We start from the raw sequence: 115343 nt of genomic DNA on the forward strand, positions 1-115343 counted from the left end.
CAGCTCCGGGTATCGAGGTAATGTTTAGCGTACCTTTAAGACTGTCTATAAGGTGTTTTACCAAAACCAATCCAAATCCATAGCCATTTTCGCCACCCGTGCCGTTCGTTGAGGATGCTGTTCCGCCAAGTATGGTGGCAATTCCTTTTTCATCAAGCCCTACGCCAGAGTCGGTTACCCGCATTTGTAAAACGTGTTGCACCTCGTCAATAGTAATTAAATTAAGGTCGACGATCACATGACCGCCAACAGGAGTAAATTTTATGGCATTAGAGATAAGGTTCCCGGCTATCTGCAGCAGTTTATTTTTGGAAAATGGAATAGTTTCAGATGCCAGCGATGTGTTTACAGTGAATTTTATTTGTTTGTTGAGGGCTTGCGGGGTATAAAGCTTATCCAATTTATCTTTAAATACCAGCAGGTTAAATTCATTTCCCTTTAACTCGGGTGTTTTTTTATCCTTTTTATTGTCGGCACTCAGTATCTCATCGGCAAGGTCGAGTATGGACCGGCCGCTTTTGTGGATCAGGCTCATAAATTCCAGGATCTCGTCCATCTGATTGTCTTCGCCTTGCGCGCTAATGAGTTGCGCCAAACCTATGATGCCGCTTAACGGCCCGCGAATATCATGAGCCACCTTCTTTTGCGTTTGCTTGGCCTCTGATAAATTGCTCTTTAGCTCCTCAATAACTTTTATGTATTTAAGCCTGTTTACAATTTCGCCGGCAATAATTTTCAGCAGCTCAATTTTCTCGGGGTTGAGTTCCTTTGCTTTGGTTTTATCAACAACGCATAGCGCGCCGATGTTATGTTCATTAACATTTAACGGAATGCCATAATAATAGCGCAGTTCGGGGCCGCCGGTAACATAAAACTTATCTTTAAACCGCTCATCTGCACTCAGGTCTTCCACCTCAAAACTCCCATCGCCCATAAGCACGTATTGGCAAACCGAATCTTCGCGGGGCATTTGTTCAAGTTCCAGATTATGGGTAGATATTGTCCACTGGGTGTAAGAATCAATGAGGTTAACTAACGACATTTCTGTGCCTGCAACTTTAGCAGCCAGTTTGGTAAGGTCTTTAAAACTGTCTTGGTGGGCCGCGTAATCAAGGTCAAGATCAGACAGACTTAACAGCCGGTCCATTTCATTTAAAGGAATGGGGGGATTCAGCATAATTTAATCAATTAGTTATGTAATAATACGATATTTTACAGCGTATAGTTTTTATATCAGCGTAACAGCCTGTTTTATAAAACAATTATAGTGCCTTTATCTTTTTAATATAAAGGCTTAATTTATACTAAGGCTGCTATATGAAAACGTGTAAGGCAACCCAAGCGTGGCTTATAAACGTAATTGTTATAAATTCAACTATTAATATGAAAAAACTTATCCTCTTTACATTATTCATCAGCATTGGCGTCTTTGCTTTTGCACAAAACAATGTAGTTTGCCATAGTAATATATCGTCTACAAGGCAATTTGCTATGCTGGCATCAAGCTCAAAATTCAGGATGGCGCATTTAAACCCCTTACCGGTTAAGTTTCAAAGCAGTATAGGCCAATCCATAACCTATAAAACCAGCGACGGTAAGGAATCAACAGCCTATATGTTAAAAGCTAAGAAAAGTACTAACAACTATATATTGGTTGTACATGAATGGTGGGGACTTAACGATTATGTAAAGCGCAAATCGGAGAAAATATACAACGATCTGGGGAATGTAAACATCATTGATGTAGACCTTTACGACGGCAAGGTGGCCACTACCAGTCAGGAGGCCGGTAAATATATGCAGGCTGTGGTTGAAGATAGGGCTAAGGCCATTATAAACGGTGCGATAGCTTATGCCGGGCCAAACGCCCATATTGCCACTATAGGCTGGTGCTTTGGTGGCGGCTGGAGTTTGCAAACCACGCTGCTGGCCGGTAAAAAAGCGGTTGCCTGCGTAATGTATTATGGTATGCCAGAGCAGGATCTTGGTAAGCTTAAAACATTAAACGCTGATGTTTTGGGGAACTTCGCTAATAAAGACCAATGGATAAACCCTAAGGTTGTTGCTAAATTTAATGACGATATGAAGGCTGCGGGTAAGAAACTTTATCTGCACCAATATGATGCTGATCATGGTTTTGCTAACCCAAGTAACCCAGCTTATAATAGTGATGCTACAAAGGATGCCTATGCTAATACCATAGCGTTTTTAAAATCACATTTGAAATAAACAAATTGGTTTATGTACTGTTAAATGGGGCAAGTTAATCCTGCCCCATTTTTTTGTAACATTGCATAAATTTTATCTGTTTGACCACTTCTACAAAAAAAATAGTTTCATACTTAATAAAGGCCGGTATATTAATAGTAGCTGCATGGTTTATTTACAGGCAGTTTGATAAAAAAAACGAAGACTTAAAAGAATTTCAGCTTTTAACATCACATATCAGCATTACCCAGGTAGTTGTTACTATGAGTTTGGTAGTAGTGTTGATGTTTGTAAACTGGTTCCTGGAAGCATTAAAATGGCGCTATGTAACCAAAACACTCATAAATATTACCATGTGGGAGGCCGTTGAGGCGGTTTTTTGTGGGCTCACCTGGGCAGTAACCACACCCAACCGACTTGGAGAATATGGCGGCCGCGTTATGTTTTTACCGCCGCGAAAACGTATACATGGTATTTTTGCCATGAGCGTGGGCTCGTTTAGTCAGGGTGCGGTAACCAACGTTTTGGGAGTTTTGGCTATGATATGGTTTTCATGCACTTTTATTCACGACAAATTTTGGCTGGTTACAGGTATTGTAAGTATATGCGCAGCTATTGTAATACTACAGCTCATATTTTATTTCCATATTAAATGGGCTGTAACTGTGCTTGACAGGGTGCCGCTGATAAAAAAATATCACCGCTTTTTTGAGATCATGGGCCGTTACAGAACCGGCGAGCTTTTAAAGATCATGGGCTTTAGTATAGCCCGTTATATAACTTTTACATTTCAGTATTTCCTGGTGTTTCAGCTGTTGATTCCGCAAATGAATGTTGTACCTGTAATGCTGGTGCTAATGCTGTTTTTCCTGGTATCCTCCGCCATCCCCTCGCTTGATTTATTTGACATTGGCGTACGCGGGTTTACCGCTGCCCATTTATTTGTTTACGTAACCGATCAAAAAATAGCTGTAATTGCGGGCGTATCGTCAATATGGCTCATAAATTTGTTTATTCCTGCTATTTTAGGCTCTTTATTTGTACTTAAACTAAAATTCTTTGATCGCACTGCTTAGTATTTTCACGCTGTTTTTAACCGTTGTTTACGTGCTGTTGCTGCTATTTTTAATAAAAGGGTGGGCAAACGTAAAAGAAATAACAACAACCGGTAAAACATCATTTACCACCAAAGTTACCATACTTATAGCCGCCCGTAACGAGGCCGAAAGTATTCATTTAACCATTGGCGATATTTTAGCCCAGGATTATCCCACGCACCTGCGTGAAATTATTATTGTCGACGATCACTCTACCGATAACACTGCCGAAATTATCCGCAGCTATGCCAATCAGGGTGTAAAACTTTTACAGCTTAACGAATCGCAGGCGCTTAACTCCTATAAAAAGAAAGCCATAGGGCGGGCCATAAATCTTTCAACCGGCGATTTGATGGTGGCTACCGATGCCGATTGCCGCATGGGAACGGCGTGGCTTTCATCTATTGTTGCCAATTACGAAATTCATAACCCGGTAATGATCTCGTCGCCGGTAACCTATTTTGAAGAGGCTTCATTATTTGAGCTGATGCAAACCCTTGAATTTGCTTTTTTGATTGGTATAGGCGGGGCATTCATAGGCAATAAAAGGGCATCTACCTGTAACGGCGCAAATTTTGCCTATCGTAAAGATGTATTTTATGAAGTAGGCGGCTTTACCGGTATCGATGATCTTGCATCGGGCGATGATGAACTACTGCTGCAAAAAGTAGCCGAACGCTATCCCGGTCGTATTAATTTTTTAAAGCAAAGCGAGGCTGTTGTATATACCCATGCCAAACCTAATCTGAGCGAATTTATGCAGCAGAGGCGCAGATGGGCTTCAAAGTCAACAAAGTATAAGGATAAAAGAGTAGTGGCACTTGGACTTACCTTTTGGCTATTCAACTTTATGTTGCTTGTGAATGCCTTGCTGGGCTTTTATGATTTTTATTTTTTCAAACTATTTTTGGTGCAGTTTTTACTAAAGTATCTTTTTGAGATTTTTTATGGCTTACCCATACTCAAATTTTTTAAACGGAGCTATCTCATCAGTCTTATATTTATTGTAGCGCCCTTGCATGTAATATACATCGTAGTAATAGGGTTTATAGGTAATAATAAAAAATATTCGTGGAAAGGCCGGGTAGTAAAATAGCAGGTTTTTAATATCAATGTAATTTGTAATACTGCAATTGCTTATTGAACCTATTTGAACGATATTTAGCCAAAAGCAATTAACTGTTGGCCGAACTCACCCCCTCAAAAAGAATATGGAACGCCTTTAAGCGTAACAAATTTGCCCTGGCCGGGCTTGCTTTTATAGCGCTTACCCTGCTGGTTGCCATACTTGGCTATCTGATAATGCCCGATCAAACTCCGCAGGCTAACAACATGACTATTCAGCTGAGCATTAAAAGACCGGGCGCCGAATTCATGATGCTGCGGATAAAGAAAAGCGAGCCTGTAGATACGGTTGGCTTCTTCACCAAAATGCTTTTTGGGCAGCAGTCTTTTTACCGCGAGATACCCATCACCAATTACAGTTTTAAACAGGATTCGATTTATGTAGATGAGTACATTGGCGATGAAGATAAGCCTGAAAGAAAAGCTTATAATATTTTTGAGGTAATATCAGGCATTAAGCCCGTTTACAAAAATGGGAAGGTGTCTTTTTGTTTTGCCAGGGGCAACTGTCGCGTTTACGCAGCGGATGGGGGCCTGTACATGCGCTTTTGGGGAAGCGTTCATGATAATATTGAATTTAGAACCTACTGGCTGGGCACCGACGTTTATGGCCGGGACCTCCTAAGCCGCCTTTTATTGGGTACGCGTGTTTCCCTGGCCGTAGGCCTTATGGCGGTAATTATAAGTATGCTCATGGGCGTTACTATAGGTGCAATTGCAGGCTACTTTGGCGGGTGGATAGATGCCGGGTTAAGTTGGATAATGAATATTTTATGGTCGTTACCGGCGCTATTGCTGGTTATTGCTATCTCATTTGCTTTGGGGAAAGGCTTATGGCAAATTTTTATAGCCGTAGGTTTATCTATGTGGGTTGAAGTTGCCCGGTTGGTACGCGGGCAGGTGATGAGCCTGAAACAGGTAGAATATATTGAAGCCGCCCGCGCACTCGGCTTTACCAACCGGCGTATCATTACCCGGCATATTTTGCCAAACATTACCGGCCCTATGCTGGTTATGGCTTCGTCAAATTTTGCGTCGGCCATATTACTTGAAGCCGGACTTAGCTTCCTGGGCTTTGGCGCACAACCACCTATGCCGACCTGGGGTGCCATGATCAAGGAGCATTATGGTTATATAGTTATGGACTCGGCATTTTTGGCAATAATTCCGGGTTTGGCCATTATGCTTCTGGTGTATGCTTTTAATTTAGTTACCGTTGGGCTTCGCGATGCCTTCGATATAAAATCACAAAGTACACGCATTTGAAAATATTTTTTTACTTTAGTCAGCGTACTAAAAACAAATGCAGCAATATATAGACGATAGTTCTGGAGAAGACGAATTAATCAGGCTGTTGCTTAAACGGCAGTCGGAGTTAAACTCCCTTTTGGAGATAACCCGTGCTATAAATAAAAATACTGCCACCCCTATACTTATCCAGATGCTGGAAGTTATCCTGCAAAACTACCTGCAGGTTGGCAAACTCCGTTTTTTAATCGAAAAGGAAAACAAGTATGTATGTATTTCCAAATACGGCGGCGATATTGAGTCGGCGGTATTGTTGAACAAGGCCTGCAACAAACTAAGTAAAGTAAAATCGCCGATAGCTATTGCCGATCATGAAGACGCTATCCTTAGCAAATACAACTACTTTATCCCCATATACCACAAAAGTAAAGCGCTTGCTTATGCGCTGATAGGTGATTTTGATACATCGGGTGAGATGCTGAACAATGACCTGAACTTTATTCAGACACTCATGAACGTTATTATTGTAGCGTTGGAAAACAAAAAACTTTTCAGGGAACGCTTGCAATCAGAACGTTTTCAGCGCGAAATGGAGTTGGCTGTTGAAGTGCAGAACATGCTTATTCCGCTGCGGATGCACAAGGACGATAGTGTGGAGATAGGGGCCAAATACCTGCCTCATCAAAACATCGGCGGCGATTATTTTGATTTTATCCGCCTTAACGAAAACGAATTTTTGTGGTGCATTGCAGATGTATCAGGCAAGGGAATTTCAGCAGCGTTACTGATGGCCAACTTTCAGGCCAGCCTGCACGCCTGGGCGGCGGTAGAGGATGATCTTACCAATATTGTTGACCGACTGAACAAAATTGTACTGAGCAATACAAAAGGCGAACGCTTTATAACCCTTTTTCTGGCCCGTTATAATGAGAAAAAGCGGAAGCTCAACTATATAAATGCGGGCCACAATCCCACCATTTTATACTCCGACGGTGAGGCTATTCCGTTAAAATTGGGTACCACCATGATAGGTGTTTTTGAAGAGCTGCCATTTTTAAACGAAGGCGAAATTGACATGGAGCCCGGCAGCCTTATTGTCAACTACACCGATGGTTTAATGGACTTTGAATCGACCACCAATAAAGTTTGGAATGAGGATAAATTATGCGAGTTTGTAAAATCGCATGGGCATTTATCGCCAGATAATTTCAATGATGCATTGCTTGACCATCTGAATGTGGTTCACAAAAGCAAACCAATAGATGATATTACTTTGCTTACTTTGAGGATATTTTAAATATAGTATGAGGTAGTTAGTATCAAGTATCAAGACCGCTTCATTTTTTATTTCCATTTCGAAATCTTGATACCTGATACCAACTACTTGATACTTCCTCTATATTTGCCTTATGTTATTAGCCAGGTATCAGCATGAATTTATTGAGGCGGGATGCGATGAAGCAGGCAGAGGTTGTCTTGCCGGGCCGGTATTTGCAGCAGCTGTAATTTTGCCGCATGATTTTGATCACGCTATTCTTAATGATTCCAAACAGATCTCTGAAGAAATAAGATACCAGTTGCGAATAGAAATAGAAGAAAAGGCCATTGCTTATGCTGTAGCATCTGTTGATAACCTGGAGATAGATGAGATCAATATCCTCAATGCCTCTTTTCTGGCGATGCACCGCGCTATCGAAAAATTACATTTAATGCCGCAATTTTTAATTATAGATGGTAACCGCTTTAAGAAATACCCAAACATTCCGCACGAGTGCATCATTAAGGGCGATGGCAAGTATTTTAGCATAGCAGCGGCTTCTATACTTGCCAAAACCTACCGCGATGATTACATGCAGCAAATAGCTATTGAGCATCCGGAGTACGACTGGCATACTAACAAAGGTTATCCAACCATAAAACACCGTAAAACGGTAATGGAAATTGGCTTTACGCCATATCATCGTAAAACTTTCAGGGTTAGCGACCCTCAGCTAAGTATTTTTTAAAGATACTTTGATTAGCCCTTTCTGGTTGGTATTTTTGCAGCTAACCACATAACCATTTGAAGATCCTTATTTTAACACATCGCGTTCCGTTTCCGCAAAATGGCGGCTATGCTATTGTGGTGTGCAATACCATTAAGGGTCTTATCGCGCTTAAACATGATGTATCGCTGGTATCGCTTGATGCGCGTAAATACAGCGGCAGCGGTCAGGATATCAAAGATGAGTTACAGGATCAGATAAATTACTCATCCTATAAGATCAACATCAATGTATCTATGCTTGATGGGTTGGTGAATATCTTCCGCCGCAAATCAAACGATATAGACCGGTATTATGACGCTGAATTTGAAAAACTGCTCATCCGTACGTTACGCCAAAACGATTACGATATTATACAATTGGAGGGCTTGTTTGTAACACCATATTTATCGGCTATCCGCAAGCATTCAAAAGCCAAAGTTGTATACCGCTCGCACAATATTGAGCACCAGGTATGGCAAAGGCTGGCGCAGCAAAAAAGTGACCTGTTCAAAAAATCATACCTTAAGATGCTGGCCCGGCGCATTAAGGATTATGAATTGCAGCAGCTTAATAAATTTGATGCCATTGCAGTTTTTACCACCGAAGATAAAAGTACCATCCTGTCGTACGGGACAACTATCCCTGTCGAGATTTTTCCGGTAGGTATTGACCTTACCCGTTACCGCCCCGATTTTTCAAAGACCGAATTTCCGAGCCTGTTTTTCCTGGGATCATTGGATTGGCTTCCCAACCGTGAGGGGATTGAATGGTTCATTGATAATTTTCATAAAGATCTTACCGATGGCGACCTGCGCGTAAAATTCTATGTAGCCGGCCATAATATCCCCGAACGGTTTGACGATTACGAAGTGATGGGTAAAATATTTATACAGGGCGAGGTTGATGACGCTTTTGAGTTTGTAAATAGTAAGGCCATTATGATAGTGCCGTTGTTATCGGGCGGTGGTATGCGCGTAAAAATTGTAGAAGGCATGGCTATGCAAAAATGTATCATATCTACATCGCTGGGTGCCGAGGGTATAAATTTTGAAAATGGTACAAATATCCTCATCGCCAACAACCAGGATGAGTTTTACCACGCCATTGAACGCTGTATTGCCGACGAAGAGTTTTGCCGTAACATAGGCATCAACGCCCGTAAGCTGGTTGAGGAGCAGCACGAGGTTAACAGGGTAACCCGCGACCTGGTGAAGTTTTACCGGGTGCTAATTAAGGGTTTATAAGTCTGCCCCTCCCTGGAACAAATCCGGTCGCTGTTAATTTCCAATCCACCCGAATTTTCCACTTAGAAATAATTACTTTTGCGGCTTATTATACAGTTTGCATGAAGAATACTGCTTTAACCAATGTACATATAAAAACAGGCGCCAAGATGGTGCCGTTTGCTGGTTACAACATGCCCGTACAATACGCGGGTATTAATGCCGAACACGAAACCGTGCGTAAAGCCGTTGGCGTGTTTGACGTAAGCCACATGGGCGAGTTTATTTTAAAAGGAGATAACGCGCTTGATCTTATACAACGTGTTACCAGCAACGATGCATCTAAATTATATGATGGTAAAGTGCAGTACTCGTGCCTGCCAAATGAAGATGGCGGCATTGTTGACGATTTACTGGTTTACCGTATTGACGAAAAGACCTACATGCTGGTAGTTAACGCCTCAAACATAGAAAAGGATTGGAACTGGGTATCAAAATACAACACCGGCGGTGTTGAAATGAAGGATATATCTGATCGTACCTCACTGCTGGCAATCCAGGGCCCAAAAGCGGCAGAAGCTTTGCAAAGTCTTACGGATGTTGATCTGGTATCAATGGAATACTACACCTTTAAAAAAGGCACGTTCGCAGGTGTTGATAACGTAGTAATATCTGCAACGGGCTACACCGGCGCGGGCGGTTTCGAGATTTATTTCGAAAACCAATATGCCGAGCAGATCTGGGATGCCATATTTAAAGCCGGCGAACCGTTTGGCATTAAACCAATAGGTTTAGGTGCCCGCGATACCCTGCGTTTAGAGATGGGCTTTTGCCTGTATGGTAACGACATTGACGACACAACATCGCCATTAGAGGCCGGCTTAGGTTGGGTTACTAAATTCAACAAGGATTTCACCAATTCTGAAGCACTTCAACAGCAAAAACAAGCCGGTGTAAACAAAAAACTGGTGGGTTTTGAAATGATAGAACGCGGTATCCCCCGCCATGATTACCCCATTGTTGATGCCGATGGTAACAATATAGGCAAAGTAACATCGGGAACGCAATCGTACTCGCTTCAGAAAGCTATAGGCCTGGGCTATGTAAATACGGAATTTGCCAAAGAAGGCACCGAAATTTATGTAAGCATCAGGGATAGTAAGGTTAAGGCGATTATTGTAAAGCCACCATTCTACAAATAGGTTACTGGTCATTAGTCATTGGTCATTAGTTGGTTTTCATTCCGGCTACGATCAACGGCTTCTATGACCAATGACTAATGACCAGTGACTAATGACTAAAAATTTACACGTTTGCCTTACTCCGGCACTGCTGCCTCTTTTTAATGTAGAAGAGTATATAGTGGTGATCATTGATATTTTCAGGGCAACATCATCTATATGTTATGGTATTGAAAACGGTGCTGAGGCTATTATCCCGGTATCACAGGTTGAGGAGTGTTCCGCGTATAGAGAGAAAGGGCTGGATTACCTATTGGCAGCAGAGCGTGATGGAAAAGTAGTTGACGGGTTTGATTTCGGCAACTCACCATTTTCCTACACTGTCGAAAAAGTTGCAGGTAAAACCATTGTACTTACCACCACCAATGGCACGCATGCCTTGCACCTATCGCGCAGCGCCAAAAAAATAGTCATTGGCTCATTTTTAAATTTAACAGCACTAAGCAACTGGTTAAAAATTCAAAACGAAAATATACTATTGGTTTGTGCCGGCTGGAAAAACAACTTTAACCTGGAAGACACGCTGTTTGCGGGTGCTGTTGTTAATCAATTAAAAGATAATGGTTTTGAACTGGATGATGCTGCAATAGCCGCCAATGATCTGTTTCAGATTGGTAAGGCAGATATTAACCAGTACCTCAAAAAAACCTCGCACGGCGAGCGACTCAAGAAATTGGGCATTGAAAAGGATATAGAATTTTGCCTGCAGATAGATATCGCAACCGCTATACCCATATTGGATGGGGAACGGTTGGTGAAACTACAATAGCACACTCAATAACGCTTACGGGAACCTGTAAAGCACGCCTAATGCCAGCCCCTCGGTCCCTTGAACACCTTTAACCGTATGCTTATCATACAGCATGGTGCCGTTTATGGTAACGTTTATCAGCTTGTTTACACGTGCCGAAATAACCATATCCAAACGGTGAGTTATATACTCAATATTTTGGCCATAGGGTACAAATAACGCGTAACGAGCATTAAGGTGTACGTTTTTCATGATGTCCTTATCAAAAAGGGCCACCACCTGAAAAGCGAGGTCATTCTTTACAGTTTTGTTTGTATCAACCCCATAATTATCCGGGCGGAATTTTTTGATGTCCTCATTTAAAACAAATGTTTGGCGGGCGGTACCTGTACCCAAACGAAGATCAAAATACCCGGTTGGCTTATACTCAAAACCGACTGATTCGGTTAAATAGCCTGGCGACATAAAGTTTGAGATCAGCTGGCTATCAAACTTCCCTCCGCCGAGGTCAACATAATTGAATCCCTTGTCAAACTGCGATTCAAAGGTTAACGCTCCAAATACATACCAGTGTTTTGATAGTTGCGAGGCTATCTTATTGTCATAATAAATACGGTCGTTGGTTTTGCGTTTACCCTGCCCCTTATTTTTAGCAACGCCGTAGGTAAGGTTAAGTTCAGATACGTAACTGAAGGGAGCATTGTTATATTCGGTATGGTAAATAACATTTGATCCTAATGCTATTGAGTTTACGCCACCCGCACTATAGTTATTACTAAATGCCGATTGGCTGAAATTTAAGCCCAGCACAATGAATTTTTTCCAATGATTTACCTTGTAATCAAGCAGGGTAACGGGAATCTGTTCGCGTTGGATTTGTATAGGCCTTGCACGGGTGGGTATAGCGTTTTTACGGGAATCTATCCGTAGTTTATTAACCTGTGCGGTGTCAATTTTAATGGAATCTATTTTCAGGGAATCGGTTTGCTGTGCTATTGCCGATATACTAAAGGTTATTGATGCCAGTAAAAGCAGTCCAAGTCTGGTTTTTAACATAGTAACAAATTAAAGGAAAAATCTTCTTTTTTGTACACAATAAACAAAAATGTTATAAATGCTTTCAATTAATTTAACGTTTTAGCAGTAAGCATGCATTTTTTGTTACTCAACAGTTGTGCGTGGCTTTTCATTTATATACACGCTTACAACCTGTATTTGACCTTATTAATGGCAAGCCTTTGATGGCCAAAATGGTTATGGCAATAGTTTTCAATGAATTATCCATCTTATAGATTAAAAAATCCATTTACTTAATATGCGCTTAGTAGTAGCTTTAATAGTTCATTTACGTAAACCTTATAGCCAATATAATAATGAGAAACTTACTGTTATTACTCGCTTTGTGCATGATTTTTTCCTGCAAGCAGCGCACTGCCAACAAAACCTCTAAATTATCTGGAAAGTATACCGTTGTTGGTTTTAAGGTAAAAACCGACATGCAAAAAGATGGAGGTCGATTAATTGCCGCAACTGATGGCCAAAGCTATGCCTTTAATTTTACGAGTGAAGATGCGGTTTTAATCAATCCCAAACTGGGTATGGAATATTTTTCCGATTCGGTTTTTAAATACAGGGTAACGGATACCATATTGTTCCTGTCGGATAAAAACAGCGAACATGCTATTCGGTATCGGCGGGATGGCGAGATTTTAAACCTGTTCATCAACACAAACGGGATTGACACTCTGCAAATAATGCCCGTTAAGCAGGCAGGATTAAACTAATTAAGATTAATTCTCTACCGGTGGTGTAATCAGCGGTGCCAGCGTGTAGGAGGTTTTATTTGAACGAAGATACCGTTTCAGGTTGTTTCTGATCATTGTTATAAATTCGTAATCGCTGGCAGTTTTAACCGTGAAGTATCCGGGGCGGTAACGAAACATGAACTCGGTCAGTTGCTGGTCCTTCAGCTGGGTTACGGTGGCTACAAAGGTGCGGTTAAAGCGATAGTCTATCACCTTTTGTTTATAGTCCTTGTCAATTATTTCACGCAGGCGATCAGCATTGCGGCCACTGCGGCTAAAAGCGTTCCAAATGGCATCAATACTTATACCTGCCCCGCCGCCTGGCGCTGCTGATAAAAAGCTTTGATTGTATTCAGATCCGTATATTTTTGTGTAATCCCTTTTTGTGGCTGCCAGCTGTTTCTCCGGGTTAAGCATGGTGTCACGAATAACAACTTCTTTAAGCTGTATGGCCGAACGTTTCATATAAACTGCCATTGAAGTGTTGCCTTGCACCTTAAGTGTATCGGCGTTATGGTCGCCTTTTGTAAAGATCAGGATATCGCCGGGTTGGGCATCTATAGAAAACTCACCTTTGAAAGTATTATATACTGATTTTCCTGTAGTAGCATTAAGCACGTGTACTTTGGCAATACGGTCCTTGCTTTCTTTATCAAATACAATTCCCTCAACCGGCTTTTGCTGGGCAAAAACCAATGCAGGCAATATGCAGGTGAAAAAAAACAACCGTATTTTCATTGTGGCGCCAAAAATAAACGTTCGGCAACGCTTGGTATACTATTTAACAACAATTAACTTATGACGAGCCTTTTATGCTCGTCCTGCTACTTAACAACTATAAGCTTTTGCCCAATTTTTATACCATTATCCGGGATACTGTTTAAGGCTTTTAGTTCATCAACTGTTATTCCAAAACGTTTGGATATGTTGTATAGTGTATCGCCCTGCTTTACAGTGTATATTTTATCGTCGGGCTTGGTTTTAGTTAGCGTGTCTGTTGTGCTGTCTTTACCAATAGTATTGTTGATCTGCGACAGTACTCGGTCCTCGCGCTTTATCTTGGCAAGTTCGCCTTCTGGCCTGTCATATTGGTCCAGATTATATTTTACAATAATATTGATAAGCAGCTGCGGATATTTTGGATTGGTAGCATAGCCCGCGGCCTTCAGGCCCCTGGCCCAGCCTTCGTAGTCGTTCTTATCAAGTTCAAAAAGTTTGGCGTAATTCTTCCTTTTTAAAAAGGTAGAGTGGTCACGGAAAGAATCCTCGGGATTGTCATAAACCCTAAAACATTCGTTGGCGCTGTCATCATCCTTAAAATAGCTTTTGCCTTTCCACTCACTGGTGCATTTAATACCGAAATGGTTATTGGCTATCTTGGCCAGATCGCTGTTGCCCGCGCCCGATTCAAACAGGCCCTGTGCCAGCGTAATACTTGCGGGGATACCATACGCATTCATTTCCTGTATAGCAATGGCTTTAAACCGCTCGATGTAGGAAATTGAGGTGTAGGGCTTGTAATTGTCAATAGCATCGCGGTTGGCTTTCTGGATGCTGCTGTTATTGCGTTTTACTTCGCGGTTAGAGATGGTGGGTGTTGCCTTTTTACGCGCCGAGCAGGAGCTAAAGCAAATAAATACAATAAATAATAAGTAGGCTGATCTTTGCATACCGCTAAATCTTAACATAAGGCGTTGTTTTAAAACACGCCAAAATAAGATTTTATTGTTTAGTTTCTGCTAATTGAGGTGCATCTGCCGGTTTGGCTTGCTGCTCTTCTGGTTTTTCATCCAGATCATGCAGGTCGTATTTATTGATGATACCTAAAACCTGTGCGGCCCATTTGCGGCTGCTGGCGTAACCGCTGCGCTGGATACCGTGCGCCCAGCCGGTATAATCATAATGAGTAAGCGCGTCTGCCAGGTGGCTGAATTGCTTACGCTCTGTCATGATGCGGGCAAAATCCTGAAATGAATCAAAAACCGAGTTGTATTTTTTGTAGGATGAATGTACTTTCTTATGGTGTTTAATAAAAACTACACCGCCTCCGCCTTTTACTCCAAACTGATTATTAAGGTTTTGTGCTATGGTGCTGTTGCCGTTGGCCGATTCATGCATGGCTACACCCAAAACGATGCTTGCCGGGATACCGGTTTGGTGCATGATGCGTATGGCATCATCTTTGAACTTATCAATATATGATTGTGAACTGTTTTTCTGTGCTGATGCAGCTAATGTTGAAATCAACAGGGTTGTAATCAGTAAGATTTTCTTCATAATTTATTTTTTTCTGATAACCAGCAGTCCATCGCGTACTGGCAGGATGATTTTTTCTACCCTGCTATCAACAGCTATGTGGTCATTTAGTTTGCGAATCCCTTCAGTATCGGCATCTTTTTCGGGGCCGTACACTTTTCCTTTCCACAAAACATTATCAATTATTATTAATCCTCCGGATCTGACTTTGTCAAAAACCAATTGAAAGTAAACAAAATTATTCTTTTTATCGGCATCAATAAACACTAAATCGAAAACATCTTCTTGTAAATCAGCAATTACAGCCTCGGCCTGACCAAAATGCAGCTTTATTTTATTTTCAACATTTGTTAGTTTAAAGTGTGAATTGATGATCTCCTCCATTTCGTGGTTAACCTCAATGGTATGCAGAATACCTCCTTCGGCCAATCCCTCGGCCAGGCAAATTGCCGAGTAGCCGGTATAGGTTCCTATTTCCAGGATTCGCTTGGGCGCCACCATCTTGCTCAAAAAACTCAGCAGCCTGCCCTGGTAATGGCCAGACAGCATGTGCGGCCTCAGTACCTTGATATGCGTTTCGCGGTTAAGCTTTTGCAAAGCCTCCGGTTCCGGATCGCAATGGTCATCTAAGTATGCCTGCAAGGCAACAGGGAGAATTTCCATGCGGCAAAGATAGGGAATTTGAACCATGATTAGCTTGATTAGAGGATTTCATGATACGTGGATGCCTTTTTTCTGAACCATGATTAAAGGATTTATTGATTTTCATGATTTTATTTTAATCTTTATTTATGGAGAGTAAAGAGTTAACCGAAAAAATAATTGGTTGTGCTATGAAAGTTCATACTACATTAGGCAACGGCTTTCAAGAAGTGATATATCAAAGAGCTTTAAGTATAGAAATGTCAAAAGCTGGTTTGGCATATGCAAGAGAACTTGATATGGATATTTTTTACGACGGAATTGAAATAGGAAAAAGACGGGTTGATTTTTTTGTAGAAAACCTGATCATGGTAGAATTGAAAGCCATCATCTCTTTAGAAGAAGTACATCTTGCACAAGCGATGAATTATCTTAAAGCCTATAAAATGAAAATTGGCCTCCTTATAAATTTTGGCTCAAAAAGTTTTCAATTTAAACGTGTGCATAACAACAAAATGCTTTAATCAACACAACAAGTAAACAGCATCAGGAAATCCTTTAATCAAGCTAATCATGGTTCAGAAACAAAATCAGCGGTCATAACTTCCGCCAAACTTCTGTAAATGCCGTTCCATCTTTAAATGTGAAATTAAGCGTCAACTGCTTTTTATCTTCGCTAAACCGGTAGTTTATTTTAAAGCCCTGGCCAAGCGGATCGTCTGATTTTTCGAGCCTATACAATGCTGTTTCCGTATAACTTTGGGCATTGTCGATAGTATACTTCCCGCTGTGCGAAATTACCGAACCAGTATTCCTGATTTGTAAATTCGCAAAAGTGCCGTCGGAATTAAACATTTTTAAATAACCCGGACCGGCACTTTGTAAGTCTTGCCCGTTAGTTGAGCCTTTAGATAGTTCCCAGATACCCACAAATGCTTTTTTATTGGATTGTGCAAAAGCAGCGGACGCAACAAAATAAAGGCATAGGAAAGCCGCAATAAGTTTCAGGTTGGTTTTCATAATATTTCAGGTTTACTGGTTAATCCAAATGTATAAAAAAACCGAAACTAAATGGATGGTATTATAAAAAAGCGCTTTTCTCCATCCAGCTCTGCAACAATATCACTGCCGAAATATTGTCCACCAGTTCCTTGTTTTGACGGGCCTTTTTACCCATACCGCTTTGCGCTATAGTTGCCGATGCCATTTTTGAGGTAAAGCGCTCATCCAGCATTTCTATGGGAATTTCCGGGAAGGTTTTTTTTAGCAGGCCTACAAATCCTTTTACGTGTATGGCCGATTGTGATGGCGTATTATCCATTTGCTTGGGTTCGCCAACAATAAAGCGTTCTACCTGCTCGGTTTTAAAGTAGGTTTTAAGGTAATCGATAATGTTCATCGGGTGCACCGTATCCAGCCCAGTCGCAATGATTTGCAAAGGATCGGTAACCGCAATGCCGATGCGTTTGGTGCCGTAATCAAAAGCCATTACTCTCATTTTGTAAAGATATGAGATGTGAGATATGAGATGTGAGATTTTTGCTTTTGTTTATCAGGTTAGCTTAGAATTATTAGTTTTTTGTCTCAAATCTCATATCTCACATCTCAAATCTGTTCCGGCAATGTCTCAAATCTAATTCCACATCTAAAATCTATTTGCTATTTTGCACCAAATGCAGTTTAAAGAAATAGTAGGACAGGTAGCAACAAAGCAACGGTTACTTAACACGGTGACAGAGAGCCGGGTAAGTCATGCGCAGTTGTTTTTAGGCCCCGAGGGTTCGGGCAGCCTGGCGCTTGCCGTGGCATACGCTCAGTATCTTTCCTGCGAGGATAAGCAGCCCGAGGACTCCTGCGGCGTATGCTCGTCATGCCGGAAGTATAATAAACTGATGCATCCCGATCTGCATTTCTCGTACCCGTTCTTTGCTAAACATAAGGATGATACCGCCCTTACCTTCATTGAACAGTGGCGCGAAGCCTTTACGGCAAATCCCTGCATGAGCCTTGATACCTGGCGCGGATACCTGGATGCGGAGAACAAACAAGCCAACATCAATATTGCCGAATGCCACCAGATCATCAAAAAATTAAGCTTTAAGCCTTTTGAATCTGCTTATAAGATCCTGATCCTCTGGTTGCCCGAATACCTGGATAAATCCGGCAATGCGCTGTTAAAAATAATTGAAGAGCCGCAGCCCAACACGCTTTTTATACTGGTGGCGCAGAATCAGGATCAGATCTTAAATACCATTCTCAGTCGTACGCAACTGGTTAAAATACCATGCCTGCATTCGCAGGAGGTGAAGCAATATCTCATCAAAGAGCATAATCAAACCGAAGATGCCGCTGCCGAAATAGCTTACCTTACAAACGGCAACCTTACCGAGGCCTTAACCATGCTGCAGCATGATACCAAGAGCTATCACGAACTTTTTGTGCAATGGCTTCGCCTTTGTTTTAGCAATAAGGGACTGGAGGTTTTAACCTTTGTAGATACTTTTGCCAAAATGGGGCGCGAAAACCAGAAGAACTTTTTGAGATATGGCATCAGCTTTATACGCGAGTGCTGTTTACTGATGGCCGGGGCGGGTAACCTGGTGCACTTACCGGCAAAGGAACTGGAAACAGCCCAAAAAATGACCAACGTCCTTTCAATAGCAAAGGCTCAACATATAAGTACCGAATTAGAAAAGGCGCATTATCATGTGGAAAGAAACGCAAACCCTAAAATTTTATTTTTAGATGTATCTTTACAGATTATAAAAGTGCTAAATTTAAAAACCATCCCTTCGGGGAGTCAATATATACCAAATTAAATATGGGATGTGGAAGTTGCTCAACAGGGGGCGGATGCTCACCTGCGGGCTGCAAAAGTAATGGTTCATGCCTTACTAACGGTTGCAGTAAATTAGATGTATACGATTGGTTGTCCCACATGGATATGCCAACTAACTATAAACCTTTTCCGGTTATTGAAGTAAAATTTAAGGGATCGCGGAAGGAATTTTACCTTAACAGTGATAATATTTATCTTGAGGCTGGTGAGCTGGTGGCTGTTGAAGCTACTACCGGCGGCTATGATATTGGCCATGTATCTATCACCGGCGAACTGGTACGGATGCAAATGACCAAGCGCCATGTAAAAGAAGCCGATGTGGTTAAAAAGATTTACCGCAAGGCTACCGTTGCCGATGTGGATAAGTGGAAAATGGCCAAGGACATGGAATGGGAAACCATGCACAAATCGCGCAAGCTGGCATTGGAACTTAACCTGAGCATGAAGTTAAGCGACGTGGATTACCAGGGCGATAAAACAAAAGCTACTTTTTATTATACGGCCGAAGGCCGGGTTGATTTCAGGGAGCTGATTAAAAAAATGGCCGAAACCTTCCGTATCCGTATTGAGATGAGGCAGATAGGTATGCGCCAGGAAGCAAGCCGTTTGGGCGGTATTGGGTCATGCGGCAGGGAGCTTTGCTGCTCAACCTGGCTAACCGATTTTAAGACCGTATCTACCTCGGCAGCACGTTACCAAAATCTTTCGTTGAACACCCTGAAGCTGGCCGGCCAATGTGGCAAGCTGAAATGTTGTCTTAACTACGAGTTGGATACCTACATGGATGCGCTTAAACACATCCCTGATAATGTGAATGTGCTGAAAACTGAAAAGGGTGATGCGCGCCTGCAAAAGACAGATATCTTTAAAAAGATCATGTGGTTTAGCTACCCTCGCGAAGAATCATGGGTTCCTATGCCGATAGCCAAGGTGAAGGAAATTCAGCAACAGAATCGTGAGGGCATTATCCCGGCCGATTTAGGCGAAATGGTGGAGCTTGAAAACGCACCGGCAAAGGCACTTGATTATGAAAACGTGGTTGGGCAGGATAGCCTTACCCGCTTGGATGACCGCAACCGTAATAAAAATCAAAAGCGGCCAAATAGTAATAACAACAATAATAATAACCGCAACAGGAACCAGAAACTAGGTTCACAAGGTGGCGAGGCAAGACCTAATAATCAGCCACAGGGTGCAAACTCCACGGTAGAAAAACCTGACGGTGAGGGAAATCGCCCGCAGCAGCAAGGAAACAGGCCACAGGGTAATCGCCCGCCACAGCAACAGGGCCCACGACCTCCGCAGCAAGGATCACGGCCTCCGCAGCAAGGATCACGGCCGCAAGGTAATCGTCCACCGCAGGAAGGTGGTAAACCTCAGCCGGAAGGAGGAGGAAATAACAACAGGCGCAACAGACCAAACCGCCCTAACAATCCTAACAGGAATAATAATAACGAGAATAAACCACCACAGGATCCGCAAGCGTAATGAAACGGACTATCAATACCTTTTGTGGGGCAGTATGCGTGATTTTGACCATGCTGCTGGGAAGCTGTACCGACCCAAAATCTGTTATAGATACCAACACCGCCATAACAGATCATAACTGGTCGTACGTGAATAGGGTTAAGTTTGATTGCAAGATAGACGATGAAAAAGCGGCCTATAACCTCTACATGAATTTGCGGGTTACTGATGCCTATAAATATGCCAATCTGTTTGTACTCATTTACCAAACTGCGCCGGGCAGCAAGGCAAAAGTTACCCGCTATGAACTAAAACTGGCCAACCCAGATGGCGAGTGGCTGGGCAAAGGATCGGGCAATTTATATAGCTACCAGGTTCCTTTCCGCACTAATATTAAATTTCCGGCCAAAGGCAATTACCACTTTGAAATAGAACAAAATATGCGCGATAACCCATTGCATGAAGTTAGCGATGTGGGATTGAGGGTGGAGAAGGCGCAGTAAAAATTTACTAAAACAAAAGCCCGGATGATCACTCATCCGGGCTTTATAATACTTTATAGTTTATCAGAAATTTAGTTCATCCTGTAAGGAGCGATCAAATAAAATTCGGGGATCTGTACATTAAAACTGGCATTATCCAAGAGGCGGATCATTTGGTATTCGCCTTTCATACTGCCCATATCTGTTTTAAGGTTACAGCCTGATACATATTCATGTGAAGTGCCGGGTTCAATAACCGGTTGCTGACCCACCACGCCTTCGCCCTCTACCTCACGCTTTGCTCCGTTGGAATCAAAAATATACCAGTGACGGCCAATTAGCTGAATAGCGTAATTACTCATATTCTCAATGTTTACCTTATATGCAAACATAAAGTGGTCGTTAGCCGGGTTGGAATATTCGGGCTGATATATGGTTTCAATGGAAACCTTAACACCCTCAGTTATAGTGGTAACCATGTGAAATGTGTCTGTTTAATTCAAATATAAATTATCTGAACAAATATTACGCCATTTGAAAGGCATATTTTTCGTCAATTTCTGCTAAAATCTCGTGCAGTTCGTTCAGTGTGGTTGCGGTAACCAATTTCATGCGGTACTCTTTAAAGTGATCGATGCCCTTAAAGTAGTTGGAATAATGCCTGCGCATTTCAAATACACCCGTTTTTGGCCCCTTCCATTCTATGGATTTTTCCAGGTGGGTACTGCAAGCCGCTATGCGTTCGCTAATGGTTGGCTTATCCAGGTGCTGGCCGGTTTTAAAGAAGTGTTTTATCTCGCGAAAGATCCAGGGATACCCAATTGCCGCACGACCTATCATCATACCGTCAACCCCAAACTCCATGCGCCAGTCGGCCGCTTTTTCTGGTGAGTCGATATCCCCATTACCAAAAATCGGGATCTTGATGCGGGGGTTTTTCTTGATATCACGTATCAATGCCCAATCGGCCACGCCTTTGTACATCTGCGCGCGGGTACGGCCATGAATGGTAAGCGCTTTAATACCCACATCCTGCAGGCGTTCGGCTACTTCGTAAACATTTTTAGTATTATCGTCCCAGCCTAAACGGGTTTTTACAGTTACGGGTAAATGGGTTGCTTCAACAACGGCTTTGGTCATGGCCACCATTTTGTTGATATCCTGCAATAAGCTGGCACCGGCGCCACGGCAGGCTACCTGTTTTACAGGACAGCCATAGTTAATGTCCATCAGATCGGGGCCGGCAAGGGAAGCAATTTCGGTAGCCTCACGCATATGGTCGATATCGCTGCCGAAGATCTGGATGCCAATAGGACGTTCGTACTCAAATATATCCAGCTTTTGACGACTTTTTGCCGCATCGCGGATCAGGCCTTCGCTGGAAATAAATTCGGTGTACATCATATCCGCACCGTTTTGCTTGCACACATAACGGAAGGGAGGATCACTCACATCTTCCATCGGCGCCAGCAACAGCGGGAACTCTCCTAAATCAATATTTCCTATTTGTACAGACATGCTTATCTTTAGCCCTGCAAAAGTACGAATTTTACGTCAAATGATAAAAGAACCCTATAAGGATTACACGCCGCAGACAACCCGGCTGCACCCAACCCTTCAGTTTTTGATTTTAGTTAGCGGCACTTTTGCAATGATCTTTATAGGTTTTGCAATTGCAGCAGGCATTATTGTTGTAGTTTATGATGCCAAAACACTAACCGATGTATTGGGCTTTAACACAGGCAATAAGCACGCGCTGGCCGGTTTGTGGATATTGCAGATTGTAAGTACCACCATCCCGCTTTTTGTTGCTCCCGTACTTTTTGCCCGGTTTGTGGCCAATGAAACGCAGGCTTATTTAAAACCAACGTTTAAGTTTTCACTGGTTTATCTAGTGCTGGTGTTTGCAATAATACTGTTTTGCAGTCCGCTAATGGAACTGCTTACTAACATTAATCAAAAGCTAACCCTGCCCGCCTCACTTAAAGGTTTGGAGGATGCGATGCGCGCGATGGAGCAATCGGCACAAAAAGCAACGGAGGCTATGTTAAAGATGAACACCGTTGGGGATATGCTTTTTGCTGTATTGGTTGTTGGCCTGTTAACGGGTATTGCCGAAGAGTTTTTATTCAGAGGAGTAATACAAACTATTTTTACCCGTTGGACAAAAAACACACATGCCGCCGTATGGATAACCGCCATATTGTTCAGCGCCTTTCACATGGAGTTTTTTACGTTTTTGCCGCGTGTGCTGCTTGGTGTTTTCTTTGGCTATTTTGTAGCCTGGAGCGGCAGCATCTGGCCGGCGGTTTGGGGGCATTTTTTAAATAATGCATCGGCCGTGGTTATTACCTATTTGTATCAGCAAAAGCACTCAAGCCTTAACCCGGATAACCAGCATGTATTTAATTACTGGATAGATAGCTTAAGCTTAATAATTGTTTTATTTTTGCTTTACATATACAAAAACATAACACAGCAAAAAAAGCAAATGGTTGAATATTAAATGGAAAAAAACTGGATCAAAATTTTTACTTCATCCAATTTTTATCAATCAGAAATTGTTAAGCAAATGCTTACCGGTCACCATATTGACACTGTTTTATTAAACAAGCAAGATTCATCGCACCGGGCCTTCGGCGATATCGAGGTTTACATTCACCAGGAGGATTTTAGCAAGGCCATTGAGATCATGATCCTCAATCAAATTAATTTATGAGACTACGCGCCATCACGGGCTTCTTTTTTATAATAGTAATGGTGGGTTCTGTTTTACTGGGCTCATTTGTATTCAGTTTGTTTTACCTGGCGTTAAGCGCCTTTTGCCTGTTTGAGTTTTATAAGCTTATAAAGCAAAACACGGCAAAGCCAAATGTGCCAATTGGCCTACTTAACGCCGTGTTGTTGTTTACCGCGTTTGCACTGTTCAACTACGCTTCATTTTCAGCATTGCCTGGTTTAAGCGGAAAGCATATGGCATTCACGCTGTTATTTTTATTGCCTTTAACATCGGGCGCTATACTAATGCTGGAACTTTTTAAAAAGTCGACCGCTCCTTTCAATAATATAGCTTACACTTATTTCGGGATTATATTTGCCGTTGTTCCGTTTATATTTTTCCACGCGCTGGCCTTTGTTGGCGGCAGTTTCAATTTTCATATCCCGCTGGCGTTTTTGATTATGCTTTGGGCAAATGATACAGGTGCTTACGTGGTGGGTAGCCAGATCGGACGGGTAAAATTGTTTGAAAGACATTCGCCAAAGAAAACTTATGAAGGGCTTATTGGTGGTATTGTAATCAGCGCCGGGGCAGCCCTGATCCTGGGCCATTATTACCAGGAGCTATCGTGGAAACAATGGGTTACAATTGCCATTCTTATCTCCTGCTTCGGTACCATGGGCGATCTGGTTGAATCTATGTTTAAACGCAGTATCAATGTTAAGGATAGCGGAGGTATTTTGCCTGGGCATGGCGGTTTGCTGGATAGGTTCGACGGATTATTATTAGCCGCACCTATTGTATATGCGTACCTATACTTCATTTCAAATTAGTAGTTTTGTAATAAATCACCTATAAATATGACTTTTCATAAAGAAGGATATACTTCCCTGGCCATTACCATATTGTTTATTGCTGTATTAAACGCAGTTATCCAGTTTTACATGCCCGAAGCGCACGTGTTAAAATGGATTATCTATATTTTATCCGGATTTTTCTTCCTGGTTATCGTGCAGTTTTTCCGCAGCCCGTTTTTTGATATCAGCACTGATGAAACCACCGTGCTTTGCCCTGCCGATGGTAAGGTTGTAGTTATTGAAGAAACGGACGAAACTGAATTTTTGAAAGACCGGCGTATTCAGCTGTCGGTATTTATGTCGCCGGTAAATGTGCACGTAAACCGTAACCCAATAGCGGGTGTGGTGAGCTATTTTAAATATCATAAAGGGAAATACCTGGTAGCCTGGCACCCCAAATCATCAACCGAAAATGAACGTACCACCATCGTTATTCAAAACAGCGAAGGGGTATCTGTATTATTCAGGCAAATTGCAGGCGCGTTGGCTCGTCGTATTGTGTGGTATGTAAAAGAAGGTGATATAGTAGAGCAAGGACAGCAGTTCGGCTTTATAAAATTTGGATCGAGGGTTGATGTGTTTTTGCCATTGGGTACCAAAATATTAGTAAACATAGGCGATGTGGTAAAAGGCGGCCGCACCATACTGGCCGAGCTACCAAGCGCGTTGAAAGCGGTTGCTAAAGCCGAAAAGCATAAACCTGCAGTAACTGTTGAAAGTATAGCTGCACCAATAGCGGAGCCCGTTGCAGATGAAGAGCCAACAGTAATTACCAATGCCGATCATCAGCAGGAATTACCGTTGGTTATTGATCACCCTAAAACAGAAACTCCTCAAAAGCCGGTAAAAAAGGCCGCCGCTGCTAAACCAGCTGCCCCTAAATCACCAAAAGGTAAAAAGGAATAGTAATCAAATTGTATAAATCACAAAAGGACTCCCGAATATTCGGGAGCCCTTTTGTGGTATTATCGGAAAAGAAACTTACTTCTTTTCTGACTTTGATTTTTGGTTGATACCCGCTTCTGCGATCTTGGTAAGCAAGCTGTCGCAGGCTTTTTCTTCCTGTAGCGTCGAATCCAATAGTTCGGCCGCTTCATTATAGCCTAAAACGCTCGCTAATGTTTTAAGCGTTCCATAAGAGGCAATTTCATAATGCTCAATTTTTTGAGCCGCAGAAATAATACCGGCATCGCGGGTGATGCTGCCTTTTTCGGTTTCAGCTATGATCTCTTCTCCCTCTTTCAACAAGCCGGCCATCGCTTCGCACTTAACGGCTACAGCTTTTTCGCCGATGGATGCAAAGGCATCTTCAAGGCGCGTGATCTGGTTTTCGGTTTCACTCAGGTGATTTTCTATCGCGGCACGCAACTCATCGGAGGTTGCAGCTTTTGCCATTTTAGGCAGCGATTTTGCCAGGTGCTTTTCGGCCCAATAAATGTCTTTTAATTCGTCGATAAACAATTCATTTAATGCCGAATCCTGAACGTCTGTAGTTTGTTCTGGTGTTTTTGTTTTTGCAGTTGCCATGGTAGATGTGTTTTTAAGTTTTGTATCGACGACAATACAAAGGCAATGCCAAATTACTTATTTTTAAATAATATTAGTTAAGAGTTAAATTTACAATATAGAATACGCCTTTGATGAGAATAAAACTGTATTATAAAACTTAAAGTTGTAGATAATAAAGGAAAGTGCAATCAAAAAAAGAGACTAAAATGTTATAAGCTTATATTATAGCTTTAGGATTTAGAAATTAGGATTTAAGTCCCCAATACCAGATCCGCCACTTCCTCGCCAACTAAACTGCCCATAGCCACACCCATGCCGTTGCAGCGCACAGCGCAAAATATATTAGGTTCAACCTGTTTTACTATCGGACTAAGTTCTCCACCAAAACCCATGATGCCGCTCCACCAATAGTCTATTGCCACATTTTGACCGGGCAGGATAACTTCGTTTAAATAAGCTATAAGCTTTTGTTTTACCGTATCGGTATGGCCAAACTCCCAGGTTTCTTCGGCCTTGTAATCAAGGTTACGGCCACCGCCAAAGAGTACCCGATTGTCGATATTGCGAAAGTAGTAGTAACCCTCGTTAAAATGATAGGTACCTTTGAGCTTTAAGCCGGGCACAGGTTTGGTAACCAGCACCTGGCCTCTGCCAGGAATAACTTTCAGATCCGGAAACAACTGATTTGCGAAGGCATTGGTAGCCAGGATAACCTTACCGGTCTTAAAATTTCCTTGTGATGTTTGCAGGCAGATGTGCGTATCATCTTGTTTTATTTCATCGATGTTAACACCGTTTAAAACCAGCACGCCTAAATTGTACACCTTATAAAGGAGTGTACGCATCATTTTGCCGGTATGCAACTGGCCCTCAAAAGGGTTGTAAATAATATGGTTAACATTTTTGAACCCAAAAGCTGCAATTTTTTCATCGGCCACTGAATAAATGTCAGCCTGGCCAATGGCTTGCTGCATCAGCTTATTAAGGTTGTCCATCTGATCAAGAGCCAGGTTGGCTGCCGCGGCTTCGTCGTTCATGAACAGCTCGTGTCCTCCGTATTGGTGGTAATCTATGTTGGCATCACCCAGGTTTTGCCTTAATCGTTGAAGGCCGCGCCATTTATAATTCACCATACGCATGACCTCTTCTTCAGATGATTGCTTTATCGCCTCCAATTGTTCAGAAACAGTACCGAAACACGCAAAACCGGCATTTTTGGTACTGGCGCCAGATGGTAAAAGCCCGCGCTCCAAAACTAAAACCTTTAAAGCAGGCTGCTGCTTTTTCAGGTGCAGTGTCGCGCTTAACCCAACAAGTCCGCTGCCAATGATAATTACATCGGCATTATCAATAAACGCTGTGTGCTCCCAGTATGAAAATGTTGGCTGCATGTTAAATCAAATGTAAAAATTGCCCGGCACTCCTTATCTATAAATAAGTAACGTGTCGAAAATTAATTTAAGATGTACGTCACATTTTCAGTAAAATTCTCGTCATTAACTGTACGGAATACTTTTTGATTAAGCATTAATACTCAGATCTGCATTTTTTACTTTAAAAATTGACTTATATGAATCACTTATCGTTAATTATGGCATATGTAGGCTACAACTCAGCATGGTTTCTGATGATTGCTGTTGCGTTGGTAAGCTTTTTAGTGCAGTGGCGATTCAGAAGTAAATTTAAACATTACTCGGAAATTGGCTTGCTATCCGGTCTTTCGGGCCAGGAGGTGGCAGTAAAAATGCTGCGCGATCATGGTATTTACAATGTACAGGTAGTAAGTGTTGATGGTCAGCTCGCGGATCACTATAACCCCGAAACACGGACTGTAAATTTAAGCCAGGATGTTTTTTATAGCCGCAGTATTGCCGCCGCTGCGGTGGCCGCCCACGAATGCGGACATGCCGTTCAACATGCGCAGGCTTATGCATGGCTAAGTTTCCGCTCGGCCATGGTTCCGGCTATCAACGTGGCATCAACTATTACTCAATGGACACTGTTCCTGGGAATCATGTTATTGTTTTTTACCAATAACCCGGTTGTGCTGGCGGTGGGTGTAGGTGCATTGGCGCTGGTTACTTTCTTCAGTTTTATAACATTGCCTGTTGAGTTTGATGCCAGCAGAAGAGCACTGGCCTGGCTCAATAATAACTACAGCATTATGCAAACCCCGGCAGAGCACGAGCAAGCAAAAGACGCCCTATGGTGGGCTGCCATGACCTATGTTGTAGCCGCCCTGAGTGCATTGGCCACGCTGGTTTATTACGCTTCGTTTTTGTTTAACCGGAGAAACTAATGTTAGATGTGCAGATATCAGATGTGCAGATTACAAATGTGCAGATTTCAGATGAAAAGAAAAAGAAGATGCCTTTCTGCTCGCAGAGGGGCATTCTTTTTTATTTATTATCCTATCCTAATCATTTGCATATCTGCACATTTGTAATCTGCACATCTAAAACCCGCATATAAATCTTTAGCTTAGTGTAACCTAATTTCAAATGCGGTTGTCAGAGAGGTTGTAACACATGCAAAGCAAGCTTTCAGATATAGAACTTATAGAACAAACGCTGGCGGGTAACCAGTCGGCATACGCCGATTTGGTTAAACGGCACCAACGTTTTGTATTTACGCTGGCTATGCGTTTTTCAAAAAGCAGGGAGGATGCCGAAGAGATTGCCCAGGACTGTTTTATAAAAGCTTACCGGGCATTGGCTGCATATAACGCGCAGGCAAAATTTAGTACGTGGTTATACACCATTGTGTATAATACGGCTATGACGTTTTTACGGAAGAAAAGGATTGCTACCGATTCTGTTGATGATGAGAATATCTATATACAGGTTGAAAATCATGAATCGGCTTATGATGGCGATAATGTAGAGAACAAATCAAGATCCTTTTACCTTAACAAAGCCATTGATCAATTGTTACCTGATGATGCCATCATCATCACCCTGTTTTACAAGAGCGAGCAATCATTAGAAGAAATTGCCCAAACCCTGGGCATTGAGGCCAACACGGTTAAGGTTAAACTATTTAGGGCGCGTCAGCGTTTAAAAGAAAAGCTGGAGCGCAATTTAAAACATGAGGTTAAAGAACTGATATGAACACCATTGAAGAAAAACTCTGGAACTATATTGATGGTACCTGCACACCGGTTGAGCAGGAGGCCATTGCCCGCCTTATTGAACAGGACGAGGTTTATAGAAAAAAATACGATGAACTGCTGGCGCTAAACCTGGAGTTTGCCATGATGGATCTTGATGAACCATCCATGGCTTTCACCTATAATGTAATGGAAACCATCCGCACAGAAAATGCCATGCAGCCGCTTAAAGCAGCTGTTGATAAACGGATAATTAAAGGCATCGCTGTGTTTTTTGTTTGCACGATATTGGCGTTGCTGGTAATTACATTTGCAAATGTTCATTTCACCGGTACCGATAATGTAACCTTACACCTCCCCGTAAATATTAAAGTGCCCAATTTAAGCGGCTTTTTCAACGGGCCATTTATGAAATGGTTCCTGGTGTTTGATGTTGTGCTGGCTTTATTTATAACCGATAGCTGGATCCGTAGAAAAAAGACGGCAAAAGAAGTATAAATGTTCTGTTTGGTGTACTCCAAACCCGACAAGCTGCCCATTCAATTAGTCAATCTACAGTTGTTTTGTAATTTAAATAACAGTTTACAGCTATGGCAAAGGCAATTACAAGAGTTTAGCCGTTAATTTTGAAACCCTGTTTTTTTGGTATAGTAATTGTATTAACATATCCGAACTGGTAAACTTACCGGTTTAATTGTGATAAGGTTTAGGTTGAAAGTCCCCCGGAGCAAGTCTGGGGGGCTTTTATTTTTTAACCCTATTTCGATTTATCAAATGATGGGTATCAAGTTATATTTCCACTTCCCCATCAAACACCTGCACGGCGGGGCCTTCTAAAAATATATCCGTAAATGCTTTGCCATCGTAATTAAAGCGGATGTTAAGGTTGCCGCCCAGTACTTTAATTGGGGTAACAATATGCCCGGTTTTTTGGTTATGGCTGGCCATTGCCAGAGCTACTGCGGTAACGCCGGTTCCGCAGGCAAAGGTTTCATCCTCTACACCGCGTTCAAAAGTTCGCACAAAGTAGCCGTCGCCAGCAGGCTCAACAAAGTTTACATTGATACCCTTTTCACGATAGGTTGCATTATTGCGGATGGCTTTGCCTTCATGAAAAACATCGCGATGCTCCAGATCCTCAACTAATTTCACATAATGAGGCGACCCTGTATTAAGTACATAAGCGTCCAAATCGGTATTGAGTTCGTGTACATCAATCATTTGAAGGCTCACCCAATCACCGGTGTCGGAAATTTTGGCATGGTGTGGGCCGTCTACCGCCAAAAATTCAGTATCGGTTTTAATGATGTTTAAAAATTTGGCAAAGGCTACAATACAACGGCCGCCATTCCCGCACATGCTGCTTGGCTGTCCATCGGCATTGTAGTATACCATCTCAAAATCGTACCCGGCCTTGTTTTGCAAAAACATCATCCCGTCGCCGCCAATACCAAAACGGCGATCGCACAAGTGCTCAATCAGTTTTGGATTGGTATGGTCAACTATATTTTCGCGGTTATCAACCAGTATAAAATCGTTCCCGGCACCCTGGTATTTATAAAATTGTATCTTCACAATAATGTCATTTATAGTCAGCTACTTAGCTGCTTGTTTATTTGTTATAGCAACCGTAGCTGCTATGTAAATCAATTTAACAAATTTTAACAAAAATCGCGATAACTTATCATTGATTATGTCGTCTATATGGTATTAAATTTGATTTGTTGAATTATAAACAAAAATAAAGAAAGGTAATTATAAAGATGAAAAAGATTGGTTTAACACTATTGACCGCTTTTGTTGGAGGTGCAATGGCTTTGGGCGCATACAAGGTTATCGAGAGTAAATACTCAGATAACATGAGCTTTGAAGACAAGCAAAAGGTTTATTTTACCAGTAATAAATCTACACCTATTGTATCATCAACAGGCTCTCTTGATTTTACAGAGGCCGCTGCCGCGGTAACCCCGGCGGTAGTATATATCCGCACTACTTACAGTAACGAGTCGCAAGGGAACAGTAAGCAGGACCGTTTTGAGCAAATGTTTGGCGATATGTTTGGCCAAAGCCCAGGCGCACGTGCCCCGCAAATGGCATCAGGATCGGGTGTTATTATTTCAAACGATGGCTATATTGTAACCAATAACCACGTGGTTGAAAAGGCTGATAAGATAACCGTTGCCACTAATGATCATCGCCAGTTTGAGGCTAAAGTTATTGGTACAGATCCAAATACCGACTTGGCGTTGATCAAGATTAATGCTACCGACCTGCCTATTGTAAAATTAGGTAACTCAGATGAAGTACGTGTTGGCGAATGGGTTTTGGCAGTTGGTAATCCATTTAACCTAACCTCTACCGTTACAGCGGGTATTGTAAGCGCTAAAGGCCGTAACATTAACATTATTGGAAATGATGATAATGGCGATGATAGTAATCCTTTTGGGCGTACCAGTAATCAAAACAGGCGAAAGGCCAATAAGGCTATCGAATCGTTCATTCAAACAGATGCGGCTATTAATCCGGGCAACAGTGGCGGCGCATTGGTTAATACCAAAGGCGAGCTTGTGGGTATAAATGCCGCGATAGCATCGCACACCGGCTCTTACGAGGGTTATGGTTTTGCTATCCCGGTTAACCTGGCCAAAAAGGTGCTGAACGATATTAAGAAATATGGTAACGTAAAACGCGGTTTCGTAGGTGTGAGTTTTGTTGAACTTAACCCCGATGCAGCGCAAAAGCTGGGTATAAGCAATACCGTTGGTTTATATGTTGATAGCCTTGTTGAAGGTGGTGGTGCAGCAGCAGCAGGCCTTAAAAAAGGTGATATTATTAACAAGGTAGAAGGTACAACGGTATACGAATCATCAGACTTGCAGGAGCGTGTTGGTCGTTTACAACCCGGTGATAAAATTAACCTCACCGTTTTGCGCGATGGCAAAGAAAAGAATTTTGCGGTAACGCTTAAGGCTGATGCTACACCGGCTACAAATCGTACTGCAGCTGTTTCAAAATCGGCTGAGGAGCTGTTTAACAAACTGGGCGCAAGCTTTCAGCCGTTAACACCGGCTCAAAAATCAAAATTCCATGTTAATTCGGGAGTGTTTGTAACACAGGTACGCGAAGGCAGGATGTTTGACAGCCTGGAAATCCCTGTTGGCTCTATTATCACAAGTATCAATAAATTACCAATAAATAGCGTAACTGATATTGATAAGGTGATCACCAACCTGCGCAATGGTAACCTGGTAGTTTCGGGTTATTACCCAGATGGAACAAACTTTAATAATAGGTTCCAAATACAGTAAGTATTTTAATGTGATAAATATTTTTAAACCCGGCTTATGCCGGGTTTTTTGTTTTGGAATATTTGCCGTCAAGATACGCTCACCTGCAAAATCTTTCTAAAAGAAACTCACTCCAGCGCTCCAGCCTACCCAGCCGGTGAAATTACTGTTGCCTTTTATAAAGTTGCGGTGCATTGTTTGCAGATAGCTATAGCCGCTTATAGGGCTGTGCTGATCTGAATAGAACATGTTTAACGATGGGCCTGCGTTTACGGAAATCCATTTACTTAATTTATAAGTTAACCCCGCATCCAGGCGACTAAGCTGATTGGTACGGTGCCAGGTGCCCTGGTAAATATATTGCTGCGTTATTTCGGGGTTAATGGCAAAATGCTTACCCATGCCAAGCTCCGTACCTAAACCCAGTCCGAAAGTGTATAATTTATCATTATTGAGCCTCATGCCGCCCTGCCAAATGGTGTAAAGTTTTTTGTTGCCCATTTTAAAAGCTACGTTGGCGTTGGTGGTTTCGTTTGTTGAGAGCGCTAGCTTATGGTAACCGGTGCGTATTATGTTGATAAAGCCAATGCTATAGCCCGACGAAGTGTCGGCAATATTTATCAATCCTATTTGCAGGCCGCGCAGGTTGCGTGCATAATTAAACAGGGACGATATCTGTACACCATCTACCCGTTGTGCTATATTGCCTGTGCCGGCCAATTGTATTCCCCTTAAAGTTTTACCTGCTATATTACCTACTAAGCTTACCTGCATGCCATTTACACTGCCGCGGGTGTGGTTATAGCCCGATAGCTGCAACCCATCCGCATCATGCTTTACGCTGTTATGGAGCAGGGCCAGTTGAAATCCCCTTGTATTGCCCAACACGTTGTTGTACAGACCACCAAGTTGAAAGCCGCTTACGTTGCCGCCTACTACGTTAAATATGCCGGCTATCTGCACATCGCGTACGTTACCTTTGTCCAGGTTGAAAATGATACCCAGTTCAAAGCCATCAACCCCGGCATTATAGCCGCCTACTGCGTTTAATGATACCGTATTAACTACCTGCCCGCCAAATTGCCCGTGTGTGCTTACGCCGGGAATTGCAGATGCTTGAAATGGTGCTTCGGCAATAAGACCGCCCAGGTTAATATTCTGGATCTGTTGTTTGGTTGATATAAACAGCCGGCCCAGAGAGGTGTTTTCGATACCCTCATAATCGTTGCTGATCACATAATCTACCAGGCTTTTTGATTTATTGTCTTTTGGGTTGATGATAACGCCCGCCAGGAAAGTGATAGTGGTATCCCGGTAATTTTCTTTGCTGATGGTTAGCGATACCGCCTCGCCATTGCTTTTCAGGTTCAGCTCAAAGTGCCCTTCCTTGTCTGTTAAGGCTGATTGAAGGAGTTCGCGATTATACACGCTGGCGTTTTCCAGCTTAGCACCGGTTTTATCGTCGGATACAAAACCGCTTACTACGTATTCGCCATTTTCGGCGGTGGCTTTTTCTATAGAGAATGCCAGTTGAAGCGGGGCATACCGCAGGATCACGAAATTACGTGCTTCCTTATACTCAAACCGGTTATTGAGCATTTTATCAAGTACTTCTCTTATCGTCCAGTTATCTGCATTTATGGTTACCAGGCTATCTGTTTTTACGATGTTACTGTTGTAAGAAAAGGTAAAATTGCCCCGTTCTTCAATGGTTTTTAACACCGTGCCCAAGCGCATATTACTTACATGTACCGAGATGTTTTTAGCCAGGATAGACTCTGATGCGCTACCTATCCCCGGTAGGGAAAAGAACATCAGTAGTAAAAGTAAGTGCTTAGTTAAACGGGACATGGGTGTTAAATAGGATGTTAATAAACAATATTGTCATTTCGAAACGAGGTACGAGTGAGAAATCTTGTACTTTATACATATCGGATAAGTATGGCACGCCTACAAGGTCTTAGAAGATTTCTCACTCGTACCTCGTTTCGAAATGACATTTTTGGGAGGATCGCAAGAGGTTTTTTATTCACAATGCCATTTCCCCTTATCTAAGTATAATTTGTTTGCCTTTACGTACAACGGTAATCTTTGATGTGCCCTCAAACGTATCGGCAATGACGGTCAGCACATCATCGAGCGACTGCTTTTTAAACACCGTTGTGATGGGCAAATTTTGCAGGGCTTTATTGCCGATAATGATGTGCGCACCGTAAACCTCATTAAGCGCAGGCACCAGTTCGGCTAATGGAGTATGGTCGCATATTAACTCTCCGGTCAGGTAATAATTATACAGTTTGCCTTTGCTGATCTCCTTGCTCAATACCCCTTCATCTTTGTTTATCGTTACCCGTTCGCCAGGGATAAGATTTACGCTGCTTTGTTTTTTGCTTACTTTAACTATGCCTGTTTCTACAATTACCTCGGTTTTGCCGTTTCGCTCTTTTATATTGAAAGACGTACCAACTACCCTAACCGTTACATCGTTCACCTTAATTATAAAAGGTTTCGACTTATCCGGCGCGACCTTAAAAAAAGCTTCACCCTGCAGGCTTACCGGTCTTATCTCGCCTTTGAATCTCTCCGGGTAAAGTAATGTGGAGTGGCTGTTAAGGGTTATTACTGATCCATCGGGCAGATTTGCTGTACGTACTTTGCCCCGGCTATCAATTTTAACAACCGAAATAGAGCCATTATCATACACATGATTAAACGTTAACCAAAGCACGGTACAAATAAGCACCACAGAGGCTGCCAATCCTATCCAATGGCTTGTTTTCAGACGTCTTATTGGGGTTTGGCGCTGCGCAGGCTGGTTGGTGTGGATTCGGTTATGCAGACGGGTATATGCGGCGTCCTCATCTACATTAGCGGCTGCTATTTGCTGACTTTCGTCCCATATCAGCTTAAAACGCTCGTATTCGCTACGGTTTTCTGTGCTTGCACTTATCCAGTTCTCCACCAGTATGTACTCCGCGGGCGTAACTTCGCCAAGCAGGTATTTTACCAGCAAATCATCATCTATAGGTGTATTGGCATTACTCATACACTACCATCGTATTAAAAAAAGTAAAATAATTGGTAAAAACTCGGCCAGTTTTATACGCATCAGCCGTAAGGCTTTGCCCATTTGGTTCTCAATTGTTTTAATGGAGAGGCCCATCTGATCGGCAATTTGCTGGTATTTAAGCTGTTCAAACCGGCTTAACTGAAATATGGTGCGGCATTGCTGCGGTAATTCATTCATGGCCGCAGTTATGTGCTGTTGCAACTCGGTGGTCATTACTTTAACCGATGCCTGCTGCTGTTGCTCGTTATGCTCCATCTCCCCGGTATAATATACATCGAACGATGCCTTAACCTTTTGGTGTTTAATATAATTAAGACTTTCGTTATGAACCGACCGGTACAGGTATGATTTGAGCGAGCCATCGGTTTTCAGCTGATCGCGTTTTTCCCAGATGCGGCAAAATACATTCTGCACAATTTCTTCGGCCATTTCATTATCCCTTAAAAAAGTGTAGGCGTAGGCGTGCAAGCATTTGAAATGTTCTTTAAATAACCGTTCAAATGCTTTCTCGTTGCCTTGCTGTAATAAAGTTATAACTGTGCTATCGCTGTATTCCACTTTAAGAGGGTGAAAATATGCGTTAAATATAGCTTGTTTGGCAATGATATGCACAATATACTGAGTAAAGCAATAAGATCAGACCAGCTGGATCTGGATAGTATAAAGCGAATGGTGGATGTCGACCATGCTGCAAATACCGTTATTGTACGAGTAAAAGTTATAATTACCATCGGGCAGGTTAACCCGGTACACATGTGGCGAAACCTGTTTTACCTGTAAAAACTGCTGAAAATTATCAGAATAGATCTGCGCGTTATCGGCGGGCTCGTGGCAGTACAATAGCATTAAGTTAGCATTGATCTGCTTTTTATCAAGTCGGCCGCTTTTGCCTTCTGCAAGTGTTTGGTAAGCATCGCCTTCGGCTTTGGTTTGACGGTTGGCCTTCTCCTTGCCATTAACGTTACGGCAAACATGCGAACTGATGAGCTTACCATTTTCAAACACCGACTCCTCATTAATATTAACATTGATGCTCATGATAAAGCGCATCTTTACTTCGGATATCATTTTAAGATATAGGTTGTCGCCATTGCGTTTCTGGTACAAATTCATGTGACCAACAATTTTGCCACTGTGCAGCACATTGTATTTTACCGTTTGTTCCTGCGCCATTACACCTGCCGAAAAACAAATAAATGCCAGTAGCGTAACTGCCTTTTTTAACGGTAGAAGAAAACGAAAAGGCTGTATATTGTGCCGTAACAAGGCTGGAGTTACGTATTTTTTAAAGAGCCATATGAGGAGTGCAAGTATCATGAGCGGGATTTTTTTTAATAGAAATTGAACAACTGTTTTGCGTTAACTACAGCTATTACAACATATTAAACACTTACCCCTATGTACTTGCATGATTTTTTTTCGCAATATAATAATTAATACTACAAAATTAGTAGTCTTTTTATTCTTTATTCAAATCTGCGGTTGAATGGCGCTAACAATAATTCAACTTTGCTGTTACATATTAAACTATTTGCACGTTACTATAGTCATACAAACAAAATACACACACATGAAGAAGTTATTGATCCTGTCTGCATTACTTACATTTACTTATGGCGCCTTTGCGCAGGGTGTTGACCTGCGCCGCAAAATAGAAGTTACCGGCATAGCCGAGCAGGAAGTTACCCCCGATATTATTAACGTTTCCATTTCCCTCCAGGAATACATGGACGGTAAAAAGCATATTCAAATTGCCGATCTTGAAAATCAGCTGGAAAAAGCTGTTAAAGATGCCGGTATTGCACCTGCCGATTTTACGGTAAGCAATGTATCTGCCTGGAACAACACTTATCAAAAGAAAAAAGCTCCGGATTTTTTAGCCAGCAAACAATACGGCCTGCGCGTACGCGACCTTAACAAGTTTAATCAGATAATGGCCAAAATTGATCCTAAAGGTATTCAAAGCACCAATATAGATAGTTACGATTATTCAAAAATGACTGAACTTAAACGCGATTTGAAAATCCAGGCATTGCTTGCCGCGCGCGATAAAGCCACCTACCTGTTAACCGCCCTCGGCAACAAACTTGGCGACGCCCTTAACATTACCGAAAGCGATAACAGCAGTTTTCCTCAACCACGCCAGTATGCAAACGTTATGATGTTCAAAGCCGCATCTGCTGACGCTGCCCCTGCCGAATCTGATATCGATTTTAAAAAGATAAAACTGAGCTTTTCTATACAGGCAGTTTTTCAGATAAACTAATCGGATACAACCCTCTATATAAGGGCTCTAAATCAAAAGAACATTTTGTCATTCTGAACGGAGTGAAGAATCTGTTAACCATATGCTTGCGAGTGCATAGCGGTTAGCAGGTTCTTCCTCTTTAGGGGTGGCAATTTTTTTTGTAAAGTGATTTTGTCTGAACCATGATTAAACGGATTTGATTTGCAAATACACTAATCTAAAAATCCGCTTAATCAGAAAAATCCCGGTTCAGACAATCCCCATCTAAGTCAATCCACCAAGCAAATCAAAGCCCTATCCCTTGGAGAGGATTGGGTGAGGCACAAACATTCTGCTTATCTTTCCGTTACGTTTTAAAATCACAACAATATGCAATGGTTCGGCAGGCGCGAAAGCGACAATGTAGATGATAACCGCGGCGGTGGCGGTGGCAGGTTTGCTGTAGGCGGCGGCGTAGTAACCCTTATAGCGGCCGCTATTTACTTTTTTACGGGGATAGACCCCTCGCCGGTACTTAATCAGCTTAATAATAGTGACCCTGCGCGTACAGAACAGAGCAGTCAGCACAAAGCTCCTACCGATAGTGCGGGCCGTTTTGTGGCCGTGGTACTGGCCGATACCGAAGACATTTGGGCGAAACTTTTTAGCGATATGGGCAAAACCTATCGAAAACCACGACTGGAACTATTTACCGACGGTGTGCAATCCGGCTGCGGAAATGCCAGCTCGGCAATGGGGCCATTTTATTGTCCGCAGGATAGTAAGGTTTATATCGACCTGTCGTTTTACCAGGAATTAAAAGAACGTTTTGGCGCCGCCGGCGATTTTGCCCAGGCCTATGTAATAGCGCATGAGGTTGGTCATCATGTGCAAAATTTGTTGGGCATCAGCGGCAAAATGGACGAAGCCCGCAACCGCCTCAGCGAGAAACAATACAACAAGCTCTCGGTAAAGCTGGAACTACAGGCCGACTTTTACGCCGGCGTGTGGGCCCATTACGAACAAAGCATGAAAAAGGTACTCGACCCCGGCGATATTGAAGAAGCCCTGAACGCAGCCAACGCCATTGGCGACGACCGCCTGCAAAAGGAAGCCCAGGGCCGCGTAGAACCCGACAGCTTTACCCACGGCACCAGTGCCCAACGTGTATACTGGTTCAAAAAAGGCTACGAAACAGGGGATGTAAGCCAGGGTGATACTTTTGGCAATGGGGAGTTGGAGTAGGGGTTATAAATGCTATTTTTAGGCTGTGATTAAAGTAACATGCGCCTTAATAGTAGATGAACAAGACCGAGTTCTTGCTGCACAACGTAGCAAAAAAATGAGTCTGCCATTAAAATGGGAGTTTCCTGGCGGAAAGATTGAGCCTAACGAAACGGCCGAAAATTGTTTAGTTAGAGAAATTAAGGAAGAACTTAATATCGAGGTTCAAATATCAAAGGAATTACCATCCAATATTCATACCTATCCTAAAATGACTATAGAGCTTATCCCATTTATATGTAAGCATATAAATGGAGATATTATATTAAGAGAACATGCTAATTTTCAATGGCTGTGTAAAAATGAATTGTTAGCTTTGGATTGGGCAGATGCAGATGTGCCTATTGTATATCGTTACTTAAAACCTTAGGGCACTATTTGATTATATGAAAGAACTATTTCAAAATCTATTGAGCGACTATCAGGAAGCCTATAATCAACCATTTGCCGAGCACCCATTAGGTAAGCTAATAAGTCAAGCAATTCCAAATGCTATATCTAAAATAATTACGCAAAAAGAAAGATATATTGTTAAAGGTTCAAATGGCAAAGGAAACTGGACCGCATCGCCATGGATTGCAATTTTCGATATCCTAATTACAAATACAGCTCAATCAGGTTATTATCCTGTTTTTCTATTTAGGGATGATATGTCTGGCTTTTATTTATCCTTAAATCAGGGCGTAACAGACGTTAAAGAAAGATATAAGAGAGAAACTAAACAGGTATTAAAATTAAAAGCAGAAGATTTTAGAGCCCAAATAGGTATGATCCCTCAAAATTTTTCAAAAATAGAGATAAAACTTAGAACCAGTAAAAACAGTTCATCAACCTATTCCCAATTATACGAGGCTGGGAATATTGTTGCCAAGTTTTACTCTGCCTATGATATGCCGACAGATGAGCAATTGCAAGTTGATGTAAAAGAAATATTAAAAATTTATGAACTTATAACTTACAATGAAGGTTTACCTACTACGCCAGCCGAAAAGGAAAATGATGAGGAGAGCTACAAAGGGTTTGAAGAATTAAGAAGGTTTAGGTTTCATAAACGCATAGAACGTAATATTCAACTTTCCAAAAAGGTTAAGGAACTCCAAGGGTATAATTGTAAGGTTTGTAATATAAACTTTGAAAAGAAATATGGAGTTTTAGGCCGAAAGTTTATTGAAGCACATCATCTTAAACCAATCCATAAGTTGCTGGGTGAAAAAATAGAATTGGATGCAAAAAAGGATTTTACAGTTTTATGCTCTAATTGTCATAGTATGATACACAAATTAGATGACCCAAGTGATATCGAGGCATTAAAAAAGATCTTGCAAAACAATAATTAATGGAAAAGTAGTTTATTGCCTAAACGGCATATAAAATTACTTCCCCGTTAATTCCTTACTTTAGCTTCACCATCATTACCCATGAAAAATTATTACGTACTGTTTATTATTGCTGCTGTTGCCATAGTTAGTTCCTGCTCGCCTAAGGTTGTGGTGCCGTTTGTGGAAACTAATAAGGTGTACAAACACCAAACAGATTCGGTGGTGGAGGTTATTCAGCGCGAGTTACCGGCTGCCTTGCTGGATAGCGTGGGACAGCCTATCGCCAGCGAATGGGTTGGTACTGTGAACTTTAACCTGCGTAAACCCAACTATGTTATCCTGCATTATACCGCGCAGGATTCGCTGGCGCAAACGTTAAAAACGTTTACGCTGGTAAAGCCGCAGGTGAGCGCGCATTACGTGGTAGGTAAGGATGGCAAGGTTGTACACATGCTTAACGACTACCTTAGGGCATGGCATGCGGGGGTAAGCAAGTGGGGCAGCATCAGCGATATGAACAGCTGTTCCATTGGTATTGAGATAGATAACAACGGGCGCGAACCTTTTAACGATATCCAGGTGAAAAGCCTGCTGGCGCTGCTGGCCCAGCTAAAAAAGGTATACAATATACCAACGGCAAATTTCATTGGTCACCAGGATATAGCACCTGGCCGTAAACCTGATCCAGGGCCCCTGTTTCCGTGGAAGTTGCTGGCCGACAAGGGTTTTGGCTACTGGCCAGAATACCTGCTGGTACCCGCTCCCGATAATTTCGACTATGCAACTGCACTAAGACTTATTGGTTATGATACCACAAACCTCACCAACGCCATCGTAGCTTTCAAACGACATTTCATTCAAACAGATGAAACACCTGCCATGACGCAGTTGGATTTGAACGTGTTGTATAACGTTTACAGGAAGTATTAGTTTTTTGAGGTGAAAGGATAAAGGCGAAAGGTAAAAGGAACTTCGGGATTTGATAAGAAGCAAAAAAGGCGAAAAGTGTATTACCTTTCGCCTTTTACCTTTAAGCTTTTACCTTATTTCTTTACCCAGCCATCCTTCAAAGTTACCGTGCGGTTAAACACTAACTTATCTGCAGATGAGTATTTATCTAACGTAAAATAACCTTTGCGCATGAACTGTACCGGGGTGCCAGGTGTGGCATTGGCAAGGTCGGGTTCAATGTAGGCGGTGGTTATTATTTGCAGGCTGTTGAGGTTTATGTAATCTTTAAAATCGCCATCCTCGCTCTGCGGATTCTCTACCTGGAACAACCTATCGTAAAGGCGTACCTCGGCGGTTTTGGCGTGCGGTACACTCACCCAGTGAATGGTACCTTTAACGTTAATGCCGCTGGTATCATTACCAGATTGCGACTCGGGGATATAGGTACAATGAATTTCGGTTACGTTGCCATCGGCATCCTTCACAAAATCATCGCATTTGATGATGTAGGCGCTTTTTAAACGCACCATGAGGCCAACACCCAGTCTGAAGAATTTTTTTGGCGGCACTTCCATAAAGTCTTCGCGCTCAATCCACAATTCGCGGCTGAACGGAAACTCGCGGCTGCCGTCGCCATCTTCGGCTTCGGGATTGTTTTCACCACTGAAAATCTCGGTTTTATCTTCGGGGTAATTGGTGAGGATACATTTTATCGGGTCGAGCACGGCCATGCGGCGCCAGGCGGTTTTGTTAAGATCCTCACGGATACAAAATTCCAGCAAGCCAACATCAATCATGTTTTCGCGTTTGGCTACGCCGATGCGTTCGCAAAACTCGCGGATACTGGCAGGCGTATAACCACGACGGCGCAAACCGCTAATGGTAGGCATCCGCGGATCGTCCCAGCCGTCAACATGTCCATCTACTACCAGTTCAAGCAGCTTGCGCTTGCTCATTACCGTATAGTTAAGGTTAAGGCGGGCAAACTCATATTGTTTAGACGGGAAGATCCCCAGCTGCTCAATAAACCAATCATACAAGGCACGATGCGGAATAAATTCCAGCGTACAAATAGAATGGGTGATCTGCTCAATAGCATCCGACTGCCCGTGGGCAAAATCATACATCGGGTAAATACACCAGGCATCGCCGGTACGGTGATGGTGGGCATGTTTAATGCGGTACATCAAAGGATCGCGCAGGTGCATGTTTGGTGCGGCAAGATCAAGCTTGGCGCGCAGCACTTTAGCGCCATCGGGATATTTGCCGGCTTTCATATCGGCAAAAAGCTGCAGATTTTCTTCAACCGAACGACTGCGGTACTGGTTTGGTGTACCCGGCTCGGTAGGTGTCCCTTTCTGATGGGCTATTTCCTCGGCAGTACTATCATCAACATAAGCCAGTCCTTTTTTAATAAGGGTAACGGCAAATTCGTATATCTTGTCGAAATAGTCAGAAGCGTACAGTTCCTCGGCCCATTCAAAGCCCAGCCATTTTACATCCTCTTTAATACTGTCAACATATTCAACATCCTCTTTCACGGGGTTGGTATCGTCGAAACGGAGGTTGGTTTTGCCGTTATATTTTAGCGCGAGGCCAAAGTTTAAGCAAATAGATTTGGCATGGCCGATATGTAAATAACCATTAGGCTCGGGCGGGAAACGGGTTAAAACCCGGCCGCCATTTTTGCCGGCAGCTATATCTTCTTCAACAATTTCCTCTATAAAGTTCAGTGATCTCTCTTCGCTCATAAACAACAATTAGCAATAGGTACAAAAATAGCAAAATTTTTAAGCCGCCCCTAATGAGCCACCAGTTGAGGTAGGATTTAAACCGGTTTGGGGTTAAGGGGGCGACAGGGCTGCGGGATAATGATCACCTGACAGGAGCACGCAAGTGTTTTAACAAACCGATCTTATCCACGCTGGCTCGGCCGAATCAAAGCCAAATCTAATAAACAAAAAGCGGCTGTTCTTTCGAAACAGCCGCTTTAAAAAATGCTTTAAGTAACCTGTTACATTGATAAAATTTCAACCAGTTTTAACAAGGTTGGGTTTATCTCTACATGGTGTTTTATGGCGTGTTCAAACGGGGTGTAAGAAATTTCATTGTGGATGATGCCTATCATTTCATTACGGTGGCCATCTCTTAATGCTTCAACGGCTGCGGCACCTACCCTGCTGGCAAGTACCCTATCCATACAGCTTGGCGCGCCGCCGCGTTGTATGTGGCCCAGTATAGAAATACGGGTATCGTAGTTAGGATATCTTTCCTGTACCATACGGCCAACTTCAAAAGCGCCGCCGGCTTCTTCGCCTTCGGCAACAATTACTATTCTTGATGTTTTATCCTTACGGCCATGCTCCAAACGGTTAAACAATCCTTCCAGGCCCGATTTGCTTTCGGGAATAAGGATGGCTTCGGCACCGGCTGCAATACCTGTGCGCAGCGCAATAAGGCCCGAATCGCGGCCCATTACCTCAACAATGAACAACCTGTCATGTGATTCTGCCGTATCCCTTATTTTATCTACAGCTTCAACAACGGTATTAATGGCTGTATCGTAACCAATAGTAAAATCGGTACCCATTAAATCGTTATCAATAGTACCGGGTAAGCCAACAACAGGAATGTCAAATTCGCTGCCGAAAACCTTGGCGCCGGTAAAGGTACCATCGCCGCCAATGGCCACAAGGGCATCAACGTTGTGTTTTTTAAGGTGTTCGTAGGCTTGTAAGCGGCCTTCAGGTGTGCGGAAATTATCACAGCGGGCTGTTTTAAGAATAGTGCCGCCGCGTTGTATAATGTTTGATACCGATTTACGGTTCATGGGGATAAAATCGCCACGGGTCATGCCATCATAACCGCGGCGGATGCCTGTAACCTGTATATCGTAATATATGGCAGTACGTACAACCGCCCTTATGGCAGCATTCATTCCCGGCGAATCTCCGCCCGACGTAAAAAGTCCTATGTTTTTAATCTGAGTCATTTTTTATTTTGATATGGGTGGTTAAGCCCTACCGTAAAAAATTGATAAATTGAATTAGTGGCTTTAAAAATACCCGTATATAAAAAACGCGGCATAGTTTTAAAACTTGCCGCGAATTTACACTTTATTTTTTTACGCGCCCTACTTTTTGTAAGCCGCTAAGCCACTCTCTAAAAATTTGAGATAATTGCTAACGCTAAAGTTTGCCCCTTGCGGTGGAACAAGCACATTACCCTCACTGTCTGTTATAACATAATAAGGCTGCGAGTTGGTATTGAATTTTGTTGTTTCATAATCGGCATTTTTGGTGCCAATTCCGGTTATTTTTTTGCCGCTAAATGATGAAACATATACTTCTGATGCCGGAAGATCTGTTTTTTCGTCTACATAAAGTTCAAGTAATACGAAATCATTTTGCATGCGCTTTTTAATTTCAGGATCTGGCCATATCTCGTTTTCCATTTTACGGCAATTAGGACAATTCCAGCCGGTAAAATCTATCAGGATAGGCTTTTTAAGCTCTTTTGATACCTGTAAAGCTTGCTCATAATCATACCATTCATTTAAGCCCTGGTGCTTTCCACGGGCAAAAAGGGCCTCATATTTTTTGTCTTTTATGGATACCTTTTGCTCCGGGGCAGATGGCCCGCTGCTCATTGATCGGGTAAGATCAAAATCTTGCGTAGCTGGCGGGGGTAAAAAGCCGCTTATTACTTTAAGTGGCGCTCCCCAAAGCCCGGGTATTAAATATATGGTAAAAGCAAAAAAGCCGATTGTGATAAAGGTACGGGTAACGGACAGGTAAGGCAGATCGCTATCATGCGAAAACTTGATCTTGCCGATAAGGTATAAAGTAATAAGCAAGCCTAAAGCTATCCAAATGGATAAAAACACTTCGCGGTCAAACCAGTTCCAATGATAGGCCAAATCAACATTCGACAGAAATTTAAGCGAAAATCCCAGTTCGATAAAGCCTAATACAACCTTGATACTATTAAGCCAGCCGCCGGATTTAGGCAGGCTTTTTAAGGCCGAAGGGAATAGCGCAAATATTGTAAACGGAAGGGCCAGAGCGAATGAAAATCCAAACATGCCTACTGCCGGCCCTAATCTATCTCCTTTTGCGGCCGCATCAACCAGCAGGGTGCCAATAATTGGTCCGGTACATGAAAACGACACAACAACCAACGTGGCCGCCATGAAAAATATCCCTATTACGCCACCCTTTTCAGAGTTTTGATCGAGTTTATTGGCAAGTGAACTTGGAAGGTTGATTTCAAACGCTCCCAAAAATGATATACCAAAAACAACCAGGAGCAGAAAAAAGAAAAGGTTAAATATGCCATTTGTAGCCAGCGCATTTAAAGCTCCGGGGCCAAATAAAAGGGTTATAATAACCCCTAATAATACATAAATAACGATGATTGACAGGCCATACAAAAAGGAGTGACTGATTCCCTTAGCCCTGGAACCCGATTTTTTTGTGAAAAAACTTACTGTTAATGGCAGCAATGGATATATACACGGCATTGTGATGGCCAGTAAGCCACCTAAAAACCCGGCAATAAATACTTGCCAAAGAGTTTGGGATTTTTCTGCTGGTTTTGCCGGTTTTGCCGCTGCAACCTTTGCCTCCTCTGTTTTTTTAACCGAATCGGCTTTTTTACGAATAACAATGCTATCGGCAGCAGTTGGAATGTCGGTAAACTGGATATCAGCAGCAGATACTGATGTGTCTTTACCGCTTTGTTGCGCAGCATAAACCGGCGTAGGCGCGTTAAGGCCAAATATTATAAATAAGGCTACCGCAGCTATGGAGGTAGGCAACCAGTTGATCTTGCTTAAAAATTTCATTATACTACCGCTGATTATTGGCTTAATGGAATACTAAAGTCAACATCATCTGGTGGAAGGCATTTCTGATCGTTACAGGTCATAAAGGTAAGTTTACCTTTAACAGTGGTAGCTTTGGCCGATTTAAGGGCTATTTTTTGCTGGAAAACTACTTCTTTTTCAAAGTAGCTTACATCCATGCTAAATGATTTTTCATATTTGGTTACCGGGGTTGGCTCTGTAGTTTTACCGGTAACGGTGTAATCTTTTGAAGGAGTAAAAACAAACGAAGTTTTTATTGGACCGCCATCTTTTACATTAAGCGAGTAAATATGCCAGCCGGTTTGTATGGTTGCCTTTAAATAAACAACCGCCTCTTTGGCATTTAACTTTTTTGCCGCGTATGACCACCTTACCGGTGTTTCTATCTGCGCATGTGCTGCAACGAATATCATCATCGCTACAATAACCAACAATCCTTTTTTCATTTAATTATTTGTTTAAAAATTCAATTTGTTTTAAGCTAAACTCCTGTAGCCCGCTATTATTATCAACAACCAGCAAACCCTCGTCCTTTACATTTATAATGGTGCCGTTAAACACCACCCCGTTTGACCGGAAAGCCCGCTGCTGGTTTAACCAGTATAGTCGGGTTAAGTACGTATTCCTTACAAGTAAATGCTTACCTGCTTTAAGCTGAAGGTAATACGCCTCTATATTACCGCAAATTTCAGATAATAATGCTCGTAAATCATAATCTTTATGTAAGATTTGTTTTACAGATATGGCATTACCTGCCCCGGCCTCAAAATGCTCCTGGTTTATATTGAGGCCTATGCCAATAATGGCGTCTTTTATGCGGGTGCCCTGCAAGTGGGTTTCAATTAAAATACCGCCAAGCTTACGGTCTGCAAAATAAATATCGTTGGGCCATTTTATTTTTAACTCGTCGCCCAAAATGGGGCGCAGGGCCTCGTAAACGCCTAAGCTAATTACCCTTGTAAGATCAAACTGCTGCGAAACGGGTAAAAATGTGGGCGTTAATAAAATGCTGAAAGTAAGGTTTTTCCCCGGCTCGCTATGCCATTTGTTTTGCTGCTGCCCACGACCGGCATATTGGCTTTCTGCCATAATGACCGTACCCTCGGGCACTGGCTTGGAATTTGACAGTAATGTTTTGAGGAAACTATTTGTTGAGTCTACTTCTTTAATTGTTACCAAATTTTGACCAACAAATAATCCCGAAAATATGTTATTTTGCAAAGTATAATAATTTTTAACCCAAAAACGTTCAAAACTAATTCTTTTTGATGGTAAAAAATAAAGTGTTAAATCAATCCACCTATATTTCTGAACTGGCCATACATGGTATACAGGAAAAGAAGGGAAACGAAATAGTAAGGTTAGACCTTCGTAACTTAAAAAGCTCGGTAACCGATTACTTTGTAGTATGTCATGCCGATTCGACCACGCAGGTTAAAGCGATAGCCAACAGTGTTGAAGACGAAATTTTTAAAGCCATACAGCAAGAGCCGTGGCGCAAAGAAGGACTGGAGCACGGTGAGTGGATACTGCTTGATTATGTGGATGTTGTGATCCACGTTTTCCGTACAGACAAAAGGGAATTTTACGGCGTTGAAGACCTTTGGGGCGATGCCGAAATTAAATATTACAAAAGCGCTTAAAACATGAGTAACAAAAGCGGGGGTAGCAGCGTCTTGCTATTAGCCTTGTATTTTAAATTATAGATTGTAAGTTTGAGCACGTTAACAAAGAAATGAAAGATATTAAAGATAGTAAATCAGAAAGTCCGAAACCAATAAGGAAAATCCTTAATAAAAAAACACCGCCAAAACCACCTAAGTTTAATATTATGTGGCTTTATGGCATCCTTGTTTTGGCCTTTTTACTTGCCTCTACACTGTTAGGGGGAAATTCGATAAAACCCATCACCTTTCAACGGGTTGATGCGCAGATGATTAAACAGCATGATGTAGATAAGATTATTGCCTACAAAAGCGGCGATTTGGTGATGGCCGAAGTTTATCTGAAAAAAGCAAGTCTTAGCAAAGCCGAGTATGCCGATGCCAGCAAGGATAAAAACATGCTGAACACTACAACCAGCACCGGTCCGCAGTATATCTTTACTGATGCATCATACGAAAGCTTAAAGCAATCGGTAGCCGTTGCCCAGAAGGATTTTCCGGAGAGCGAAAAAATATCGGTACAATTTGAGCAGGGCCGCGAAAGCATCTTGTCAAACTGGCTGGTACAGGGCATTATTATGGTTATCCTGTTTGCCGCCGTATGGATCTTTATCATGCGCCGCATGAGCGGTGGTGCAGGCGGTGGCCCGGGCGGTCAGATCTTTAACATTGGTAAATCAAAAGCTACCCTGTTTGATAAAGAGGCGCAGGTAACTGTAACCTTTAATGATGTTGCCGGTTTAGAAGAAGCCAAGCAAGAGGTAATGGAAATTGTAGATTTCCTTAAAAACCCTAAAAAATACACTAACCTGGGTGGTAAAATACCTAAAGGCGCATTGCTGGTAGGCTCGCCGGGTACAGGTAAAACCCTGTTGGCAAAAGCCGTAGCAGGCGAAGCTCACGTTCCTTTCTTCTCCCTGTCGGGCTCTGACTTTGTGGAGATGTTTGTGGGTGTGGGTGCATCGCGTGTACGTGACCTTTTCCGCCAGGCAAAGGATAAGGCACCATGTATCATCTTTATTGATGAAATTGATGCTATTGGCCGTGCCCGTGGTAAAAACAATATTGTAGGTGGTAATGATGAGCGCGAAAACACCCTTAACCAGTTATTGGTGGAGATGGATGGTTTCGGTACCGACTCTGGTATTATCATATTAGCAGCAACCAACCGTCCGGATGTACTGGATTCGGCCTTATTACGTCCGGGACGTTTTGACAGGCAGGTATCTATTGATAAACCGGATTTGATCGGTCGCGAGCAAATTTTCAAGGTTCACTTGAAACCTATCAAATTATCTGATAACGTTGATGCTAAAAAGCTATCGGCACAAACACCAGGCTTTGCCGGTGCCGAAATTGCCAATGTTTGTAACGAGGCTGCCCTTATAGCTGCCCGTAAAAACAAAGAAGCGGTTGACATGTCGGATTTTCAGGATGCTATTGACCGTGTAATTGGCGGTTTAGAGAAAAAGAACACGCTGATATCGCCCGAAGAAAAACGTGTGGTTGCTTATCACGAAGCCGGTCACGCTATTGCAGGCTGGTTTTTAGAGCACACCGATCCGTTGGTAAAAGTATCCATCGTTCCGCGTGGTGTTGCCGCTTTAGGTTATGCCCAGTATTTACCGAACGAAAGATTTCTGGTAGCCAAGGAAGAGCTTATTGACGATATGATACTGTCAATGGGTGGCCGTGTTGCCGAGGATATTACCTTTGGTAAAATAACTACCGGTGCCCTTAGCGATCTGGAACGCATTACCCGCCTGGCTTACGGTATGGTAAAAATTTACGGTATGAATGATAAGGTTGGTAACGTATCCTTTTACGATCCGCAAGGCGAAAACCAGTTCAGCAAACCATATTCAGATAGCACTGCCGAGTTAATTGACTCTGAAGTACGCAAGCTGATTGATGAGGTGTATGCCAAAACAAAAGAGCTGTTAATTAAACACCGCGATGGTTTGGAGCTTATTGCCGCCAAATTGCTGGAAAAAGAAGTACTGTTCCAGGCCGATCTGGAAGAGCTTTTAGGCAAGCGCCCATTTGAGCACCGTACTGCTTATGATAAGTTTGTAAACGGCGAGCCGGCCTTAATACCGGATAATAACGCTATCCCTGATAGTTTAATTAAACCCGAGCTATCCAACATGGAAGAGCAGGGCCCCGAAACTACCATAACAAAATAATATTTTTAAAGCCATCAGCAAAGCTGGTGGCTTTGCTTTTTAGCTATGAGGGATATCACCACATCAAAAGAAAAACTACTTAAAAAGATCCGTAAGGCGCTGCTGGAAAAAAGGGACAACCCATATCCCCAACTGGAAGATCTGCCGCTTTACGCCAATGATGAGGAAATACCCGAAGTTATTTTTGCCGAACAATTTTCGGCCGTTAATGGCCAGTTTGTGTTTTGCGAAGATGAAATTCAGTTCATAGAAACCCTGCTTAGTCTTGCCGAAGAACGTAACTGGCACAAAATATACTGCTGGGAACCCGGCTTGCAGGAAATACTTACCCGCTTTGAATACCCTTTTTACGAAACGGACAAAGATTTTGACCAGGCCGAAGTTGGCTTTACCTTTTGCGAAGCTTTAATTGCCCGTAACGGCAGCATTCTGCTCTCAAACGGTAACACGGCCGGCAGGCGTTTAAGCATTTATCCGCCGGTGCATATTGTGCTGGCCTATACATCGCAAATGGTGCTTGATCTTAAAGACGGGTTTAAGCTGATAAAAAGCAAATACGGCACCCGCCTGCCATCAATGATCAGCAATGTAACCGGTCCAAGCCGCACCGCCGATATCGAAAAAACATTGGTCCTCGGTGCCCACGGCCCCAAGGAACTGTTTGTGTTTTTGCTGGATGACTCTGTCTGAACCTGGATTTTTAGGTTGGCCGTTTGTCATTTCGAAACGAGGTACGAGTGAGAAATCTTGTACTTTATACATATCGGATAATGATAGCACACATCCAAAGCCGCATAAGATTTCTCACTCGTACCTTGTTTCGAAATGACAACCGTTTTATTGTGAGAGTGCTTACCCCCCCCCCTCACACCAACTCCTCCAGCTTACATTCATCCAATACTATACGTTCGCTTTTGTTTTGTTGGTTGTACTCCCATTTTATGAGGCGGATGCTGCCCTGGGCTATTTCTATGCCGGTGATATCGCCATCGTTGAAACAGCAGCAGCCGCTATTAAAATAGGTGGGGTGGTAGGTGCTAAAATCAGGCACAGCATCGCCCTGCATGTGGCGGTTGGTAATTTGCTTTTCAATTTCGGCAAGGGCGGCTGTATTATTAGCTTTTTTTGCACGGGCCATTTCATCATACAGTTTTTCCAGGTGGGTTAATGATTTAAATACCGGCTGGTGTGTGTGTCCGGTAATAAGCAGCGTGTGTTCCCGCGTCGAACTCCACTCATACATGATGCGGTTATGATCTGTTTTAAGCTGGTCATTATTGGCAGGCGTGTTGGGGTTGATTTTTAAATAGGCCTGCAGCGGCGCCCATATGTCGGACACGAACCATTTGCTAAACCAGTTGCCATCGCTTTGCAAATCGCCCTGGTGACCGTGCGTCATATAAATATTAAGAGGCTTTTTGTTGATAGTGGTTTGCAGGATAGCACCCTCGTAAATCTTTATGGCCTCGCCATAAATTTGCATTAAGCCGGGAATAGCCAGCGGATCGTTATCCCAGTAAAGATCATGATTCCCAAATATCTTGAGGAAAGCCTTGCGTTTTATGAACCGTTTTTCGGCATCAAAAGTGGCCTTGTTGTGCCGTTTTATGGTGATGAACAGGTTTTCCCAAAGTTCTTCGCTATCGCCCAGGTTAATGTAAAAGAATTTTTCGTTGTCGTAATGGTCAAGTGCGGTCAGGTAATTCTTCTCGGCCAGGGCAAAAATATCCATATCGTCCCGGGCACCCTTATGCTGATCGGAGAGGATGATATAGCTATCTGTTTGGCTGTTAAAGGGAATCACCAGCCCCTTTTTACCCGGCTTGGTAAGGATACTTTTATAAAGATTGCTCAGGGCTCGGTCCACCCGTTTTTTGTCGGGGCGCGACGAGATCTTGTCGGCAAACCTGGCCACGGGGCCTGTTAATAATTTTTGCAGGAACCTGCGCATATTTTTTATTAGGTGAATAGCAATATAGCCTATTTTGTTTGACAAGCGTTCAAAAACAAAGCTTATATATTCACTATGAATGTCTTATGAAAACCGCCTTTTTTTAGTTGCACGAAAGTTATTATCCGCATAAAATATTTCTTTCATATTTAGCTGTAAACACGTTAAGCCATAATTGAGTTTGCTTTTCTATGTGTAAATTGCTGCTTAACTAACCCCCGTTTTATATTATGGAAAAAATTGATTTACAAGTCGCCCAGGGAATGATAGCGCGCTATCAAACTACCCGTAAGGCGCTGATTGACAAAACTTATGGACTTAATGACACCCAATCTGTTTGGTTTGACATTGCATCCTTTAAAGAATTTGTTGCTGGCTTACCTGCAGAAACTACCGGAGTAAGAGTTTACCTGGCCGCTTATGACGCTACACAAGCCAAGGCGCCCAATCAAACTACATTGGTGTTTATTGGCACCGATGCCGATGAAACTGATGCTATCTCTACCGGCAAGGTTTTGATATCCGGCTTTGATCCGCAAAATTTAGGTAAAGAGTGCCCGCCATTTTGCCCGCCGCCTATTCCACCGCCTGTCCCACCGTTTACGGCTTAAAAATTGTAATTCATACTTGTGGTTTTTTTGTATTGTTACTTATAATTTATTTAGTATTAAATTTAAAGAAATCACAAGTATGTATGTTCATCAAAACAAAGAAGCGCTCCTCATACTAATACACCCCCGTAGTATATTTGCTGGTATTCATTTTCTTTAATAGTTTCACTACTTTTAAAAAATCGCCGGTATTAATATGCTTTTTAACATTTACTACGTTTCTTTAATTGTAACCTTTGCTTGCGGTTTATATACATACAAAAGCCTCAATAAAAATTTTAAATGGCTTGTATTATATATGGCATTCTCGATAGTTTACGAATGTCCCTTAATTGAAAGATGGCTTATTTGGAACGGCACAAATGCGCCGGGTAATAATTTTGTGGAAATAATTGAATTTTGCCTGTTTACCTATTTTATGGCATCTATTATACAAAAACCTACCTTTAAACGAAATATATATGTAATTGCCTCCTTTATATTACTGCTTTCTTTTACAAATATGCTTTTTGTACAGGGGTTTTGGAAGCGAAATACCATTTCCGGTTTATCTCAGTGTTTATTTATACTGACATTGGTTTGTACTTATTATTATATTTTATTAAACGAAGCCAAGGAAGAAATAATGCTTTTAAAGCACCCGCCATTTTTAGCTGCAACGGGATTGCTTTTTTACATCGCTTCAAAATCTTTTTTTTACTCGTGCTTTAGTTATATGGCCTATAAAAATAATTATCATTTTTATATACTTGCCGGCATCATTCCAAGTCTTGCAAACTTATTTCTCAATTTTCTGCTGATAGTATCCTTTGCATATTCATCAAAAACAGAAAAACGATCATTACAAGAACAATAGCTACACCAAATGCCAGTTATTGTTAGATTTTGGCTTAGGATAACACATCTAAATATCACAGCATTAAATGTTCTTTAAAATTTATTACGTTACCTTAATTATAACTTTTGGTTTCGGTTTATATACTTTCAAAAGCCTCGATAAAAACTTTAAATGGTTTGTTAGGTACCTGGGATTTGCGGTGATTTATGAATCATTAAGCATGTGGGATTTGCTTTTATTTCACAATACCGATTCTTCTTGCGCCAACTTCCAGGAGATGGTTGAGTTTTGCCTTTTCACCTTTTATATGGCATCAATTGTAAAAAAAGCCAACTATAAAAGAAAAGTATACATTGGTGCAGCCATTATACTGTTATTTGCTTGTATAAATATGATCTTTATACAAGGCTTCTGGAAATTAAATACCATTTCTGAAATATTGTATTGCTTGTTTATCTTAACCTTAATTTGTATTTACTACTATCATTTATTTGATGAAGCCCCTGATGGCCTGATACTTTTAAAACACACGCCCTTTTTGGTAGCAACCGGCTCATTTTTTTACATTACCGGAAAATTCCTTTTTTATTCGTGTTTTAGTTTTATGGCTTATAAAAACAATTATCATTTTTATATCCTTGCATCTACTATTCCAGGCATTGCAAATATTTTACTCAATATTCTTTTAATAACCGCATTCTTATGCTCTTTCAAGACGAACAAGTTATCCTTATAATAATAGCAGGCACCGCTTTTTTGCTGCTATTGGGGTTTTTTATGGTGGGTTTTTTATTGATGTTTCAAAAAAAACAAAACAAGAACCGGCTGGAAAAGGCCGAGCTTAAGGCTTCCTTTAAACAGGAACTGCTTAAAACCCGTATTGAGATACAGGAACAAACCCTGAATGATGTAAGTCGTGAAATGCACGATAATATTACCCAGGTACTATCATTTGTAAAGCTAAACCTGGGTATGCTGGGCAATACGGTTGACGATACCGTAAAGGCAAAGATCAATGATAACCGCGAGCTGATATCGCAAACCATTAACGATGTGCGCAACCTATCAAAAAGCCTCAGCTTTGAACACATCAGCGCGCAGGGCCTGGTTAAAACGCTGGAATCAGAAGCAACCCGGATAAATAAAAGCGGCCTTATACAAATGGAGCTTTTAGTAAATGGCGATGCATACAGCCTGGGCGAACAGGCCGAACTGGTGTTTTTCCGAATATTTCAGGAGGCTTTAAATAACGTGTTAAAACATGCAAATGCGGCCAACTTTAAAATTGGCTTGCATTATCAGCCCCAAATGTTTAATTTGACCATCGAAGATGATGGTATTGGATTTCAACCGGAAAAGCTTACTGACAAAAGCGGATCGGGGTTGCGAAACATAACAAACAGAGCGGCTTTGATTGGTGCACAGGCAGTTATAACAAGCGCCCCGCACAAAGGCTGTTTAATAACGCTGTCGCTTGATCCCCTGACTAACGAAAATTATGCCGACGGAACCCATTCAAATAGCCCTGGTGGATGATCACCGCCTCTTCAGAAGCGGAATTGCCTCTTTAATTGCAGGGTTTAATCGTTATGATATCTTGTTTGAGGCCGGCAACGGAAAGGAGTTAATTGAAAAAATAACCGCCGGTTTTATTCCCGATATTATTTTGCTGGATATTAATATGCCCGTTATGGATGGCATAGCCTCGGCACAGTGGCTTAAAAAATTTCATCCCTCCATAAAAACCATCATCCTATCTATGTTTGAGGATGCCGAAAAGGTTTTAACCATGGTAAGAATGGGCGTAAAGGGCTACCTGCTTAAAGATGCCGAACCGCACGAATTTGAAAACGCCCTTATTAAGGTGGCTGCCGGCGATATGTACTACCCGGAGTTTGTTACCCGCCACCTGCTCAATAATTTTAATGAAGATAAAAGCGCGCAAATAAAGCTTAACCCCCGCGAAATTGAATTTTTACGCCTCACCAGCACCGAGCTTACCTACAAGGAAATTGCCGATACCATGTGCATCAGCGTGCGAACGGTTGATAGCTACCGCGATCAGCTGTTTGAAAAACTACAGATTAAAAGCCGCGTTGGCCTGGTTTTATACAGCATAAAAAATAAGCTGATAGATTTGTAACTTGCTAATATTTTTAGCAAGTTTGCTAAATGGCACATGAGGATAATCCCGATTTTTTTAAGGGACGGGGCGCACAGGTAAACACCCACAATAAATTTCTTAAAAACAAATACGTAGCCGAGCACATTGAGGGTTTGGACGAGCCATTGCTGGAAAATACAGCCACGCAGCTTTTTGAGGAAACCCCGAAGAAGATAGTAAGCGAATCCAACAGTCCGGATTTGAGTCATATGTACTCTATAAATCCCTACCAGGGCTGCGAGCATGGCTGCATTTACTGCTATGCCCGCAATAGTCATGAATATTACGGCTTTAGCGCCGGGCTTGATTTTGAACGCAAGATCATCGTAAAGCGCAACGCCCCCCAGCTGCTTGAGCAATATTTTAATAAAAAAAATTATCAGCCGGTTTGCATTATGCTGTCGGGGAATACAGATTGCTACCAACCCATCGAACGCCGGTTAAACATTACGCGCCACCTGCTCGAAATTTTTTTGAAGTATAAAAATCCCGTAAGCATCATCACCAAAAACAACGTTATCCTGCGGGATATAGACCTGCTTACCGAACTGGCCGCCATGAATCTTGTACACGTTAACGTATCCATAACCTCGCTAAACGAACAGCTACGCCAAAAGCTGGAACCCCGTACCGTAACCGCTACTGGCCGCTTGGCAGTGGTGCAAAAGTTATCTGAAAAAGGCATCCCTGTAAGGGTGATGGCGGCCCCCATTATCCCTGGGTTAAACAGTAACGAGGTGCCCAATATTATAAAGGCAGCGGCCGATAGAGGTGCCCTGGCTGCAGGTTTTACGATGGTGCGCCTCAATGGCAGCGTTGCCGAGATCTTTAGCGACTGGATCCACAAAGCCTTCCCAGACAGGGCCGAAAAGGTGCTGAACATGATACGCTCATGTCACGACGGTAAGCTGAACGACAGCGAATATGGCCGCCGTATGAGCGGCGACGGCCAGGTGGCAAAATCCATCCACCAGATGTTTAAAATGGCCTGTAATCGCTTTATGGCCGATAGGGTCATGCCCGAATATGATTACAGCCTGTTTGTACCAAGGGGCGGCAAGCAAACGAGTATGTTTTGAGGGGGTATATCTCTGGTCAGCCGCAGCCAAAAGCGATGGCCTTGCGCGATTCCCCTCTTGAGGGGGGTGGAGGGGTGTGTTATTCGGCATTGCAAAATCAAGAAACACATCCCCGCCACCGCACAGCCGGCCGCACCCCTTCTCAAGAAGGGCGTTTGTATTGCAGCCAAAAGCGATGGCCTTGCGCGATTCCCCTCTTGAGGGGGGTGGAGGGGTGTGTTATTCGGCATTGCAAAATCAAGAAACACATCCCCGCCACCGCACAGCCGGCCGCACCCCTTCTCAAGAAGGGAGTTTGTATTGCAGACAACAAGCGAGGGCTTGTGCGATTCCACTCTTGAGAGGGCGGAGAGGTGTGTTATTCGGCATTGGCAAAATCAAGAAACACATCCCTGCCCCAGCACCGTCGGTCGCACCCCTTCTCAAGAAGGGCGTTTGTATTGCAGACAAAAAGCGATGGCCTTGCGTGATTCCCCTCTTGAGGGGGCGGAGGGGTGTGTTATGCGGCAAATGACGTGGATTGTTTTTTGCCTGTACGGGCTGGAAGCTTAATCCTCGCTTTCACACGGGTTACGTTACGCTAAACCCGCGCGAGTGGGCGTTTTTATTAATAAGCTTATCAACCAAAATTCCTATCCCAATACCCACTACGTAACACAACAGATCACTCCACAAAAATCCTTCGCCCAAAACCAGGCGACCAAACAGTGTATGTCTTAACTCATTTATCCACGGCGCTTTATAAAGCTGACTAAACTCTATCGCGAAGCAAAACAATAAACCTGCTGTAAGCGCAAATTTCATAGGCTTTTTCACACGCAAGAACCTGGCTATAAAGTAAACCATAGTAGCCCAAAGTATATCGCCAATAAATAACGGAACCGCCTTAAAATACCGTGATAGCAGGCCGGTAATAATGGTTATAACGATGAAAATAAGGTAAGTAAATCGTTGCCTTGGCATAGATCAATAATCGGGATAAATATACGGGGATGCAAGGGGCAGATGTTGGATTTGCAACATGAAGAAACCCATCCCCGCCGCCCCACCGTCGGCGGTACCCCTTCTCAAGAAGGGGGGGGTAGGGTATGCCACAAAAAAAAGGCGCCCGAAAGGCGCCTTTTGTATAATTTATAAGTTGTTTGCTTATACAGTTTCGGCTTCAAGGGCCATTTGCTCATCAACAAGGATACGTCCGCAATGCTCGCAAACGATGATCTTTTTACGCTGACGGATATCTGACTGGCGCTGAGGCGGGATCTGGTTGAAACAGCCTGAGCATGAATCGCGCTGTATGGTTACAACTGCTAAACCGTTCTTAGCGTTTTGACGCAGGCGGGTGTAAGCGGTTAATAAACGCTCTTCGATGTTTGGCATTGCTTTTTCTGCCTGGGCAGTAAGCTCTGTTTCTTCTTTTTCGGTTTCGGCGGTAATGGTACCTAACTCGTCTTTTTTGGCATCAAGATCGCTCTTGCGTGCTTCTAAGTCGGCAAGGGCTTTTTCGTAAACCTGGGTTTTTGAAGCAATTTCAAAACCAAATTCCCTTATTTTTTTCTCGCTTACCTGAATATCTAATCCCTGTATCTCAATTTCTTTTGATATGGCATCATACTCACGGTTGTTCTTAACTTCGTTAAGCTGCGTTTCGTATTTTTTGATATTTGCCTGAGCATCTTTGATCAGGTTTTTGCGGGTTACTATCTCATCCTCTACATCATCCAGCTCAAATTTGATCTTCTGTATGCGGGTTTCAAGACCTGCAACATCATCTTCCAGATCGGCAACTTCCATTGGCAGTTCGCCACGTACCTGGCGGATTCTATCAATTTTAGTGTGGATGGTTTGTAGTTCGTATAAAGCTTTAAGCTTTTGTTCTACGGTTTGTTCCATTAAATAAAATATTTGACGGGGTTTGTATTTACTTCTGTTAAACGGACGGCAAAGATAGGAAATTTTTTTCGTATTATTTCATACAATAGTTGCGCCGTAAATTGTTCACTCTCAAAGTGTCCGATATCTGCTATCACTATTTTTCCTTCGGCATCAAAAAACTCATGATACTTGTAATCGGCAGTGATAAAAATGTCGGCTCCGGCGGCTATGGCCTGCTTTAATAAAAAGCCTCCGGCACCACCGCAAACAGCTACTCTTTTAACAGGCCGGCCGGTTAAAGCGGTATGCCTTATTACGTGCGTGCGCATTTTATCCTTCACATGAAACAGGAACGACTCCTGGTTCAGGGGCACATCCAGTTCGCCAATCATACCCGAGCCTACTTCTTGGTTTTGATTGGTTAAATTATAAAGATCATAGGCCACTTCCTCGTAAGGATGGGCTAATATGAGCGCCATTATAATTTTGCTCTCTAAATTGGCGGGGTAAATGGTTTCCATGCGTACCTCATTTTCCAGGTGGCGCTTACCCGGTTCGCCCACGTAGGGGTTGGTAGCATCGTTGCCTTTAAAGGTCCCGGTGCCATTGCTGTTAAAGCTGGTTTCGCTGTAATTGCCAATGTTGCCCGCGCCCGCTGCAAACAGGGCATTACGTACTTCATCGGCGTTACTTTCGGGCACATAGGTTACCAGTTTTTTTAACAGGTTATGTTTTGGCGCCAGGATGCGGCAGTTTTTTAAACCAAGAGTATCGCAGATGCGGGTGTTTACCCCGTTCATTACATTATCCAGATTGGTGTGTATGGCGTAAAGCGCTATTCCTTTGCGTATGGCTTTTTCAACTACACGCTCCACATAAGTTTTGCTATTGAATTTTTTTAACCCGCGAAAAACAATCGGATGGTGCGATATAATAAGCTGGCAGCCGGTTGCAATGGCCTCGTCAACCACAGCTTCGGTACAATCAAGCGAGATAAGGGCCTGCGTAACCTCCTGATCGGGGTGGCCTACTATAAGACCGGCATTATCATACTCCTCCTGGTAATTGAGGGGCGCAAGGCTTTCGAGGTAGGCAGTAAGGGTGGCTAATTTCATGAACAATTATAAGTATAAGCAAAAGATATTACACGGCAGACATCATCGCCATGCGGTGGCTTTCGTAAGCCATATCTTTATTATACTTTAATGTAAGCGATTTATTGTTAACCAGATCAACAATTGTACCTATAAAGCAAAAACCGCCTGTTAGTAAATATAGGATTCCCATACCAATCTGGCCCAGTACAAAACGCTGCACGCCTGCAATAACAACAAATCCCAACAGGGTGAATATCAATATCTCCTGCGCGTTTTTGCGCTTACTGGTGTAAACCATATAGAAATATTTTTTTTGATTTTCGGTAAGTCCGGCGGTAGCTTGCTGTAAAAAACCCATTTCTTCGGGACTAAGATTCGGGAAATTCATGTAAGGATCGGCGTACATGTTCATAAGTTGCTCAAGGTTTTTAAATATTATTCCAAATTTAATTTATTTTATCATAAAAACTATTTCTGTTGTGGTATTTAACTAAGCTTAACAATTATCACTTAAATATCCCTTACCCATGGGGGTAAGCCCGGGGCTTGTTGTATTACCGGTATATGAAAGTATTAGTTACCGGGGCAACGGGGTTTATTGGCAGGCAACTTTGCCTGGCGCTGGCTACAGCAGGTTACGAGGTAAAAGCTTTGTGCCGCAATGCCAATCACCCTTATTTAATAAAGCATAAAAATATGGAGGCCGCGGAGGGTAATATCCTGTACCGGCAAAGTCTGGAACGGGCTATGCAGGGTTGCCGGCAGGTGTACCATACCGCCGCGCTTGCCAAAATGTGGTGCCGCAATGCCAATGATTATCACGAAACCAATGTTACCGGCACCCGCAACGTGCTGGAGATTGCAGGCCATACCGGTGTTGAAAAAATGGTTTATACATCAACCTGCGGTGTATGGGGACCAACCGTTAAACACCCCATGACCGAGGCCGACCCGCGCATAGCAGGTTTCCCAATTGCCTACGAACGCACCAAATACCTGGCCGAGCTGGAGGTAAACAATTTTGTAAAACAGGGCATGCAGGTGGTAACCGTAAACCCATCACGTTTATACGGCCGCGGACCAATTACCGACAGCAATACCGTGGGCAAAATGGTTTCGGGCTATTTGCGGGGCAGGTGGCGCTTTATCCCCGGCAACGGCCAACAGGTAGCCAACTATGCTTTTTTAGATGACGTAGTAGCCGGACACATTGCCGCCATGGATAAAGGAATACCCGGCGAGCGCTATATTTTAGGTGGCGAGGATATCAGCTTTAATAGTTTTTTTGATACGCTGCAACAGGTATCGGGCAGGCAACTGGGCATGATGCACATCCCATTAAAAGCCATTGAAATATACAGCCGTATGCAATGGCTTAAAACAAAGCTAACCGGTCTGCCTCCTGTTTTTTTACCTGAGTTTGCCGAACGCTTAAAATACGATCAGAAATACAGCAGCGACAAGGCCATTGCCCAACTCAATTACCGCATAACCCCTTTTGCTGATGGGCTGCGTAAAACCGTTGTCCATATTAAAAGCATTATGGATGCAAAGGCGGGCGGCGCAAACATACAGCAGCAGGAATGGGAAAGTCAGCGGCAGGAGATAAGAATAATCAGTTAATTACTATGCATCAGCAAAACATTATGAAGCAGCAAACCGCTATTGTAACCGGGGCCAGCGAGGGGCTGGGTAAGTCATTCGCCATTGAGCTGGCCGGGCGTGGTATAAACCTGATATTGGTATCGCTGCCGGCATCCGGCTTGCCCGAACTGGCATCCTTTATCCGCAAAAATTTTGAGGTTAGGGTTGATGTCATTGAAACCGATCTTACCCGCGCCGAAAGCTATCCCGAAATATTTGATTACCTGCAGCAGCGCCAAATTACGGTGCACCTGCTCATTAACAACGCAGGCCTGGGTAATTGGGCCTGGTTTGGCGACAAAAGCACCGCCTTTTACAAAACCCAGATAGAGCTGAACGTAGTAACCCCTGTGCTGCTCACCCGCCTGTTCCTGGCGCAAACCGACGTTACGGTTACCTCCTATATTTTAAACGTGGGCAGCTTGGGCGGTTTATTTATTGTGCCCAAAAAGCAGGTTTACGGCGCCACCAAATCATTCATCAGGTATTTTACCAGGTGTTTGCAGCTGGAACTTTATGGCACTAATGTAAAGATCAGTTTGCTTAGTCCGGGTGGGATAAACACCAAGCCCGAGCTGCTGGTGATGAACAGTAGCTTAAAAGGCATTTCCAAAGCCACCATTATGGAACCCGGGCAGGTGGCCCGCATTGCCATTGATGGCTTGCTGAAAGGTAAAAAAGAAATTGTGCCGGGCATAGCCAACCGCCTGCTGGTATTGCTGAACAGCGTATTGCCTTCGTATATTAAAGATGGTATTATACGGCGCAGGTTAAATACTATTATAAACGCGTAACATGTTGTTGTCGTTGCCCATATATCGCCTTATAAAAAACCTGTGCAGCTTTTTTAACCGCACCAGCAACGGCTATCAACTCATTAACCATGAAACCATCATCATAAAAACCGGCAGTTTGCGGGGTATTGTACTGGAATTTAAGTACAACAGCTGCCTGGTAAAAATTAACAACCGTACCGGCTTTTGCCTGGATATAGATACCAATACTTCGGCCGATACGCTGCTGCGGGTGCTGATGAAGCATAATATTATACCATCTGCTACCTTGGCACAATAGGTTTGTCATCATCGGGCTCAAACTCCCGCGAGGTTAGCGCAGCGTAACTCGTGGGTTGGCAAGGTTAAAGCCTTCGGCTTTATTCAGCTGAAAGCTGAAAACATGTTAGCCACGAGCTGAAAGCTCGCGGCAGTGAATGATCATCAAACTCCCTTACTGTTTCAAACCCCATAAAAGTGTTTTCATATTGCTGCTAAGTATGTGTTTTTTTAAGCGGCATAAAAAATAAAGTTGGAAGCGATTACTTTTTATACCACCCCAACATTCCATTCAAAAAGCCCGAACATTGACAACTCCCGTGCTTTTGTGTTAAAGATATTTGGCCAAAAAATCTTACTTTAGTTTTTAATTCCTACTCCTGAACTTACAATTACCTATATTATGCTTTATTTTATCCTCTTACTCCCCTTTGTTATTGCGGCTGTAGCCGCTTACTTTATAACAATAGCTGTACGTAATAAACTAATTGCGAAGGCAAATAAACATGTTTCTCTTATCAGCACAGCAACATGTATTATTAGCTTTTTATTGATACTCGCAGCTGTAGCCTTCATTTTACTTTACAACCTGCGTATTGAAAGGTAATGGTTTTTGCTTCTTTTTTATCAACCATTCGGCAAATAATAAATTAGGCACAAAGCCCATCCATGCATCAATCATGTATAGGTGCAATGGTTCAACGTATACAAAACTTAAGATAACTATTTTCCAGCATCGTAATGTAACTGCCGAAACAGTAAGGGCATAACTCCTTATCATAAACTGTTTATGAGCCAAAACATTCCCCTTTTTAATTTCAGCTACCGCTTTATAGGTAAACCAAAACCAAAGGCAATCCAAGACAACAAATGCGATTTTGCCGGGTAATTGTCCATTGGCATACACAGCCATGATCATGGCCGCCGGAAAGTTGATGAATAAAATATCGCAGGCGTATATTTTACCCATCAACCGATGTACATTCTTATATCCTTTTAATATCGAAGAAGAAAACTGCGTAAAGCCGGCAAGTAAAGCAAATATAACGGTAAACACATGTGTGTAGAACGCTATTTTCCAAGGCAAAATATGTATATAATCCTGCTTAAACTGCAAAAAACCAATATTATCCTGCATGGGCAAATAGCGTACAATACCCATAAGCATTAAAAAAACAGCTACTGATAAAAGCAGGTAAACACTTATGGTTTTAAAAATATATCTTACAATTTCCAGTGATTTATAATTTAGTGAATGCTTGTAAAATAATTGGTTTAATGCGCTTCCAGCCAGTTTAAGCCAGTGCCAATTTCTACCATGATGGGTACCGTTGTTTTTATGGCGTTTTTCATGTTGTGCATAATGATGGGTTTTACAACTTCAACTTCATCATGTGGTACATCAAACACCAACTCATCATGTACCTGCATGGTCATGCGGGCATCTAGCTTTTGGATGATAAACTCCTGGTGAATGTTTATCATGGCTATCTTGATCATATCTGCCGCCGAACCTTGTATAGGCGCGTTAATGGCATTTCGCTCGGCAAAACCGCGTACGGTTGCGTTGGCAGAGTTGATATCCCTTAAATACCGGCGCCTGCCCATCAGCGTGGTTACGTAGCCGTTTTCGCGGGCAAAGTTCATGGTATCGCTCATGTATTGTTTAATACCGGCAAACTGGATAAAATACTGTTCAATAATATCTGCCGCCTCTTTACGCGGAATGCCCAGGCTTTGCGATAAACCAAATGCCGACTGCCCGTAAATAATACCGAAGTTAACTGCCTTGGCATTGCGGCGTTGCTCGCTGCTTACCTGGTCTAAAGCAATACCGTACACGTTGGCGGCAGTGGCAGTGTGGATATCCAGGTTATCAACAAAGGCCTGCATCATGTTTGGGTCTTTACTGATCTCGGCAATAATGCGCAGCTCTATCTGCGAATAATCGGCAGATACAATGGTATGCCCGGCATTCCTTGGGATAAATGCTTTACGCACTTCCCTGCCCCGCTCTGTGCGGATGGGGATGTTTTGCAGGTTGGGGTTATTGCTGCTTAACCGGCCAGTTGCCGCTACCGCCTGGTTATAGGAGGTATGCACCCTGCCGGTTTTAGGGTTAACCATTTGCGGCAAAGCATCAACATAGGTTGATTTTAGTTTTTGCAGCTGGCGAAAATCAAGAATATCACGTACAATATCGCTTTTGGCGGCAAGGGCAAGCAACACATCTTCGCCGGTTTGATACTGTCCTGTTTTTGTTTTTTTTGCTTTAGGGTCCAACAGCAGTTTTTCAAACAATACCTCGCCCAGTTGCTTTGGCGATGCAATATTGAACTTTACGCCTGCTTTTTCAAACACTGTTTTTTCCAGCTTGCCGATATCAGTTTCCAGTTCCTTGCTAAATTCGCGCAGGGTATCATGGTCTATCTTTACGCCTTCGTATTCAATATCGGCCAGTACGTATATCAAGGGGTGCTCAATTTCGTGGATGAGCTTTTCGCTTTCCACCTCTTTAAGCTTTGGTTCAAAAATGGTTTTAAGCTGCAGGGTAATATCGGCATCCTCGGCAGCATATTCCTTTATCTTCTCGATCTCTACATCACGCATGTTGCCTTGGTTTTTGCCTTTAGCACCTATGAGTTCGGTAATAGAAACCGGTTTATAGCCCAGGTAATTTTCTGACAGGATATCCATTCCGTGGCGGGTATCCGGATCTATCACGTAATGGGCCATCATGGTATCAAACAGGCTGCCTTTTACCTGCACGTTATACCATTTCAGCATCAGGATATCAAACTTTAAGTTTTGCCCAATCTTGCCAATTTTATCATTCTCCAATACCGGTTTAAATTCGGCCACTATGCTTTTTACCACTTCCTGATCTGCCGGAACGGGTACATACCAGGCCTCGCCCGCCTTAACCGCGAAGGATAAACCTACCAGTTCGCAATGGTTGGCATCGGTGCCCGTGGTTTCGGTATCAAAACAAAATGATTCCTGCTGTTGCAGCAAAGCAATCAGCTCGGCACGGGTTTCAACCGTATCGGCCAGGTGGTATTGGTGGGGTACGTTATTGATGTTTTTTGAGGCGATAACCAGGTCTTCGTGAATATCTTTCACATCAACGGTCATGGTGGTACGGCGTTCTTCAACCGGCGAGCCAAACAAGTCGGTTTGGGTACCAGCTGCTTTAAACTCGGTAATAGAAAAATCATCGCCAAAAACACGCCTGCCCAGCGTACGGAATTCCAGTTCGGCAAAAAGCGGCTCCAGTAACTCCTTGCTTGGGGCGCATATTTCCAGGCCTTCCTCATCCAGTTCAACGGGTACGTTCAATAATATGGTAGCCAGCTTTTTTGAGAGTAAACCTTGCTCGGCAAAGTTCTCCACGTTTTCGCGCTGCTTGCCTTTTAGTTCATGGCTATGAGCAATGATCTCTTCCATTGAGCCGTATTGTTTAATAAGCGCTTTGGCCGTTTTTTCGCCAATGCCGGGGATGCCGGGGATATTATCTACCGCATCGCCCCATAAACCTAAAATATCTATAACCTGCTCAACGCGTTCAATTTCCCATTTCTCCAGCACTTCCTTAACCCCCAATATCTCCATATCGTTACCCATGCGGGCAGGTTTGTAAATGCGGATATTTTCTGATACCAGTTGCGCAAAATCCTTATCGGGTGTCATACAATAAACCTGGTAGCCCTTCTGTTCGGCCTTTTTAGCAAGGGTTCCTATGATGTCATCTGCCTCGTACCCATCTGATGTGATAACTGGTATATTGAAACCTAATATGAGCTTTACCACGTAAGGCAAGGCTTTTGACAGGTCCTCAGGCATGGCTTCGCGGTGGGCCTTATAGGCTTCGTAATCGGTATGGCGTTCGGTTGGTGCTTCGGTATCAAAAACCACAGCCATATGGGTTGGTTTTTCTTTCTTCAAAACATCAAGCAGGGTGTTGGTAAAACCCATTACTGCCGATGTATTTAACCCGCCCGATGTAAACCGCGGACTTTTACTTAAAGCAAAATGCGCCCGGTAAATAAGGGCCATGCCATCCAAAAGGAATAGTTTTTTCATTATGTATGATTAGGCTGATTGTAATATGATCTCACTGATTAAAGTGATTTTTATTGATAATCAGCAGATACTTATTAAAGATCAAATTGAATTGTCGCTTTTCAAAAATACAATTTATGTTGATGTGTTGATACCTTCATTTGCTAAAGCTTCTTCCCACACTAATGCAGGTTGTTTAATGATGATGCTTTTAAGCTTCATTCAATTCATCCCAATACTCCACGGCGCGGCGATAGTGCGGGATCACTATAGAGCCGCCAATCAGGTTGGCTATCATAAATATCTCGTTCATCTCGTCGTGCTTTACACCGGCCTCATGGCATTTGCCGAGGTGATATTTTATACAATCGTCGCAGCGCAGTACCATGCTGGCAACCAGGCCAAGCATTTCCTTTGTTTTTACATCCAGGGCGCCATCGGCATAGCTGGTGGTATCCAGCGCAAAAAAACGTTTTATATTGGTGTTGGCGGTTTCCATTATCCTGTCGTTCATTTTGGTACGATAGGCGTCGAACTCTTCTGTTAGCTTTCCCATATTAGTTAGTGTTCTGTTTTAAATTAGCAAATTAATGATTGGTTTTGTGCCAATAAAATTAGCATTTTAAATATTAATCCCTATTTTTATTGACCGGGTATTGATAATTTTACCGGATAATAAGAAAACCATGGAAAGCATATCACCCAATATTTTTGTAAAGGATATTAACGAAACCATCAAGTTTTATCACCTGTTGGGTTTCGAACTCGCGGTTACCGTGCCGCAAACCGGTACCGATTTTGTTTGGGCCATGATGACCAAAGGTAACGTAACCTTCATGTTTCAAACCTTTGCCAGCCTGGGCAATGAATTGCCTGATATAAGCCGTGCAGACGGAGCTTCCATGCTACTATATATCAACGTGAAAAATATCCGTACATTTTTTGAACAGATAAAAGACCTGGTTCCTGTAATTAAAGGGTTAGAAACTACTTTTTATGGCGCTACAGAGTTTTCCATAAAAGACAACAATAACTACGTGCTCACCTTTGCCGAAGACGAGTAAGCAAACTTTAATACGCTCGCTATTTATTTCTTCCCCTGCTAATATTATTTAGGAATAGGTGTAATTTTGCGCCTTAATTATATGTATGAAATTTTTATACCTAACACTACTTTTATCACTTTCTATTTCGTTACTACACGCGCAAAGCAACTATAAACCAGGGTACATTATTAATAATAATAAAGACACATTAAAGGGTTTTATTAATTACCGCGAATGGTCAAAAAATCCACAATCCATAAAATTTAAGCCAGGTACCGATGCGCAGCCGGTAAACTATACGGTGAATAATATAAACGAATTTGCGGTTAGTAATTTGGAATACTATAAGAAGTTTATTGTAAGGGTGAGCAGAAATAATGTCGACGTTTCTTCTTTACCGTCGCGACCTGATACGTCTTATAGTATCGATACCGTGTTTTTAAAGAATATTGTAAATGGAAAGCACATCTCCTTGTTTAGTTTTTCAGACGATTTGAAAGTGCGGTATTACGTGTTTAATAATAATAGCAAACGCATAGATGAATTGAAGTATAATTTATATATGGACGATCAGACAAATACTGTGGTAACTGGTGTAGGTTATAAAGCGCAGCTATCGCAATATGCATCGGCCTATCAACCGGAAAATAGCAAGCTGGGTTCAAAAATTTTAGCCCGCCAATACCGTGAAATTGATCTGGTACAAATTTTCAGAGCCATAAACGGTGGTACAGACCAGCAAATAACACACAGCACATCGGGTGTAAGGTATTATGCAGGGGCGGGAGCAAAAAGCACAAAGCTTGTTTTTAGTGGCGATAACGGCCCATTTGCCGATAACGTTGGCCAAACAAAGACATCTCCAACGCTATCTGCCGGTATAGATATCTTTGATAACATCTCCACAAAAAGATTTTTTCTCCGGATAAATGTTGATGCCGGTGTTAATCATTTTAATATATCAAATACTAAAGTAACAGAGCCTACGGGAATCCACAAAAAATCAGATCTTTATTTTAAGCAGTATTCGCTTTCTGTTTCGCCGCAGGTAATGTATAATATATATTCGGCCAATAATTTTCAGGCTTTTATAGGAGCTGGTGTTTCGTTTAATACAGCTGCCTATAACAACTATAATTACATTAGCAGCATTAACGGCGGCACCGAAGAAATAATTAATAAATACCCCGAATTTCAAAAGTTTTATATATCATTTCCCTTTAAGGCAGGGATGCTTATTAATAAACACATGGAGTTGTATGGAGCATACTCGCTTCCTACATCAATTACACAATATACTATGTTTTCGGCAAGTGTTTCGGCTTATCAGGTGGGCATTAACTACGTATTTGGCAATAAATAATAACACTGGCTATAAACCGATTTCCCCTAAAACAAAAACAGGTGCCTTTTGGGGCACCTGTTTTTGTTTTACCATATCTTCACCCGCTTATCCGGATCGAGCCACATTTTATCGCCTTTTTTAATGTGAAAGGCTTCGTAAAACTCGGGCACATCAGTAAACGGACCGTTTACACGCATAAAGCCTGGCGCATGTTCGTTAGTAAGGATCTGGCTGGATAGGGATTCCTGCCTTTCCTGCCCAAGCCAGCCCAGCGCATAGCCCAAAAAGTACCGCTGCAATGGCGTAAGGCCATTAATAGATTTTCCTTCTTTATACTGATCTGTCTTTTTAAACGCATCCAAACCAATAACTATACCGCCTAAATCGGCAATGTTTTCGCCTTGGGTTGCTTTACCGTTTACGTGCAAGCCGTAAATGCTGTATCCGTTAAACTGGTTAACAAGCATTTGCGCGTGCTGCGTAAACTTAACAGAATCCTGCGGTTGCCACCAGGCCTTTAAATTACCCTCGGCATCAAACTGGCGGCCTTCATCATCAAAGCCATGTGTCATTTCATGGCCAATGGTTGATGCGGCGGCATAGCCGTATATAACGGCGTCGTCAATATTTTCGTCCTTGAACCCGGGGATAGTAAAAATACCGGCAGGCAGTACAATTTCGTTGTTTGATGGATTGTAGTAGGCGTTGTAGGTTTGCGGTGTCATCCCCCACTCGGTACGGTCAACAGGTTTACCCAGTTTGGCCGCGCTGAATTTATGATGCCAGTTGTTGGCGCGCATAACGTTTAATACATATGGTCCGCGGTCTATCTCCAGGGTCGAAAAATCTTTCCATTTATCCGGATAGCCAACCTTTGGCATTACCTTGCCCAGTTTGTAGTACGCTTTTTCTTTGGTTGCGGGGCTCATCCACTCCAGTTTTTCAATATGTTCTTTAAAGCTGGCGCGCATTACCTCCACCAGTTTTACGTAGCGCTCTTTGGTTTTTTCGGGAAAGTATTCCTTTACAAAGATCTGTCCTAATACTTCGCCCATTAAGCCGTTCTCTTCATCAAGCACACGTTTCCAGCGGGGCAGCTGTTCTTTATTGCCGCTTAAAACCATTTCATAAAACCTGAAAAGTTCCTGATCAAATGGCTTGCTTAAGTTAGATCCGAAGCTGGTAATGAGGTTTTTGCGCAGATAGTTTTTCCAATCGTTAATGGTATAAGTATGCAGCGCTTTATTAAATGCGCGGTAATACTCGGGCTGGCCAACAATTACGGTGTCAACGTTCTTGTAATCCATTTGCTCAAATGTTGCTTTCCAGTCAACATCGGGCGCAAGTTTGCTTAGCCCGGCCAGCGGCATTTTGTTGTAGTTGTGGTACGGATCGCGGAGGTCTTCCAGTTTGCGGCTGCTATCGGCCAAAAAGGTTTCTAACGCATAGGTTTTTTTAGCGGCGGCATTGGCAGCATCGGCAGGTAATCCACCCAGCTTAAACATAGTGGGCAGGTGTTTTTGCTGATAATCTGTACGGATGGCAACGCTGTGCGCATCGGTATTAAAATAATAATCGCGGTTGGGCAGCCCTATGCCAGATTGGCCCAGCTGCAAAACTATTTTATTGCTGTTTTTGGCATCCTGCCCCGGATAAGCGCCAATGGGGGTTTCTACCCCTATGGTTTTAAAGTGGGCAAATGCTTGTACCAGGCTTTTTATATCAGTTATCTTGTCAATTTTATCCAGCTCGTCTTTTAACGGCGAAATGCCCAGCTTTTCTATAGATACGGTATCCATACCGCTGAAATAAAAGTCGCCTATTTTTTGGGTGTTGCTGCCTTTGGGGGCGTTGGCTTTAACGGCATCTTCATTTATCTTTTTCATGCGGTTGCGCAGTTCTTCCTCAACTACGTTACCTATACCCCAGGACGAGTATGCGCCGGGGATGGGATTTTTTTTAAGCCAGGCGCCATTGGCATACTTAAAAAAGTCATCGCCAGGTTTTACGGTGGTATCCATGTTTTTTATCACCGGGTCGTTTTCGGCATAAATTTTTGATTTATCCTCGCCGCCGCATGCGGCCAGCAGCAGCGATACACATGATGCCGCTAAAATTGCGTTAACTGAATGTTTTTTGATCATAAAATTGAACGGTGTATTAAATAAAATACATTAACTGTATAAAAAAAAGGATTCCTTGACAGCAATTTAACCCCAAATAACGTATTTAATATATCCCCTGGAAAAAACCCGCCAGTGAAACATCAAAATAATAACAAACTTTGCGCAGGGTATCCAGCCTTATATCAATCTTTCCAGACTCCAGCCGGGCAATATTAATGTTTGTTTCGCCAAAAAATTTTTCCTGTGTAACTTGATTTTGCCGTCGTAAATTTTTTATCTGCAAAGCAATTTTTTTCTTAAATGCCTCGTCAGAATTACTAAGGTATTCAAAATCAGTAAGTAACATAATGTAATTGGGCTAATATATAAATTGGTTGATACGCGGGCTTGAAAATAAATTACAAACTAAAACTAATGTACGTTAAAAAAACCAAAAATAATAAGCGTTTAAACAACGTTTATTATTTTTGGTTTTTAATATACAGTAATAAATATTTGTGGCAATAAATTTGTTTAGAGTTACTCGCCCTGCATGAAATCTGTGAAAAAATTAAATCACCTACCTGTGAAAAACATTTTTTTTGAATTCTCAGACGCCCAAGTTGAGATTTTTTGTTCTTTGTTTTGGGTTTAATCAATAGTTTAAATTAATTAGGGGAAAGGGAGCTTCGAAAACGGCTCTCTTTTTTTTGTTAAACATTTTTTGCTATGCACGCATAGCAATTGCTATATTTATGCTTTAAAATATACCATGCATTTTACACTTACCGAAGAGCAGTTAATGATACGCCAGGCAGCGCGTGATTTTGCCCAACAAGAATTAAAACCCGGTGTAATTGAACGCGATGAGCACCAGAAGTTTCCGGCCGAACAAGTTAAGATGATGGGCGAGCTGGGCTTTTTAGGCATGATGGTAGCGCCCCAGTACGGCGGCAGCGGTATGGATGCCATATCATATGTGCTGGTGATGGAGGAGCTTTCTAAAATAGACGCTTCGGCCTCAGTTGTGGTATCGGTAAATAACTCGCTGGTATGCTACGGGCTGGAAAAATACGGGAGCGAATTTCAAAAACAGAAATACCTTATTCCCCTTGCCAAGGGCGAAGTGATAGGCGCCTTTTGCCTGTCGGAACCCGAGGCTGGCTCTGATGCAACATCGCAGCGCACCACCGCTGTTGATATGGGCGACCACTACCTGCTTAACGGCACCAAAAACTGGATAACCAACGGCAACTCGGCATCAACCTACCTGGTAATTGCCCAAACCGATGCCAGCAAAAAGCACCACGGCATAAACGCCCTTATTGTTGAAAAAGGAATGGAGGGCTTTACCGTAGGCGCAAAGGAAAATAAAATGGGCATTCGCGGGTCAGATACGCATTCGCTGATGTTTACCGATGTAAAGGTGCCCAAAGAAAACCGCATTGGCGATGATGGCTTTGGGTTTAAGTTTGCCATGAGCACGCTTGAGGGTGGCCGGATAGGTATTGCGGCACAAGCGCTGGGTATTGCATCCGGCGCTTATGAACTGGCCCTGGCCTATTCAAAAGAACGCAAGGCATTTGGCAAAACCATTGCCGATTTGCAGGCCATTCAATTTAAACTGGCTGATATGGCTACCGAAATTGAGGCCGCCCGTTTGTTGTGCCTAAAAGCCGCCTGGTTAAAAGATCATGGGCAACCTTATGCCCAAGCCAGTTCAATGGCCAAGCTCTTTGCATCTGAAGTGGCTATGCGTACTACCATTGAAGCCGTACAGATTCATGGCGGCTACGGCTTTGTAAAGGAGTACCATGTAGAGCGCCTGATGCGCGATGCCAAAATAACGCAGATATATGAGGGCACATCCGAAGTTCAAAGAATTGTCATTTCGCGCGAGGTTTTGAAATAGTTAACTTGTTTTCATACTTTTGATAAAGTATACAAAATTAGTCGACTATTTTTCCATGAGCTATAAGATCATCATAACCACTATATTTTTCGCCGGTTTGTTGCAGACGACATCGGCCCAAACCAAACTTAAAACCGGTTTGTGGCGCGGCGCGCTTAAAACAGCATCGGGCACCGAAATCCCTTTTAATTTTGATGTAAAGGATATTGCCGGCAGTCAGCAACTGGCTATTATTAACGGCGCCGAAAGATTTAAGGTAACCGATGTAAGCACCAAAGGCGATTCGGTTTTTATACACATGCCCCTCTTTAATTCGGAATTTAAGCTGAAATTGGGTGACGGCGGCAACCTTAAAGGAAACTGGGTGCGCCACCTGGGGCAAAAAGATCTACTGGTGGAGTTTACTGCAACCCCAAATACCGCATGGCGATTTTTTAGCTCGCCAGAAAAACCGGCTTTTAATGTACACGGCCGCTGGTCGGCAGTTATTGGTGAGGGCGAAGGAAGGGATACCACCGTTGGCGAATTTAAACAGAACGGTGCCAAAATTACCGGCACCTTTTTAACCACCACCGGCGATTACCGCTACCTTGACGGCGTTGTAACCGGAGATAAAATGTACCTGTCATGCTTTGACGGCGGACACGCCTTTGTGTTTACCGCTACCATTAAAGATGGCCAAACCATTGCCAACGGCAAGTTTTATGCAGGTTATTCATCTATACAGCCCTGGGCTGCGGTTAAGGACGAGAACGCCAAACTGCCCGATGCTTACTCGCTCACCGCGCTTAAACCGGGTTTTAAAAAGATAGATTTTACTTTTAAGGACCTTAACGGCAAGGAAGTTTCGTTACAGGATGCACGCTATAAAAACAAAGTAGTAATTGTGCAGATATTGGGCTCATGGTGCCCAAATTGTATGGATGAAACCGCGTTTATGGTGCCCTACTACAAAAAATACCAATCAAAAGGTGTGGAGGTAATTGGCTTGGCGTATGAACGCACTACCGATTTTGCAAAATCACAAAAGGCATTGCAGCAGTTGAAAAACAGGTTTAATATCCCGTATCCCATTTTAATTACCGGCTATACCAGCGATAAGGTTGAAACCGCCAAAAGCCTGCCCATGCTGGCCAAAATAGTTGGCTTCCCTACTACCATAATTATTGATAAAAATGGCGATGTACGCAAAATCCACACCGGCTTTAGCGGCCCTGGAACCGGCGAACACTACACCGAATTTGTAAGCGAATTTGAAAAACTTACCGATGATCTGCTGGCTGAGAAGTAATCAACGTTAATGATTTAGGAATATCGAACGCTGAATTTCGAATGTTGAATAATGAAATGAGGATAGGGAAATTACCTTCTAATTCAATTTTCGGCTAAAGCCTTCTTTGGGTTTATTTATCCGTCCCATAAATGGGACGGCAATGAATTAAGATGCTGTGTTTGTGGTGCTGGAATGTTTTTCACTACCGTTGGTTTAGCCAAAGGATATTGAGAAGATTGGATTTAAGAAAAAATTTGTCATCGAGAGAGCAGGGATGGGTAAAAGCGTGGCGCGAAAGAGAAATCTTCTGCTGAATGCAAGCTTCTTATAGTATATCGCACAAGATTTTTCGCTGTCGCTCAAGAGAGCGTTTCTCACTTGTACCTCGTGTCCAAATGACAACTTTTTTTCATTGCCGTTGGCTTTAGCCAACGGTTATTGGGCGCCAACTAAAGGGCTTTAGCCAAAACTTGTCAATAAGGTATTTAAATATAATTCCCTTCGAAATTCGGAGTTCAGCATTCATTATTCGATGTTATCACCAAGTATGCTAAGGTACCGTTACGGCAATAGTGGGCGAGCGGTCGCTTTCATTTTTTAGCCTGTCGAGCGCGGTGATTACGTAAAAATAGGTTTTGCCTTTTTGTACGGTATTATCGTCGAAGGTAAGATCGGTATTGTACTGGATCTTAAGGATATTTTTAGGATCGTCGATATTTATTTTTTCATCCTCAAAACGATATATCACGTAGCCGTAAACAGGCTCTTCGTCCTTAGCCAGCGCCGGGGCAAGCCATTTGAGGATAACACCGGTGCGTAACGGGGCGGGTTTGGCGGTAACTTCGCGCGGTGGGTTTGGCGCAATAGAATCGCGCCAGAGCATTACCGGTGGCAGGGCCGGGTAACGGTAATAATTATCGCGCAGCGAATCGGTAAACCCCAATGGATTATTGGTTACTGAGTTTGAGCTAAAGTAAACGCTTCCCTGCACCCGTGGGTTGTTACGGATGAGGTTTATCTGATTGGGCAGTTGCGACGGACTTTTAAAAGCCAGTGTTTTACGCTCGTTGATACGATAGGCGGCCTGCCCTATGTAAAGGTGCCTGCCGTAGGTATTGTTGCTCCACCAATCCAATAACTTATCAAATGCGGCAGCGCGGTTGCCTATTGGCCAGTACAGCTGCGGGTTTATATAATCTACCCAGCCCTCTTTCATCCACTTGCGCGAATCGGCGTAGTTTTCATAGTATGACGAGCCGCCGCTGGTTTCAGAGCCTTCCACATTCTGCGCCTTGTTTGCCCATATCCCAAACGGACTAACACCAAATTTAATGTTGGGGTCATGCGCGTGTACGCTGTCGCCTATCATTTGTATCAGCAAATCAACGTTGTGACGGCGCCAGTCTTTTATGTTATCATATCCTTCGCCATATTTGGCATAGGTGTCTTCGTCATTAATTTTTTGGCCTGCAATGGGGTACGGGTAAAAATAATCGTCCATGTGTACACCATCTATATCGTAATTATCAACCACATCCAATATCACCTGTACAATATAATCTCTTACCTCGGGCAAACCAGGGTTAAATGTTTTGATACCGCCGTAGCTAAAAAACCACTCGGGCTTTATTTTAGTGATATGCTGCGGACTAAGTGCCGCAAAATTACCATCGAAAGTGGCCCGGTACGGGTTAAACCAGGCATGCAATTCCATACCGCGCTTGTGTGCCTCGGTAATGGCAAACTCCAATGGGTCATAAGCCGGGTTTGGTCCCAGGCCCTGTTTGCCCGTTAAATATTTTGACCAGGGCTCGCGGCTTTTGGCATAAAATGCATCGGCGGCGGGCCTTACCTGCAGCATTACGGCGTTTATACCGGTTTCCTGATGGCTGTTCAGGATGTTTAGTAATTCCTGTTTTTGTTTATCAGTAGTTAGTTTTGTGCTGCTTGGCCAATCAATATTTACTACTGTAGCTATCCATACGCCCCTAAATTCGCGCTTGGGTTGTGTTTTAATAAGCGGCGGCGCGTTTTCGGGTTCGGTGGGCTGCGCGCTCACGTTTGTTATGGTAAACAGGGTTACTATCAGGAGTATAAAGTGGCGGTATATATGCATCAAAAACGATTTACTTAAAAGCTGCAAAGATATAAACTCAAACGCAAGCAGTTTTATTATGCTTTATAAAATTTGCATGTATATTGTGATTTTAGCATATTGTGCTTAATTTTATCCGTCGCCAATACAATTTTAAAGCCTTCATTTTAATTATAAAATCATATTTTCAACCTTTTTACGTTCAATAGCGTAATTACTTAAATTATTAGGCGCGCTAAAAAACGCATTTTAAGCAGGTAATATCAATTAATATAGATATGCTTGTAAAAATTAAACACAAGGTTAAATGAGGGCTTTTAAAACAGCTTTGCCATTTAACTGTATTTAAAACTAAAACTATTTAATTGCTATGGAAAATCAATACGGGCAACAACCACCAAAAAAAAATTCGAATGTTATTTATTTCCTGATTGTGGTTGTGTTGGCTTTATTAGGAACCGATGTGTACCTGTATCTGCAAAAAAATAAGTCGGATGTAAGGATAGTTACACAGCAGGATGAGCAAACACAGTTAAAACGCGAACTTGATAGCCTGGAAGCACAGGTTGAGCAGGTAAACGCGGGCAAAGCAAAAATGTCTACCGAGTTAACCGCTAAAAACGACTCGCTGAGAGCCAAGATACAGGTATTAAGAACCCAGCTGGCTAAAGGTAAACTCACTAAGGCCGAACTTTCAAAGGCGCAGGAAGATGTAAAACAGCTGAGGTATTTTGTAACCAAATACACTGCTGATATTGAAGAACTGCATAAACAGAACGCAACGCTGACCACCGAGCGGGACACATTAAAAAGCAATTTAGCTACCGTTGCCAAAAAGGCCGATACCCTTGCCAAGCAAAACCAGGATCTGGATGCTAAGGTTAAAGTAGCGCAGGCCCTTAAGCTGGCAACATCAAATATAGTGGCCTACAAAATTAAAAGCAGCGGCAAAGAGGTTGACGTAACCCGCGCCAGTCCGGCCAAAAAAATCAAGATCAACTTTACCGTGGCCAGCAACAGTATAGCTACTAAGGATCTGCATGATATTTATATCCGCATTATTGACCCAACCGGCAACCTGATCACCCCTACAGATGGTGGTACTTTCAGCGCCGATGGTCAGGACCTGCAATACACCTATAAAACATCTATTGATTTTAAGGATGATGGCACCCAGTATACTATTGATTGGGTTAACCCTGCGCCTTTCCAAAAAGGTACCTATACCGTATTGCTTTATGCAGATGGCGGTACCATGGGCAAAACAGGTTTCACGCTTAAATAAAATCAAAAGTCCTCTCCTTTGGAGAGGATTTAGGTGAGGCTAAAAAGCCCTGTTCCGGTAAACGGAACAGGGCTTTTGCTTTGCTGATTGTTACAGGTTAAAGAAATTATACTCCAGCCTTATCAAATACATATTGCGGCTGTTGCGGATCATATCGTTATAAAGCGGGGTGCGATAAGAAAGATCAACCCGGCAAACACTGTTAAAAATAAACTGAACGGCCGGTGCGGCATCCAGGTAGCTTTGCCCTTTACCGGGGTTGGTTTTGCCCAGCAGTTCGGCATAAATATTAACGTTTACCTGGCTATAGTTACGATAGCTTTTAGGGAACAGCAGGTAACCGGCCGATAGCGTGTAAGCCGCCGCGTTTTTAGCCTGATATGTCGGTAGATCATATCCCCCGCGGTTATCGAAAGCCCGCAAATAACTCGCCGAACCGGATAACGCCAGCTTGTGCAGCAGCTGGGTGAACACCACGCCGCTTTGCAGGCCCGAATTATCGCCCTCTAACGATATTTCCTGGTTGGGCAGGGGATTGTTGATGCTGGCCAGTTTGGCAAACACAGCGCCCCTGAAATGCCGCTGCACCGTATCAATAGATAGGAAACGGTACTTGGCATATACACTGCCACCTTCAAAATGCTGATTGTTGCTGTAATAATCAGATACGTAGGCCGAACCATGCACCATCAGGTGGCGGCTAACGCCATACATGGCTTCAAAGGTACTGCGGTTTTTATGGCCGGTTTTAAAAAAGCCCTGGTTCTCCAGGCGCAAGCCTAATGATCCGGTGGCCATGTTGCTGGCGGGTTCGGTATTTACATACAGCTCCTGCGCAAATAGCGGGCATGCCAAAAGCGTGAGGCAAATAGCCAATAAGATAGTCTTCATAAAAATGGGAATTTAATGGGGCTATCTATATAGTTAAATGATAAACACGACCGCTTGCCGGGGTTGCATCCGTAACCTGGCCCAGGTATTTTTTTGATACCGCCTTTGGCGCAAAACCATTATCAACCACGGTAAGATCAACATTGCCGTTAAGTAATTTGTTAGGGGCGTTCAACAACCTGTAGGTATCGCCGGCGTAGTTAAAATTGTTATTGGCAACTTTGGTGTTATCAAAGTTAAAAGTGGCTTTAAGGTTATTTACTGAGAAACCTGCTCCCTGCACCTTCTTGCTGATGAGCTCCAGGTTTACGGGCGCATTGCTTTTAAAGGTAATGAGGTATAAATTACGCTCGAGGTCTGTTTTAATATCGCCTATGAATGGCAGTGTGCGTAATGCCTTTTCGGTAGATTTTGCACATAGTGCACAGGTAAGGCCGCTAACCTGTAATTCGGCTTTGGTGAACTGGGCCTTTGCGGCGCTAACAGTTACACAAAATATAAGAATGAATATTTTAATGGTTTTCATTTGATCGTTGAATTAATTGTTGGAAAATAAACTACGCCTGGTAATTGCCAGGGTAATGGTGCTTACAATTAATGACGATCAGATACGGAAAATACAATTTTTAATAAAAGATGCGATACTTTGCCGGGGAACATCGGGCGGGGCACGGTCGAAAAGTTTTTCGATTGTGTTATGCGGCGCCGTAAAGAAGATGTTGCTGAATGGCAGGCGCGACAACTCAAACCCAAACAGCTTTGCCAAAACAGATGCAGGTTCGGCCTGGTGGGCGTCTTTTACCTTTACCTGTAGCTGGCTATCCTTGCAGCATTTCATTTTGCTGGTTTTAGGCATATCGCAGCCAATGGCCGGCGAATTAATTTTTACCGATGCAACATGGGTGCCGCAATAATGCAGATTAAGAGCAAAGCCCAGCACTGTAACGGTGTACAGCATGGTTAACAATATGGCTCCTGATCTTTTCAGCATATTGCAAAAATAAGTTATTAACTTGTTGATTACAAAATGTTTTTATCGGTTGATTATTCTCTAAGTGTTCGTAAAATTGAATTTTATAGAATTTTGTCATTTCGATAGAGCGAGATGGGCTGTGTGTGGTGCGAAAGAGAAATCTTATACTTAATATATATCGGATAAATACAGTCTGCATACAAAGGGGTATAAGATTTTTCGCTTTCGCTCAAGAGATAGTTTCTCACTCGTACCTCGTTTCGAAATGACAAACTTTTTATTTATTGTTTTTGCTGGACTAACGCTACTGCCATAAAAAACAAGAACCCAGCCTTGCTGGCCGGGTTCTTAAAAATTAACTTGATCTTATTATATTAACTATTTATTATTGAGCAGCTTGTTTTGCTTGTTGTTTCATTGTAGAGTTTGCAACAATTACAATTTCAACCCTGCGGTTTTGTGAACGTCCGTCAACTGTAGTATTATCTGCAATTGGTTCAGACTCGCCTTTACCCTGGGTTTGTAAACGTGCTGCGGCAACGTTGCCAGCAACAATATATGATTTCACAGATTCGGCCCTGCGAACAGACAGATCCATGTTGTAAGCGTCAGAACCGGTGTTATCTGTATGGCCAACAATTAAAATATTGGTTTCAGGGTTTTTTTGCAATGATGCTGCAAGGTTTTGCAGGTTAGATTGTGCAGCAGGTTTAAGATCTGATTTATTGGTATCAAACAAAATACCCGAATCAAATTTTACCAAAATACCTTCACCTTCGCGGGTTACTGTTGCACCCGGCACGGTTTGTTTAATTTCGGCAGCTTGCCTGTCCATATTCCGGCCAATGAATGCACCAGCAGTACCACCAACAGCGCCACCTATAATTGCACCTAAAGCAGTATTTCCTGCGGCTTTACCTATTAAAGCGCCAACTGTACCGCCCGCACCCGCACCAATTGCGGCACCTTTTTGTGTTTTGGTTAATGAGTTACAGCCCGAACCGATAATGCCTAATGATGCTAAAGCTATACTTAAAGTAGCTACTTTGATTTTAAGAGATTTCATAATAATTATGATATGTTTTTTATACCTGTTTGCAAAGCAAATGCCAAATACCGCATTTGAACTTATTATATATAAAAGGGGCCAATTACCTACTGTAGCTTTAATTTTTTAATATTTACGAAAGTGGATTGCGCAACCCAGACCTGCCATTTGCAAAAAATGCCATACACCGACTTGTTTTTAGTACAGTAAAGTAACGGTTTGGTTACAAATGGGGAAAGGAAGCCTCATAGCCTCACCTAAACGGCGAAGCCCTCACGTAATAATCCTCTTAAATGTGAGGCCTTTTGATTTGTTTTGCTGAAAATGATTTTCAGCTCCCTCTCCTTTGGAGAGGGCTGGGGTGAGGCTAATTCACAATTATTAAAGTAGCCGGAAAAATGAGTTTAAATGTGCTGCCGATATCTTTTTCTGACGATACATCAATTTCGATATCATGAAAGGCGGCAATTGATTTTACAATGGGCAGGCCAAGGCCAAAACTATCCTGCTGTAATGATTGTCTGAATTTTTTAAAGCGGTTAAATATCAGCGGTATAGCATCAGCATCAATACCTATCCCGGTATCGGTTATGCTTATCAGGAATTTATCATGAACCGCCACGCCCACTATTTTTATAGAGCCGCCCTCTTTATTGTACTTAATGGCGTTATTAATAAGGTTAAAAAACAGGTTAAACAGCAAAAATTTATTAATGTTGATCATCTGCCAGCTTTCGGGCATTGACATCTCGTAGTCGATGTTTTTATCCTGCAGGCGAATAGAAATTTCGTCATAAACATCCTGCAGCAATTCACTAACCGACACTTTGTCTTCCTTCAAAAACTGTTCGTTCTCTATTTGTGATATCAGCAGCAGGGTTTTGGTAATGCTTTTTAGCCGGTTCAGGATCTTTTGCATCTCCAGCAGCCGCACCTTCAGGTCGTCGTTAATATCCTCTTCCTCAAACATGTTCTCAATTTTTGATTGCAGGATAGATATGGGCGTCATTAACTCATGCGATGCATTGGAAATAAACTCCCGCTCTTTATGAAATTTATCGGCAATGGTTTCAATCATGGTGTGGATGCTGAGATCGAGGTGCTCAAAATCCGACGTGGTGGTGCGCACTTTGCGGTACGACTGAAAATTGGGGAACTTTTGCCCAACCAGCTTGGTTTTTATGATCAGCCTCAACGGTTTAAGCACGTAGTTGGAGTAAAACTGATCGGCCAGGATGGTAAGCAATATCATCCCCAGTAATACCTGGAAAGCAATGTTTTGCAGCGGAATACTGGTTTCATCAAGCGTATCCACACTTTTGCCAATTTCCAGCAGGTAGTTTTTATTTTTTACTTTAAAGGTGTGGCTCAGAATGCGGTATTCCAGCGTATCGCCTTCGCTGAATAAACGCTTGCCCCTTTTTATAGTATCTAAAAAAAAGTTGGGGTCAACCTCATCCAAACTAATGTATTCGTCTTTAAGCGGCAGGTAACTTCCGTAGCCCTCGCCGTTTTCTATATAGGTTTCAATGCCTTTGCTTTTTACTATTTGCAGCAGCTTGTTTTTTTGTTTGATGAGCTTGCTATCAACATAGTTGCTGGTGATATTTTTTATCAATACGGGTACCAGCAATACAAATAGTACTACGATCACCAGTTTTGATATGGCGTTAAAAAGCGTAAGTTTTGTTCTGAGTTTCAATACTTAGGCGTTGATCTTAATTTTATAGCCAAGCCCCCGTACGGTTTCCAGCCAATCGGGCGAGGCAAAGGCATTTAATTTTTTGCGGATATTTTTTATGTGGGCGTCTATATAGTTGCTGTCGTAATCATTATTAACCACGCTGCCCCAAATATGTTCGCTTAGCTGCATGCGGGTAAGTGTGCGGTTTTTGTGTAAAATTAAATACGCTATAAGGTCAAATTCCTTTTTGGTGATGGTGTTTATCACACTGTGCCCGTATGATATGGTGCGGTTGCTGAGGTCAATCAAAAAGCCGCTTAAATCAATAATGTTATTTTTTACCCCAAACTTACGGCGAATGATGGCCTGCATACGACTTTGCAATTCCAGTAACGAAAAAGGTTTGGGCAAATAATCATCGGCACCGAGGTCGAGGCCCTTGATACGGTCGGTTATTTCGGCGCGGGCGGTGAGGATAATACAGGCCGCCTCCGATTCATTACGCTTGGCTTCCTTCAGCAGATCCAGGCCGTCGTAATCCGGTAAACCCAGATCTATCAGTATAAAATCATACAAGTTGGTAGCAATTTTTTCAGATGCCGATGCCCCGTCGAAACAAACCTCGCAGATGTAATTGTAATTGGTTAAAAATATTTCCAGTTCCTGTGCAAGGGCTTTTTCGTCTTCTATGATCAATACGTTCATATATGTACCGGCTTAATAAAAAACGTAATAAAAGGTAAAGTTAAAAAATGATTCCTTGCGATTTTGAAGTATGCCTTCCACGTTTACGGGGATAGAATACCGCCACGAGGCTTCCAGCGTATAATGCGGCCGGTTGTATGCAAGCGGTATTTTAAAGCTGTAATTAAGCATATTAAACTTGCGGTTGTAATTGGCCAGGTAAGGGTCGTTATGTACGTATATATTATCTATTTCCTGGTGCTGAAAACGGTGATCAAAAGAATAGCGCTGTACAAAATTCTGGGTACCCATTATAAAGTTAAAGGATGGGTTAAGCGACAGAAAATCCTTATCGTCAAAAACACTCCAGCTGCTTTCAAAGTATTTGGAGTTGGTTACTGTTAAAAATATATCGTTGGATTTGCCAAAAAGGTAATCAACAATAGCACTTGTTTTAAACAGGTGCCAATCATATGAGTTTTTTACGTTGATATCATTTGTTGATGCCGATTTTATAACGTTGGCGTTTTTATTAAAGATAAAACGGGTATAGCTTGCCGTGCTGGTAAATGATTTTGAAAATCTATAAAAATATCCGCCGCCTACATCTACTTCATCAACAGGGGCATAACCTAATACCTTTAACAGCGAGCCGTAAACAAAGAAGCCCGATTTTGAATTATAAATAATATCGCCGTTAAAAAAAGGATATTTAATAGGCCCGGTACGACCAAAGAAAAGTGCATCGCTGCCATAATTGATCCCTACAGACAGGGATTGCTTACGCTTAACAACCGTATCGGTATCGGCAACCATATGACTATCATTACCGGTATAGGAAATTGAATTTAACCCAGCAGCATATAAGGCATTACTGCCGGCAACAAAAAAAAGTAAGCAAAGTAACTTCATCAATAATGGGTAAATTGTGTAACCTGTTTAATTGCCATTTCTTCGCGGTATTTCCGGCGGACGCTCCAGTCCCTCGGGCCGGCGCTGTCTTTTGGGTTTGGCTTTGGGCTTGGCGGGCACGGTGTTGTCGGTTTCGTCAACCTTTTCGGGCTTTGCCTGGCGTTTGGCCTTTGCTACCTCTTTAATTTTATTTTTTTCGTCCTGCTCCTGCTTTTGTTTTTCCTTTTTTGATAACGCAGTATCAGCCAATGCATTGCTATACTGCCGCACAAATGTACTTTTATCATTAAAAACGGGGGCAAACCGGCTATTGTTAACGCCGGCAGATGATAAACAGGGTGCAAATATCAATAACAGGACAATATACGCAAACCACTTTATCATTGAGAGGAAGAAAAACTTAAAATTATATTCAAATATCGGTCAAATTAAACAGTTAAACCCAATGGGCGAAGCACTGTTGATAACAATTGCTTTAAATTTCTTTTTTTATAAAGCACACAATTAAGCGCGCCTTATAAAGCACATTTACCGGTTTAATGAGGATAAGGGTTTAATTATAAAAATAGGGGTATTTATCAGATGCTGATATCTTTTGACGTGTAAACACGGTTTTGATCGTCAATTATGATACAAGCAATTTGGTTTAATTGGTTTATGAGGTACATGCCGCCATTAACACCAATGTTAATAACGGGTGTAGCCATAGCGTCGGCAAGCTCGGCTGTTGGGCTTACTATGCTTACGCTTTTAATTTCGCTTACCGGGAAGCCTTTTTTTGCATGGATGCTACCTTTTAAAGGTCTGTTGCCAATACTTGCAAATTTTTCGGTATTTACAGATGTAGCGAAAGCCAGGTTGCTGATGTCTAAATCTGCAAATGGCTGGTTCCTTTGCTCCGGATCGGCTGCTGCAACGGTCCATGGTTCAAAATCGGGTTGTGTACCCCAGGTAAGCAAATCGCCGCCGGCATTAATAACACCGCTGCTTACACCGTTCATTTGTAATACGTATTTGGCCCTGTCGGCAGCATAACCGCGACTGTTGGCACCAAAGCCTATACGCATACCTTTTTCTTTTAAAAATACGGTTTGCGTTGCGGCATCAAGCACAACATTTTGATAGTTGGCAAGCACTACCGAGTACGGCGCGGTTTTAACAGTTTGGTTACCGGCAAAGGTATTATCGTTATTATAGGCGTTGTTATCAACAAGGTAGGTGATATCAAAAGTGCCATAAGTAAGTTCAGATATTTGCAAAGCACGGCTAATAAGCCTGAATATTTCGCCATCGGCCTTTACCGGGGCAATACCAGCGTTGCGGTTTATCTGGTTAATGTTGCTATCATCACTAAAAGCCGAAAGCAATTTCTCGACCCTGTTAATTTCATCAACAGCAATTTCAATTTGTTCATCGGCAAGTAAAGGATCATTCCCCACCACACTAATCTCAAATTTATCGCCCATTAAACGTAAAGTACGTTTGTAGGTAGTTAAATTGTTATTTAAAGTTTTTACAGCCAGCATAAATTAAAAATTTATCGTCAAAAAAATAAATAGTGATGGGTTTCAATAAAAACCATGACGTAAATAGCAGTCAAAGCGCTACATCACTCCTTTACAAAAACTAAATTAGATGGCTTATATGAAATTAAGATGAAAACGGGATTGCGATTAATGTAATACTCAGAATTTTACATTAATTAACATTAAGATGAGAAAGGAAGCGGGAAATAAGTAGAAATATCAAAAAAGGGCCGTTTGCTATTATGCAAACCGACCCTTTTTGAATTTATGTGCCCGTTGTTTAAAAAGCTTAAACTACAGTACCTTCTTTTAATTTTTCGGCGTTCTCTGCAAATTGCAGGGCTTCCATAACATCCTGCAGATCGCCGTTCATAACGCCAACCAGGTTATATATGGTTAAGCCTATGCGATGCTCGGTTAAGCGGCCCTGCGGGTAGTTATAGGTACGTACTTTGGCAGATCTGTCGCCGGTTGATACCATTGTTTTACGTTTTTTGGAGGTTTCTTCCAGGTGTTTCTGCAACTCCATTTCGTAAACCCTTGAACGTAATACCTGTAAAGCCTTATCGTAATTTTTTAATTGCGATTTTTGATCCTGGCACTGCGCCACAATACCCGTAGGTAAGTGGGTTAACCTTACTGCCGAATACGTAGTATTTACAGATTGACCACCCGGACCAGACGCGCAGAACAAATCCTTACGGATATCGCTTACCTGCAAATCAATATCAAACTCATCAACCTCGGGCAATACCACTACTGATGCTGCCGAAGTATGTACCCTGCCCTGTGTTTCAGTATCTGGCACGCGCTGTACGCGGTGTACGCCCGATTCATATTTCAGTGTGCCGTAAGCGTCTTCGGCATTTACGTTAAATACAATTTCCTTGTAGCCACCGCTTGTGCCTTCGGTATAGTCAACCAATTCGGTTTTCCAGCCGCGTTTTTCGCAATAGCGCATATACATACGGTAAAGATCGCCCGCAAAAAGGGCAGCCTCATCACCACCGGTACCACCACGAATTTCCACAAGGGCATTCTTGGTATCTTCCGGATCTTTAGGTATCAGCATCAGGCGTATCTGCTCTTCCTTTTCTTCCTGCTGGGTTAGCAGCTCGTCCAGTTCAGATTTTGCCATTTCGCGAAATTCCTCGTCCTTTTCAGTCGCCAGAATTTCTTTGTTGCTATCAATATTGCTCATAATGTTGCGGTATATATTATACTCGTCAACAATTTTGGCAAGGTCTTTATATTCTTTATTTAACTGGGCATAGCGCTTCATATCCTGCATTACTTCAGGATTGCTCAGTTCACCTTCTACGTTTTTCCAGCGTTGAAATATCAGTTCTAATTTCTCTAACATATACTTTTTTGAAAAATCAATTGCAGGTTGTTATGCTGCGGCTTTGCGCTGCTGTAATTCCGGTTGTAAAAAGTTTTACGTTTTAATCGGGTTTATGTTTACTGGCGCATTGCAAAAAACGCACAAAATTACGCATTTCCGGGCATATATTTATTCAGTACAATGTAAGTTGTTTTTGCAAATGGTTCATAGGTCATAGTATACATATGTCATTGGCTATGAACCATGATCTATTAACTATCAACGCGCTCAAAATATTCCAGCGTAACATTGTCGCCATCAAACACGGCGTAGGTATTGTAATTAACCCACTCGCCCAGGTTTATGTAACGGCTTTGGGGGGTAAGCTGAATATCAAGCGGTAAATGGCGGTGACCAAAAATAAGGTAATCGTAAAAATTGGTTTGCAGTTCTTCGCGACAAAAAGTAACCAGCCACTCCTGTTCGTCAGGCTTGGGGTTTTCTTTTTTCTTATGGCTTATCCGGCTATGCTCTGACCAATAATTGGCTATCCCCACGCCCAAATTGGGATGCAGGCGGGCAAAAAGCCATTGGCAAAACCCGCTCCGAAAAAAATTCTTTAAAACTTTATAAAATCCATCGCCGGGGCCCAGGCCATCGCCATGGTGCAGGAAAAACTTTTTACCGTTCCGTTCTATCTTCAGTTCATCGCTGATGATAGTAGCGCCCAATTCCTTTTCAAAGTAATTGAACATCCACATATCGTGATTGCCCTTAAACATATAAAGCTTTACCCCCATGCCCGTAAGCTCGGCCAGTTTGCCCAAGAAACGGATGTAACCGCGCGGCACAACCGTTTTATATTCAAACCAAAAATCAAAAACATCGCCCATTAAAAACAGTTCGGCGGCATCATCTTTTATGGAATCAAGCCAGCGCACTATCCTGTCCTCGCGTTCGCGGCTCCCGGCATAGCTGCCAGCCCCCAGATGAAAATCAGATGCGAAATAAAGTTTGTTACGGGTTGGCATACCCGCAAAAGTACGTTTTAACCGCGAAAGGAAAAAGCCTCACCCCAAACAGCCTCACCTAAATCCTCTCCAAAGGAGAGGACTTTTGATTTGCTTTGTTGAAAAGGATTTTAAGCCCCCTCTCCTTTGGAGAGGGCCGGGGTGAGGCTGTTGGGCTGAGGCTGCTTAATTGCCCAACTTTAATTATATTTATACGATGAAAAAAATATTACTATCAGCATTATTGCTCATCGCTTTTGCAGGAGCTGCAAAAGCGCAGCATGCGTTTAACGCTGCCGATTTTAAAGCCAACCTGGGCAAAACCGGCACTTTGTGCGATACCGTATATTCGCTTAAAATTGTAAGCGATACCCTTACCCTGCTTAATATGGGGGCGGCCTTTCCGCATCAAAAATATACTATAGCCGTTAAAGGCAATAAAACCACGCTTGATCTGCCGCATATTAAGGGCAAAGGCATTTGCGTTACCGGCGTTTTTGAAATGTTTAAGAACCAGCCCGAGATTGTAGCCAGTCGCCCCGAGCAGTTTGAGGTGCATTAAATGCAAAAAAGGCATTGGGTTTTTGCCCGATGCCTTTTTTAATATTGATAAGTAACCTGCCGTTTTAGGGCGGTGTTACTGTTTATTTAAACTCTTTGTATAAGCCCAAAGTTAATTGCCCTTCGGTAATTGGCTGGTGCGTTAACGTACGGCCAAGGGTACTTGTACGGCCGGTTGTAGTTAGCTTAGGACCATCAGAGTTAATGTAGTTTCCTTTAACAAACAATCCCCAGCCTGCGCCGGTGCTTAGGCGCATGGCTATGCTGCCGCCGTATGCAAAAGCAATAGCCTTTGAACTTTGCTGTATAAATGTGCCTGCCTGCTCAGGAACGCCGGTAATATCAACAGATATTTGCGGCGTAGCAAAGCTTTTGATAACTCCTGCCGATGCCCTGAAATCAAACCTCAGCGCTTTCCATGCCAAAGAATATTGGGGGCCAAGCAAGGCGTTGATGCTTCTGTAACGTTTATCGGCTGTTACGGTAGATCCATCTGCTTTAAAGTCATTCGTGTAACCAGATGAGATGATCTGATCGTCCTCGAAGCTTAAATTACCCTGGTCCTGGTATGAAACGGTATAGCCCAGGCCTAAGTTTTTGTAAAAGTAAGCAGCACCGTCAATAGCGTAAACAAGGCCTTTTTTACCAAAGCCCGATTTCATATTGGTGTAATCAACCTTTTTAAAATTGCCATAAGGGTTTGATACCCCTGCAGATAAGCTTATGTAGCTTTTTAGTTTTATAGTGCCATCATCATCGCTGGCATCATCACTTATTTTATTATCCTGAGCTTTGGCATTAAATGCAATAAGCATTAAAAAAGCTGCTGTAAACAATGTAAAGGTTTGTTTCATGTTGTAATGTTGTACCAATTTTAAATATAAACTTTGCTAATTAACAGGTTTATCTGGTTTAGCAAACGTGTAAAAAAAAGCATTATTATAATGAATGCTTCGGGATGATAAAAACAAAGTCGCCAATGCGGTTGCCTGATTTTTATAATCGGGTGCTAATATAGCTTGCCCTGCTCAATTAAATGGCAGCAAAGGGCAAAATTAACAACTTTTAACCTTTATTTGCTTAAATGGCTTGCCCGCATATAGGCCAAATAGCTATCTTTAGTTTCCTGTAATTTAATTCAAGATGAAAAAAACACCCTGTTTATTTGCATTAGCTGTTTTATTTTGCGGCTATACCCACGCACAACAAATGAATATTAAAACTTTGCCATACCCGCAGCCTAAAAAGGGTGATACCGTTGATACTTATTTTGGCACCGCCGTGCCCGACCCTTACCGCTGGCTGGAAAACGACCAGGCTACCGATACCAAAGCCTGGGTTGCCGACGAAAATAAAGTAACCCAAAACTACCTGCAGCAAATTCCCTATCGCGAAGAAATGCGCAAGCGCCTGGAGGTGCTTTGGAATTATGAAAAATACAGTGCCCCTTTCAAAGAGGGTAAATACACCTATTTTTATAAGAATGATGGCTTGCAAAGTCAATCGGTGCTGTACCGGCAGGTTGGCGATAACGGCACACCCGAGGTTTTTTTAGATCCCAACAAATTCTCGACCGATGGTACTACCTCTTTGCAGGGTATAAACTTTACCAAAAACGGCGATATGGCTGCCTACCAGATCTCAGAAGGCGGATCAGACTGGCGCAAGGTTATCGTTATAAAAACCAGCGACGGAACAGCCGTTGGCGATACGCTTATCGATGTAAAATTCAGCGGCCTTGCCTGGAAAGGTACTGATGGCTTTTATTATAGCAGCTACGATAAGCCAAAGGCGGGCAGCCAGCTATCGGGCTTAACGCAGTACCACAAATTATTTTACCATAAACTGGGTACCCCGCAAAGTGCCGATCAGTTGATCTTTGGGGGCGATAAAACACCGCGCCGGTATATTGGCGCATCCCTTACCGAAGATGAGCGCTTTTTAGAGATATCCGCAGCCACCTCAACTACCGGTAACGAGCTATATATACAGGACCTTAGCAAACCGGGTAGCCCTATTGTTACTGTGGTTGATAATTTCGATAACCAGCACCACATATTGGATAACGTTGGCAGCAAGCTGTACATTCTTACCAATATTTACTCGCCCAATTTTAAAATTGTAACTGTTGATGCCTCGGCACCCACCGTTACGCATTGGAAAAATCTTATCCCCGAAACCAAAAATGTACTGAGCGCCACTACCGGCGGCGGTAAAATTTTTGCCGAATACCTTAAAGATGCTACCTCATTTGTACAGCAGTATGATATGAATGGTAAACTGGAGCGCACCATCACCCTGCCATCGGTAGGTACGGCGGGCGGCTTTGGTGCAAAAAAGGAGGAAAAGGAAACCTATTACACCTTTACCAGCTACATATACCCGCCAACTATTTTTAAGTTAGATATAGCCAGCGGACAATCAACCGTGTACAAAAAATCGGGCGTGCAGTTTGATCCTGAGCTTTACGAATCAAAGCAGGTTTTTTATACATCGAAGGATAAAACCAAAGTGCCGATGATTATCACCTATAAAAAAGGAACAGTGCTGAACGGTCAAAATCCCACTTTGCTTTATGCTTACGGCGGTTTTGGAATTAGTCTTACGCCAGCCTTTAGTACGGCAAACATCATCTTGCTGGAGCACGGCGGTATTTACGCCGTTCCCAACCTGCGCGGCGGCGGCGAATACGGCGAAACCTGGCACCGCAAGGGCATTAAAATGAAAAAACAAAACGTGTTTGACGATTTTATTGCTGCGGCTGAGTACCTCATTAAAAATAAATATACCTCGAAAGAGCATTTAGCCGTATCCGGCGGTTCAAACGGTGGGCTGCTCATTGGCGCTATGCTTACCCAGCGGCCCGATCTGTTTAAGGTAGCTTTCCCTGCCGTTGGCGTTATGGATATGCTGCGCTACAATAAGTTTACCGCAGGTGCAGGCTGGAGCTATGATTACGGCACCGCCGAAGATTCAAAAGAAATGTTTGAATACCTGTACAACTACTCGCCATACCATGCCCTAAAACCGCAGGACTACCCAGCCACCATGGTTACTACCGCCGATCATGACGACCGCGTGGTGCCCGCCCATTCCTTTAAATTTGGCGCGCGACTGCAGGAATACCAGAAAGGCACTGCCCCGGTACTTATCCGCATTGAAACCAAGGCAGGTCATGGTGCAGGCCAGTCAACCGCGCAGGTAATCAGCGGCCAGGTTGATAAATGGGCCTTTATGTTTTGGAACATGGGGATTAAGTGGTAGGTTTTGAGGTGTGATATTAAATATCGAACACTGAATTTGAATATCGAATAATAAAGGAAACAGGGCCTTGTGCGATTCCCCTCTCGAGAGGGGGGGAGGAGTGTGTTATTCAGCATTGCAACACACACAAACACAGTCGCTACCTTTTTAAAATAAACTAATGAAAAAATACCTTTTTGCAGCTACCATACTGCTGCTTAATATCACATCCGCTTTTGCTCAGAATAAAAAGCCCAACATCAACATAGTTTTTATTGGCAACAGCATAACCCAAGGCGCGCAGCTTGCCAATGCTGCTACGGAAGCCCCGCCTGCTACTGCGGTGGCTTATCTGCGTAAGCAAATCAATTTGGGTACGGTTGAATTTAGCAACCAGGGCCATAGCGGTTACACCACGCTTGATTTTTTACCCGGCGAGGGCGATACTTTTACCAAAGTTGAACAGGCAGCAAATGCCTTTAACGATAAACAGGCCCTGCTCATCTTCTCCATGAAACTGGGTACCAATGATAGCGCCATACAGGGAACCCACGGCGCGCCGGTAGCTCCCGATACCTATATCCAAAACGTAAAGACCATTATAGATAAACTACTGGCCGATTTTCCCCAGGCTGTTGTGGTGTTGCAGCACCCTATCTGGTATAGCCCTAATACTTATAATGGTTCAAAATATTTGCAGGAGGGTTTATCGAGGCTGCAAAGTTACATTCCCAAGCTGGATAGCCTTGCAGCCAGTTACACAGCAACTAATCCTAAACATGTTTTTGTGGGCGATAAAAAAGCATTCCGCTATTTCAAAAAACATCACCTTACCGAGCTTGTTCCCGAAAACGGCCAGAAAGGCATATTTTACCTGCACCCTAATAAGACAGGCGCCGTATCATTAGGTGAATTTTGGGGTAAGGCGATCGATAGGGTTGTGAAAAAGTTGCGATAGCCGCCATGATAAAAAAAGTTTTGTCATTTCGACGAGGTACGAGGAGAAATCTTATACGATATGCAAGTGGACTCAGTATTTCATATAAGATTTCTCCTTGCCCCCTCACACACAATTCCCAGGCTTGCTCGTGTCGATGACAACGTTTTTTATACCTTCCAGACACCTTAGAAAACCACGCATTCTCACGCAACCTACCTGATATTTTTCATTCATTTTATCCACTTCCTCTGCTTCAAAACCAAAATTAGGTTAATATGTTGTTGGGTATTATGAAGTATGCCTTATTTTATCTGCCACTTATTTTTTTAGTCCTTTCCTACGGATACAAGCGCAAATCCCGCCGCTTGTTTTCCTCTGGCCGTGTGCCCGATATTGTTACCGCCAATAACCTGTCGGCCTTGTACGCCTTTTTGGCGGTCGTTATATTTGTTATGCTGTTTGCAATCTTAAATCTCGAAATGTAAGACGGCTATTGCCTACTCGCGTGTATTATTGAATAGCTATGCTGTTATACCAATTGTTAGCAATCTTTTTTTGAATTGTAAGCTGATTCTCCCAACTTCGCAGTCCGAATTTTAATGTATGACAGCTCATTATAAAAAAATAGCCCAGGAACTTTCCATTGCCGAAAAACAGGTAAGCGCCACCGTTGAATTACTTGACGAAGGCGCAACCGTTCCGTTCATATCCCGTTACCGTAAAGAGGTTACCGGCACGCTCGACGAGGTACAGGTGGCTGAGATCCGCGACCGCATACAACAACTGCGCGACCTGGATAAACGCCGCGAGGCCATCCTTAAGTCGCTTACCGATATGGGCAAGCTTACGCCCGAACTGGAAAAGCTGATAAACGCTGCTGAAACAATGGTATCGCTGGAGGATATTTACCTGCCCTATCGCCCAAAACGCAAAACCCGCGCCACCACCGCCCGCGAAAAAGGCTTGCAGCCCCTGGCCGATCTGTTGCTAAATCAGCACCGGGCCGACCTGCAAACCGAGGCCGAAAAATATATTGATGCCGAAAAAGGTGTTAACAGTATAGAAGAAGCGCTGGCCGGGGCAAGGGATATTATTGCCGAAACCATCAGTGAAAATGCCGAAGTACGTACCCGCGTTCGCGAATTGTTTATAGAGAAGGGAACTTTTCAGTCGAAAGTTATTGACGGTAAGGAGCAGGAGGGCATTAAATACAAAGATTATTTCGACTGGACGGAGCCTGTAAAATCGGCACCATCGCACCGTATCCTGGCCATGCGTCGCGGCGAAAAGGAAGAGATCCTTTGGCTGGATATTAAACCAACTGAAGAGGAAGCTATAGATATCCTGGAACAAACATTTGTAAAAGCCAATAACCCATCTGCCGACCAAGTGAAGCAGGCAATTGCCGATGGTTACAAGCGCCTGCTTAAACCCTCAATGGAAACAGAAGTGCGCCTGTTTACCAAGAAGAAAGCCGATGAAGAAGCTATCCGTGTATTTGCCGAGAATGCGCGCCAGCTTTTGTTAGGCGCACCGCTTGGTCAAAAACGGGTAATGGCTATCGATCCGGGTTTCCGTACGGGCTGTAAGCTGGTTTGTTTGGATGAGCAGGGCAAACTGTTGGAGAATACCGCCATTTACCCGCACACCGGCGCAGGCCAGGCACGCGAGGCCGAGAAAACTGTTCAGCACCTGTTTCAAAAATATAATATAGAAGCTATAGCCATAGGTAACGGTACCGCTGGTCGCGAAACCGAGCTGTTTGTGCGTAACCTTAACCTGCCCGGCGTGGTAATTGTTATGGTTAACGAAAGCGGTGCTTCCATCTATTCCGCATCTGATGTGGCGAGGGAGGAGTTTCCGGCTAAGGATATTACGGTTAGGGGCGCGGTATCTATCGGTCGCCGGTTAATGGATCCTTTGGCCGAGCTGGTGAAGATCGACCCAAAATCAATAGGCGTAGGCCAGTACCAGCATGATGTTGATCAGAATAAACTGCAAACATCATTAGATGATACAGTAATGAGCTGCGTAAACGCCGTTGGTGTTGAACTTAACACCGCATCGAAACAAATTTTGGCCTACGTGTCTGGTCTGGGTCCGCAGCTGGCGCAAAATATTGTGGAATACCGCGATCAGAACGGCGCCTTTAAACGCCGCAGCGAACTGAAAAAAGTGCCCCGCCTGGGTGATAAGGCATTTGAACAGGCAGCAGGATTTTTACGCATCCACCATGCCGAAAACCCGCTTGATTCAAGCGCGGTACACCCCGAGCGTTACAGCCTGCTGGAGCAGATTGCCAAAGACATGAAATGTACGGTGAAGGACCTCATGGGCGATGCCGTGATCCGCAGAAGCATTCCTCTGCAAAAATATACATCGGAAACCGTTGGTTTGCCTACGCTAAACGATATTATGGCCGAACTTGCCAAGCCCGGTCGCGACCCGCGTGAGCAATTCGAGGCCTTTAGCTTTACCGACGGCGTAAATGCCATTGGCGATTTAAAAGTAGGTATGAAACTGCCCGGTATTGTTACAAACATTACCAATTTTGGGGCCTTTGTTGATATCGGCGTTCACCAGGATGGCTTGGTTCACCTGAGCCAGATCACCAACAGGTATATTAAAGATCCTAATGAAGTATTAAAGGTGCATCAAAAGGTGGAAGTAACCGTTACCGAGGTTGATGTTAACCGTAAGCGCATAGCCTTGTCAATGAAAGAGAATGATAAGAGTGAGCGCCCGCAGGAAAGAAGAAATGACGACAGAAGGCCTGCCGGTAATAAACCATCTTTTAACAAAAAGCCCGAGCAAACACCCGAAACAGATATCGCCATAAAACTGGCAGCCTTAAAAAACAAGTTTAAATAAACACCGATGGTATTAGTAACTTACGAAGCTATAGGCTTCGTAAGTTTGCAGATGAGGTTGAGGTTTGAAGGTTTTTAGCAGCTTAATATCAATTGGCTTTTTCGCTGTATTTTATAGCATCGGCCTTTACTGTCGAATTATCCTTGCCGGTTGTTTGCAGAATAATTACACCATCGGCACCCATAGCTTTTGATTTATTAACCAGCGCCTTTTTTACAACCTCCTGGTCCAAATCGTTAATCATGGAAAGGTGGCCTATTACCTTGTACTCCTGTTTAATGTCTTTGGCGTCGTAATAAACATCCACTTTGTTGGTTGCCGGGTAAGCATCGCCCAAATAGTTTACCATAGTACCGCAGGAGGTTAAAAAAAGACAGGTGGCAATGGCAATGTGCTGTAGTTTTAAAATTTTCATGTAGATAGGGTTATATGTACATGAGAGTAATAAAAGCGCCGGTGGTTTAACGCTCGCAGAAAAAAAATACAGTAACAAATTTGTTAGGAGTCCGGCACCCTTTAAAACCCCTTTTTTCGGGTGATGCCGGGTTTGCGGGTTTTCTTTTTATCATCCACCTCTCCAACACCTTCGGCACCATAGCGGCGCGCCATTTTGGAGATGCGCTCTTCCATGGTTTCGGTAGTAAGTTTTTCGCGGCCAAGGCTATCAACCATAATGGGGAAGGCGAACGGTGTAGGCCTCTCAATTACTTTAAGAATGATATTTTGCGTGGCAATGCGCTGTAGGGCGGCTCGTAGCCTGAATTCTTCCAGCTGGAACGCCAGCGCTTCGTTATAGGCCTGCCTCACGAGCAGATTATCCGGCTCGTACTCGGTAAATACCTCAAACAAAAGCGATGTTGAGGCCTGCAAATGTTTGTTTTTTATCTGCTGCCCGGGGTAGCCCGTAAATACCAGACCGCCGATGTGTGCAATATCCCTGAACCGGCGCCGGGCCATTTCATTGGCATTAAGGCTATGTTGAATATCATCTAACAGGTTATCTATCGAAAAAAAGCTGCTGTCTTCCAGTACCTGCTCAATAGGCACGTCCTCATCGGTAAGCAATTCAAACCCGTAATCATTCATGGCGATGGAGAAGCTGGCATTTTTTATTTTACTGATGCGATAAGCCAGCAGCGATGCCATACCCTCATGCACCAAACGCCCCTCAAACGGATAGAATAACAAATGGTGCCCCTCGCGCGATTTAAACGATTCTATCAAAAACTCATGGCTTTGCGGCAGATGCGATAATTCCTGCTGCAAATTGAACAACGGTTTAAGCGCTATAACCTCTTCATCTTTTTCGATGCCATGCGCTACCTCGTCCAGCTTATCCCTGAAAACAGCCGACAGCTGGGACGACAGTGGCATGCGACCGCCGTTCCAGCTGGGGATTAGTCCTTTGGTTGAGTTTGATTTTTTTACGAAGGCTGTCATTTCCTTTACCCGTATAAACTCCAGACTGCGACCGGCAAACCAAAATGTATTGCCGGGTTTTAGTTTAGATACAAAGGACTCCTCAATGGTTCCCAAACTGCCGCCACTAAGCCATTTTACCCGGATGCTTAACTCGCTGGTAATGGTGCCTATGCTTAACCTGTGGCGCATGGCTACCCTCCGGCTGTTCACTTTATATAGGCCGTCCTCAATTTCTACCTTTAAAAATTCATCGTACTGGGCCAGGGTTTTGCCGCCGGTGGTAATAAAATCAAGCAGCTGGCCAAATTCATTGCGGGTAATATCGGCAAAGGCATAGGTGCCTTTTACTTCCTCGAATAGTTCATCAGGCTTGAAACCATCCGAAACCGCCAGGGTAACCATGTACTGTATCAGCACATCCATGGTAAGCAGCATAGGATCGCGGCTTTCGAAGATGCCCTTTTTTATGGCTTCTTTAAGCGCAGCACCTTCCAGCAGTTCCAGCGAGTGGGTGGGCACAAAGTAAGCACGTGATACCGCGCCGGGATGGTGCCCGCTCCTGCCTGCCCGCTGCATAAAACGGGCAACACCTTTGGGGCTGCCTACCTGCACAACAGTATCTACCGGCCTGAAATCCACCCCAAGATCAAGGCTTGAAGTACATACCACTACCTTTAGGGCTTCGGCATGGAGGGCCTGCTCTACCCAGTTGCGCAGTTCGTTATCCAGCGAGCCATGGTGCATGGCCATAATACCGGCGTATTCGGGATAGTTATCTAAAATGGCATGGTACCAGATCTCGGACTGCGACCGTGTATTGGTAAAAATAAGCGTGGTTTTGCTGCGGGCCACAATAGCCATAACCTCGGGCAGCAGCTTTAAGCCAATATGCCCGGCCCATGAATAATTCTCCACGTTTTTGGGAATGATGGATTTTATTTCCAGCTTTTTTTCCAGGTTGGCCCGCACCATTTTTACCTGCCCAGGCGGAAAGTTATTGCCTAACAATACCTCCGCGGCTTGTTCCAGGTTACCAATAGTTGCACTGATGCCCCAGATTTTGAGTCTGAGGTCTGGGGCCTGGGGTCTGTGGTCAGAGTGCTGAGGTGGGAGGTCGGAGGTTGGGAGTTTTTGAGTTTTGAGTTTCGGTTTTTCGCGATTTACGTCCTCAGGCTTCAATTCCACTACATCAGACCTCAGATCTCCCACCTCAGAGCCCAGAACTCCCACTCCAGCCCCCAGACTCAGCGCTTTCAACCGGGACAATCCCAACTCCACCTGTACGCCGCGTTTGGTGCCCAATAGTTCGTGCCACTCGTCGGTTACTACTACCTGCAGGTTGCTGAACATTTTAGGATAATCCTTTTGGGCCAGCATCAGGTGCAGGCTTTCGGGCGTGGTAAGCAGTACTTCGGGCAGTTTTCTTTTAAGGGCAGCCTTTTCGGCTGCGGATGTATCGCCGGTGCGGGTGGCTATGGTCCATGGTAAGCCTATTTCGTCGCAGGCTTCCTGCATGGCTTTACGGATATCGTTGGTGAGGGCGCGCAGTGGGGTTATCCACAGCATACGCAGCCCGTTGTTCTTTTGAGTAGTGTAGGTATCCGGGTGTTGATTGATATAATCTGCCAGAAAGGGGAGGAAAAGCGCATATGTTTTACCGCTGCCCGTCGGCGCATTCAGCAAACCCGAATAGCCCGACAGGTAGGCAGCTTCCATTTCTTTTTGAAACGGAAACTGTTTCCAGTTTTTTTGCTTGTACCATTGCTGTATTACCTGCTGCCCTTTTGTGATCATTGTGTAGTTAACAATGGAATATGAATTTGGTTAGCGCCCCGTTAAATTACGGGCCAACAAAATAAATATAATACTGTTATGCTGATATATGAAGAAGAACAGCTTTTTAATATTACTACTGGCTGCCTCATTGGCCGCCTGTAATTCATCCACTAAAAAACAGGAAACTACAGATACCAACCAGCAGGTCCAAACAGCCGATACCGCAGCCAAATCACCCACTGATACAACAGCGGCCAGTAAAATGGTTACTAAAGATACTTCATTAACAGCCCTTGTACCTGCGGATCAACTGATCACCCCAGGAAAAAGCATAGGCCATATAGCTATAGGCGATGATGTGCAGGCAGCTACTAAACTGCTTGGGCGGCCCGATAGTTCTGACGCAGCCATGGGCAGCTCGCTGATGGTTTGGTTCGCCAAACATGATGTGAATGGTTACAGGACCAGTATATTCTCGCACCGCAATGCCGGCGGTGCCGATGAGGCCATTAGCCGCGTGCAAAAAATATTGGTTACCTCGCCCTGGTTTAAAACTGCCAGCCATGCCGGGGTAACATCGCCAATAGACAGTATTAAACATAATTATACAGTAAAGCCAACCAGTACCTATAAGCTTAAAGGCGATAAGGTGCAGGTTTATACCGACCTGGATAAGGGTATTTCTTTCGAGATAAATACCGCTACCAATAAATGTGTTGGTGTGGTGGTGCACAAAGCCTATGATACCGCATCGGCGTATTTGAGTATGCATTAATTGTTTGGTGTTAATTCTTTCCTGTAAAGGTATTATCAACAATAAGACGGATCACGTCGTCAATTTCGGTGCTTACGGTTAGCAGGTGTTCAATGATCTCCTCGTTTTCGGGATTAAAAAAATTGTCGCGGTCCATAATGCTGATGAGGCCCATCATGCTGGCTACCGGTCGCCTTATTTCGTGCGAGCTTAAGGTGGCAATATTACGCAGGCGTTCGTTCTGGTCTATCAGTTCCTGCTCGGTTTTAAGTAACCGGGTTACATCGCGACTAAAACAGCCCACGCCAATAATTTCACCGTTTAAGGTGTAAATGGGGTTAAAGCTTACTTCAAAAAACAGGAGCGCTTTGGTTTTAAGGTCGCGGCTTTCGCTGGTTATGGTGTATTGCTCGCCTTTTAAAGCGCGCTGGTAATAGCCGTTCCAATCATCATGAATGCCTTGGTTGTAGCCGGGATGCTTATAGGAATAGTCGCCGGCTTTGGGCTCGGTGCCGGTGATGTGGGAAATTTGTTTTACGTAAGCATCATTGAGATACACAAACCGCAACTCTTTATCAACAGACCATATTTGATCATGCGTGTTATTGATGAGTGCTTCAAGGCTGTTCTTTGTCCAAAGGGCTTGTTCCTGGGCTTGTTTTTCATGGGTAATATCCTTCACAAAAAAAGTTGTGCCCTCGGCCGATGGGTAGACCGACGTGCGGAACCACATTTTCAGCGGTTCAAAATATTCGGTAAATTTAACGCTCTCGTGTTTTTCAACAGCCTCATAATAAGCTCTGCCAAAGCCCGAATTTAAAATTGACGGAAAAACATCCCATAAAACCTGACCCAGCATTTCATCGCGCGAGCAGTTGCTTACTTTTTCAAACGCGGCATTTACACGCATAAACCGCCAGTTGTTATCAATAATAAAAAAGGAGTCGGTAATGCTTTCAATAAAGGCATCCAGCTTTTGCGATGTGTTTTTTATTTCCTTTTCAATAATAAGCTTACGGGTAATGTCCTGCCCGATGCCCTGAATTTCAACAACCTGGCCTTGCTCGTCAACTACCGATATAAACTCCCAATCGATATCATGAAGATTGCCTTGTACATCGGGCTTTTTGTGCTGTAGTGTAATAACCTTACCGGGGTTTTGCATACAGCTTGCAAATGCGGCTTCGCAAAGGTGCAGCTCCTGCGGAATGGAAGTTATTGAAAAATGCTGCCCCAGCAGTTCATTAATATTGTAGCCAAGGGTTTTTAAAAACTGCCGGTTAACAAAGCTAAAATGGCCGGTATTGTTTACCCTGATCAGGAAGTTGGTTTGCGAATCAATAAGTGAGTTTAACAGCTGTTCTCTAACCTTTGCTTCTTCCTGAAATTTTACCTTTTCGGTAACATCTGTGGCCGTTACCATGCGGCAATTAAGGTTGTTGTAATGAATATCGTGGCCGGTTATTTCGGCATATATAATATCGCCGTTTTTATTGTGGTGTTTCCAGAGGCCTGCGCTGGTAAATATTTTGTTGTTTGATTTATTAAAGCTGTTTTGCTGTATGTACTCGTTTACTTTTTCATGCTCGCCCTGCGGCCTCATGTCAAGCACGGTCATTGATAAAAACTCCTGAAGCGAGTAGCCGTAAGTAGCTATGGCGGCTTTGTTTACCTTTAAAATACGCAGGGTATCTAAATCAAACAGATACATTGGGCTTATATTATTATAAAACAGGGTGCTAAAATCAATATCATCTGCAATGACCGGGTTTTCATCGGGGCTTTCCCGGATGATGCTTTGCAAAATTTTATGGCCCGATGTGGCATCAACAGCAAGGCTCCGGTTATCAGCAATATTTTTAACGGTGTTTTGTGGGGTGGTGATCTGGTAGCTTAGCTCAATATTGCCGTTTGGCTGCATATTATTAATGCGCTCATAAATACTGTCGGCCTGTTTATTATTGATGAGTTTGTACCAAAAGTTATTGTCGGCAGCAAGTTCATGGGGGTGTATGCCTGCAATAGCATAAATACAGGGGCTTATGAACAGGTATTGCTGATCATCAACATCGTAAATTAATACGCAGCTATCGGTTACTGCATTGTGCACGGCAAGCATACTTTAAGTGTATCGGGACTTAGGATTACCGTAAAGTTAACGTATTTGTAATAAAGTATTTACATTACGTGCTTAATAATTTGGCGGCAACCTCCTGCCAGTTATTAACCCGTTCAAAATTGTTAATGAGCGCATTATGTGGCGATGTAAACAGCAGTTTGCGGCCGTTAAAGGTTACAAAGTTTTTGGTACGATCATCTATCATGATATCCACATCCAGGATCTTGTGCCCGCAAAAGATAATATTGGTCCATGATATAAACGGGAAATGCTCATTAAGCCAGGCCTGCTTATCCTCCAGTGAATTGGCAAACTCCATAGCTGCCGATGCTATATATACATCGTACTTTTCATGCAGCGCTTTTACCACTTCCTGCGCATCGGGCATTACCTTTAAATCGCGAAAAAAGCCTTTTTCGTTAATATAGGGCCTTAGCGAACTGCTTAAATGTGGGGGAAGTATTTCGGTTATTTCTTTGCCATGCATATCTGCCAGCAGTATTTCTGTTTGGTGGCGTTGTTTGTATAGTTCAATAAATTTATCAATGGTATCGGCCAGTACCTCGTCCATATCAATGGCAATACGTAGTTTTCTTTTAGTACTCATAGGGCAAAAATTATAAATTTTACCGGGAATGCCCGTCTGACTATTGTTAAATTAAAGAATTAATTATAAGCGTTTTAAATTGTTATAAATAATTTATACCTTTGCATCCCCGCAGAAAGAACTCCGGGGACATGTTGAATACATAAAATAAAGAAATGGCAACTAAAATCAGACTGCAAAGACACGGTAAAAAAGGAAAACCTTTTTATTACATCGTAGTAGCAGATGCCCGCGCGCCTCGCGACGGTCGTTTTATTGAGCGTTTAGGTTCATACAACCCAAACACCAACCCTGCAACTATTGACATTAACTTCGACAAAACTTTAGAGTGGGTTAACACAGGTGCCCAGCCTACAGATACTTGTCGTGCTATCCTTTCATACAAAGGTGTGCTATACAAAAAACACTTAGAAGGTGGTGTTAAAAAAGGCGCTTTAACTGAAGAACAAGCTGCAGAGAAATTTGCTGCATGGTCTGATTTGAAAGACGGCAAAATCACCGGTAAAAAAACCAGCTTAACATCTGCAAAAGATGAAGCACGCAAAGCTGCTTTGGCTGCTGAGGCTAAAAAGAAGGAAGAAAAAGCTGCTGCAATTGCTGCTAAAAATGCTCCTGTTGCCGAAGAAGTTGAAGCACCTGCTGAAGAAGAAGCACCAGTTGCTGAAGCTGACGCAGAAAGCGCAGAATAATTTTTTAAGTAAAATTTTTATAATGGCGAAGCTACCTGCTTATAGGTTCTTCGCCATTGTTATTTAATATCAGTTTATTTTTTTATGAAAACAGAAGAATGCTTTAGGATAGGCAGTATTTTAAAAACCAAAGGCCTGAAAGGCGAAATGCAGATCTATGTAGATTTCGACGATTTGGATGCCATTAAGTTTGATGCCGTTTTTATTGATATGGCCGGCAAAATGATCCCCTATTTTGTGCAATCAATAAAATACCTGCAAAAAAGCAATGCCTACCTGTTTTTAGAAGATATTGACACTATTGAAAAAGCCAGCCTGCTGGTGCGCAGGGATATTTACCTCCCCAACAAGCTAAAGCCCAAAAAGAAAAAAGCCGAATTTACCCTTAACGATGTAAAGGGCTTTATGGCCATTGACGAAACCCACGGCGAACTGGGCGAGATCCTCGAGGTAAACGAATACCCGCAGCAACTGATTGCCACCGTAAACTACCAAAACAAGGAAGTGCTGTTTCCCCTTAATGTTGATATCATCAAAGGAATAGACATTGAAGCCAACGAAATATACATCGACCTGCCTGAGGGCTTGCTGGATGTGTATTTGTCGGAGTAAGTTTTTGGAGTAAGGATAAAGAGCCAGGGAGTGTGCGATTCCCCTCTTGAGAGTAATAGCCCATGAAAAGACATAAAAACGTAAGCAGATTTTCTAACTCCGTAGGAGTGTAGTGTTTATAGGTATTTTATGGGTATCAATAGCTCCATAGGAGCTTCCTGTTAAATAAAGAGGCACCTACGGAGCCAAGCCTCTATTATATTAAACTATAAACACGTAGCCCCGAAGGGGCGGGCATGTAGCCTATCAAACTTATTTATGATATCTCTGTCTACTCATGGGCTATTACCCTCTTGAGAGGGGTGGAGGGGTGTGTTTCATGAAAAAGCATCGCGAAGAAACACACCCCTCCCATTACACCATCCACCGCGCCCCCTCTCAAGAGGGGAATTAAATCACCACTACCTCAAAGGGTTGAAACCTATGTGCGGGATAGCGCAGAAAGTTGTCTGAACCGGGATTAAACAGATTTATTCGATTTTGGGATTGGATGATTTTCTAATCTCTTATCACATCGGTATCAACCGGGATATAGCCCAGTTGCCTGCTCATATTGGCTAATTGCCCTTTATGGTGGTATTCGTGGGTGATTACGTGGGTAAACAACTCCAGCGGTGTTAACGTTAACTTCGTTTCGCCTTCCCTTGGTAAGTTAAGCGGCGCGGTAAGATCATCTTTATATTGCTGCAAAAAGTTGTTAACCACCAGGTTTACCTGTTCAAACATGCTGCGGATAGCCGGCAGGTTTTTGTGGTTGTCTTCAGTAAAATAAGGATGTTGTTCCTGCTGTAAAAAATTTAACAGCCAGCCTAAATAAGTATTAGCCACATGCCTCATTAAACTGCCCATACTATCGTTATTGTACGATGGGATTGGCTGTGCCAAATGTTCCGGGCGGATGGTTTCACAATAGTTCAGCAATGCCTCACGGGATGATAAAACCAATTGGTATTGATGTAATAGCGTTGTGTCCATAACATTTATCGTTCAATAATCAAACCAGTTTTTACGCTGGCAAGTGCGACAGGGGTTAAAAAATAAATGTCAAATATATTTGACATTTGTAAAGTTTGTTTTACATTTGGTAAATCAAACTTTACAAATATGAAATCACGATTCTTATTTCCGCACAAATTCCGGCTTGTAGGTATTATCCTTTTGGTAATAGGTATAGCATCAATTTTAATTATTTACAAATTCTCCCCATCATCCAATGTTAGCAGTACATCACAGATTATATCTGCATTTTCGGGGGCTTTCCCGGCGGTTATCCTGGGGCTAACACTCATTGCTTTTTCGAAGGAAAAAATTGAGGACGAGCAAATAGCTCAACTGCGACTTGATAGTTTGCAATGGGCAATTTATACCAACTACTGCATCCTTATCATGTGCTTCTTTTTACTGCATGGTATAAGTCTTTTATCGGTTGTTACTTTTAATATACTCACTCCAATAGTGTTTTTTATAGTTCGCTTCAGGTGGTTAATATATCGCCTCAACCAGTCATTAACAGAAGATATTTAAACTTTACAATCATGAAATCACGATTCTTATTTCCATCCTATTTCAGGATCATTGGCCTTATTATGGCCCTGCCCGGCTTTATATTGGGATACTTTGTTGTATTTGGCGATTACAAAATTCCAGGCTTTGCGTTAAAACTGCGTGACAAAGGTTATTTAGACAGGGCCGAATATGAAAATTTCACCAACGAACTGGCGCTGGCCCTTGTTGTTATTGGCTTGGGTTTCATTGCCTTTTCAAAAATGAAACGCGAGGACGAGCTTACCGCCCGTATAAGGCTAAACTCCTTATACTGGGCTATACTGGTTAATTTTATATTCTACGGATTTTGCCTGTTTGTAGCCGCTTTAAATATTAACGAGAGTATTATGAACACTGCCTTTATTGATAGCGACCGCTTTATGGCTTACAACCTGTTTTTACCTTTGCTTATCTTCATTATAAGGTTTTACTACCTTATTCACAAAAAGAGGAATGAATACCAGGTATCTAAACTGTATTTTTTACCTCACAAGCCCTATAATACAATAGGCAAGGTGTTATCAATATTATTAACAATCCCGACCATTTACGCACTGTTTGATTTAAATGGGGATAGTAAGCTGGATATAGTGTGCTATTTTTTACCCTTTGTTTACCTGTTATGGATATACTCCAAAGAAAAAGTGGAGGACGAATACATTAACTCCATGCGGCTGGAGGCAATGCAAATAGCCGTGTACGTGAATTACGCTATTTTACTTGTATCAAATGTATTTTGCTACGGCCTGTTGTTTTTGTTTATCCAGGTGTTAAACCTGTTCACCATCCCGTTAATTTTTGTGATTATATTCCAATACCGGCTGTTCCGTTTATCAAGACAAACGGGTAACAAAAGCGGCAACTTAAATATGGGTCTACTATAAACGCCATCATGAAAAATAACATCCGCGTTGAACGCGCCATAAAAAATATAACGCAGGCCGATCTGGCCGATCTGATAGGTGTATCGCGCCAAACCATTAACACCATCGAAAGTAACCGGTACGTGCCGTCAACCATACTGGCATTAAAAATTGCCCGTGTTTTTGAAAAACCAGTGGAAGAAATATTTACCTTAGATGATGAAGATTAAGAAATGGTATTGTTCTTCAGTAACTTACGAAGTATTTAAAACTTCGTAAGTTTGATATTATAGCCAATAAACAGCTGTTATATGAAAACACAAACATCCTTTGCCCCAATGCTGGCCATTGATAACGGTGTTACCAGTATTGGTTTTTATAAAGAGGCTTTTGATGCTATCGAAAACTTCTGTCTGCGTAATGATGATGGCAGTATACACGTAGCCGAACTTGTAATAGATGGCGCTATGTTCCATATTCATGAAGTAACGCAATTCAGCGGCACTATAACACCCGCTAATGCCGGCGGCCGTACCGTTAGCGTAGGGTTATTTGTTGATGATGTGCATGCCGTATTTAACAAAGCCATTGCCGCCGGTGGTATTGAGGTAGTGCCTGTTACCGATTTTGAATACAACTACCGCCAGGGCGAATTGATAGACCCCTTTGGTCACCGGTGGATAATTGAAAAGAAGTTATAGAAGAAGTTATCGCCGTCGCTCGGCTCCAGCCCAGAAGTGTTGGGAAGATAAAAAGCGTTGTCATTTCGAACGAGGTACGAGGAGAAATCTTCTACGATATGCAATTGAACTTAGCCTTTCGTAGAAGATTTCTCCTTGCCGCTCACACGCAATTCCCATGCAGGCTCGTCGAAATGACAACCTTTTTATTAAAATTTAGTCTTCCCAACACTTGTGGGCTGGAGCCGAGCGACGGCGGTAGGATATCGCTACAAATAGCTCCCTTACAATTAATCCGCACATCTGTAATTTAAAATCTGCACATCCGCAATTCTGCACATCAATCAATAATCTGCATATTTGCACATGCGTTTTGATATCATATCTGTTTTGCCGGGTTTACTGGAAAGTCCTTTTGCACATTCAATATTGCAGCGTGCTCAAAAAAAGGGCATTGCCGAAATTCACGTACATAACCTGCGCGATTATTCAACCAGTAAGCAAAAAAGTGTAGATGATTATCCCTACGGCGGCGGCAGCGGCATGGTAATGACCATTCCACCATTTGCAGCCTGTATAGAAAAGCTAAAGGCCGAGCGGGAGTACGACGAGGTGATCTTCATGTCGCCGGATGGCGAGCGGTTGAATCAGGGTATCGCCAATCAGCTGTCTATTAAAGGCAATATCATTATTTTATGCGGTCACTATAAAGGCATTGATCAGCGCATCCGTGATATTTATGTAACGCGTGAAATTTCCATTGGCGACTACGTGCTCTCTGGTGGCGAACTGCCGGCCGCTGTTTTGGTTGATGCCATTGTGCGGCTTATTCCCGGTGTGCTTAGCGATGAAACCTCGGCCCTGAGTGATTCGTTTCAGGACGATATGCTGGATGCCCCGGTATATACCCGCCCTGCCGACTGGAATGGCCACAAGGTGCCCGATATTCTATTAAGTGGTAACACTCCCGAAATTGAAAAATGGCGCTTTGAGCAAGCTCTGGAGCGTACTAAAACCCGCCGACCTGATCTGTTGGAATAATGTTTTGACACTGAAGGCGTGGTAAACGATGCCGATACCTCGCAATTAACGGCATTAGCCTGCGAAAAGGCGTTAATAAAATATACGGCTTACCCATTTACAGGCTTTACGAATAGTTTATTGAACTATGCACATAATCAGCCAAATTGGCCATTCGTTCCCTCAATTTTGTTAACAAAATACAAATTGTGGAAATTTTTAAAATAGACTTTTATTTATTAAAAAAAATCCCTATAATTGCAATCCGATTTTTACGGGCTAAAAATCGCTTTAAGAGCTAAAAATCATGGATTTAGTAAAATTTGTTGAAGAGCAATCAGTAGAAAAAAAGCAGTTTCCGACTTTCAAAGCTGGTGATACTGTTAGTGTGCATTATAAAATCAGAGAAGGAAACAAGGAACGCGTTCAGCTTTACCAAGGTGTTGTTATTCAACGTAACAGTACCGGTAATAATGAAACATTTACCGTTCGTAAAGTTTCTAACGGAATAGGTGTTGAGCGTATCTTCCCTATTAACTCTCCAAATATTGATAAAATAGAGGTGAACAGCGTTGGTAAAGTGCGTCGCTCTAAATTATACTATCTGCGTGCCCTTACCGGTAAAGCAGCTCGTATCAAATCAAAAAGAGTTTAATTTCCCTACCTCTTTTAAAAGAGGCATACAAAAAAATTACCCAGTGCCTTTTCGAATTTATTCGGAAAGGCCTTTTTTATGGCAAAAAATTTCGTGAGTAAGGTACTTGTTGCCTTTACAAGTCCGAATAGATCCAGCCTCCTTCACAAATAAAAAAGGTTGTCATTTCGACGAGGTACGAGGAGAAATCTTCTGCGATGTTAAAAGCTAAGTATGCAGGTTGGTCTGCCTTGGTTTAGAAGATTTCTCTTTACCCCTCCACTCATCCCTTCCCATGCTCATCGAAATGACAACCGTTTTGTAAAACGATAAATCTTTCAAGCTTGTCCCTTTCCCCGTATTTTCGGCTTTTTCGCGCTTCCACCAACCTCAATAACAAAAATTTAAAACATTTTTGATCTATTGGATATTGTTATAGTATCTATGAAAATCATTAACTAAAATCAAACTACCATGAACTCATTACTGTATGTTATTGCGGTTATCCTGCTGATAGGCTGGGCAATCGGCGTGTTTTTTACCTCTGTAGGCAGCCTGATACATGTATTGCTTGTTATTGCAATTATTGCTGTATTGTTAGGTATTATAAGAAGGCCAACGGCTATTTAAAGCCAGTAAAATATAAATTAAAAAAGCCGCTCAAACAAGTGGCTTTTTTTGTGGCTGTAATAATATAAAACTGTTTACTGCTTTTCGCAGTTATATAAAAAGCAATAAAAACGTTGGTTATGAGAGCTATCTGGAAGGGTTCTATTGGTTTTGGTTTGGTGAGCATACCTGTAAAGCTGTACTCGGCGGTGCAAACCAGTTCGCTTGATTTTGATATGTTGGATGGTCGCGATCATTCACGCATCCGCTACCAGCGGGTGAACGAGAAAACCCACAAAGAGGTGCCCTATGATAAAATTGTAAAAGGTTTTAAGCTTAACGACGATTATGTGATCATGGACGACCAGGATTTTGAAGATGCTGCTCCGGAAAAAAGCCGCGTAGTGGAAATAGAAAGCTTTGTTGATATTGGCGACGTAAACCCCATGTACTACGAAACCTCCTACTATACCGAACCCGATACCAAGAATAATAAAGCCTACGCGTTGCTGCTTAAAGCCCTGCAACAATCAAAAAAGGCAGGCCTGGCCCGTTTTGTATTGCGCAGTACCGAAAGCCTTTGTGTTGTGCACCCGGTAAATAATGTGCTGGTGATTACCCGTATCAGATTTGGGCAGGAGATTCGTGATACCGATGAACTTAACATAGCCGATGATGTAGCTATAAGCAAAAAGGAACTGGACGTGGGCCTTGCACTTATCAATCAGTATGCGGAAGATTTTGATGTATCGAAATTTAAGGACGAGTATAACGATGAACTGCTGAAGATAATCAAGGCAAAATCAAAAGGGAAACGAGCTACGGTTAAAAAACTTAAACCCCACACAACATCCAGCGACGACCTGTACGACCAGCTCATGAGTAGTTTAAAAACCAAAAAAGGAGCTTGACTTGGAAATTCTAATGGCCAAATTCTAAATTCTAAAAATAGGGGGGTGATTTCAATTGAACTGTATATTTATCCAGTTCGTTTTAAATGTAGAGACGCATACTTGCGTCTCCAACAAAGCATTAGCCCTTTGCATAGTTGATTTGCATACGCGAGACGCAAGTATTGCGTCTCTACAGGAAGGTGCTAAAACAATTCTACCAGCCGCTCTAAAGCCATTCCCCTTGATCCTTTTATGAGGATAGTTGAATTGGCGATTGGATTAGCTTTTAATCCTGCAATAGCTTCCTCGGCGGTAGCATAAAACGTGGCGGCCTCTTTTTGAGTTTTGAATTTCGAATTTTGACTTAAAAAGTCTTTGCCGATAAAAATACGTTCATCAACCGCGGTATCCAGCGCTTTTTGAATAACTGCTGCATGTTCCGTTGCTGCTTCGGGACCCATTTCAAACATATCGCCCAGGATAAGCACCTTACGCGCTGCATTCAGCTTGCCTATGTTTTCTATAGCCACAAACATGCTGCTTGGGTTGGCATTATAATAATCGCAGATGAGGGTATTGGTAGCCGTTTTTACAATTTGCGACCGGTTATTTTTCGGTTGATAACCCTCAATGCCGGCGTTAATTTCGGCAGCGGTTAAATTAAAATAAGTTCCTATAGCTATGGCTGCTAAAATATTATGCAGGTTATAAGCGCCGGTAAGCTGGGTTTTTACTTTATGGCTGTCGCCGGTTTTGTTGTTGGTCCACTCCAGGGTAAGCAATGGCGAATTCTCCAACAATTCGCCGCTAATCAAATCGTCAATAGTATTTGTGCCGTAATAAACCACATCGTGCAGCTTTCTTGCGGCAGCCATATCAAGAAGGGTAGCATCATCGCTGTTGATAAAAGTGACACCCGCACCTCGCACCCCGCTCCCCGCACCACTTAAAAAGTCATACAACTCCCCCTTTCCCTTCTTAACCCCTTCAACTCCCCCAAAACCTTCCAGGTGCGCCTTGCCTACATTGGTAATTAACCCTTGTGATGGCTGGGCTATGCTGCACAGCAATTCAATTTCTTTTTGGTGATTGGCGCCCATTTCAATAACGGCTATCTCATGAGCGGCACCTATAGTTAAAATAGTAAGCGGTACACCTATATGGTTATTCAGGTTACCCTGCGTGGCCTGCGTTTTAAAATGCTGCGACAGTACCGCGTTTATTAACTCCTTAGTTGTGGTTTTACCATTGGTACCCGTAAGCCCGATAACGGGGATCTGCAATTGGCCGCGGTGGTAACGGGCCAGATCCTGCAAAGCGGTAAGTACATCATCTACCAGCAAATATTTATTGCCAAGCTGATACTCCGGATTGTCTATAACGGCGTAGGCTGCTCCCGCTTCAATGGCTTTTTGTGCAAATGTATTGGCATCAAACTTATCGCCCCTAAGCGCAAAAAACAGACTGCCGGCACCTATGTTGCGGGTATCGGTACTGATAACAGGATGCTGCAGGTATAGCTGGTAAAGTTGCTGGGTAGTGGTCATGTTAGTATCAAGTTTTAGTATCGAGTAGTTAGTATCAAGACTTTTTCTTAAATATTGTTTAAAACGTAATTAAATCTTAGTAGTTTGTCTCAATAGTTTTGTCATTGCTTCGTACCTCGCAATGTCAGGATGTAAAATTATACATTTTCTGTCTTGATACTAATTACTTGATACTACTCACTGCCTTTATTCATCCAGCTTATTACCGCTTTAATTTCGCCGTAACTGTAGTTATCGCCCAGGATTTCCTTTAAAGGGGCCAGTCTTTCATTGCCGTAGCTTTCAACGGCATCTTTAATAGCGGGTATCTTATCTTCGGATACTATCTCCAGGATATCTATTTCGCCGGTTTCTATAAAAACACTCAAGTGGCTTTCAATGGTCATGGGCGATAAACCGCGCGCGGAAGCAATTTCGGTAACGCCTTTACCTTGTTTGTACATGGCAAGGGTTTGTGTACGGGTATCGTCGCTTTTTCGTGATTTGGTGGTTTTTTCAGCCGAACGTGTCTTAACCTTCCGCTCCCGCTTTGGCGATTTATAGGCAATTTTTGATGCCAAGCCTTTTTGAGTACTGTAATCTTTAACCGGCTGCAATAACTCACGACCATATCGCGCCAGCTTTACATCGCCAAAACCCGAAATAAGCCTCAGTTCATCTAAGCTCTGCGGCAGGTAGGTAGCCATTTCAAGCAGGGTAGCATCAGATACAATGATGTAAGCGGGCACGTTCTCCAGTTCTGCAATACCGTGCCTTACGGTTTTCAGGCGACTCAGTAGTTCGGCTTCATGTGGTGGTGCCGGTTCATTAATGTGGGCATCTTCGGTTACTTCACTTTCAATAAACTCAACTTTTTGCAGGCCTTTTAGCACGGCCTGGCTTTGCGGGGTTAAATTCAAAATGGGATATTCCTGGCCGCCCATTTGCAAATAGCCGGTGGTGATCAGCTCGCGAATGTAGCGCTGCCAGTCGGTTTTGCTGATATCGGCACCTATGCCGTACGTTTTTAGCAGTTTATGTTCCTCGCGTATCTTCTCGGTTTTTGATCCGCGTAAAAAATCTATCACATAGTTTACCCCGAAACGCTCATTAAGCCGCGCCACCGCCGACAGCGCCTTTTGAGCTATCAGCGTACCATCAAAACGTTTAAACTCGGTAAGACAAACATCACACGAACCGCAATTTGGGGGGAAAGCTTCATCAAAGTAATTCATCAGGTATTGCCTGCGACATGATTGCAGCTGGCAGTACTTCACCATATCGTTTAGCTTGTTGAGCATAATGCGGCTTTGCTCCTCGTTGCCATCAATGCGGGCAAAATGCTGCAGCTTACCGGCATCGCCCGGCGAATAAAGCAATAACGCCTCAGACGCCAAACCATCGCGACCGGCCCTGCCGGTTTCCTGGTAATAACCCTCTATGTTTTTAGGCAGATCGATATGCACCACGTAGCGCACGTTTGATTTATTGATCCCCATACCAAAGGCAATAGTGGCTACCATGATCTTTACATCGTCGCGCAAAAATGCTTCCTGGTTGCGGGCCTTTACCTCGTTGTTAAGGCCTGCATGGTACGCCTCGGCGGCAAAACCTTCTTCCTTAAGGTCCTCGGCCAGGGCTTCGGTTGATTTACGGGAGAGGCAATAAATAATGCCCGATTCGTCTTTTCGTTCATTTAAAAACCCGATGAGCTGTTTAAAGCTGTTCTTTTTCGGAACAACCTTATAGTTAATATTTGCCCGGTTAAACGACGATACAAATACCGCCGGATTTTTGAGGTTTAACTTTTCGAGGATATCTTTTTGGGTGAGCTTATCGGCCGTTGCGGTAAGGGCAATCACCGGCACATCCGGAAATTCCACCTTTAACTGCGCCAGCATCAGGTATTCGGGTCGGAAATCATGCCCCCATGATGAGATACAATGCGCTTCATCAATGGCTATCTGCACTACATTAAGCGTTTTTAAAAACGGCACAAGCTTGTTTTCGTTACCAAACAGTCGCTCGGGTGCAAGGTAAAGCAGTTTTATTTGATTGTTCCGCAGCTTTTCAACCAGTTGGCGCTGTTCCTCGGGGTTTTGGGCCGAGTTTAAAAATGCCGCGGGGATGCCGGTTACATTCAGGCTATATACCTGGTCTTTCATGAGCGCAATAAGGGGCGATATTACGATGGTAAGACCGTTAAGTAATACTGCGGGCAGTTGGTAACATAATGATTTACCGCCGCCGGTAGGCATAAGCGCCATTACATCCTGCTTGTTTAGCACATGCTCAATAATGGCTTCCTGCTGGTGCCTGAATGCGCTGTAACCAAAATATTTTTGCAGGGCCGATAAAGGAGTCATAGATGGGTAGATTACAGATATGCAGATGTCAGATGTCAGATGTGCAGATTACAGATGTCAGATGTGCAGATCTCAAATTATAAATTTCAGACCTCAGTTCACAGATTTCAGCCCTCAGACACAACGGTGCAAATTACGAATTATGCGGCAACCTAAATGCTAAAATTTTTAGAAATTTACTTTAGGAATTAAGGTAAATTATCGGGTGTTGGGATATCTTTCGAAAAAAAAAATAATTGTTAAATATTGCCGTTAGATGAAATGTATCCTAAATCCTCCTTTGCAATGAAAAAAGTACTCGCCTTTTTAAAAAAGAAAGATCTGTATTTTGGAATAATACGGTATGCCCTTGCAATAAGCATGATGCCATACGGCATAACCAAGCTTTTTAAAACTCAGTTTGTTTTATCGCAATCGCTAATGGACCCAACAACATTGGAAAAGCTTTCCGGGAAAACACTTGCCTGGGCATTTCTGGGTTACTCATCATGGTTTGAGGTTCTTTTAGGGGTTTTTGAGTTGATACCTGCATTGTTGTTATTGTTCAGGCGTACTACACTTATGGGTGCAATACTATTACTGCCTGTTACTTTAAACGTTTTCCTTATTAACATGGCTTTAGATCTTTGGGATGAAACCAAAAGAATATCATTGGTGCTGCTGGTGTTAAACTGTTTGCTGTTTTTATTTGAATGGAAAAAAATCCGTGAGGTGGTTTTGATTGTTGTTGGCAAAGTAAAACTAAGGTTTACCGGTTGGGAGCTGGCGATCAATTTATTGTTATTGATAGGACTAAATTTTGTATTTATTAAACAACTGACAACCTACCGCAAAACAGAAAATGAACTTACCGGCGATTGGTTCAATAACAAACCAAACGAATGGATATTGAAATCCGAAAAACTAAACGATAGTACGCTCATTGCGCGGGATATTAAGGTACATTTTGATGCGGGCGGGCGTTATGCCGAGCTTGCAGGAAACAATACGACAAACACCAGCAGCAGCGTTTTTGACAACAGCAGAAGTAGCTACACCATTGACGAAAAACAAAAAATCATCAGCTTTTTTGACGGAAACAACACGCCGTTAAACACCTGTACTTACGCTGTAACTGGAAATACTTTGCAAATAACCAGGATAATTAATAAGTCGCCCGATAAAAGATTTACCCAGGTGTTTGAAAAAAGAGTGATTAATGACAATAAATCAAACTAATTGCGTGGAGCCCTGAAATCCGCAATTGTATTCACGCTACAACAATCTGTAATCTGCAAATTTGAAATTTGGAATCTGCAGCTATCTGCACATTTGGAATCTGAAATCTGAAGTTATTTGCACATCTGCATATATTTTACGCATATTAGCTTTTACTTCACGCTATATCAATTTTATGATAAAAAAATTACTCTTCGTTTTAGTGGCTATTGCTTCTGTTTCGGCAGCGTTTGCACAAAAAATAAAATCGCCCGATGAGTTTTTGGGCTATAAGCTGGGCGATCAGTTTACGCCCCATTACCGCATTGTAGATTATTTTAAATATGTAGCCCAGGCATCAAAAAATGTAAAGCTGCAGCAGTTTGGCAGTACCAATGAAGGCCGCCCTTTGTTGGCTATGTTTATTGCATCCGACGAAAACATTGGCAGGTTAGAGGGGATCCGTCATAATAACCTGCGCCTTGCAGGTATTGAAAGCGGCACCGCCATTGCCAATACGCCTGTAATAACCTGGCTTAGCTACAACGTGCACGGTAACGAACCGGCATCAAGCGAAGCCGCCATGTGGACACTGTATGACATGGTTGATCCATCGAACACAAAAACACAGGCCTGGCTTAAAAATACGGTTGTAGTTATTGATCCTTGCTTAAACCCCGATGGGCGCGACCGCTATGTTCATTTCTATAATTCTGTACGCGGCGTTTTGCCCGATCCTAACCCAACCGCGCGCGAGCATGTTGAACCTTGGCCGGGCGGTCGTGTAAATCACTACTATTTTGATTTAAACCGTGACTGGGCATGGCAGCAGCAAAAAGAAACACAGGCACGTGTTGCCCTGTTTAATCAATGGCTGCCCGAAGTGCATGTAGATTATCATGAGCAAGGTTACAACGCACCTTATTACTTTGCCCCTGCCGCCGAACCTTACCATAAAGACATTACCCAATGGCAGCGCGATTTTCAGGTTACCATCGGTAAAAATAACGCCAAATACTTCGACCAGAACGGCTGGATGTATTTCACCAAACAAGAGTTTGACCTGCTGTATCCATCTTATGGCGATACCTATCCGTTATATAATGGCTCAATAGGGATGACCTATGAGCAGGGCGGCATTAGCGCAGGCCTGGCAGTTATTACACGCAGCGGCGATACCCTTACCTTTGCCGAGCGTATAGCTCACCATCATTCTACCGGTTTAAGTACCATTGAAACGGCATCGGTAAACGCGCAGAAGTTATTGGATGAGTTTAAAAAATTCTTTGATAACAGCCGCACCAACCCTCCCGGCGATTATAAAACCTACATCATTAAAAACGATAACAACAATAACATAAATACCCTGGCCACCATGCTTAGCCGCAATGGTATTCAATATGGTTTTGGCCTGGGCAATAAGTCGGTTACCGGTTATGATTACTTTACCGGTAAAACCGAGCAGTATAACGT

At 42.9% G+C, this 115343-nt stretch carries 111 protein-coding genes and 1 pseudogene (2 of these 112 running past the window's edge); 60 read left to right on the plus strand and 52 right to left on the minus strand.

What is annotated here, in order from left to right:
- A protein-coding gene (locus tag BLS59_RS18810; RefSeq protein ID WP_091151438.1) for a GAF domain-containing sensor histidine kinase crosses the window boundary here: on the minus strand, window positions 1-1177 show its 5' portion. It extends 32 nt beyond the left edge of the window; only the first 1177 of its 1209 coding nucleotides appear in the window; its start codon is at window positions 1175-1177; its stop codon lies beyond the left edge, outside the window.
- Window positions 1178-1383: 206 nt separating this feature from the next.
- On the opposite strand from BLS59_RS18810, the gene BLS59_RS18815 reads away from it, so the two are divergent.
- The 9 genes from BLS59_RS18815 to BLS59_RS18855 all read left to right on the plus strand — a co-directional run bounded on the left by BLS59_RS18815 (window position 1384) and on the right by BLS59_RS18855 (window position 10938).
- Window positions 1384-2229, plus strand: coding sequence for a dienelactone hydrolase family protein (locus BLS59_RS18815; RefSeq protein ID WP_091151768.1), 846 nt, complete (start codon window positions 1384-1386; stop codon window positions 2227-2229).
- Between the two features lie 80 nt (window positions 2230-2309).
- Entirely contained in the window at window positions 2310-3284 is a 975-nt protein-coding gene (locus BLS59_RS18820) for a lysylphosphatidylglycerol synthase domain-containing protein (protein ID WP_091151440.1), read from the plus strand.
- Complete coding sequence (locus tag BLS59_RS18825) at window positions 3268-4401, plus strand: glycosyltransferase (protein WP_091151442.1); 1134 nt, start codon at window positions 3268-3270, stop codon at window positions 4399-4401. The genes BLS59_RS18820 and BLS59_RS18825 overlap by 17 nt, the downstream gene beginning before the upstream one ends.
- A gap of 86 nt (window positions 4402-4487) precedes the next feature.
- Complete coding sequence (locus tag BLS59_RS18830; RefSeq protein WP_091151444.1) at window positions 4488-5696, plus strand: ABC transporter permease; 1209 nt, start codon at window positions 4488-4490, stop codon at window positions 5694-5696.
- A 37-nt stretch (window positions 5697-5733) separates the two neighbouring features.
- Complete coding sequence (locus BLS59_RS18835; RefSeq protein ID WP_091151446.1) at window positions 5734-6975, plus strand: PP2C family protein-serine/threonine phosphatase; 1242 nt, start codon at window positions 5734-5736, stop codon at window positions 6973-6975.
- Between the two features lie 112 nt (window positions 6976-7087).
- Window positions 7088-7684: a ribonuclease HII gene (locus tag BLS59_RS18840; RefSeq protein ID WP_091151448.1), complete on the plus strand. Its 597-nt coding sequence runs from the start codon at window positions 7088-7090 to the stop codon at window positions 7682-7684.
- Between the two features lie 56 nt (window positions 7685-7740).
- Window positions 7741-8949: a glycosyltransferase family 4 protein gene (locus BLS59_RS18845; RefSeq protein WP_091151450.1), complete on the plus strand. Its 1209-nt coding sequence runs from the start codon at window positions 7741-7743 to the stop codon at window positions 8947-8949.
- Window positions 8950-9050: 101 nt separating this feature from the next.
- Window positions 9051-10130: a glycine cleavage system aminomethyltransferase GcvT gene (gene gcvT, locus BLS59_RS18850; RefSeq protein ID WP_091151451.1), complete on the plus strand. Its 1080-nt coding sequence runs from the start codon at window positions 9051-9053 to the stop codon at window positions 10128-10130.
- 91 nt (window positions 10131-10221) lie between these two features.
- On the plus strand, window positions 10222-10938 hold the full coding sequence (locus BLS59_RS18855; protein ID WP_091151453.1) for a 2-phosphosulfolactate phosphatase: 717 nt from the start codon (window positions 10222-10224) through the stop codon (window positions 10936-10938).
- 15 nt (window positions 10939-10953) lie between these two features.
- On the opposite strand, the gene BLS59_RS18860 is transcribed toward BLS59_RS18855, so the two are convergent.
- Entirely contained in the window at window positions 10954-11976 is a 1023-nt protein-coding gene (locus tag BLS59_RS18860) for a DUF3078 domain-containing protein (protein WP_091151455.1), read from the minus strand.
- Between the two features lie 317 nt (window positions 11977-12293).
- On the opposite strand from BLS59_RS18860, the gene BLS59_RS18865 reads away from it, so the two are divergent.
- On the plus strand, window positions 12294-12704 hold the full coding sequence (locus tag BLS59_RS18865) for a hypothetical protein (RefSeq protein WP_143014167.1): 411 nt from the start codon (window positions 12294-12296) through the stop codon (window positions 12702-12704).
- Window positions 12705-12710: 6 nt separating this feature from the next.
- Here the strand turns inward: BLS59_RS18865 and BLS59_RS18870 are convergent, their stop codons facing one another.
- The 4 genes from BLS59_RS18870 to BLS59_RS18885 form a co-directional block, all read right to left on the minus strand.
- Window positions 12711-13463: a hypothetical protein gene (locus BLS59_RS18870; protein WP_091151458.1), complete on the minus strand. Its 753-nt coding sequence runs from the start codon at window positions 13461-13463 to the stop codon at window positions 12711-12713.
- A gap of 86 nt (window positions 13464-13549) precedes the next feature.
- Complete coding sequence (locus tag BLS59_RS18875; RefSeq protein ID WP_240315280.1) at window positions 13550-14413, minus strand: glucosaminidase domain-containing protein; 864 nt, start codon at window positions 14411-14413, stop codon at window positions 13550-13552.
- Between the two features lie 34 nt (window positions 14414-14447).
- On the minus strand, window positions 14448-15002 hold the full coding sequence (locus BLS59_RS18880) for a glucosaminidase domain-containing protein (RefSeq protein WP_091151460.1): 555 nt from the start codon (window positions 15000-15002) through the stop codon (window positions 14448-14450).
- Between the two features lie 3 nt (window positions 15003-15005).
- Entirely contained in the window at window positions 15006-15644 is a 639-nt protein-coding gene (locus tag BLS59_RS18885) for an O-methyltransferase (RefSeq protein WP_091151462.1), read from the minus strand.
- Window positions 15645-15772: 128 nt separating this feature from the next.
- Between BLS59_RS18885 and BLS59_RS18890 the strand changes: the two genes are divergently transcribed.
- Complete coding sequence (locus tag BLS59_RS18890; protein WP_091151464.1) at window positions 15773-16147, plus strand: GxxExxY protein; 375 nt, start codon at window positions 15773-15775, stop codon at window positions 16145-16147.
- Window positions 16148-16220: 73 nt separating this feature from the next.
- Here the strand turns inward: BLS59_RS18890 and BLS59_RS18895 are convergent, their stop codons facing one another.
- Together BLS59_RS18895 and ruvX are read right to left on the minus strand one after the other, a co-directional pair.
- Complete coding sequence (locus BLS59_RS18895) at window positions 16221-16643, minus strand: DUF4488 domain-containing protein (protein ID WP_091151465.1); 423 nt, start codon at window positions 16641-16643, stop codon at window positions 16221-16223.
- Window positions 16644-16704: 61 nt separating this feature from the next.
- Window positions 16705-17121 (minus strand): Holliday junction resolvase RuvX, encoded by a 417-nt coding sequence (gene ruvX / locus BLS59_RS18900; RefSeq protein WP_091151467.1) that lies wholly within the window; start codon window positions 17119-17121, stop codon window positions 16705-16707.
- A 175-nt stretch (window positions 17122-17296) separates the two neighbouring features.
- On the opposite strand from ruvX, the gene BLS59_RS18905 reads away from it, so the two are divergent.
- The 3 genes from BLS59_RS18905 to BLS59_RS18915 are packed head-to-tail and all read left to right on the plus strand — an operon-like array spanning window position 17297 to window position 20432.
- Entirely contained in the window at window positions 17297-18442 is a 1146-nt protein-coding gene (locus BLS59_RS18905; RefSeq protein ID WP_091151468.1) for a DNA polymerase III subunit, read from the plus strand.
- Window positions 18443-18444: 2 nt separating this feature from the next.
- On the plus strand, window positions 18445-19950 hold the full coding sequence (gene ricT, locus BLS59_RS18910) for a regulatory iron-sulfur-containing complex subunit RicT (protein WP_091151470.1): 1506 nt from the start codon (window positions 18445-18447) through the stop codon (window positions 19948-19950).
- Window positions 19950-20432, plus strand: a complete 483-nt coding sequence (locus BLS59_RS18915; RefSeq protein WP_091151472.1) for a gliding motility lipoprotein GldH — start codon at window positions 19950-19952, stop codon at window positions 20430-20432. The genes ricT and BLS59_RS18915 overlap by 1 nt, the downstream gene beginning before the upstream one ends.
- A 71-nt stretch (window positions 20433-20503) precedes the next feature.
- Here the strand turns inward: BLS59_RS18915 and apaG are convergent, their stop codons facing one another.
- Window positions 20504-20890: a Co2+/Mg2+ efflux protein ApaG gene (gene apaG, locus BLS59_RS18920; protein ID WP_091151474.1), complete on the minus strand. Its 387-nt coding sequence runs from the start codon at window positions 20888-20890 to the stop codon at window positions 20504-20506.
- 46 nt (window positions 20891-20936) lie between these two features.
- A complete protein-coding gene (dusB, locus tag BLS59_RS18925; protein ID WP_091151476.1) occupies window positions 20937-21929 on the minus strand; it encodes a tRNA dihydrouridine synthase DusB in 993 nt (330 codons plus the stop codon).
- A 40-nt stretch (window positions 21930-21969) separates the two neighbouring features.
- On the opposite strand from dusB, the gene BLS59_RS18930 reads away from it, so the two are divergent.
- The 4 genes and pseudogenes from BLS59_RS18930 to BLS59_RS18945 all read left to right on the plus strand — a co-directional run.
- A complete protein-coding gene (locus BLS59_RS18930; protein WP_162842697.1) occupies window positions 21970-22917 on the plus strand; it encodes a CPBP family intramembrane glutamic endopeptidase in 948 nt (315 codons plus the stop codon).
- Entirely contained in the window at window positions 22918-23130 is a 213-nt protein-coding gene (locus BLS59_RS18935; protein WP_091151480.1) for a putative signal transducing protein, read from the plus strand. It begins immediately after the preceding gene.
- Entirely contained in the window at window positions 23127-23963 is an 837-nt protein-coding gene (locus BLS59_RS18940; protein ID WP_091151482.1) for a phosphatidate cytidylyltransferase, read from the plus strand. Before BLS59_RS18935 ends, BLS59_RS18940 begins: the two co-directional genes overlap by 4 nt.
- A 27-nt stretch (window positions 23964-23990) precedes the next feature.
- Window positions 23991-24644 (plus strand): annotated as a pseudogene (locus BLS59_RS18945) (phosphatidylserine decarboxylase family protein); the annotation flags it as partial.
- Between the two features lie 324 nt (window positions 24645-24968).
- Here BLS59_RS18945 and BLS59_RS18950 read toward each other — a convergent pair.
- Window positions 24969-25514: a YciE/YciF ferroxidase family protein gene (locus BLS59_RS18950; protein WP_091151484.1), complete on the minus strand. Its 546-nt coding sequence runs from the start codon at window positions 25512-25514 to the stop codon at window positions 24969-24971.
- 233 nt (window positions 25515-25747) lie between these two features.
- Window positions 25748-26887 (minus strand): NAD(P)/FAD-dependent oxidoreductase, encoded by a 1140-nt coding sequence (locus BLS59_RS18955; RefSeq protein WP_091151486.1) that lies wholly within the window; start codon window positions 26885-26887, stop codon window positions 25748-25750.
- A gap of 179 nt (window positions 26888-27066) precedes the next feature.
- Between BLS59_RS18955 and BLS59_RS18960 the strand changes: the two genes are divergently transcribed.
- The 3 genes from BLS59_RS18960 to BLS59_RS18970 all read left to right on the plus strand — a co-directional run bounded on the left by BLS59_RS18960 (window position 27067) and on the right by BLS59_RS18970 (window position 29103).
- On the plus strand, window positions 27067-27795 hold the full coding sequence (locus BLS59_RS18960; protein WP_091151488.1) for a zinc metallopeptidase: 729 nt from the start codon (window positions 27067-27069) through the stop codon (window positions 27793-27795).
- Window positions 27796-28024: 229 nt separating this feature from the next.
- Window positions 28025-28606: an RNA polymerase sigma factor gene (locus BLS59_RS18965; RefSeq protein WP_091151489.1), complete on the plus strand. Its 582-nt coding sequence runs from the start codon at window positions 28025-28027 to the stop codon at window positions 28604-28606.
- Entirely contained in the window at window positions 28603-29103 is a 501-nt protein-coding gene (locus BLS59_RS18970) for a hypothetical protein (RefSeq protein ID WP_091151491.1), read from the plus strand. The genes BLS59_RS18965 and BLS59_RS18970 overlap by 4 nt, the downstream gene beginning before the upstream one ends.
- A gap of 291 nt (window positions 29104-29394) precedes the next feature.
- Here the strand turns inward: BLS59_RS18970 and dapF are convergent, their stop codons facing one another.
- A complete protein-coding gene (gene dapF, locus BLS59_RS18975) occupies window positions 29395-30180 on the minus strand; it encodes a diaminopimelate epimerase (protein WP_205411308.1) in 786 nt (261 codons plus the stop codon).
- Between the two features lie 188 nt (window positions 30181-30368).
- Here dapF and BLS59_RS18980 point away from each other — a divergent pair, with 188 nt between their 5' ends.
- On the plus strand, window positions 30369-31913 hold the full coding sequence (locus BLS59_RS18980; RefSeq protein WP_091151495.1) for a Do family serine endopeptidase: 1545 nt from the start codon (window positions 30369-30371) through the stop codon (window positions 31911-31913).
- Window positions 31914-32009: 96 nt separating this feature from the next.
- On the opposite strand, the gene BLS59_RS18985 is transcribed toward BLS59_RS18980, so the two are convergent.
- The 4 genes from BLS59_RS18985 to BLS59_RS19000 form a co-directional block, all read right to left on the minus strand.
- The gene (locus tag BLS59_RS18985; RefSeq protein ID WP_143014168.1) at window positions 32010-33743 is read right to left on the minus strand and encodes a peptidase associated/transthyretin-like domain-containing protein; all 1734 of its coding nucleotides are present in this window, start codon (window positions 33741-33743) and stop codon (window positions 32010-32012) included.
- A 196-nt stretch (window positions 33744-33939) separates the two neighbouring features.
- Complete coding sequence (locus BLS59_RS18990) at window positions 33940-34938, minus strand: FecR domain-containing protein (RefSeq protein WP_091151498.1); 999 nt, start codon at window positions 34936-34938, stop codon at window positions 33940-33942.
- A 3-nt stretch (window positions 34939-34941) separates the two neighbouring features.
- Window positions 34942-35520 (minus strand): RNA polymerase sigma-70 factor, encoded by a 579-nt coding sequence (locus tag BLS59_RS18995; protein ID WP_091151773.1) that lies wholly within the window; start codon window positions 35518-35520, stop codon window positions 34942-34944.
- A gap of 78 nt (window positions 35521-35598) precedes the next feature.
- The gene (locus tag BLS59_RS19000; protein ID WP_143014169.1) at window positions 35599-36279 is read right to left on the minus strand and encodes a DUF6134 family protein; all 681 of its coding nucleotides are present in this window, start codon (window positions 36277-36279) and stop codon (window positions 35599-35601) included.
- A 253-nt stretch (window positions 36280-36532) separates the two neighbouring features.
- Between BLS59_RS19000 and BLS59_RS19005 the strand changes: the two genes are divergently transcribed.
- The 5 genes from BLS59_RS19005 (at window position 36533) to BLS59_RS19025 (ending at window position 40722) form a co-directional block, all read left to right on the plus strand.
- Window positions 36533-37228 carry an SIMPL domain-containing protein gene (locus BLS59_RS19005; RefSeq protein WP_091151505.1) on the plus strand — a complete coding sequence of 232 codons (696 nt, stop codon included), beginning with the start codon at window positions 36533-36535 and terminating at the stop codon, window positions 37226-37228.
- 351 nt (window positions 37229-37579) lie between these two features.
- Window positions 37580-38434, plus strand: coding sequence for a KPN_02809 family neutral zinc metallopeptidase (ypfJ, locus tag BLS59_RS19010; protein ID WP_091151507.1), 855 nt, complete (start codon window positions 37580-37582; stop codon window positions 38432-38434).
- A 25-nt stretch (window positions 38435-38459) separates the two neighbouring features.
- Window positions 38460-38843, plus strand: a complete 384-nt coding sequence (locus BLS59_RS19015; protein WP_091151509.1) for a (deoxy)nucleoside triphosphate pyrophosphohydrolase — start codon at window positions 38460-38462, stop codon at window positions 38841-38843.
- A 16-nt stretch (window positions 38844-38859) separates the two neighbouring features.
- On the plus strand, window positions 38860-39810 hold the full coding sequence (locus BLS59_RS19020) for an MrcB family domain-containing protein (RefSeq protein ID WP_091151511.1): 951 nt from the start codon (window positions 38860-38862) through the stop codon (window positions 39808-39810).
- Window positions 39811-39891: 81 nt separating this feature from the next.
- Window positions 39892-40722, plus strand: a complete 831-nt coding sequence (locus tag BLS59_RS19025) for an N-acetylmuramoyl-L-alanine amidase (RefSeq protein WP_091151512.1) — start codon at window positions 39892-39894, stop codon at window positions 40720-40722.
- 113 nt (window positions 40723-40835) lie between these two features.
- Here BLS59_RS19025 and BLS59_RS19030 read toward each other — a convergent pair whose 3' ends face one another.
- From BLS59_RS19030 to BLS59_RS19050, 5 genes are all read right to left on the minus strand, one after another.
- Window positions 40836-42494 carry a glutamine--tRNA ligase/YqeY domain fusion protein gene (locus BLS59_RS19030; RefSeq protein WP_091151514.1) on the minus strand — a complete coding sequence of 553 codons (1659 nt, stop codon included), beginning with the start codon at window positions 42492-42494 and terminating at the stop codon, window positions 40836-40838.
- A 263-nt stretch (window positions 42495-42757) separates the two neighbouring features.
- Window positions 42758-43735 (minus strand): 6-phosphofructokinase, encoded by a 978-nt coding sequence (pfkA, locus tag BLS59_RS19035; RefSeq protein ID WP_091151516.1) that lies wholly within the window; start codon window positions 43733-43735, stop codon window positions 42758-42760.
- Between the two features lie 141 nt (window positions 43736-43876).
- Entirely contained in the window at window positions 43877-45589 is a 1713-nt protein-coding gene (locus tag BLS59_RS19040; RefSeq protein ID WP_091151518.1) for a protein-disulfide reductase DsbD family protein, read from the minus strand.
- A gap of 14 nt (window positions 45590-45603) precedes the next feature.
- A complete protein-coding gene (locus tag BLS59_RS19045; RefSeq protein WP_091151520.1) occupies window positions 45604-46056 on the minus strand; it encodes a protein-disulfide reductase DsbD domain-containing protein in 453 nt (150 codons plus the stop codon).
- Window positions 46057-46060: 4 nt separating this feature from the next.
- A complete protein-coding gene (locus BLS59_RS19050) occupies window positions 46061-46831 on the minus strand; it encodes a biotin--[acetyl-CoA-carboxylase] ligase (RefSeq protein ID WP_091151522.1) in 771 nt (256 codons plus the stop codon).
- A 47-nt stretch (window positions 46832-46878) separates the two neighbouring features.
- Between BLS59_RS19050 and rsfS the strand changes: the two genes are divergently transcribed.
- The 3 genes from rsfS (at window position 46879) to BLS59_RS19065 (ending at window position 50150) form a co-directional block, all read left to right on the plus strand.
- Entirely contained in the window at window positions 46879-47253 is a 375-nt protein-coding gene (gene rsfS / locus BLS59_RS19055; RefSeq protein ID WP_091151524.1) for a ribosome silencing factor, read from the plus strand.
- Window positions 47254-47345: 92 nt separating this feature from the next.
- Window positions 47346-49460 carry an ATP-dependent zinc metalloprotease FtsH gene (ftsH, locus tag BLS59_RS19060; protein ID WP_091151526.1) on the plus strand — a complete coding sequence of 705 codons (2115 nt, stop codon included), beginning with the start codon at window positions 47346-47348 and terminating at the stop codon, window positions 49458-49460.
- Window positions 49461-49505: 45 nt separating this feature from the next.
- Window positions 49506-50150: a LutC/YkgG family protein gene (locus tag BLS59_RS19065; RefSeq protein ID WP_091151528.1), complete on the plus strand. Its 645-nt coding sequence runs from the start codon at window positions 49506-49508 to the stop codon at window positions 50148-50150.
- A 175-nt stretch (window positions 50151-50325) separates the two neighbouring features.
- Here the strand turns inward: BLS59_RS19065 and BLS59_RS19070 are convergent, their stop codons facing one another.
- Window positions 50326-51411, minus strand: a complete 1086-nt coding sequence (locus BLS59_RS19070) for a metallophosphoesterase (protein WP_091151774.1) — start codon at window positions 51409-51411, stop codon at window positions 50326-50328.
- 230 nt (window positions 51412-51641) lie between these two features.
- Here BLS59_RS19070 and BLS59_RS19075 point away from each other — a divergent pair, with 230 nt between their 5' ends.
- The 5 genes from BLS59_RS19075 to BLS59_RS19100 all read left to right on the plus strand — a co-directional run bounded on the left by BLS59_RS19075 (window position 51642) and on the right by BLS59_RS19100 (window position 56103).
- On the plus strand, window positions 51642-52022 hold the full coding sequence (locus BLS59_RS19075) for a hypothetical protein (RefSeq protein ID WP_091151529.1): 381 nt from the start codon (window positions 51642-51644) through the stop codon (window positions 52020-52022).
- Between the two features lie 298 nt (window positions 52023-52320).
- Window positions 52321-52878: a hypothetical protein gene (locus BLS59_RS19080; RefSeq protein ID WP_143014170.1), complete on the plus strand. Its 558-nt coding sequence runs from the start codon at window positions 52321-52323 to the stop codon at window positions 52876-52878.
- A 684-nt stretch (window positions 52879-53562) separates the two neighbouring features.
- A complete protein-coding gene (locus BLS59_RS19090) occupies window positions 53563-54396 on the plus strand; it encodes a sensor histidine kinase (RefSeq protein ID WP_091151536.1) in 834 nt (277 codons plus the stop codon).
- The gene (locus tag BLS59_RS19095) at window positions 54359-55003 is read left to right on the plus strand and encodes a response regulator (protein WP_091151538.1); all 645 of its coding nucleotides are present in this window, start codon (window positions 54359-54361) and stop codon (window positions 55001-55003) included. The genes BLS59_RS19090 and BLS59_RS19095 overlap by 38 nt, the downstream gene beginning before the upstream one ends.
- Window positions 55004-55032: 29 nt before the next feature.
- A complete protein-coding gene (locus BLS59_RS19100) occupies window positions 55033-56103 on the plus strand; it encodes a PA0069 family radical SAM protein (protein WP_091151539.1) in 1071 nt (356 codons plus the stop codon).
- A gap of 570 nt (window positions 56104-56673) precedes the next feature.
- Here BLS59_RS19100 and BLS59_RS19110 read toward each other — a convergent pair.
- From BLS59_RS19110 to BLS59_RS19125, 4 genes are all read right to left on the minus strand, one after another.
- Window positions 56674-57066, minus strand: a complete 393-nt coding sequence (locus BLS59_RS19110; RefSeq protein WP_091151544.1) for a ribosomal maturation YjgA family protein — start codon at window positions 57064-57066, stop codon at window positions 56674-56676.
- A 183-nt stretch (window positions 57067-57249) separates the two neighbouring features.
- On the minus strand, window positions 57250-57993 hold the full coding sequence (locus BLS59_RS19115; protein WP_091151546.1) for a zinc ribbon domain-containing protein: 744 nt from the start codon (window positions 57991-57993) through the stop codon (window positions 57250-57252).
- Window positions 57993-59090 (minus strand): Nif3-like dinuclear metal center hexameric protein, encoded by a 1098-nt coding sequence (locus BLS59_RS19120; protein ID WP_091151547.1) that lies wholly within the window; start codon window positions 59088-59090, stop codon window positions 57993-57995. Before BLS59_RS19120 ends, BLS59_RS19115 begins: the two co-directional genes overlap by 1 nt.
- A 28-nt stretch (window positions 59091-59118) precedes the next feature.
- The gene (locus tag BLS59_RS19125; RefSeq protein WP_091151549.1) at window positions 59119-59484 is read right to left on the minus strand and encodes a TM2 domain-containing protein; all 366 of its coding nucleotides are present in this window, start codon (window positions 59482-59484) and stop codon (window positions 59119-59121) included.
- A 152-nt stretch (window positions 59485-59636) separates the two neighbouring features.
- Between BLS59_RS19125 and BLS59_RS19130 the strand changes: the two genes are divergently transcribed.
- Genes BLS59_RS19130 through BLS59_RS19140 form a run of 3 tightly spaced genes read left to right on the plus strand, consistent with a single transcriptional unit; the run spans window position 59637 to window position 61790 of the window.
- Window positions 59637-60695, plus strand: coding sequence for an NAD-dependent epimerase/dehydratase family protein (locus tag BLS59_RS19130; RefSeq protein WP_091151551.1), 1059 nt, complete (start codon window positions 59637-59639; stop codon window positions 60693-60695).
- A 23-nt stretch (window positions 60696-60718) separates the two neighbouring features.
- Window positions 60719-61510, plus strand: coding sequence for an SDR family NAD(P)-dependent oxidoreductase (locus BLS59_RS19135; protein ID WP_162842698.1), 792 nt, complete (start codon window positions 60719-60721; stop codon window positions 61508-61510).
- Between the two features lies 1 nt (window position 61511).
- Complete coding sequence (locus tag BLS59_RS19140; protein WP_091151553.1) at window positions 61512-61790, plus strand: hypothetical protein; 279 nt, start codon at window positions 61512-61514, stop codon at window positions 61788-61790.
- 555 nt (window positions 61791-62345) lie between these two features.
- Here BLS59_RS19140 and BLS59_RS19145 read toward each other — a convergent pair.
- The 3 genes from BLS59_RS19145 to BLS59_RS19155 all read right to left on the minus strand — a co-directional run bounded on the left by BLS59_RS19145 (window position 62346) and on the right by BLS59_RS19155 (window position 66386).
- Window positions 62346-62930: a DUF2306 domain-containing protein gene (locus BLS59_RS19145; protein WP_240315281.1), complete on the minus strand. Its 585-nt coding sequence runs from the start codon at window positions 62928-62930 to the stop codon at window positions 62346-62348.
- Window positions 62931-63043: 113 nt separating this feature from the next.
- Window positions 63044-65851, minus strand: coding sequence for a DNA polymerase I (polA, locus tag BLS59_RS19150; RefSeq protein ID WP_091151557.1), 2808 nt, complete (start codon window positions 65849-65851; stop codon window positions 63044-63046).
- A 190-nt stretch (window positions 65852-66041) separates the two neighbouring features.
- A complete protein-coding gene (locus BLS59_RS19155; protein ID WP_091151559.1) occupies window positions 66042-66386 on the minus strand; it encodes a carboxymuconolactone decarboxylase family protein in 345 nt (114 codons plus the stop codon).
- Between the two features lie 130 nt (window positions 66387-66516).
- Here BLS59_RS19155 and BLS59_RS19160 point away from each other — a divergent pair, with 130 nt between their 5' ends.
- Both BLS59_RS19160 and BLS59_RS19165 read left to right on the plus strand, forming a co-directional pair.
- Window positions 66517-66894, plus strand: a complete 378-nt coding sequence (locus BLS59_RS19160) for a VOC family protein (RefSeq protein WP_091151561.1) — start codon at window positions 66517-66519, stop codon at window positions 66892-66894.
- 85 nt (window positions 66895-66979) lie between these two features.
- Window positions 66980-68239 carry a hypothetical protein gene (locus BLS59_RS19165; RefSeq protein WP_091151563.1) on the plus strand — a complete coding sequence of 420 codons (1260 nt, stop codon included), beginning with the start codon at window positions 66980-66982 and terminating at the stop codon, window positions 68237-68239.
- Between the two features lie 68 nt (window positions 68240-68307).
- On the opposite strand, the gene BLS59_RS19170 is transcribed toward BLS59_RS19165, so the two are convergent.
- Both BLS59_RS19170 and BLS59_RS19175 read right to left on the minus strand, forming a co-directional pair.
- Window positions 68308-70365: a M13 family metallopeptidase gene (locus BLS59_RS19170; protein ID WP_091151565.1), complete on the minus strand. Its 2058-nt coding sequence runs from the start codon at window positions 70363-70365 to the stop codon at window positions 68308-68310.
- A gap of 85 nt (window positions 70366-70450) precedes the next feature.
- Window positions 70451-70693: a helix-turn-helix domain-containing protein gene (locus BLS59_RS19175; RefSeq protein WP_091151567.1), complete on the minus strand. Its 243-nt coding sequence runs from the start codon at window positions 70691-70693 to the stop codon at window positions 70451-70453.
- 405 nt (window positions 70694-71098) lie between these two features.
- Here BLS59_RS19175 and BLS59_RS19180 point away from each other — a divergent pair, with 405 nt between their 5' ends.
- Together BLS59_RS19180 and BLS59_RS19185 are read left to right on the plus strand one after the other, a co-directional pair.
- Window positions 71099-72238 (plus strand): acyl-CoA dehydrogenase, encoded by a 1140-nt coding sequence (locus tag BLS59_RS19180; RefSeq protein WP_091151569.1) that lies wholly within the window; start codon window positions 71099-71101, stop codon window positions 72236-72238.
- A 19-nt stretch (window positions 72239-72257) separates the two neighbouring features.
- On the plus strand, window positions 72258-73529 hold the full coding sequence (locus BLS59_RS19185; RefSeq protein ID WP_240315282.1) for a peroxiredoxin family protein: 1272 nt from the start codon (window positions 72258-72260) through the stop codon (window positions 73527-73529).
- 532 nt (window positions 73530-74061) lie between these two features.
- On the opposite strand, the gene BLS59_RS19190 is transcribed toward BLS59_RS19185, so the two are convergent.
- Window positions 74062-75627 carry a glycoside hydrolase family 10-like protein gene (locus BLS59_RS19190; RefSeq protein WP_091151573.1) on the minus strand — a complete coding sequence of 522 codons (1566 nt, stop codon included), beginning with the start codon at window positions 75625-75627 and terminating at the stop codon, window positions 74062-74064.
- A gap of 349 nt (window positions 75628-75976) precedes the next feature.
- Between BLS59_RS19190 and BLS59_RS19195 the strand changes: the two genes are divergently transcribed.
- Window positions 75977-76891, plus strand: a complete 915-nt coding sequence (locus BLS59_RS19195) for a hypothetical protein (RefSeq protein WP_091151575.1) — start codon at window positions 75977-75979, stop codon at window positions 76889-76891.
- Between the two features lie 90 nt (window positions 76892-76981).
- Here BLS59_RS19195 and BLS59_RS19200 read toward each other — a convergent pair whose 3' ends face one another.
- The 11 genes from BLS59_RS19200 to BLS59_RS19250 all read right to left on the minus strand — a co-directional run bounded on the left by BLS59_RS19200 (window position 76982) and on the right by BLS59_RS19250 (window position 86964).
- On the minus strand, window positions 76982-77782 hold the full coding sequence (locus BLS59_RS19200; RefSeq protein WP_091151577.1) for a hypothetical protein: 801 nt from the start codon (window positions 77780-77782) through the stop codon (window positions 76982-76984).
- A gap of 25 nt (window positions 77783-77807) precedes the next feature.
- Window positions 77808-78308 (minus strand): heavy-metal-associated domain-containing protein, encoded by a 501-nt coding sequence (locus tag BLS59_RS19205; RefSeq protein WP_091151579.1) that lies wholly within the window; start codon window positions 78306-78308, stop codon window positions 77808-77810.
- 78 nt (window positions 78309-78386) lie between these two features.
- Window positions 78387-78773 carry an HYC_CC_PP family protein gene (locus BLS59_RS19210; RefSeq protein WP_091151581.1) on the minus strand — a complete coding sequence of 129 codons (387 nt, stop codon included), beginning with the start codon at window positions 78771-78773 and terminating at the stop codon, window positions 78387-78389.
- A gap of 367 nt (window positions 78774-79140) precedes the next feature.
- Entirely contained in the window at window positions 79141-79821 is a 681-nt protein-coding gene (locus BLS59_RS19215; protein ID WP_091151583.1) for a YiaD family glycine zipper/OmpA-like lipoprotein, read from the minus strand.
- 349 nt (window positions 79822-80170) lie between these two features.
- Window positions 80171-81505: a sensor histidine kinase gene (locus tag BLS59_RS19220; protein ID WP_091151585.1), complete on the minus strand. Its 1335-nt coding sequence runs from the start codon at window positions 81503-81505 to the stop codon at window positions 80171-80173.
- Between the two features lie 3 nt (window positions 81506-81508).
- A complete protein-coding gene (locus BLS59_RS19225) occupies window positions 81509-82192 on the minus strand; it encodes a response regulator transcription factor (protein ID WP_091151586.1) in 684 nt (227 codons plus the stop codon).
- Between the two features lie 12 nt (window positions 82193-82204).
- Window positions 82205-83083 carry a hypothetical protein gene (locus BLS59_RS19230; RefSeq protein WP_091151588.1) on the minus strand — a complete coding sequence of 293 codons (879 nt, stop codon included), beginning with the start codon at window positions 83081-83083 and terminating at the stop codon, window positions 82205-82207.
- Window positions 83084-83110: 27 nt separating this feature from the next.
- Window positions 83111-83467, minus strand: coding sequence for a hypothetical protein (locus tag BLS59_RS31665; protein ID WP_091151590.1), 357 nt, complete (start codon window positions 83465-83467; stop codon window positions 83111-83113).
- Between the two features lie 194 nt (window positions 83468-83661).
- Complete coding sequence (locus BLS59_RS19240) at window positions 83662-84609, minus strand: FAD:protein FMN transferase (protein WP_091151591.1); 948 nt, start codon at window positions 84607-84609, stop codon at window positions 83662-83664.
- Window positions 84610-84898: 289 nt separating this feature from the next.
- Entirely contained in the window at window positions 84899-85972 is a 1074-nt protein-coding gene (prfA, locus tag BLS59_RS19245; protein WP_091151593.1) for a peptide chain release factor 1, read from the minus strand.
- Between the two features lie 233 nt (window positions 85973-86205).
- Window positions 86206-86964: a UDP-2,3-diacylglucosamine diphosphatase gene (locus BLS59_RS19250; RefSeq protein WP_091151595.1), complete on the minus strand. Its 759-nt coding sequence runs from the start codon at window positions 86962-86964 to the stop codon at window positions 86206-86208.
- Window positions 86965-87160: 196 nt separating this feature from the next.
- Between BLS59_RS19250 and BLS59_RS19255 the strand changes: the two genes are divergently transcribed.
- Window positions 87161-87505 carry a hypothetical protein gene (locus tag BLS59_RS19255; RefSeq protein WP_091151596.1) on the plus strand — a complete coding sequence of 115 codons (345 nt, stop codon included), beginning with the start codon at window positions 87161-87163 and terminating at the stop codon, window positions 87503-87505.
- 82 nt (window positions 87506-87587) lie between these two features.
- Here the strand turns inward: BLS59_RS19255 and BLS59_RS19260 are convergent, their stop codons facing one another.
- Window positions 87588-88358 (minus strand): hypothetical protein, encoded by a 771-nt coding sequence (locus BLS59_RS19260; protein WP_091151599.1) that lies wholly within the window; start codon window positions 88356-88358, stop codon window positions 87588-87590.
- A 289-nt stretch (window positions 88359-88647) separates the two neighbouring features.
- Here BLS59_RS19260 and BLS59_RS19265 point away from each other — a divergent pair, with 289 nt between their 5' ends.
- The 3 genes from BLS59_RS19265 to BLS59_RS19280 all read left to right on the plus strand — a co-directional run bounded on the left by BLS59_RS19265 (window position 88648) and on the right by BLS59_RS19280 (window position 94558).
- Complete coding sequence (locus BLS59_RS19265) at window positions 88648-90768, plus strand: prolyl oligopeptidase family serine peptidase (RefSeq protein WP_091151601.1); 2121 nt, start codon at window positions 88648-88650, stop codon at window positions 90766-90768.
- A 160-nt stretch (window positions 90769-90928) separates the two neighbouring features.
- Window positions 90929-91705: a GDSL-type esterase/lipase family protein gene (locus tag BLS59_RS19270; RefSeq protein ID WP_091151603.1), complete on the plus strand. Its 777-nt coding sequence runs from the start codon at window positions 90929-90931 to the stop codon at window positions 91703-91705.
- 585 nt (window positions 91706-92290) lie between these two features.
- Window positions 92291-94558, plus strand: a complete 2268-nt coding sequence (locus BLS59_RS19280) for a Tex family protein (protein WP_091151607.1) — start codon at window positions 92291-92293, stop codon at window positions 94556-94558.
- Between the two features lie 88 nt (window positions 94559-94646).
- Here BLS59_RS19280 and BLS59_RS19285 read toward each other — a convergent pair whose 3' ends face one another.
- Window positions 94647-94973: a hypothetical protein gene (locus BLS59_RS19285; protein WP_091151608.1), complete on the minus strand. Its 327-nt coding sequence runs from the start codon at window positions 94971-94973 to the stop codon at window positions 94647-94649.
- A gap of 101 nt (window positions 94974-95074) precedes the next feature.
- Complete coding sequence (locus tag BLS59_RS19290; RefSeq protein WP_091151610.1) at window positions 95075-97774, minus strand: ligase-associated DNA damage response DEXH box helicase; 2700 nt, start codon at window positions 97772-97774, stop codon at window positions 95075-95077.
- A gap of 88 nt (window positions 97775-97862) precedes the next feature.
- Between BLS59_RS19290 and BLS59_RS19295 the strand changes: the two genes are divergently transcribed.
- Window positions 97863-98531, plus strand: coding sequence for a hypothetical protein (locus BLS59_RS19295; RefSeq protein ID WP_091151612.1), 669 nt, complete (start codon window positions 97863-97865; stop codon window positions 98529-98531).
- A 10-nt stretch (window positions 98532-98541) separates the two neighbouring features.
- Here the strand turns inward: BLS59_RS19295 and BLS59_RS19300 are convergent, their stop codons facing one another.
- Together BLS59_RS19300 and BLS59_RS19305 are read right to left on the minus strand one after the other, a co-directional pair.
- On the minus strand, window positions 98542-100629 hold the full coding sequence (locus BLS59_RS19300) for a PAS domain S-box protein (RefSeq protein ID WP_091151614.1): 2088 nt from the start codon (window positions 100627-100629) through the stop codon (window positions 98542-98544).
- A 64-nt stretch (window positions 100630-100693) separates the two neighbouring features.
- Window positions 100694-101236: a 5' nucleotidase, NT5C type gene (locus BLS59_RS19305; protein ID WP_240315284.1), complete on the minus strand. Its 543-nt coding sequence runs from the start codon at window positions 101234-101236 to the stop codon at window positions 100694-100696.
- A gap of 155 nt (window positions 101237-101391) precedes the next feature.
- Between BLS59_RS19305 and BLS59_RS19310 the strand changes: the two genes are divergently transcribed.
- Both BLS59_RS19310 and rimM read left to right on the plus strand, forming a co-directional pair.
- Complete coding sequence (locus tag BLS59_RS19310) at window positions 101392-101925, plus strand: 30S ribosomal protein S16 (RefSeq protein WP_091151616.1); 534 nt, start codon at window positions 101392-101394, stop codon at window positions 101923-101925.
- Between the two features lie 84 nt (window positions 101926-102009).
- Window positions 102010-102537: a ribosome maturation factor RimM gene (rimM, locus tag BLS59_RS19315; protein ID WP_091151618.1), complete on the plus strand. Its 528-nt coding sequence runs from the start codon at window positions 102010-102012 to the stop codon at window positions 102535-102537.
- Between the two features lie 498 nt (window positions 102538-103035).
- On the opposite strand, the gene BLS59_RS19320 is transcribed toward rimM, so the two are convergent.
- The gene (locus tag BLS59_RS19320) at window positions 103036-103512 is read right to left on the minus strand and encodes a DinB family protein (protein WP_091151619.1); all 477 of its coding nucleotides are present in this window, start codon (window positions 103510-103512) and stop codon (window positions 103036-103038) included.
- Window positions 103513-103641: 129 nt separating this feature from the next.
- On the opposite strand from BLS59_RS19320, the gene BLS59_RS19325 reads away from it, so the two are divergent.
- From BLS59_RS19325 to ku, 8 genes are all read left to right on the plus strand, one after another.
- Window positions 103642-104061, plus strand: a complete 420-nt coding sequence (locus BLS59_RS19325) for a hypothetical protein (protein WP_143014171.1) — start codon at window positions 103642-103644, stop codon at window positions 104059-104061.
- A gap of 11 nt (window positions 104062-104072) precedes the next feature.
- On the plus strand, window positions 104073-104966 hold the full coding sequence (locus BLS59_RS19330; RefSeq protein WP_091151623.1) for a hypothetical protein: 894 nt from the start codon (window positions 104073-104075) through the stop codon (window positions 104964-104966).
- 8 nt (window positions 104967-104974) lie between these two features.
- Window positions 104975-105175: a helix-turn-helix transcriptional regulator gene (locus tag BLS59_RS19335; protein WP_091151625.1), complete on the plus strand. Its 201-nt coding sequence runs from the start codon at window positions 104975-104977 to the stop codon at window positions 105173-105175.
- 81 nt (window positions 105176-105256) lie between these two features.
- Entirely contained in the window at window positions 105257-105646 is a 390-nt protein-coding gene (locus tag BLS59_RS19340) for a VOC family protein (RefSeq protein WP_091151627.1), read from the plus strand.
- Window positions 105647-105991: 345 nt separating this feature from the next.
- Window positions 105992-106666 (plus strand): tRNA (guanosine(37)-N1)-methyltransferase TrmD, encoded by a 675-nt coding sequence (gene trmD, locus BLS59_RS19345; protein ID WP_091151629.1) that lies wholly within the window; start codon window positions 105992-105994, stop codon window positions 106664-106666.
- A 286-nt stretch (window positions 106667-106952) separates the two neighbouring features.
- Window positions 106953-107300, plus strand: coding sequence for a 50S ribosomal protein L19 (rplS, locus tag BLS59_RS19355; RefSeq protein ID WP_091151632.1), 348 nt, complete (start codon window positions 106953-106955; stop codon window positions 107298-107300).
- Between the two features lie 453 nt (window positions 107301-107753).
- A complete protein-coding gene (locus tag BLS59_RS31280) occupies window positions 107754-107909 on the plus strand; it encodes a lmo0937 family membrane protein (RefSeq protein WP_143014172.1) in 156 nt (51 codons plus the stop codon).
- Window positions 107910-108028: 119 nt separating this feature from the next.
- Window positions 108029-108799: a non-homologous end joining protein Ku gene (gene ku / locus BLS59_RS19360; RefSeq protein WP_091151634.1), complete on the plus strand. Its 771-nt coding sequence runs from the start codon at window positions 108029-108031 to the stop codon at window positions 108797-108799.
- 185 nt (window positions 108800-108984) lie between these two features.
- On the opposite strand, the gene BLS59_RS19365 is transcribed toward ku, so the two are convergent.
- Entirely contained in the window at window positions 108985-110328 is a 1344-nt protein-coding gene (locus tag BLS59_RS19365) for a UDP-N-acetylmuramoyl-tripeptide--D-alanyl-D-alanine ligase (protein WP_091151635.1), read from the minus strand.
- A 173-nt stretch (window positions 110329-110501) separates the two neighbouring features.
- Window positions 110502-112673, minus strand: coding sequence for a DNA helicase RecQ (gene recQ, locus BLS59_RS19370; protein ID WP_091151637.1), 2172 nt, complete (start codon window positions 112671-112673; stop codon window positions 110502-110504).
- Between the two features lie 285 nt (window positions 112674-112958).
- Between recQ and BLS59_RS19375 the strand changes: the two genes are divergently transcribed.
- Both BLS59_RS19375 and BLS59_RS19380 read left to right on the plus strand, forming a co-directional pair.
- Window positions 112959-113891, plus strand: a complete 933-nt coding sequence (locus tag BLS59_RS19375) for a hypothetical protein (protein WP_091151639.1) — start codon at window positions 112959-112961, stop codon at window positions 113889-113891.
- Between the two features lie 175 nt (window positions 113892-114066).
- A protein-coding gene (locus tag BLS59_RS19380) for a M14 metallopeptidase family protein (RefSeq protein ID WP_091151640.1) crosses the window boundary here: on the plus strand, window positions 114067-115343 show its 5' portion. The gene runs 1228 nt beyond the window's last position; 1277 of the gene's 2505 nt are visible here — the first part of the coding sequence; it begins with the start codon at window positions 114067-114069; its stop codon lies off the right edge, out of view.

Origin of the sequence: Mucilaginibacter pineti (assembly GCF_900101875.1) — a bacterium.
In the GTDB taxonomy this organism is placed as follows: Bacteria; Bacteroidota; Bacteroidia; order Sphingobacteriales; family Sphingobacteriaceae; genus Mucilaginibacter; species Mucilaginibacter pineti.

What these genes read in the sequence shown, in the direction of transcription:
- BLS59_RS18815 (WP_091151768.1), top strand. Translation starts at nt 1,384, where the DNA reads ATGAAAAAACTTATCCTCTTTACATTATTCATCAGCATTGGCGTCTTT.
- BLS59_RS18835 (WP_091151446.1), top strand. Translation starts at nt 5,734, where the DNA reads ATGCAGCAATATATAGACGATAGTTCTGGAGAAGACGAATTAATCAGG.
- BLS59_RS18840 (WP_091151448.1), top strand. Translation starts at nt 7,088, where the DNA reads ATGTTATTAGCCAGGTATCAGCATGAATTTATTGAGGCGGGATGCGAT.
- gcvT (WP_091151451.1), top strand. Translation starts at nt 9,051, where the DNA reads ATGAAGAATACTGCTTTAACCAATGTACATATAAAAACAGGCGCCAAG.
- BLS59_RS18855 (WP_091151453.1), top strand. Translation starts at nt 10,222, where the DNA reads ATGACTAAAAATTTACACGTTTGCCTTACTCCGGCACTGCTGCCTCTT.
- BLS59_RS18860 (WP_091151455.1), bottom strand. Translation starts at nt 11,976, where the DNA reads ATGTTAAAAACCAGACTTGGACTGCTTTTACTGGCATCAATAACCTTT.
- BLS59_RS18865 (WP_143014167.1), top strand. Translation starts at nt 12,294, where the DNA reads ATGAGAAACTTACTGTTATTACTCGCTTTGTGCATGATTTTTTCCTGC.
- BLS59_RS18870 (WP_091151458.1), bottom strand. Translation starts at nt 13,463, where the DNA reads ATGAAAATACGGTTGTTTTTTTTCACCTGCATATTGCCTGCATTGGTT.
- BLS59_RS18875 (WP_240315280.1), bottom strand. Translation starts at nt 14,413, where the DNA reads ATGTTAAGATTTAGCGGTATGCAAAGATCAGCCTACTTATTATTTATT.
- BLS59_RS18880 (WP_091151460.1), bottom strand. Translation starts at nt 15,002, where the DNA reads ATGAAGAAAATCTTACTGATTACAACCCTGTTGATTTCAACATTAGCT.
- BLS59_RS18885 (WP_091151462.1), bottom strand. Translation starts at nt 15,644, where the DNA reads ATGGAAATTCTCCCTGTTGCCTTGCAGGCATACTTAGATGACCATTGC.
- BLS59_RS18890 (WP_091151464.1), top strand. Translation starts at nt 15,773, where the DNA reads ATGGAGAGTAAAGAGTTAACCGAAAAAATAATTGGTTGTGCTATGAAA.
- BLS59_RS18895 (WP_091151465.1), bottom strand. Translation starts at nt 16,643, where the DNA reads ATGAAAACCAACCTGAAACTTATTGCGGCTTTCCTATGCCTTTATTTT.
- ruvX (WP_091151467.1), bottom strand. Translation starts at nt 17,121, where the DNA reads ATGAGAGTAATGGCTTTTGATTACGGCACCAAACGCATCGGCATTGCG.
- BLS59_RS18905 (WP_091151468.1), top strand. Translation starts at nt 17,297, where the DNA reads ATGCAGTTTAAAGAAATAGTAGGACAGGTAGCAACAAAGCAACGGTTA.
- ricT (WP_091151470.1), top strand. Translation starts at nt 18,445, where the DNA reads ATGGGATGTGGAAGTTGCTCAACAGGGGGCGGATGCTCACCTGCGGGC.
- BLS59_RS18915 (WP_091151472.1), top strand. Translation starts at nt 19,950, where the DNA reads ATGAAACGGACTATCAATACCTTTTGTGGGGCAGTATGCGTGATTTTG.
- apaG (WP_091151474.1), bottom strand. Translation starts at nt 20,890, where the DNA reads ATGGTTACCACTATAACTGAGGGTGTTAAGGTTTCCATTGAAACCATA.
- dusB (WP_091151476.1), bottom strand. Translation starts at nt 21,929, where the DNA reads ATGTCTGTACAAATAGGAAATATTGATTTAGGAGAGTTCCCGCTGTTG.
- BLS59_RS18930 (WP_162842697.1), top strand. Translation starts at nt 21,970, where the DNA reads ATGATAAAAGAACCCTATAAGGATTACACGCCGCAGACAACCCGGCTG.
- BLS59_RS18935 (WP_091151480.1), top strand. Translation starts at nt 22,918, where the DNA reads ATGGAAAAAAACTGGATCAAAATTTTTACTTCATCCAATTTTTATCAA.
- BLS59_RS18940 (WP_091151482.1), top strand. Translation starts at nt 23,127, where the DNA reads ATGAGACTACGCGCCATCACGGGCTTCTTTTTTATAATAGTAATGGTG.
- BLS59_RS18950 (WP_091151484.1), bottom strand. Translation starts at nt 25,514, where the DNA reads ATGGCAACTGCAAAAACAAAAACACCAGAACAAACTACAGACGTTCAG.
- BLS59_RS18955 (WP_091151486.1), bottom strand. Translation starts at nt 26,887, where the DNA reads ATGCAGCCAACATTTTCATACTGGGAGCACACAGCGTTTATTGATAAT.
- BLS59_RS18960 (WP_091151488.1), top strand. Translation starts at nt 27,067, where the DNA reads ATGAATCACTTATCGTTAATTATGGCATATGTAGGCTACAACTCAGCA.
- BLS59_RS18965 (WP_091151489.1), top strand. Translation starts at nt 28,025, where the DNA reads ATGCAAAGCAAGCTTTCAGATATAGAACTTATAGAACAAACGCTGGCG.
- BLS59_RS18970 (WP_091151491.1), top strand. Translation starts at nt 28,603, where the DNA reads ATGAACACCATTGAAGAAAAACTCTGGAACTATATTGATGGTACCTGC.
- BLS59_RS18980 (WP_091151495.1), top strand. Translation starts at nt 30,369, where the DNA reads ATGAAAAAGATTGGTTTAACACTATTGACCGCTTTTGTTGGAGGTGCA.
- BLS59_RS18985 (WP_143014168.1), bottom strand. Translation starts at nt 33,743, where the DNA reads ATGTCCCGTTTAACTAAGCACTTACTTTTACTACTGATGTTCTTTTCC.
- BLS59_RS18990 (WP_091151498.1), bottom strand. Translation starts at nt 34,938, where the DNA reads ATGAGTAATGCCAATACACCTATAGATGATGATTTGCTGGTAAAATAC.
- BLS59_RS19000 (WP_143014169.1), bottom strand. Translation starts at nt 36,279, where the DNA reads ATGATACTTGCACTCCTCATATGGCTCTTTAAAAAATACGTAACTCCA.
- BLS59_RS19005 (WP_091151505.1), top strand. Translation starts at nt 36,533, where the DNA reads ATGAAGAAGTTATTGATCCTGTCTGCATTACTTACATTTACTTATGGC.
- ypfJ (WP_091151507.1), top strand. Translation starts at nt 37,580, where the DNA reads ATGCAATGGTTCGGCAGGCGCGAAAGCGACAATGTAGATGATAACCGC.
- BLS59_RS19020 (WP_091151511.1), top strand. Translation starts at nt 38,860, where the DNA reads ATGAAAGAACTATTTCAAAATCTATTGAGCGACTATCAGGAAGCCTAT.
- BLS59_RS19025 (WP_091151512.1), top strand. Translation starts at nt 39,892, where the DNA reads ATGAAAAATTATTACGTACTGTTTATTATTGCTGCTGTTGCCATAGTT.
- BLS59_RS19030 (WP_091151514.1), bottom strand. Translation starts at nt 42,494, where the DNA reads ATGAGCGAAGAGAGATCACTGAACTTTATAGAGGAAATTGTTGAAGAA.
- pfkA (WP_091151516.1), bottom strand. Translation starts at nt 43,735, where the DNA reads ATGACTCAGATTAAAAACATAGGACTTTTTACGTCGGGCGGAGATTCG.
- BLS59_RS19040 (WP_091151518.1), bottom strand. Translation starts at nt 45,589, where the DNA reads ATGAAATTTTTAAGCAAGATCAACTGGTTGCCTACCTCCATAGCTGCG.
- BLS59_RS19045 (WP_091151520.1), bottom strand. Translation starts at nt 46,056, where the DNA reads ATGAAAAAAGGATTGTTGGTTATTGTAGCGATGATGATATTCGTTGCA.
- rsfS (WP_091151524.1), top strand. Translation starts at nt 46,879, where the DNA reads ATGGTAAAAAATAAAGTGTTAAATCAATCCACCTATATTTCTGAACTG.
- ftsH (WP_091151526.1), top strand. Translation starts at nt 47,346, where the DNA reads ATGAAAGATATTAAAGATAGTAAATCAGAAAGTCCGAAACCAATAAGG.
- BLS59_RS19065 (WP_091151528.1), top strand. Translation starts at nt 49,506, where the DNA reads ATGAGGGATATCACCACATCAAAAGAAAAACTACTTAAAAAGATCCGT.
- BLS59_RS19070 (WP_091151774.1), bottom strand. Translation starts at nt 51,411, where the DNA reads ATGCGCAGGTTCCTGCAAAAATTATTAACAGGCCCCGTGGCCAGGTTT.
- BLS59_RS19075 (WP_091151529.1), top strand. Translation starts at nt 51,642, where the DNA reads ATGGAAAAAATTGATTTACAAGTCGCCCAGGGAATGATAGCGCGCTAT.
- BLS59_RS19080 (WP_143014170.1), top strand. Translation starts at nt 52,321, where the DNA reads ATGGCATTCTCGATAGTTTACGAATGTCCCTTAATTGAAAGATGGCTT.
- BLS59_RS19090 (WP_091151536.1), top strand. Translation starts at nt 53,563, where the DNA reads ATGCTCTTTCAAGACGAACAAGTTATCCTTATAATAATAGCAGGCACC.
- BLS59_RS19095 (WP_091151538.1), top strand. Translation starts at nt 54,359, where the DNA reads ATGCCGACGGAACCCATTCAAATAGCCCTGGTGGATGATCACCGCCTC.
- BLS59_RS19100 (WP_091151539.1), top strand. Translation starts at nt 55,033, where the DNA reads ATGGCACATGAGGATAATCCCGATTTTTTTAAGGGACGGGGCGCACAG.
- BLS59_RS19110 (WP_091151544.1), bottom strand. Translation starts at nt 57,066, where the DNA reads ATGCCAAGGCAACGATTTACTTACCTTATTTTCATCGTTATAACCATT.
- BLS59_RS19115 (WP_091151546.1), bottom strand. Translation starts at nt 57,993, where the DNA reads ATGGAACAAACCGTAGAACAAAAGCTTAAAGCTTTATACGAACTACAA.
- BLS59_RS19120 (WP_091151547.1), bottom strand. Translation starts at nt 59,090, where the DNA reads ATGAAATTAGCCACCCTTACTGCCTACCTCGAAAGCCTTGCGCCCCTC.
- BLS59_RS19125 (WP_091151549.1), bottom strand. Translation starts at nt 59,484, where the DNA reads ATGAACATGTACGCCGATCCTTACATGAATTTCCCGAATCTTAGTCCC.
- BLS59_RS19130 (WP_091151551.1), top strand. Translation starts at nt 59,637, where the DNA reads ATGAAAGTATTAGTTACCGGGGCAACGGGGTTTATTGGCAGGCAACTT.
- BLS59_RS19135 (WP_162842698.1), top strand. Translation starts at nt 60,719, where the DNA reads ATGAAGCAGCAAACCGCTATTGTAACCGGGGCCAGCGAGGGGCTGGGT.
- BLS59_RS19140 (WP_091151553.1), top strand. Translation starts at nt 61,512, where the DNA reads ATGTTGTTGTCGTTGCCCATATATCGCCTTATAAAAAACCTGTGCAGC.
- BLS59_RS19145 (WP_240315281.1), bottom strand. Translation starts at nt 62,930, where the DNA reads ATGGGTATTGTACGCTATTTGCCCATGCAGGATAATATTGGTTTTTTG.
- polA (WP_091151557.1), bottom strand. Translation starts at nt 65,851, where the DNA reads ATGAAAAAACTATTCCTTTTGGATGGCATGGCCCTTATTTACCGGGCG.
- BLS59_RS19155 (WP_091151559.1), bottom strand. Translation starts at nt 66,386, where the DNA reads ATGGGAAAGCTAACAGAAGAGTTCGACGCCTATCGTACCAAAATGAAC.
- BLS59_RS19160 (WP_091151561.1), top strand. Translation starts at nt 66,517, where the DNA reads ATGGAAAGCATATCACCCAATATTTTTGTAAAGGATATTAACGAAACC.
- BLS59_RS19165 (WP_091151563.1), top strand. Translation starts at nt 66,980, where the DNA reads ATGAAATTTTTATACCTAACACTACTTTTATCACTTTCTATTTCGTTA.
- BLS59_RS19170 (WP_091151565.1), bottom strand. Translation starts at nt 70,365, where the DNA reads ATGATCAAAAAACATTCAGTTAACGCAATTTTAGCGGCATCATGTGTA.
- BLS59_RS19175 (WP_091151567.1), bottom strand. Translation starts at nt 70,693, where the DNA reads ATGTTACTTACTGATTTTGAATACCTTAGTAATTCTGACGAGGCATTT.
- BLS59_RS19180 (WP_091151569.1), top strand. Translation starts at nt 71,099, where the DNA reads ATGCATTTTACACTTACCGAAGAGCAGTTAATGATACGCCAGGCAGCG.
- BLS59_RS19190 (WP_091151573.1), bottom strand. Translation starts at nt 75,627, where the DNA reads ATGCATATATACCGCCACTTTATACTCCTGATAGTAACCCTGTTTACC.
- BLS59_RS19195 (WP_091151575.1), top strand. Translation starts at nt 75,977, where the DNA reads ATGGAAAATCAATACGGGCAACAACCACCAAAAAAAAATTCGAATGTT.
- BLS59_RS19200 (WP_091151577.1), bottom strand. Translation starts at nt 77,782, where the DNA reads ATGAAGACTATCTTATTGGCTATTTGCCTCACGCTTTTGGCATGCCCG.
- BLS59_RS19205 (WP_091151579.1), bottom strand. Translation starts at nt 78,308, where the DNA reads ATGAAAACCATTAAAATATTCATTCTTATATTTTGTGTAACTGTTAGC.
- BLS59_RS19210 (WP_091151581.1), bottom strand. Translation starts at nt 78,773, where the DNA reads ATGCTGAAAAGATCAGGAGCCATATTGTTAACCATGCTGTACACCGTT.
- BLS59_RS19215 (WP_091151583.1), bottom strand. Translation starts at nt 79,821, where the DNA reads ATGAAATCTCTTAAAATCAAAGTAGCTACTTTAAGTATAGCTTTAGCA.
- BLS59_RS19225 (WP_091151586.1), bottom strand. Translation starts at nt 82,192, where the DNA reads ATGAACGTATTGATCATAGAAGACGAAAAAGCCCTTGCACAGGAACTG.
- BLS59_RS19230 (WP_091151588.1), bottom strand. Translation starts at nt 83,083, where the DNA reads ATGAAGTTACTTTGCTTACTTTTTTTTGTTGCCGGCAGTAATGCCTTA.
- BLS59_RS31665 (WP_091151590.1), bottom strand. Translation starts at nt 83,467, where the DNA reads ATGATAAAGTGGTTTGCGTATATTGTCCTGTTATTGATATTTGCACCC.
- BLS59_RS19240 (WP_091151591.1), bottom strand. Translation starts at nt 84,609, where the DNA reads ATGCTGGCTGTAAAAACTTTAAATAACAATTTAACTACCTACAAACGT.
- prfA (WP_091151593.1), bottom strand. Translation starts at nt 85,972, where the DNA reads ATGTTAGAGAAATTAGAACTGATATTTCAACGCTGGAAAAACGTAGAA.
- BLS59_RS19250 (WP_091151595.1), bottom strand. Translation starts at nt 86,964, where the DNA reads ATGCCAACCCGTAACAAACTTTATTTCGCATCTGATTTTCATCTGGGG.
- BLS59_RS19255 (WP_091151596.1), top strand. Translation starts at nt 87,161, where the DNA reads ATGAAAAAAATATTACTATCAGCATTATTGCTCATCGCTTTTGCAGGA.
- BLS59_RS19260 (WP_091151599.1), bottom strand. Translation starts at nt 88,358, where the DNA reads ATGAAACAAACCTTTACATTGTTTACAGCAGCTTTTTTAATGCTTATT.
- BLS59_RS19265 (WP_091151601.1), top strand. Translation starts at nt 88,648, where the DNA reads ATGAAAAAAACACCCTGTTTATTTGCATTAGCTGTTTTATTTTGCGGC.
- BLS59_RS19270 (WP_091151603.1), top strand. Translation starts at nt 90,929, where the DNA reads ATGAAAAAATACCTTTTTGCAGCTACCATACTGCTGCTTAATATCACA.
- BLS59_RS19280 (WP_091151607.1), top strand. Translation starts at nt 92,291, where the DNA reads ATGACAGCTCATTATAAAAAAATAGCCCAGGAACTTTCCATTGCCGAA.
- BLS59_RS19285 (WP_091151608.1), bottom strand. Translation starts at nt 94,973, where the DNA reads ATGAAAATTTTAAAACTACAGCACATTGCCATTGCCACCTGTCTTTTT.
- BLS59_RS19290 (WP_091151610.1), bottom strand. Translation starts at nt 97,774, where the DNA reads ATGATCACAAAAGGGCAGCAGGTAATACAGCAATGGTACAAGCAAAAA.
- BLS59_RS19295 (WP_091151612.1), top strand. Translation starts at nt 97,863, where the DNA reads ATGAAGAAGAACAGCTTTTTAATATTACTACTGGCTGCCTCATTGGCC.
- BLS59_RS19300 (WP_091151614.1), bottom strand. Translation starts at nt 100,629, where the DNA reads ATGCTTGCCGTGCACAATGCAGTAACCGATAGCTGCGTATTAATTTAC.
- BLS59_RS19305 (WP_240315284.1), bottom strand. Translation starts at nt 101,236, where the DNA reads ATGAGTACTAAAAGAAAACTACGTATTGCCATTGATATGGACGAGGTA.
- BLS59_RS19310 (WP_091151616.1), top strand. Translation starts at nt 101,392, where the DNA reads ATGGCAACTAAAATCAGACTGCAAAGACACGGTAAAAAAGGAAAACCT.
- rimM (WP_091151618.1), top strand. Translation starts at nt 102,010, where the DNA reads ATGAAAACAGAAGAATGCTTTAGGATAGGCAGTATTTTAAAAACCAAA.
- BLS59_RS19320 (WP_091151619.1), bottom strand. Translation starts at nt 103,512, where the DNA reads ATGGACACAACGCTATTACATCAATACCAATTGGTTTTATCATCCCGT.
- BLS59_RS19325 (WP_143014171.1), top strand. Translation starts at nt 103,642, where the DNA reads ATGAAATCACGATTCTTATTTCCGCACAAATTCCGGCTTGTAGGTATT.
- BLS59_RS19330 (WP_091151623.1), top strand. Translation starts at nt 104,073, where the DNA reads ATGAAATCACGATTCTTATTTCCATCCTATTTCAGGATCATTGGCCTT.
- BLS59_RS19335 (WP_091151625.1), top strand. Translation starts at nt 104,975, where the DNA reads ATGAAAAATAACATCCGCGTTGAACGCGCCATAAAAAATATAACGCAG.
- BLS59_RS19340 (WP_091151627.1), top strand. Translation starts at nt 105,257, where the DNA reads ATGAAAACACAAACATCCTTTGCCCCAATGCTGGCCATTGATAACGGT.
- trmD (WP_091151629.1), top strand. Translation starts at nt 105,992, where the DNA reads ATGCGTTTTGATATCATATCTGTTTTGCCGGGTTTACTGGAAAGTCCT.
- rplS (WP_091151632.1), top strand. Translation starts at nt 106,953, where the DNA reads ATGGATTTAGTAAAATTTGTTGAAGAGCAATCAGTAGAAAAAAAGCAG.
- BLS59_RS31280 (WP_143014172.1), top strand. Translation starts at nt 107,754, where the DNA reads ATGAACTCATTACTGTATGTTATTGCGGTTATCCTGCTGATAGGCTGG.
- ku (WP_091151634.1), top strand. Translation starts at nt 108,029, where the DNA reads ATGAGAGCTATCTGGAAGGGTTCTATTGGTTTTGGTTTGGTGAGCATA.
- BLS59_RS19365 (WP_091151635.1), bottom strand. Translation starts at nt 110,328, where the DNA reads ATGACCACTACCCAGCAACTTTACCAGCTATACCTGCAGCATCCTGTT.
- recQ (WP_091151637.1), bottom strand. Translation starts at nt 112,673, where the DNA reads ATGACTCCTTTATCGGCCCTGCAAAAATATTTTGGTTACAGCGCATTC.
- BLS59_RS19375 (WP_091151639.1), top strand. Translation starts at nt 112,959, where the DNA reads ATGAAAAAAGTACTCGCCTTTTTAAAAAAGAAAGATCTGTATTTTGGA.